The organism is Rhizobium sp. B21/90 (assembly GCF_019355815.1).
Lineage (GTDB): Bacteria > Pseudomonadota > Alphaproteobacteria > Rhizobiales > Rhizobiaceae > Rhizobium > Rhizobium rhododendri.
Window position 1 is genome coordinate 230,686 of the sequence record NZ_CP072164.1, and the last position, 115,343, is coordinate 346,028.

At 57.5% G+C, this 115,343-nt stretch carries 84 protein-coding genes and 5 pseudogenes (2 of these 89 only partly in view); 26 read left to right on the forward strand and 63 right to left on the reverse strand.

Translation table 11 applies throughout. From position 1 onward, the window contains the following. On the reverse strand, positions 1-1,129 hold the 5' portion of the coding sequence (locus J5278_RS27045; RefSeq protein ID WP_111218221.1) for an ABC transporter substrate-binding protein. 437 nt of this gene lie to the left of the window's left edge; 1,129 of the gene's 1,566 nt are visible here — the first part of the coding sequence; its start codon is at positions 1,127-1,129; its stop codon lies off the left edge, out of view. A 58-nt stretch (positions 1,130-1,187) separates the two neighbouring features. Then, entirely contained in the window at positions 1,188-1,964 is a 777-nt protein-coding gene (locus J5278_RS27050; protein WP_111218300.1) for a DeoR/GlpR family DNA-binding transcription regulator, read from the reverse strand. A gap of 544 nt (positions 1,965-2,508) precedes the next feature. Here J5278_RS27050 and J5278_RS27055 point away from each other — a divergent pair. The 5 genes and pseudogenes from J5278_RS27055 to J5278_RS31545 all read left to right on the forward strand — a co-directional run. Further along, the gene (locus tag J5278_RS27055) at positions 2,509-4,170 is read left to right on the forward strand and encodes a Na/Pi cotransporter family protein (RefSeq protein WP_111218223.1); all 1,662 of its coding nucleotides are present in this window, start codon (positions 2,509-2,511) and stop codon (positions 4,168-4,170) included. A 45-nt stretch (positions 4,171-4,215) separates the two neighbouring features. Further along, the gene (gtfA, locus tag J5278_RS27060; RefSeq protein ID WP_111218302.1) at positions 4,216-5,682 is read left to right on the forward strand and encodes a sucrose phosphorylase; all 1,467 of its coding nucleotides are present in this window, start codon (positions 4,216-4,218) and stop codon (positions 5,680-5,682) included. 120 nt (positions 5,683-5,802) lie between these two features. After that, a complete protein-coding gene (traR, locus tag J5278_RS27065) occupies positions 5,803-6,507 on the forward strand; it encodes a transcriptional regulator TraR (protein ID WP_111218224.1) in 705 nt (234 codons plus the stop codon). Positions 6,508-7,358: 851 nt separating this feature from the next. Further along, positions 7,359-8,099: a virulence factor gene (locus J5278_RS27075; RefSeq protein ID WP_219259260.1), complete on the forward strand. Its 741-nt coding sequence runs from the start codon at positions 7,359-7,361 to the stop codon at positions 8,097-8,099. A 429-nt stretch (positions 8,100-8,528) separates the two neighbouring features. Continuing rightward, a pseudogene (locus J5278_RS31545) lies at positions 8,529-8,812 on the forward strand (transcriptional regulator TraR); the annotation flags it as partial. A gap of 157 nt (positions 8,813-8,969) precedes the next feature. Here the strand turns inward: J5278_RS31545 and J5278_RS31370 are convergent. Together J5278_RS31370 and J5278_RS27085 are read right to left on the reverse strand one after the other, a co-directional pair. Continuing rightward, a pseudogene (locus tag J5278_RS31370) lies at positions 8,970-9,143 on the reverse strand (IS66 family transposase); the annotation flags it as partial. Positions 9,144-9,548: 405 nt separating this feature from the next. Then, a pseudogene (locus tag J5278_RS27085) lies at positions 9,549-9,854 on the reverse strand (TrmO family methyltransferase); the annotation flags it as partial. A 559-nt stretch (positions 9,855-10,413) separates the two neighbouring features. Here J5278_RS27085 and J5278_RS27090 point away from each other — a divergent pair. Beyond that, positions 10,414-10,842, forward strand: a complete 429-nt coding sequence (locus J5278_RS27090) for a hypothetical protein (RefSeq protein WP_133255562.1) — start codon at positions 10,414-10,416, stop codon at positions 10,840-10,842. Positions 10,843-11,159: 317 nt separating this feature from the next. Here J5278_RS27090 and J5278_RS27095 read toward each other — a convergent pair whose 3' ends face one another. The 5 genes from J5278_RS27095 to traA all read right to left on the reverse strand — a co-directional run bounded on the left by J5278_RS27095 (position 11,160) and on the right by traA (position 17,653). Then, on the reverse strand, positions 11,160-11,468 hold the full coding sequence (locus J5278_RS27095) for a transcriptional repressor TraM (RefSeq protein ID WP_111218229.1): 309 nt from the start codon (positions 11,466-11,468) through the stop codon (positions 11,160-11,162). Between the two features lie 532 nt (positions 11,469-12,000). Further along, complete coding sequence (locus tag J5278_RS27100) at positions 12,001-12,630, reverse strand: TraH family protein (protein ID WP_111218304.1); 630 nt, start codon at positions 12,628-12,630, stop codon at positions 12,001-12,003. Between the two features lie 13 nt (positions 12,631-12,643). After that, positions 12,644-13,909, reverse strand: a complete 1,266-nt coding sequence (locus J5278_RS27105; RefSeq protein ID WP_111218230.1) for a conjugal transfer protein TraB — start codon at positions 13,907-13,909, stop codon at positions 12,644-12,646. After that, positions 13,830-14,357, reverse strand: a complete 528-nt coding sequence (gene traF / locus J5278_RS27110) for a conjugative transfer signal peptidase TraF (protein WP_111218231.1) — start codon at positions 14,355-14,357, stop codon at positions 13,830-13,832. Before traF ends, J5278_RS27105 begins: the two co-directional genes overlap by 80 nt. Beyond that, complete coding sequence (gene traA, locus J5278_RS27115; RefSeq protein WP_209186622.1) at positions 14,354-17,653, reverse strand: Ti-type conjugative transfer relaxase TraA; 3,300 nt, start codon at positions 17,651-17,653, stop codon at positions 14,354-14,356. Before traA ends, traF begins: the two co-directional genes overlap by 4 nt. 271 nt (positions 17,654-17,924) lie before the next feature. On the opposite strand from traA, the gene traC reads away from it, so the two are divergent. From traC to J5278_RS27145, 6 genes are all read left to right on the forward strand, one after another. Further along, the gene (traC, locus tag J5278_RS27120) at positions 17,925-18,221 is read left to right on the forward strand and encodes a conjugal transfer protein TraC (RefSeq protein WP_111218233.1); all 297 of its coding nucleotides are present in this window, start codon (positions 17,925-17,927) and stop codon (positions 18,219-18,221) included. Positions 18,222-18,225: 4 nt separating this feature from the next. Next, positions 18,226-18,441 (forward strand): type IV conjugative transfer system coupling protein TraD, encoded by a 216-nt coding sequence (traD, locus tag J5278_RS27125; RefSeq protein ID WP_161959309.1) that lies wholly within the window; start codon positions 18,226-18,228, stop codon positions 18,439-18,441. A 31-nt stretch (positions 18,442-18,472) separates the two neighbouring features. Beyond that, a complete protein-coding gene (gene traG, locus J5278_RS27130; protein WP_247749458.1) occupies positions 18,473-20,398 on the forward strand; it encodes a Ti-type conjugative transfer system protein TraG in 1,926 nt (641 codons plus the stop codon). Further along, entirely contained in the window at positions 20,361-20,837 is a 477-nt protein-coding gene (locus tag J5278_RS27135) for a thermonuclease family protein (protein WP_111218237.1), read from the forward strand. The genes traG and J5278_RS27135 overlap by 38 nt, the downstream gene beginning before the upstream one ends. Before the next feature lie 96 nt (positions 20,838-20,933). Beyond that, on the forward strand, positions 20,934-21,200 hold the full coding sequence (locus J5278_RS27140; RefSeq protein WP_111218239.1) for a WGR domain-containing protein: 267 nt from the start codon (positions 20,934-20,936) through the stop codon (positions 21,198-21,200). Positions 21,201-21,283: 83 nt separating this feature from the next. Further along, the gene (locus J5278_RS27145) at positions 21,284-21,562 is read left to right on the forward strand and encodes an HU family DNA-binding protein (RefSeq protein WP_012648969.1); all 279 of its coding nucleotides are present in this window, start codon (positions 21,284-21,286) and stop codon (positions 21,560-21,562) included. Positions 21,563-21,607: 45 nt separating this feature from the next. Here the strand turns inward: J5278_RS27145 and J5278_RS27150 are convergent, their stop codons facing one another. From J5278_RS27150 to J5278_RS27190, 9 genes and pseudogenes are all read right to left on the reverse strand, one after another. Further along, complete coding sequence (locus J5278_RS27150; protein ID WP_041699667.1) at positions 21,608-21,919, reverse strand: DUF736 domain-containing protein; 312 nt, start codon at positions 21,917-21,919, stop codon at positions 21,608-21,610. Between the two features lie 633 nt (positions 21,920-22,552). Continuing rightward, positions 22,553-23,119 (reverse strand): pyridoxamine 5'-phosphate oxidase family protein, encoded by a 567-nt coding sequence (locus tag J5278_RS27155; protein WP_111218310.1) that lies wholly within the window; start codon positions 23,117-23,119, stop codon positions 22,553-22,555. 409 nt (positions 23,120-23,528) lie between these two features. Next, entirely contained in the window at positions 23,529-24,113 is a 585-nt protein-coding gene (locus J5278_RS27160) for a hypothetical protein (protein ID WP_111218312.1), read from the reverse strand. Between the two features lie 688 nt (positions 24,114-24,801). After that, complete coding sequence (locus tag J5278_RS27165; protein WP_111218243.1) at positions 24,802-25,452, reverse strand: hypothetical protein; 651 nt, start codon at positions 25,450-25,452, stop codon at positions 24,802-24,804. Between the two features lie 81 nt (positions 25,453-25,533). Beyond that, positions 25,534-27,248 (reverse strand): annotated as a pseudogene (locus J5278_RS27170) (ParB/RepB/Spo0J family partition protein). Continuing rightward, on the reverse strand, positions 27,239-31,195 hold the full coding sequence (locus tag J5278_RS27175; protein ID WP_374108331.1) for an N-6 DNA methylase: 3,957 nt from the start codon (positions 31,193-31,195) through the stop codon (positions 27,239-27,241). Before J5278_RS27175 ends, J5278_RS27170 begins: the two are co-directional and overlap by 10 nt. A gap of 99 nt (positions 31,196-31,294) precedes the next feature. Further along, positions 31,295-31,900, reverse strand: coding sequence for a DUF1419 domain-containing protein (locus tag J5278_RS27180; RefSeq protein ID WP_111218247.1), 606 nt, complete (start codon positions 31,898-31,900; stop codon positions 31,295-31,297). 100 nt (positions 31,901-32,000) lie between these two features. Next, entirely contained in the window at positions 32,001-32,966 is a 966-nt protein-coding gene (locus tag J5278_RS27185) for a DUF3991 and toprim domain-containing protein (RefSeq protein WP_111218249.1), read from the reverse strand. 174 nt (positions 32,967-33,140) lie between these two features. After that, the gene (locus J5278_RS27190) at positions 33,141-33,320 is read right to left on the reverse strand and encodes a hypothetical protein (RefSeq protein WP_111218251.1); all 180 of its coding nucleotides are present in this window, start codon (positions 33,318-33,320) and stop codon (positions 33,141-33,143) included. Positions 33,321-33,785: 465 nt separating this feature from the next. Here J5278_RS27190 and J5278_RS27195 point away from each other — a divergent pair, with 465 nt between their 5' ends. Then, positions 33,786-34,184 carry a DUF6088 family protein gene (locus tag J5278_RS27195; protein ID WP_234625163.1) on the forward strand — a complete coding sequence of 133 codons (399 nt, stop codon included), beginning with the start codon at positions 33,786-33,788 and terminating at the stop codon, positions 34,182-34,184. Beyond that, the gene (locus J5278_RS27200; RefSeq protein ID WP_247749450.1) at positions 34,174-35,085 is read left to right on the forward strand and encodes a nucleotidyl transferase AbiEii/AbiGii toxin family protein; all 912 of its coding nucleotides are present in this window, start codon (positions 34,174-34,176) and stop codon (positions 35,083-35,085) included. Before J5278_RS27195 ends, J5278_RS27200 begins: the two co-directional genes overlap by 11 nt. 386 nt (positions 35,086-35,471) lie before the next feature. Here J5278_RS27200 and J5278_RS27205 read toward each other — a convergent pair whose 3' ends face one another. Then, the gene (locus tag J5278_RS27205) at positions 35,472-36,431 is read right to left on the reverse strand and encodes a hypothetical protein (protein WP_111218253.1); all 960 of its coding nucleotides are present in this window, start codon (positions 36,429-36,431) and stop codon (positions 35,472-35,474) included. A 453-nt stretch (positions 36,432-36,884) separates the two neighbouring features. After that, complete coding sequence (locus tag J5278_RS27210) at positions 36,885-37,058, reverse strand: hypothetical protein (protein WP_154677459.1); 174 nt, start codon at positions 37,056-37,058, stop codon at positions 36,885-36,887. Positions 37,059-37,195: 137 nt separating this feature from the next. Between J5278_RS27210 and J5278_RS27215 the strand changes: the two genes are divergently transcribed. Further along, positions 37,196-37,870 (forward strand): hypothetical protein, encoded by a 675-nt coding sequence (locus tag J5278_RS27215; RefSeq protein ID WP_111218254.1) that lies wholly within the window; start codon positions 37,196-37,198, stop codon positions 37,868-37,870. 55 nt (positions 37,871-37,925) lie between these two features. On the opposite strand, the pseudogene J5278_RS27220 reads toward J5278_RS27215, so the two are convergent. The 26 genes and pseudogenes from J5278_RS27220 to J5278_RS27345 all read right to left on the reverse strand — a co-directional run bounded on the left by J5278_RS27220 (position 37,926) and on the right by J5278_RS27345 (position 69,580). Continuing rightward, a pseudogene (locus J5278_RS27220) lies at positions 37,926-38,545 on the reverse strand (SOS response-associated peptidase). A gap of 29 nt (positions 38,546-38,574) precedes the next feature. Further along, the gene (locus J5278_RS27225) at positions 38,575-39,240 is read right to left on the reverse strand and encodes an SOS response-associated peptidase family protein (protein WP_111218258.1); all 666 of its coding nucleotides are present in this window, start codon (positions 39,238-39,240) and stop codon (positions 38,575-38,577) included. A gap of 10 nt (positions 39,241-39,250) precedes the next feature. Beyond that, positions 39,251-42,508 carry an error-prone DNA polymerase gene (locus J5278_RS27230; RefSeq protein ID WP_209186613.1) on the reverse strand — a complete coding sequence of 1,086 codons (3,258 nt, stop codon included), beginning with the start codon at positions 42,506-42,508 and terminating at the stop codon, positions 39,251-39,253. Continuing rightward, positions 42,505-44,019, reverse strand: coding sequence for a DNA polymerase Y family protein (locus J5278_RS27235; protein WP_209186612.1), 1,515 nt, complete (start codon positions 44,017-44,019; stop codon positions 42,505-42,507). Before J5278_RS27235 ends, J5278_RS27230 begins: the two co-directional genes overlap by 4 nt. Next, positions 43,937-44,695, reverse strand: a complete 759-nt coding sequence (locus tag J5278_RS27240) for an ImuA family protein (RefSeq protein ID WP_209186621.1) — start codon at positions 44,693-44,695, stop codon at positions 43,937-43,939. Before J5278_RS27240 ends, J5278_RS27235 begins: the two co-directional genes overlap by 83 nt. A gap of 510 nt (positions 44,696-45,205) precedes the next feature. Beyond that, on the reverse strand, positions 45,206-45,955 hold the full coding sequence (locus J5278_RS27245) for a hypothetical protein (RefSeq protein WP_209186611.1): 750 nt from the start codon (positions 45,953-45,955) through the stop codon (positions 45,206-45,208). 261 nt (positions 45,956-46,216) lie between these two features. Then, a complete protein-coding gene (cysE, locus tag J5278_RS27250; protein WP_209186610.1) occupies positions 46,217-47,104 on the reverse strand; it encodes a serine O-acetyltransferase in 888 nt (295 codons plus the stop codon). 59 nt (positions 47,105-47,163) lie between these two features. Continuing rightward, the gene (locus J5278_RS27255) at positions 47,164-47,901 is read right to left on the reverse strand and encodes a 4'-phosphopantetheinyl transferase superfamily protein (protein WP_209186609.1); all 738 of its coding nucleotides are present in this window, start codon (positions 47,899-47,901) and stop codon (positions 47,164-47,166) included. Between the two features lie 57 nt (positions 47,902-47,958). After that, positions 47,959-48,996: a HoxN/HupN/NixA family nickel/cobalt transporter gene (locus J5278_RS27260; RefSeq protein ID WP_111218272.1), complete on the reverse strand. Its 1,038-nt coding sequence runs from the start codon at positions 48,994-48,996 to the stop codon at positions 47,959-47,961. Positions 48,997-49,077: 81 nt separating this feature from the next. Beyond that, positions 49,078-49,569 (reverse strand): cupin domain-containing protein, encoded by a 492-nt coding sequence (locus J5278_RS27265; protein ID WP_111218274.1) that lies wholly within the window; start codon positions 49,567-49,569, stop codon positions 49,078-49,080. Between the two features lie 73 nt (positions 49,570-49,642). Next, a complete protein-coding gene (locus J5278_RS27270; RefSeq protein WP_111218276.1) occupies positions 49,643-50,683 on the reverse strand; it encodes a PLP-dependent cysteine synthase family protein in 1,041 nt (346 codons plus the stop codon). After that, positions 50,680-51,591 (reverse strand): DMT family transporter, encoded by a 912-nt coding sequence (locus J5278_RS27275; protein WP_111218278.1) that lies wholly within the window; start codon positions 51,589-51,591, stop codon positions 50,680-50,682. The genes J5278_RS27270 and J5278_RS27275 overlap by 4 nt, the downstream gene beginning before the upstream one ends. Before the next feature lie 11 nt (positions 51,592-51,602). Beyond that, positions 51,603-55,655 (reverse strand): amino acid adenylation domain-containing protein, encoded by a 4,053-nt coding sequence (locus J5278_RS27280; RefSeq protein ID WP_111218280.1) that lies wholly within the window; start codon positions 55,653-55,655, stop codon positions 51,603-51,605. Positions 55,656-55,862: 207 nt separating this feature from the next. Continuing rightward, positions 55,863-56,600: an ABC transporter ATP-binding protein gene (locus J5278_RS27285; RefSeq protein WP_209186608.1), complete on the reverse strand. Its 738-nt coding sequence runs from the start codon at positions 56,598-56,600 to the stop codon at positions 55,863-55,865. Then, complete coding sequence (locus J5278_RS27290) at positions 56,597-57,436, reverse strand: ABC transporter ATP-binding protein (protein WP_209186607.1); 840 nt, start codon at positions 57,434-57,436, stop codon at positions 56,597-56,599. The genes J5278_RS27285 and J5278_RS27290 overlap by 4 nt, the downstream gene beginning before the upstream one ends. A gap of 12 nt (positions 57,437-57,448) precedes the next feature. Next, positions 57,449-58,252, reverse strand: coding sequence for an ABC transporter permease (locus J5278_RS27295; protein ID WP_307877487.1), 804 nt, complete (start codon positions 58,250-58,252; stop codon positions 57,449-57,451). Positions 58,253-58,341: 89 nt separating this feature from the next. Further along, positions 58,342-59,463: an ABC transporter permease gene (locus J5278_RS27300; protein WP_257623492.1), complete on the reverse strand. Its 1,122-nt coding sequence runs from the start codon at positions 59,461-59,463 to the stop codon at positions 58,342-58,344. A 225-nt stretch (positions 59,464-59,688) separates the two neighbouring features. After that, positions 59,689-60,357, reverse strand: coding sequence for a GntR family transcriptional regulator (locus J5278_RS27305; RefSeq protein WP_240538919.1), 669 nt, complete (start codon positions 60,355-60,357; stop codon positions 59,689-59,691). A gap of 328 nt (positions 60,358-60,685) precedes the next feature. Next, positions 60,686-61,474, reverse strand: a complete 789-nt coding sequence (gene ehuA, locus J5278_RS27310; protein ID WP_209186605.1) for an ectoine/hydroxyectoine ABC transporter ATP-binding protein EhuA — start codon at positions 61,472-61,474, stop codon at positions 60,686-60,688. Beyond that, on the reverse strand, positions 61,467-62,213 hold the full coding sequence (gene ehuD, locus J5278_RS27315; protein ID WP_240538920.1) for an ectoine/hydroxyectoine ABC transporter permease subunit EhuD: 747 nt from the start codon (positions 62,211-62,213) through the stop codon (positions 61,467-61,469). Before ehuD ends, ehuA begins: the two co-directional genes overlap by 8 nt. Then, positions 62,210-62,923: an amino acid ABC transporter permease gene (locus tag J5278_RS27320; protein WP_209186604.1), complete on the reverse strand. Its 714-nt coding sequence runs from the start codon at positions 62,921-62,923 to the stop codon at positions 62,210-62,212. The genes ehuD and J5278_RS27320 overlap by 4 nt, the downstream gene beginning before the upstream one ends. A 69-nt stretch (positions 62,924-62,992) precedes the next feature. Next, positions 62,993-63,853, reverse strand: coding sequence for an ectoine/hydroxyectoine ABC transporter substrate-binding protein EhuB (gene ehuB / locus J5278_RS27325; protein WP_209186603.1), 861 nt, complete (start codon positions 63,851-63,853; stop codon positions 62,993-62,995). A 181-nt stretch (positions 63,854-64,034) separates the two neighbouring features. Then, positions 64,035-65,381, reverse strand: coding sequence for an LLM class flavin-dependent oxidoreductase (locus J5278_RS27330; RefSeq protein ID WP_209186602.1), 1,347 nt, complete (start codon positions 65,379-65,381; stop codon positions 64,035-64,037). After that, positions 65,381-66,727 (reverse strand): LLM class flavin-dependent oxidoreductase, encoded by a 1,347-nt coding sequence (locus tag J5278_RS27335; RefSeq protein ID WP_209186601.1) that lies wholly within the window; start codon positions 66,725-66,727, stop codon positions 65,381-65,383. Before J5278_RS27335 ends, J5278_RS27330 begins: the two co-directional genes overlap by 1 nt. A 69-nt stretch (positions 66,728-66,796) precedes the next feature. Continuing rightward, positions 66,797-68,458: an ABC transporter substrate-binding protein gene (locus tag J5278_RS27340; protein ID WP_247749446.1), complete on the reverse strand. Its 1,662-nt coding sequence runs from the start codon at positions 68,456-68,458 to the stop codon at positions 66,797-66,799. A gap of 180 nt (positions 68,459-68,638) precedes the next feature. After that, a complete protein-coding gene (locus J5278_RS27345) occupies positions 68,639-69,580 on the reverse strand; it encodes a DMT family transporter (RefSeq protein ID WP_209186600.1) in 942 nt (313 codons plus the stop codon). A gap of 74 nt (positions 69,581-69,654) precedes the next feature. On the opposite strand from J5278_RS27345, the gene J5278_RS27350 reads away from it, so the two are divergent. Both J5278_RS27350 and J5278_RS27355 read left to right on the forward strand, forming a co-directional pair. Further along, positions 69,655-70,194, forward strand: coding sequence for a MarR family winged helix-turn-helix transcriptional regulator (locus J5278_RS27350; RefSeq protein WP_209186619.1), 540 nt, complete (start codon positions 69,655-69,657; stop codon positions 70,192-70,194). 88 nt (positions 70,195-70,282) lie between these two features. Next, the gene (locus tag J5278_RS27355) at positions 70,283-70,786 is read left to right on the forward strand and encodes a cupin domain-containing protein (RefSeq protein WP_111219364.1); all 504 of its coding nucleotides are present in this window, start codon (positions 70,283-70,285) and stop codon (positions 70,784-70,786) included. A 278-nt stretch (positions 70,787-71,064) separates the two neighbouring features. Here the strand turns inward: J5278_RS27355 and J5278_RS27360 are convergent, their stop codons facing one another. Beyond that, on the reverse strand, positions 71,065-73,383 hold the full coding sequence (locus tag J5278_RS27360; protein ID WP_209186599.1) for a P-loop NTPase fold protein: 2,319 nt from the start codon (positions 73,381-73,383) through the stop codon (positions 71,065-71,067). Positions 73,384-74,021: 638 nt separating this feature from the next. Here J5278_RS27360 and J5278_RS27365 point away from each other — a divergent pair. Genes J5278_RS27365 through J5278_RS27380 form a run of 4 tightly spaced genes read left to right on the forward strand, consistent with a single transcriptional unit; the run spans position 74,022 to position 80,265 of the window. Then, positions 74,022-75,191, forward strand: a complete 1,170-nt coding sequence (locus tag J5278_RS27365; protein ID WP_209186598.1) for a cysteine desulfurase family protein — start codon at positions 74,022-74,024, stop codon at positions 75,189-75,191. A 9-nt stretch (positions 75,192-75,200) separates the two neighbouring features. Further along, positions 75,201-76,124, forward strand: a complete 924-nt coding sequence (locus J5278_RS27370; RefSeq protein ID WP_209186597.1) for a DUF4007 family protein — start codon at positions 75,201-75,203, stop codon at positions 76,122-76,124. Then, positions 76,121-79,426, forward strand: coding sequence for a hypothetical protein (locus J5278_RS27375; RefSeq protein WP_209186596.1), 3,306 nt, complete (start codon positions 76,121-76,123; stop codon positions 79,424-79,426). The genes J5278_RS27370 and J5278_RS27375 overlap by 4 nt, the downstream gene beginning before the upstream one ends. Next, positions 79,423-80,265 carry a phosphoadenosine phosphosulfate reductase family protein gene (locus J5278_RS27380; protein WP_209186595.1) on the forward strand — a complete coding sequence of 281 codons (843 nt, stop codon included), beginning with the start codon at positions 79,423-79,425 and terminating at the stop codon, positions 80,263-80,265. Before J5278_RS27375 ends, J5278_RS27380 begins: the two co-directional genes overlap by 4 nt. 24 nt (positions 80,266-80,289) lie before the next feature. Here J5278_RS27380 and J5278_RS27385 read toward each other — a convergent pair whose 3' ends face one another. From J5278_RS27385 to J5278_RS27410, 6 genes are all read right to left on the reverse strand, one after another. Beyond that, positions 80,290-85,719: an FtsK/SpoIIIE domain-containing protein gene (locus tag J5278_RS27385; RefSeq protein ID WP_219259262.1), complete on the reverse strand. Its 5,430-nt coding sequence runs from the start codon at positions 85,717-85,719 to the stop codon at positions 80,290-80,292. Next, on the reverse strand, positions 85,716-87,257 hold the full coding sequence (locus J5278_RS27390) for a hypothetical protein (protein ID WP_209186593.1): 1,542 nt from the start codon (positions 87,255-87,257) through the stop codon (positions 85,716-85,718). The genes J5278_RS27385 and J5278_RS27390 overlap by 4 nt, the downstream gene beginning before the upstream one ends. Positions 87,258-87,259: 2 nt before the next feature. Further along, the gene (locus tag J5278_RS27395) at positions 87,260-89,029 is read right to left on the reverse strand and encodes a hypothetical protein (RefSeq protein ID WP_209186592.1); all 1,770 of its coding nucleotides are present in this window, start codon (positions 89,027-89,029) and stop codon (positions 87,260-87,262) included. Between the two features lie 231 nt (positions 89,030-89,260). Then, a complete protein-coding gene (locus J5278_RS27400) occupies positions 89,261-90,514 on the reverse strand; it encodes a DGQHR domain-containing protein (protein WP_209186591.1) in 1,254 nt (417 codons plus the stop codon). Further along, positions 90,514-91,020 carry a hypothetical protein gene (locus tag J5278_RS27405; RefSeq protein WP_113242412.1) on the reverse strand — a complete coding sequence of 169 codons (507 nt, stop codon included), beginning with the start codon at positions 91,018-91,020 and terminating at the stop codon, positions 90,514-90,516. Before J5278_RS27405 ends, J5278_RS27400 begins: the two co-directional genes overlap by 1 nt. A 462-nt stretch (positions 91,021-91,482) precedes the next feature. After that, positions 91,483-92,598, reverse strand: a complete 1,116-nt coding sequence (locus J5278_RS27410) for a PIN domain-containing protein (protein ID WP_209186590.1) — start codon at positions 92,596-92,598, stop codon at positions 91,483-91,485. A 143-nt stretch (positions 92,599-92,741) separates the two neighbouring features. On the opposite strand from J5278_RS27410, the gene J5278_RS27415 reads away from it, so the two are divergent. Further along, positions 92,742-94,421, forward strand: coding sequence for a hypothetical protein (locus J5278_RS27415; RefSeq protein ID WP_209186589.1), 1,680 nt, complete (start codon positions 92,742-92,744; stop codon positions 94,419-94,421). Positions 94,422-94,644: 223 nt separating this feature from the next. On the opposite strand, the gene J5278_RS27420 is transcribed toward J5278_RS27415, so the two are convergent. The 4 genes from J5278_RS27420 to J5278_RS27435 form a co-directional block, all read right to left on the reverse strand. Next, positions 94,645-96,675 (reverse strand): AAA family ATPase, encoded by a 2,031-nt coding sequence (locus J5278_RS27420; protein WP_209186588.1) that lies wholly within the window; start codon positions 96,673-96,675, stop codon positions 94,645-94,647. After that, entirely contained in the window at positions 96,672-97,202 is a 531-nt protein-coding gene (locus J5278_RS27425) for a hypothetical protein (RefSeq protein WP_209186587.1), read from the reverse strand. Before J5278_RS27425 ends, J5278_RS27420 begins: the two co-directional genes overlap by 4 nt. Next, complete coding sequence (locus J5278_RS27430; RefSeq protein WP_209186586.1) at positions 97,199-98,527, reverse strand: SIR2 family protein; 1,329 nt, start codon at positions 98,525-98,527, stop codon at positions 97,199-97,201. The genes J5278_RS27425 and J5278_RS27430 overlap by 4 nt, the downstream gene beginning before the upstream one ends. Positions 98,528-98,670: 143 nt before the next feature. Further along, positions 98,671-99,807: an RHE_PE00001 family protein gene (locus tag J5278_RS27435; RefSeq protein WP_209186585.1), complete on the reverse strand. Its 1,137-nt coding sequence runs from the start codon at positions 99,805-99,807 to the stop codon at positions 98,671-98,673. 187 nt (positions 99,808-99,994) lie between these two features. Between J5278_RS27435 and J5278_RS27440 the strand changes: the two genes are divergently transcribed. The 3 genes from J5278_RS27440 (at position 99,995) to J5278_RS27450 (ending at position 106,967) form a co-directional block, all read left to right on the forward strand. Continuing rightward, positions 99,995-101,140 carry a site-specific integrase gene (locus J5278_RS27440; protein WP_111219413.1) on the forward strand — a complete coding sequence of 382 codons (1,146 nt, stop codon included), beginning with the start codon at positions 99,995-99,997 and terminating at the stop codon, positions 101,138-101,140. A gap of 184 nt (positions 101,141-101,324) precedes the next feature. Beyond that, a complete protein-coding gene (locus J5278_RS27445; protein WP_111219415.1) occupies positions 101,325-101,795 on the forward strand; it encodes a hypothetical protein in 471 nt (156 codons plus the stop codon). Between the two features lie 258 nt (positions 101,796-102,053). Further along, positions 102,054-106,967 carry a glycosyltransferase gene (locus J5278_RS27450; RefSeq protein WP_257623507.1) on the forward strand — a complete coding sequence of 1,638 codons (4,914 nt, stop codon included), beginning with the start codon at positions 102,054-102,056 and terminating at the stop codon, positions 106,965-106,967. 142 nt (positions 106,968-107,109) lie between these two features. Here J5278_RS27450 and J5278_RS27455 read toward each other — a convergent pair whose 3' ends face one another. Then, on the reverse strand, positions 107,110-107,322 hold the full coding sequence (locus J5278_RS27455; RefSeq protein WP_111219419.1) for a DfrB family trimethoprim-resistant dihydrofolate reductase: 213 nt from the start codon (positions 107,320-107,322) through the stop codon (positions 107,110-107,112). A gap of 60 nt (positions 107,323-107,382) precedes the next feature. Then, positions 107,383-107,955 carry a recombinase family protein gene (locus tag J5278_RS27460; RefSeq protein ID WP_111219421.1) on the reverse strand — a complete coding sequence of 191 codons (573 nt, stop codon included), beginning with the start codon at positions 107,953-107,955 and terminating at the stop codon, positions 107,383-107,385. Positions 107,956-108,100: 145 nt separating this feature from the next. On the opposite strand from J5278_RS27460, the gene J5278_RS27465 reads away from it, so the two are divergent. Then, the gene (locus J5278_RS27465) at positions 108,101-111,061 is read left to right on the forward strand and encodes a Tn3 family transposase (protein ID WP_111219423.1); all 2,961 of its coding nucleotides are present in this window, start codon (positions 108,101-108,103) and stop codon (positions 111,059-111,061) included. Positions 111,062-111,572: 511 nt separating this feature from the next. On the opposite strand, the gene J5278_RS27470 is transcribed toward J5278_RS27465, so the two are convergent. The 4 genes from J5278_RS27470 to repA form a co-directional block, all read right to left on the reverse strand. Further along, the gene (locus tag J5278_RS27470) at positions 111,573-111,731 is read right to left on the reverse strand and encodes a hypothetical protein (RefSeq protein WP_154677466.1); all 159 of its coding nucleotides are present in this window, start codon (positions 111,729-111,731) and stop codon (positions 111,573-111,575) included. 109 nt (positions 111,732-111,840) lie between these two features. Continuing rightward, positions 111,841-113,163, reverse strand: coding sequence for a plasmid replication protein RepC (gene repC, locus J5278_RS27475; RefSeq protein ID WP_111219427.1), 1,323 nt, complete (start codon positions 113,161-113,163; stop codon positions 111,841-111,843). A gap of 203 nt (positions 113,164-113,366) precedes the next feature. Further along, a complete protein-coding gene (gene repB, locus J5278_RS27480) occupies positions 113,367-114,371 on the reverse strand; it encodes a plasmid partitioning protein RepB (protein WP_111219429.1) in 1,005 nt (334 codons plus the stop codon). Then, a protein-coding gene (gene repA / locus J5278_RS27485) for a plasmid partitioning protein RepA (protein WP_111219431.1) crosses the window boundary here: on the reverse strand, positions 114,368-115,343 show its 3' portion. The gene runs 239 nt beyond the window's last position; the window shows 976 of its 1,215 coding nt (coding positions 240-1,215); its start codon lies off the right edge, out of view; the stop codon is at positions 114,368-114,370. The genes repB and repA overlap by 4 nt, the downstream gene beginning before the upstream one ends.

Consider the following 115,343-nt stretch of genomic DNA (forward strand, 5'->3'; position numbering starts at 1 on the left):
CGTAATAGTTGCCCATCGTGTGGTAGGTGATTGGCGTACCGTCGTAACCGCTTTCCTTCACCAGGCGCTTGGCTTCCTCGACGTTGTATTCCATGGCGCGCCGATTTGGATCGAAGGTTTCGCCATAGTTCGGGAAGTTAAAGCCGGCGGGAATATCGGCCAGCTTCTTCCAAAGGGCTTCGACCATCACCGGCCTGTCGACCGCCAGTGCTAGAGCGCGACGCAGCTTCTTATCTTTGAAAACGTCCTGGTTCATGTTGAAAGTGAACATGTGGAAGTTCTCGATCAGAGTTCCACGTGTTTCCAGGTCTGGGTAGCTGTTTACGAGCTGGATATCGTCCGGCGTGAGCGTGGTAATGATATCATATTCGCCGCTGATCAGTCCTGCGACGCGGGTAGCGGGCTCCGGGACGATCTGATAGGTAATCTTCGAGGCTGTCGGCTTTGCACCCCAGTAGTCATCGTTCGCTTCGAGCACGACACGGTCGCCGGCGACGAACTCAACAAACTTATACGGACCCGTTCCGAGCGGTTTGTTGCCGAAGGCGACCGCTCCAAGTTTCTTATAATATTCCTTCGGAACGATGCGGCTCATCCAGGATGCCGCATAAGTTTCTGTGAGATAGCTGGGGGTCTTAGTTCGTAGCACGACCGTGTACTTGTCCTCGACGACGGGTTCGTCGAAGGCGAGCGAGTAGGACTTGCCGAGCGGGATTGTCTTGATCGCTTCCGGCCCCCATAACCGTTCCGAGGAGAATGTGTATGCGACATCTTCCGCAGTCAGTTCCGCGCCGTCGTGGAACTTGACCTTCTGGCGCAGTTTGAAGCGCACCGACTTGTCATCAATCCGTTCCCAGCTCTCCGCGAGCGCCGGCACCAGTTCGATAGCATTGCCGGGCGCTCCCTTGGCAAAGAAATCACGCGCAATCAGCGTGTCGAAGATCTGATTGACAATGCGGGGGCCGACATTGCTGATCGCATTCACCGGCTCCAGCGAGTTCGGCAATCCGTTTACTCCAAGCCGAAGTTCCCGGCGTTCCTGCGCGAAGGCGAACCTGGCGCCTGCAGTTGAAGCGATCGCTATTGCAGCGGTGCCCATCATAAAATGCCTGCGATTGGTCTTAAGCATTTAGTTGTCCTCCCAGATCGGTGTGAATGTGGCTGATATTTTCGTGCGAGCTTCGAACCTAGTTCGCGATAACGAACTTCTTCCGCAGCTTTTCGGGTACTGTCTCGATAATGCTTCGGGTTCCGGCGTCGGTGACAATGACACCGATGTCCTCGATCCTGGCAGTTACCGAGAGGCTCGATTTGGTGAACTTCGAGTGGTCCGCAACAACGATCACGCGGCTCGAAACCTCGATCATGGCGCGGGCGACACTCGCATTCACTGGCGACGAGGTGCAGATCAATCCGCGGTCAATATCGATTGACGCGGCATTGAGAATAAGTTTGTCAACATTGAACTGCCGAATGAACTGTTCGGCCAGAGGGCCCCGAAAAGAGCGGTTCGTGTCGGTATATTCTCCTCCGACCGAATAGATGCTCTGCCCTTCACCCCGGGTCAGTTCCTCAACGATGTCGAGACCGTTCGAAATGAAGGTGAGGTCCCGGCGCCCGGCAAGCGTCCTCGCGACCTCCAGTGCCGTTGTACCGGCATCAAGGAGAACCGTGTCGCCATCGACAATCATTCCGGCGACGACGGCCGCAATGGCCGCTTTCTCAGTCTGATTCCAGACCGCACGAGCGGCGTTGGGCTTGTCCTGAGCGACCTGAGTTACACTGACAGCACCGCCGTGGGTCCTGCGCAAAAGTCCAGCCTCGTGGAGTTCGCTGAGATCTCGCCGGGCAGTCGCCACAGAAATCTGAAAGTGCTCTGTGAGCTTGCCGATAGGCAGAAACTGCTCGCTACGCAACAGCTCGACGATTTTTGCCTGACGGTCCTGAGTCGAGTTGAACACCAGCGCTTCCCTTTGGTAGAAAAATGATCTATATCGATCACAATATGAGCGGAATCGTTCTTCGTCAAATGAAAGTTTCATGACAGTTTTGCTGCGATGCAGCAGAAGGTTAGAGCAATTTTCGATCGATTTCCCGAAACCACAGGCAAAGATTCTTCCCGAAACCATTGTTATAGTGAGCGAAATCAATCAGGCTGGCAGCGACAGGCAAGGGAGAGAAATATGACGGACTTTAATGAGATGTCGGGCGGCGTTGACAACCTGGCAGCCAACTCACCTGTTTTTCGCAAGCCAGCAAAACGGGTCGACATCAGGTCAATCCTGCCCGCGAGGCGGCGCGGGCAGGATGCCGGTGGGCAGCGATCCTCCCTGCTCGCCCACCGGCTCCTTCGCCGAAAGACGGCTAAACCGAGCCCATTTTGGAGAGCAACCACGCGCGTCAGCTCAAAATCCAACATAGCAGATGTCCTACCTCGTACACCGCCGCATCCAGCGGGTGTCTCATCGGTGGAAGCCGCTACGCGAAGATCTTGGTGAGGAGCATAGGTTGGAATCGACCATCGTCATGATCAACCTGTTTGGGGCCGTGGCATTGCTGCTGTTCGGTCTGGCTCAGGTCAAGGATGGTGCCTCGCGTGCACTTGGTTCAAAGCTAAGAACCGGTCTCGCCACCGGGACCAAAAGCAGCGTCCGATCGTTCCTGACGGGTTTCGTTGCGACCGTTGCGCTTCAGAGTTCCACAGCGACCGCGCTTATGGTTTCGTCGTTCGTTGAGCGGGAATTGATAAAGCCACGCATGGCGCAGGTCGTGCTGCTTGGGGCTAATGTCGGTACGGCTGTCACAGCCTGGATCGTTGCGACCGGCATTGAGTGGATTTCGCCGTTTCTATTGGTTGTGGGCATCGTTCTTTATCGAGGCGGCTCGACCTCACGCCAAGGCGCTGGCACGGCAATGATAGGTATCGCGCTGATGCTGCTCTCGCTGCATCTCCTCAGCGCAGCGACCGAACCCTTACGCCATTCTCAGGCGCTTGGAGCCTTCATCGGGTTGCTCGACGACGCGTGGCCTGTCGCGATGATCTTAGCCGCAGTGATCGCATTTGTGTCATCCTCAAGCCTTGCCGCGGTCGTCCTCATTCTGTCATTGGCTACGACCGGCCTTCTGTCTGGTGGCCTTGTTGTCGCTCTGGTTCTGGGGGCCAATCTGGGAGGCGCGATCCCGCCAGTGATTGCTGCTCTGTCGGGGCCGGCAGCCTCCAGACGCGTCACGTTGGGCAATCTCATCGTTCGGGCGATAGGCTGCGTGCTCACTCTGCCTGCGGCCGGCATTTTGGCCGACTGGCTTTCGATGTTGCCCCTCCCCTACGCCAAGCTACCAGTCGATGCGCATCTGGCCTTCAACATCGCTCTGGCGCTTCTGGCCTGGCCATTTTCCAAACTCCTCGCGCGCTGGATGACCATCCTGATTCCCGAGGAGGCCCAGACGGAGAACACACCCAAATTTCTGGATTCGGATGAACTTTCGACGCCGATCGTGGCCCTCACCAGCGCTTCACGCGAGGTGCTTGGTGTCGGAGATCTGATCGAACGAATGCTCCTGAAAGTGTCGGACGCCTTCGAGCGGAACAATGCCGCAAGGCTCAGGGATATCTCGCCGCTTGAACGTCAGGTCGACCGGCTGCAGCAAGAGGTCAAAGTCTATCTCTCGAAACTCGGGCGAGCCGGACTGTCTGAAGATGAGGGTCGCCGTTCCATCGTCATCATCGACTATGCCATCAACCTCGAGCATATCGGTGACATTATCGAAAAAGGCCTTTTACCGGCGGTCACCAAGAAGATCGGTCAGGGCCTCAAATTCTCCGATGACGGTTTTGCCGAGCTTCAGCAGCTTTCCCAGCTGACCATCGACAATCTCAGGATCGCCCAGACGATTCTTATCACCCGTGACGTCAACCTCGCAAAACAACTTATGGAGCGAAAGATCGAGGTGCGCCACATGGAGAAACGGTCTTCGGAGCGACACCTCGAACGATTGCGTGACGGACGGGCCGAAAGCCTGCAGACCAGCTCCCTTCATCTCGACATCCTGCGTGATCTCAAACGCATCAACGCCCATATCGTTTCCGTTGCGCATCCGATCATGGACGAACAGGGTCTGCTTGGAGAAAGCCGTCTCATCACCGGCAGTTCAACTGAAAGACCCCAATGACCCATGCGCCCTCCCCAGTGGAGGGCCCCAGACGAAGAGCATCGTATAAAAAACAGTGTTCAACTTATCACCTACGTCGACCGGTTAAGCGGAGGCGGTTTCCCGGAGTTGAGAGCTTTGCTCGACGGGAGGCTACAAGGCCTGTTCGGCGGCGTCCATGCCTTGCCTTTCTTCAACCCGATCGACGGCGCTGATGCCGGGTTCGATCCCACCGATCACACGATTGTCGATCCTCGCCTCGGTAGCTGGGATGATGTTCGCGCCCTGGCCGGCTCCGTGGAGATCATGGCCGATCTCATTGTCAACCATGTCTCGGCGCAATCGAGCTGGTTCCAGGACTTCATCGCAAAAGGACCTGATTCAGAATTCGCAGACATGTTCATGACATTCGGCAAGGTCTTTCCCCGTGGTGCCAGCGAGCAAGATCTCCTGAATATCTATCGGCCACGCCCTGGGCTGCCGTTTTCAAAGGCCACGCTTGCAGATGGCAGTCAGCGGATGCTGTGGACCACATTCACCCCCCAACAGATCGACATCGATGTCCACAGTGCTCATGGCGCCTTATACCTGGAGACCATCCTCGATCGCTTTGCTGAAGCCAACGTAACGGCAATCCGCCTCGATGCCGCCGGCTACGCGATCAAGAAGGCCGGAACCAGTTGCTTCATGATTGATGAGACCTATGCCTTCCTTGCCAAGCTCGCCGAGAAGGCACGGGATCGCGGGATGGAGGTTCTTGTCGAAATTCACAGCTACTATCGTGACCAGATCGAAATCGCCAGGAAGGTTGACCGCGTCTACGATTTCGCGCTGCCGCCACTGATATTGCATTCGCTGTTCACGGGCGATGCGACAGCGCTGGCGCGTTGGCTGGAGATCAGTCCTCGCAACGCGATCACCGTTCTCGACACTCACGACGGGATCGGCGTCATCGATGTAGGCGCGCACAGTGATGGCCGACCCGGACTTTTAGAACCGCAGGCAATCGACCATCTGGTCGAGGAAATTCATAGGCGCTCCGAGGGGCAGAGCCGTTTGGCAACAGGCGCTGCAGCTTCTAACCTTGATCTCTATCAGGTGAATTGCACCTATTACGACGCCCTTGGCCGTAACGACAACGACTACCTCATCGCTCGCGCAATCCAGTTTTTCGCACCCGGTATTCCGCAAGTCTACTACGTCGGTCTCTTGGGGGGGCTTAACGACATGGAATTGCTGAGAAAGACGGGTGTCGGGCGTGACATCAATCGGCGCTTCTTTGAAGACAGGGAAAATGATCTCGCTCTTGAATCGCCGCTCGTCAAACGACTGTCGGACTTGATCCGCTTCCGTAACACCCATCCGGCCTTCAATGGATCGTTCGAGGTAGCAACCGATGACACCGGAAGCCTTGTTTTAAGCTGGAATCTCGAAGCCGAGTTTGCTCAACTAGTAGTTTCGCTCTCTCAAGGCAAGGCAACGATCAAGGCTTCAGGCTGCTACGATTTCACATCCTCAGGAGACGTCGCATGAGCAAGCTGGTGAGACCGGGAAGCCACATCCCATCTGAAGTTCAGCCATCGATGTCCTCGAGATACTGTCGGACGAACAGCGACGACGAGGATACTGGCAACGCTTAGAAGGAGATAGAGAATGCAGCATTGGCTGGACAAGCTGATCGATCTTACCGCAATTGAGGGCGATGAGTGCATCCTCAAAACGGGACTGGCGGACGTCGCCGACCATTTCGGCTTCACCGGCTATGCTTATCTCCACATCCAGCACAAGCACATCATCGCCGTGACCAACTATCATCACGATTGGCGGTCGCTCTACTTCGACAAGAAATTCGACGCTCTCGACCCGGTCGTCAAACGGGCAAGATCCAGGAAGCACGTCTTCGCCTGGTCTGGCGAGCAGGAGCGCCCGAGACTATCGACAGAAGAGCGTGTCTTCTATGCACAAGCGGCCGATTTTGGCATCCGCTCCGGCATCACTATCCCCATCAGGACCGCCAACGGTTCCATGTCGATGTTCACGCTGGCGTCGGAGAAGACGGCAATCCCGCTTGATCGGGAAATCGATGCGGTTGCAGCAGCGGCGGCCGTCGGGCAGCTCCATGCCCGCATCTCCTTCCTTCGGATCACGGCCACCGCTGAAGATGCCGCATGGCTCGATCCGAAAGAGGCGACCTATCTGAGATGGATTGCCGTCGGCAAGACGATGCAAGAAATCGCTGACGTGGAAGGCGTCAAATACAACAGCGTCCGCGTCAAGCTTCGCGAAGCGATGAAACGCTTCGACGTCAGGAGCAAGGCCCACCTCGCAGCATTGGCCATTCGAAGAAAGCTGATCTGAACATTTGACGATTTCTAACCCACTCAGTTCATAAGTACTTTGGGAAAAGCCGGAAATGGTGATTAGCGTCCTTACAGCACTCATCTACGCATGCATCTCGCTGCTCGCTTCGACGTAGCGGATATGTTGCGGACCGCCACCTTCTTTTCCCGTTTTGGTCTTATCGCAATAGAGCTCGGTGACGATCACGACCTCTCGATTGATCAGCGAGGCTGAGCAAGCGTGCTAAAGCAGATAGCAAGTCCAATATGACGCTCTATACAAACGCTCTTATGGGCCGGAACATCTCGCTCTATCTAAAGCTTGGCTATGTTGAGAAGCACGACGTCCCAATCCGGCTCGTCGGGCTTTACGATTGTCGATATGGCAAAGGTTCTCTAGCTCTGAAATAAACGCAGTTCAGGTCGATATCATGGAGTTTCCGGAACGGTCTGCCCCAGTTATGCCGATGTGGACGCCAGGGAGCGTTGAGTATTCTTCGGCGTCCGCTTGCATGGCTTTTGAGGTTGGGCAAAGGCCGGAGGCGCGATGAGGACTTTGGAGCAGACATGCTTCGGAATCAATTCGGCATGCTGCCGGAGAGCCCGTGCCAAAACATCGACATAGACGGAAATTTTCATTCGTCCCCAGCCCAGCCAGAGGCTTCATCTCGTTGATCGTCAAAGATTTGCCAGTGGCACCGTCCTTTGATTGAACCATCTCGCCGCGAGTTTAATCCATCGCTTGGTAAGATTATCGGTTTCTGTTTCATCTGTAACAACTCACAACACAGTCGACATCAACTTGAAACAGCAGTTCGAACTTATCCTTATAGCCGACACACAGGTTAACAACTGACGCAAGGTCTCGACATGGTAGTTAAGTTTTTACTGGTATTCGCGTTAACACTTATTCCCGCAGTTAATTCCGCATATGCGAACGAACGCGTCAACAATGTCATGTGGTCGAATAGAGCCGAAAATCGATTAGGGATTCCTCTTCGCGTGTTTAGCGCGGATCCAACCAAGAACACTGTCGCGATCTTTTACTCTGGCGATGCGGGATGGCAGAATATCGACGAAGAGGTTGCTAACTATCTGCAGAGGGAAGGGATCCCCGTCGTTGGCGTCAATTCACTCCGTTATTTTTGGGCCAAACGGTCTCCAAACGAAACTGCTGCAGATCTTGGACGTTTAATTGATGTCTACACTAAGCTTTTCGGCGTGCAGAATGTTTTACTTGTAGGATATTCCTTCGGCGCTGACGTCATGCCAGCAAGCTTCAATCGGCTTACCCACGAGCAAAAAAAGCAGATTAAGCAAATCTCCCTCCTAGCATTGTCACATCAGGTCGACTACGTCGTTTCACTTAGGGGCTGGCTTCAACTCGAAACCGAAGGTAAAGGCGGCAATCCTCTGAATGACCTCAGATCGATTGACCCAACAATTGTCCAATGCATGTACGGGCGCGATGACCGCAATAATACTTGCCCATTGCTCCGGCAGACCGGTGCCGAAGTTATCGGCTTCAGTGGTGGGCATCATTTTGATAACGATTTCAATGGATTGTCTAGGCGCGTCGTCTCAGGTCTCGTGACACGCCTAAGACATTAATAACGTTTAGAGTGCCTAGCTTCGTCCCTGTTGTTCAATGGTATTTCCAATTTCGCAGTGTTTTGATTCACTCATGGCGGAAGAAATTGGCATAAATAATTTGTTTTGTTGACCCCTTCACACTTCAGGCAGATCCAGCGGTTTTTTCCGGTTACTCACGGCGTCGGGCGCGTGGATGGTCTGGGGGTAAAAGGTTGCATAGCACGTTTCACGTCGCCCCTCCCCCAACAGAATGTGAGCGATTCCGAACGCCGCTCGATGTTCATTGATGAAGGAGATCATCGCTTAAGGCAGTGGTCGAGGTCGTCACCGCGAAATGTCGAGAAGCGAGCTTCTCTGCTCATGGTGTCCACCCCAACGGGGGCAGCGCTGGTCATGCATGGTGCGGGACAACTCCATGAGTCCGCATCTGGCCGAGCCGTCGTTGGCGTGCTGGCATCGGAGAAGCCCGCGATCGATCTCGATCGTGGGATCGATGCAGTTGCGGTAGCGGCGACCATCGGAGATCCATGCCCGTATTTCATTCCTTCGCACCACGCCCATGCGGAAGATGCCGTATGGCTCGATCCCAAGGAAGCGACCATCTGAGATGGATCACCGTTGGCAAGATGATGGAGGAGACGAATAACAGCGCCCGCGTCAAACTTCACGAAGCTATGAAGCGCTTCGACGTCCGCTCCAAGGCGCATCATACCGCGCTGGCAATCCGATGAAAACTCTTTTGAGGGTTAAGGCAAATCCAGCAGTCAACGCATCAATCGTGATACAAAGGGGCGAACCCAATACGCTTAGGTTGTCCGGTTACTTCTCGACGAAGAGTGGGCAGTGAGTCGGCGGGGGTGTCACATGGACGGAGGGCCTGTAGCTGCTCTTGCGCCGCAGATGTTCAGAAAACGGTTTGCGTGATGGGCGTTTGCGCTCGAAAGCTTCGAGGACTGAGGTTTTGGCTGCGCTTTCAATCGCAAGTGCGTCTTCGTTTGCGTGCCGCGCGTTGCAGTCCCATCTGCTCAAGGAGCCGTAAAGTTCACGGCGAACCTTGTCGATCCCCAGCATCCCCTTAGGCGCCTAGCAGCACAGTCCGATTGAAAACGAACAATTTGAGCACACTTTGGAAGGAAACGCCGCTCCGGTACCGTCAGCAAAACCTTTATATCTCATGAATTGCTCAGTGGCCTCTTGAGCCCAGTCTTAACAGCTCAAACTCACGGGATAAATGGAACCTCGCGACAACTCGCCGCGGAGAAATCCTGGAGCCCATGCAGCAAGTTCATCAACTCGATTGAACGCGTTTGCAGCAGCAGCCACTTCTGCAATGATGGTGGAATCGGCAACAAAGTATGCTTCGATCGCTGTGCTGCTCATCCGAAACCTCGCGAAAACCAGTTCACCGTAGAGCCTAACTCGACCCGCGGCTTTTTCTGAGGAACGAAGACGGGTGCATCATGCCAGTCAGGCGGCCGGAACCGAAGGACTTTTCCTCGTTGGGGCTAGAGGCTTTGATAACGAGCGATCCGGTTTGATATCCAACAGCGGTGTTTCATCCAAGCAGTCAAGACCACGTACGGCAATCAAGTTTCCAGACACTCCTTCCACCTTCACGATCGACGTTCCGATCGGGTTAGGCCTCACAGGTGATCGAAGAGAGAAAGCACCGTGAATCTCTCCATCGTCAGCAGGACTCAGGAGGACGATATCGCGCGCTGACTCGTGCAGCCAATAAAGAACCTCAAGCTTCGCATACACCTCGACGCCCTGGCGCGTGTCGGTTAACCGGGAAAAGCCGTCGAATTCATCTTCGTGCACGATTGTTTATATCTGTGAGTCAGAGCTGCAGGTAAGAGATTGCGTGCAATTATGCATTGATCGGAAAGTCGACTATTTGATAGTCGACAAATTCAGCCACCATCGTTTTGATATACATTCTGTTATTGTCCGCAAGTATCGCGACCTTTTCATCGAGGTCGAATTTGCCGACTGTCTTGTTATTGTTCGTGACTTTTATGACAATGGAGTTAGCATCAGAGGCGACTGATTAGATGCATCTATAGATTGCACAACAGAGATCGATCATCATACAGAGCGAAGTCTCCGCCGTGTCAGGAATTGCGCTGGTACGATGGCCACGAGAACAGGCGCGAGGCAAATATGCCCGTCTCAGGTCCGCCACCGCCAAGTGCGCATCTCGCGCGGGATGTAGGACAAAATCGACCGTATATGCGATCGATACAAATCTGTCGTCCTGTTTGATTTGCGCACCGCCGGCCATTGTCATCTCCAAATTTACTCCATCACAACGGTGCTTCTAGCATGGAGAATGCCAGGCGAGCGCTTCAGATTGGTCGGATGGCTGGGATCTGCGGTCAGCTTTATCGATGTCAGCATCATTGCGGTCAACCTGTTGCTGCTGTCATGGGCACCGGAGACGGCAATGCAGTTCATGCAGGCCTCGTCTTCGACCAAGGCAGCGACAGGGTTAGCGTTGTTTTCTGACCCTCCTCGCGTAATTCGCCTGCGACTACGGACTTGGCAAATCGCCGGCGGGCATAGCGGCGAATTTCCTCTATCTCGTCGCTCCCTGGCAACGCTGTTTGCCTTCGCTTCTCTCAGCGATAGTCCATTCGTCTACACCATCCTTGGCGGCGCAATGGCAATGCTAGGGACAATCATCGTCGACAATTGGGAAAGGTTTCATAACGGGCTCCACAAAATTACATACTACCTTGGGCACGCCGGAAGAGCGTGACGCCGTATTGTCTGTGCCTCCATCTCCCCGTTATGTACTCAGATGCACCAGAGGTCGCGAGCACCCCACCCGCCAGTTTCTTAAAAGGAGTGCGAGCAGGTCCTTCAATCTCGGATGACCTTTCAAAAGCATCACTCTACCAAACTTCATTCGACAGACCCGATCAAACGAAACACTGGCGAGATCAAATGACACACAGAACTCGTCGGCATAATGGGCAACGCCTCCACTAGATCGGGCAGTTTAAGCACGGAAACCAAACTATATAGCCATATCTACCATCACACGATGATGTCCGCGCCTGACTTTGACCGTTGTCAGTTAACGACGACCTTGGGAATGAAGCCAAGGATACTGATCAGCGTGTTCACAGCGCTCATCTGCGCATGCATTTCGATGCTCGCTTCAATGTATCGAACATGCTGTGGGCCGCCGGCTTCTTTCCCGGTTTTGTAAGTCTCCGGGAGAGCCTGGAAGAGTTCATCGGCTTTCTCCACCAACTGCCGGTGTGTCCGGATAGCATCGATCGTGATTGCTTCCAAGTCCGCCGGAGGTAGTCCACGCGTCAGCCCAACCAATGGGCGAAGCTCGACCTTCTTCGTCAATGTTGCATCTTCCGATTCCATTCCTGACCTAACCCTGGTTTTGTCTGCGGTGCGCCCCCGCTGACGTTGAACCCTTTGAACCCTAGCCGGGGGTTAGAATCCGAGATGAATCGGCCCTGAGACCTTTAGCACCGAGGCGCCTGGACATGCGTCACAGGCCCCCGGCCACAAGGTCAGAGGGTTCCTGGCACCGTTTCGGTCAGCGCCAACCGTTCATCTGCGGATTCTAAGCCGCAACACAGCGCGTACTGCGTCATGCCCCTTATAAGAGCCATTCTAAAGAGATGCCAGCGCCGAACGACAGAACGACAGAACGACGGTGCAAATCTTCACATGCCTGCGGCGACGGAAGGCACGAAATACCCTAATGCCTGCAATTTTGAAGAAGAAATCATAGCGCCTAGTGACCGAAGATAGAATGCATTGTTGAGGGTGGCGACACGTGGTTGTTTTCCGCCACGCTCTCGTTGAGGAGCGATTCGCTTGGCGCGCGCACCGAACAAACTTTCCTCCTGACCCGCGTTCACCCACGCAGAAGCGAGGAGCTTGTTCCTCACTTCTCGCGCGCGCCGATGCCAGAAAGGTCGATCCGAATACCGGCCTTGTTCGGGTCGACCCGCTCCTCCCCAAGTGCAGGATCGACGTTGCCGCCCTTCATCTTGTCACTGCCGACTTCGGACGTTTCCGATTCCACCGTTGGTTCCGGCTCTGGCAGCTTCACGTCGCCGGGATCGGCTGCCCGGAACACGGCTGTCCCCTCGAAGTACCCGGTCTGCCAAGCAATGATCGCATCGTCGAACACCTGCGGCAGAACGTCCTTGTCGGTCGGATTGCCGTACCATTTGTTGACGATGCGATAGACCTTCGCGAACAGAGCGGTTCCCATCCGAAGATTGGCGCAGGCATCGACCAGGTCCGGCTTCAGCTGGCCCGCCTCCACGATGCCGAGCCCGGCAGGATATTGTGTGATCCCGACGCGCACGGTGTTGCGGCCGAGGTTCTCGCGTATCAGCGCGAGCGCTTCCTCCGCTGTCTTCGGCCTGGGCACCAGGATGACGCGGTTTCCGGAGCGGACCGTGATTGCGAGCGGGTCCGGTGCCCCTGCCCGCTCGATGAACTGTTCGACGATCGCCGGCTTCAGGCCGGGATCGCTGCATTCCTTGATGAGGGCGGCATCGACTATCGCAAACAATTCCTTATCTGTTGAACGCTGTGACGACGGGCAGTCCAAACAGCTTTGCCCAGGCCATCACGCTGACGTTTTGAATGGCGACGATTGACGTTCCCGCCGTCCACCATCCGTTGCCCGGGGCGACGATTGCGATCGGGGAATGCAGCATCGATTGCAGGACAGGCCAGAGGATGAGCTGCTCGTAGCAGATCAGCGGCGCAATCCTGTTTCCATCGATCTCGACGGCAGGATTGTCGAACAAATGTGCGCGAGCTCCACCGTCCCGCCCGGCCCACGTCCGCCACGGCTGCCACATCGAAACCGGAACCGGCATGCGCTCGCGATAGAGGACACGGTCTCCGCCAGCCGAGATCGCCACCATGACATTGTCATAACCGCTGGCATCGAGGACGGCCGCGCCGGCGATCACAGTTTGCTCCGAGCCTCGCAGACCTTGCTGCCAGAGCCGCGCGACGGTCGGCGTCCAGAAGCCCAGTGCACTTTCGGGAAGAACGATGAGCCGTGTTTTCGCCGATGCCGCCGCGTGCACCGTTGCGATCAGGTCACGGTGATGGTCGAGCGAACCGTCTCGTCCGAGGCTCGAGCCCTGTTCGAGGTCGACGCCCTTCCATCCCTCGGGTATATCAGGTGAAGTCCAAGTAGCGGCGGACCAGAGCCAGAATCCTCCCAGGACGATGGCGACAGCCGGCCAATATCGCGATGTCATCATCGCGAGGCCGGCTGTCATTGCGCCAAGCCCCCACCATCCCCATCCCGGAAAGAGCACACCCGTAGCGGTGAGCGGATGCGCCCAGCCGGTTATGCCGAGGGGCGGCAGTCCCATGAGCATCGCCGCCGCCAGATAGCGCGCCGCCCTGCCCATTCCCGGTCGACCTTTCCCCGTAGACTGCCCTTCCGGTTGCCCTTTCCAGAGGGCCGCATGCACACCGGCAAAGGAGAGCGAAGCGGCCACCCAAAGCAGAAGGCCGGGCCAGAGATCGGCGGCGTAGAAGTTGGCGACGCCCTGCGGCAGCCCTCGCGAGGCAGCGAGAAAATATCCCGCCGACACGAGCACCGCCGTTAGCCGCGACGGTGACATCGCCCATAGCGCCGGAAACAACACAGCGACCGGAAGGGCCAGGACATGACCGCTCCAGGCAGTCCAGCCGCAAGCGACGGATACCGCGATGAGTAGGCAGGGTCGCCGCCAGTTATGGATCGAACGTGAGGACCGGCCGCGCCAGGCCGAGAAGGCCCGTGTCGGGAACCGGTCCAAAATACCGACTATCATAGGAGCTCGCAAAGGATGAGTGAAGAAACAGATTTCTCAGGGGCACGATGCCGGTTTTGAACGGTGTGATCGGCCTGCCCTCGCCATCGCTCGCGCGAACGATCGATGAGGCGAGAGGCCTGCCGTCGACAGTGACATTTGCGCCGATTTCGACATGCTGTCCGGGAAGTGCCGAGACTGTCTTGATAAGCGGCGCAAAGCCACTGGGGCAGAGGCCACTCCTGACATAGCCGCGGCGCCGTGCCTCCTCGAATGACGCGGTCGCCGGTGGGCAGATGAACACGAGATCGCCGACCTCGACCGGACGCTGCAGGGCCATGATACGCCAGAGCCCAAGCGGCTCGCTCGGCGTCAGGTTCAATCGAAAGCCGCCGAAGTATGCGATTGCCGCCAGAGCGGCGATCATCCCGCCCACGCAGGCCAGGAATAGGAGAACGCGCCGCCTCATTGTTTCATCACCGGAGTCTGGCGCTGGGCGAGATGCAAATCTTCGGCCTGCCGCAAGGTCTGGACGGTGCGCTCGTGAGCACTAAGCTGCTGAGCCGTGCGCATAACCGGCCAGGCTTCTTTCAGCCGCTCCTTCAGGTCTGCCTGCATTCCGTCGGAGAGTTTGTCGAAGAGTTTTCCGGACGGTTCACGCGCGGCATTGGTGAGCAGTGTGCGTTCCCCGAACCGCTCAGTGACGGCCTGGTTGAACCCGTCGATCTCAGTCTTGGTTTCGCGATTACTGAGTGCATAGGCCATGGCCGCCGGCAGATCGTTGCGGTCGATCGCATCACGCACACGCTCCAGCACCAGATGTGCTGCCGGCGACAATGCTGGGATGTCGATCGACACGCGCTGACGCAATACCTGCTCGTCAGCCCGCAGCCGCTGCGCGGCGGTCTCGCGCATCCTCAGATACTGCTCAAGATCGCGCTTCAAGGCCGGAACATTGAGGTCTGCGACACGGCGGTCCTCGCGCTCAGTCTTGCTGGCAAGAATGCCGGTCTTGCCCCTTAGCGGTCCGATCGACGCCGGGGCGGTCGTCAGCGTCTGAAGCGCCAGTTTGGCCGTTTCCTTATCCTCTAGCACCGCATCGAAGTTCATCGCCCAGAAGGCGGCCTCGGGATCGGCAAAGACGTAGGCAAAACGGGTCGAAACCTCTTCCCATTGTCGTCTGAGGGCTGGATCGGTGTCGAGCTTGTTCTCTACAGTGTCTTCAACGGAACCGGAAAATGTCTTGATGCCTGCGACCATGGGCACGGCCTCCATCGTTTGGGTTTTTAAGGGGTGGTGCAGACCGAGACGCTCTGCAAAGTCTGCAAGGCGCTGGCCGAGATCGACCAATTTCGTCTTTTGGCGCAGCGTCCAGTCAAGCCGGTCGCGGACAAGTGTGCGGGCCACCTGGATGATGTTGAGCCCGCGACTTTCCGCAAACCGCAGCGCCTCGCGGTAAAGCTTTCCGCGCTCGTAATCGAGCGTGGTCTCCTTAGCATTTTTTCGGGAGAGTACCTTGGCCAGGCCGCCGTTAAAGGCGAAGGATCGCGTCCCATAATAAAGCTGCAGATCCTCGCGATGGCGGGTCATCGCCACATAGGTCAGATGCCGGTCCAGCGAGAGACTTGCCAACACCTTCACGCGGTCGACGGTCGCGCCTTGGCTTTTATGGATCGTGGTGGCGTAACCATGATCGAGATTGCTGTAAAAGCGTTGCTCGACGATGACCTGCCGGCGCTGATCACCTTCTCCGACGACAGCAACGATCCTGTTCGGTGCGGCCTCAGTGACATGAGCGATCATGCCGTTCTTGACGCCGAGCGAGGTCTCGTTCTTCAAGAAGACGATCTGGTCGCCTGCATCGAACTGGCGAATACCGTCAGCCGTCTTGAAGACGTGGCCATCACCCACAATGCCGCGCTCGACCAGTTTTTCGCGGGCCATGACGTTCAGCATGCGGACATCGCGGCGCAGATGCGCGAGGATGAGCGCGGTCTTCGCCGGATCGTAGCTATGGTTCCAGTCAGCGATCAGGCTCTCGACTGCTTCCGCCTTCAAACGCTCGCCGGTAATCCTGGCATTTGAATTGTAGGCGGCCAGCGCCCTTTCGACATTCCCCCGCGCCAGATCAAGCGACGCTTTACGCATCCAGTCCTCGCGCTGGCGATAGATCGTCTCGAGTTCGGCATAGCCGATGCGGTCGACGATGGCGCGGAAGGCAGCCCCCGCCTCGATCGGCTGGAGCTGTTCGGGATCGCCGACCAGGACGATCTTGGCACCGGACCTGACCACGGCATCGACAAAGCCCGCCATCTGTTTTGATGCGACCATGCCCGCCTCGTCCATGACGAAGACTGTCTTCTCATTGAGAACGTCACGGCCACGGTTCCAGCGCAGTTCCCACGACGCAAGCGTGCGGCTCTGGATCCCGGCTTCCTTTTCCAGCCCCTCCGCCGCCTTGCCGGCAAGCGCTCCGCCAACCACACGATATCCAGCCAGTTCCCACGCCTCGCGGGCAGACTTCATCATCGTGGTTTTGCCGGCGCCGGCGCGTCCAACCACGGCCGCGATCCGGGCGGGACCGGCGATCCGCTCGATCGCGGTTTTCTGCTCGTCAGACAGCTGCGCATGGCGCCGGACCGTTGCGTCGAGAGCAGCATCGGAGACATCATGACCATCCCGGTTCGACAGCCATAACGCCTGTCGCACCATCGTCGCTTCCAGCCGGATCATCGCCCGGGTCGAATAACGGGCAGGCATCTTCTCCCCGGTGGAAAAGTCGATCGTGTCGCGCTGCAGCCGGAGAACCTCTGGATTCAGGATGATGCGTAACATCAGTTGCTGGAAGACAGTCGGGTCATCGACATAACGATGCAGAACCTTGGCGACATCGCGCTCATCGAAGACGCTCTTCTCGCGGGTGATCAGGTCAACCACGATGCCCGGATTGCGAAGAATACGGCGGGCATTCTCGCTCCGCCGCTCTTCGTTCAATTCGATGCGCTCAAGCTCTGGCCGGACGCCCTGCTCCTGCGCCTTGCGCTCGATCGCCTTGGCGCCAACGCCGAGATGGATCGTCGGTTCGAGCTCGATACCCTGCCTCTCGTAGGAACGGCCGTCGATACGGAGATCGATGCCGCCGAGCGCCAGGTGATGGTTCAGCCGCTCGAACCATCCATCGCGTAAGGAATTGAAGTCATCCGTCGATCCGGCCCAGAGCTCATAGAGGATTTTGCCGGACTTCGTGCGGACCGGCTGGCCATCCTCGCCATTGACCGCAACCTTCTTCGATCCGAACCCCTCCTCGGTCAGCGGGCGCAATGTCGTCATCAGATGGATGTGCGGATTGCCTGGATTGTCGTGGTAGACCCAATCGGCAACCATGCCCTTGGCGTGGATGTGTTTTTCCACGAAGTCGCGAACTAACGCGATGTTCTGCTCCGGGGTGAGCTCCAGCGGAAGAGCGATTGTCAGGTCCCGGGCAAGCTGCGCATCGGAGCGCTTTTCGAAAGCCTCGACCTTGTTCCAGAAGGCTTCGACAGCTCCCGATACCGAGCGATCGGCGATCAGCGCCCGCACCCATTTCGGAGCATCCGCAGGAAGTACAAACTCCTCATGAAGCAGCCCCTGTTTGCGGGTGTAATCGATGGTACGAGCCTCGCGTTCATATTCCATCTTCGCGCAGTGCCGGTAGGCAGCAGACAGCACCACGCTGCGGCCGCCGCCGCGGCTCACGATGCTGGCTGAGAAATGGGCGATGGCCACGGCGTAAAACACTCCCGATTCGAACCTCGTTCCCAAGGAGCACCCAGTTTGAGCGGCAACCCTACGACGGCCCCGCCAGGGCCGCGGGCGAGCACGTCGCGTCAGCGACGTATAATTGCGCCCTTGGATCCGCTCCTTCGGAACGGCGGGATCATCCTCCAAAGTGTCGGCTTTGCCGACGTGCAGATCTGCACATTCCTTCGGAAGTGCTTTTGAGGAAATCTTGCAACGGAACAGACGGTGCCAAGATTTCAGGGGAGATGCGACCGGAATGAAGAAACCATCATCGAAGATCAGGGAAGAAATCGCCAGATTGCAGGATCAGCTGAGACAGGCGGAAACACGCGAGGCCGAACGCATTGGCCGGATTGCGCTGAAGGCCGGTCTCGGTGAGATCGAGATCGAGGAGACCGAACTACAGGCGGCGTTCGAGGAGATCACCGGGCGGTTTCGCGGAGGCAAAGGAGTTGCGACCGGGAAGAAGAACTCAGGGGATGGTCGCACCGGTGGTGAAACATCGGCCACGATCGCGTCTGGCGCGCCTGCGGGCGGGCTTGGTGAGGCTTGAACGCATGGCCCGCACAATGTCGGCTGACGCACGAAAGAAAGACACCCGCGAAAAAATCGAACTCGGTGGCCTGATCGTCAAGGCAGGACTGCGCTACGAGAAGCGGGCACTTTTGCTCGGCCTGCTGATCGATGCCAGTCGTCGCCTCAAGGGCAACGATGCGGAGAAATCGCGCCTCACGGCGATAGGCGCGGAGGCGTTCGGTCGTGAGGGCGAGTAGACTGTTCCTAGCTGCAATCCCGGCCACAACGATGATCGCCGTGGTGGTTTTTATGCCGGGGATCGAACACTGGCTGGCCGCGTTTGGGAAAACCGCGCAGGCCAAGCTGATGCTCGGGCGGATCAGCCTCGCGCTGCCCTATGCGACCGCGGCTGCTATCGGCACGATCTTTCTGTTCGCGGCGAACGGGACAGCGGCTATTAAGGCGGCAGGATGGGGGATCGTCAGCGGAAATGGTGTGGCAATCCTCATCGCGGTGCTACGTGAGGGGGTTCGTCTCGCCGGGATCGCTGGCGACATCCCGAAAGGACAATCCGTGCTCGGATATGCGGACCCCGCAACGATGCTTGGCGCATCGACAATGTTCCTCGCCGGCGTCTTCGCACTGCGCGTCGCGATGAAGGGGAACGCCGCCTTTGCCAAAGCCGCACCACGGCGGATCGGGGGAAAGCGAGCGGTGCATGGCGAGGCCGACTGGATGAAAGTGCAGGAGGCCGCAAAACTTTTCCCCGATCCCGGTGGCATCGTCGTCGGTGAACGGTATCGTGTCGATCGCGATAGCGTTGCGGCGGTGTCGTTCCGCGCCGATGATCCGTCGACCTGGGGAGCGGGCGGCAAAAGCCCGCTCCTATGCTTCGACGGCTCATTCGGCTCCTCGCATGGCATCGTCTTCGCCGGCTCCGGCGGTTTCAAGACGACGTCGGTAACGGTCCCGACCGCGCTCAAGTGGGGTGGCGGTCTCGTTGTCCTCGATCCATCCAGCGAGGTCGCGCCGATGGTATCGGAGCATCGCCGCAAGGCTGGCCGAAAGGTGATCATTCTCGATCCCTCGGCGTCAGGCGTCGGTTTCAACGCGCTCGACTGGATCGGGCAACATGGCAGCACGAAAGAAGAGGACATCGTCGCCGTCGCGACCTGGATTATGACCGACAATCCGCGATCGGCGTCTGCCCGCGACGACTTCTTCCGGGCATCGGCGATGCAGCTTCTGACGGCCCTGATCGCCGACGTCTGTCTGTCCGGTCACACCGAGGAGGAAGACCAGACGCTGCGCCGTGTGCGTAAGAACCTTTCGGAGCCTGAACCACAGCTGCGGGCGCGCCTGACAAAAATCTACGAGCAGTCGGAATCGGACTTCGTGAAGGAGAACGTCTCGGTCTTCGTCAACATGACGCCTGAGACGTTTTCCGGCGTGTACGCGAATGCGGTGAAAGAAACCCACTGGCTGTCCTATCCGAACTACGCCGCCCTCGTCTCGGGTGACAGTTTCTCGACGGACGATCTTGCCGATGGCGGGACAGACATCTTTATTACGCTCGATCTGAAGGTCCTCGAAGCCCATCCGGGACTGGCACGCGTGGTTATCGGATCGCTGCTCAATGCCATCTACAATCGGAACGGCGATGTGAAAGGTCGCGCGCTCTTCCTGCTCGACGAAGTCGCCAGGCTCGGCTATCTGCGCATCTTAGAGACCGCCCGCGACGCCGGGCGCAAATACGGCATTACGCTGACGATGATCTTTCAGTCCATCGGCCAGATGCGCGAGGCTTATGGCGGGCGGGACGCTACGAGCAAATGGTTCGAATCCGCTTCGTGGATATCATTTGCCGCGATCAACGATCCTGATACTGCCGACTATATCTCGAAACGCTGCGGCGATACGACGGTCGAGGTCGACCAGACAAACCGCTCGTCAGGGATGAAGGGATCGTCGCGCTCACGCTCGCGGCAGCTTAGCCGCCGGCCGCTGATCCTGCCGCATGAGGTGTTGCGCATGCGCGCTGACGAGCAGATCGTCTTCACCTCAGGCAATCCGCCGCTCAGATGTGGACGCGCGATTTGGTTCAGACGTGAGGACATGAGCGCGTCCGTCGGAGAAAACCGGTTTCACAAGCAAATCACGGAAGGGGTTAAGAATTATGAGACCGCTCCGACGACAGGCACAGAGGCCACATGACTTGAGACTTTTTACGGCAATTGCCAGCCTCTCCCCCTCAGCCATTGGCTTCCTCGCATCTGTTGCCTCAGCCCAGCTTTCAAGCAGCGCGAGCGAAGCCTTCTCTGTCTGCGGAAGCGGGCAACGTATCACCTGCGTGGTAGACGGCGACACGTTCTGGTTTCGAGGGGAAAAGATCAGGATCGCCGACATCGACACGCCGGAGCTCAGCCCGCCGAGATGCCAGCGCGAACGCGAGCGAGGTCTTGCGGCGAAACAACGTCTGCTCGAGATCCTCAATTCGGGTCCAATCTCGCTCAAGACGACCGCCAGGAATGAAGATCGCTTCGGTCGCAAGCCCAGGATCGTCTACCGCGATCGGCGATCGGTTGGCGATATACTCGTTGCAGAAGGCCTGGCGCGGAAGTGGGAAGGATCGCGCCGGAGCTGGTGCGAATGATCCGGGCGCTGGCGGATCACTATTGTGAATCGATGATGCCCGACCGATTCAAAACTGTCATTGGACGGCAGATTCCGAACGCGCGATTCTACGGGCATGATCACGCAGCCCTACCATCTTTATGTCGAGCGTATCGCGCCGGAAAAGAACATGGCGCGGTTCTACGCACTTGCCGTTCAGCCGACACTGTTCGGCGAGGTGTCGCTGGTGCGCGCCTGGGGGCGGATTGGAACGCGCGGACAGCAGATGGTGCATCTGTTTGACAACGAGAGACAAGCCATCACCCTGTTCCTCGACGTGCTTCGCGAGAAGCGCAAACGGGGTTATCGGCCAAAACGACCTGTGGACATCCCACGGATCTGATCCTCGGCCCCATCGTCGCCGATGACAATCCGGTCAGAAGCTGACACGGATTTTATCTTTGACAACAAGATGCGAGGAATTCCATGACCACCACCAATGAAATCGCCGACAAGATCGCAGCCGATAACGGCCTGACGAAGGTTCAGGCCAAGGGCATTGTCGAGGCCGTCTTCCAGGCCATCGCCGATGCCGCAGGCTCCGACGCTGAAACCTCGATCCCCGGCTTCGGAAAATTTAAGGTGAAGGCATCGCCTGAGCGCGAGGGTCGCAATCCCGCGACCGGGGAGAAGATGACGGTTGCGGCTTCGAAGAAGCTGACCTTCGCGCCTGCCAAGGCGCTCAAGGATGCACTGAACAAGTGATCCCTGACGTGGAGAGCCCCGCCTTGGCGGGCGGGGCATCCAATCTCAGTCCCGGTTCGACCGGGACCAGATGAGGGAGAGGCCTTCCTCGCCTTCGACCTCGATCAGCGTTGCGTAGATCGGAGCCGGGAAGCTCGGGTCGTCGAGCTTGACCGAGAGGTAGTCGCGACCTTCGTTCGAGGTCTTCTTCCAGGCTGCGCCGAATTCTACCGTAGCCCCGGCGAGGATGCGGTAGTCCGGGCCCTTTTCGGAGGTGCGCTCGACGGCGCGGATGGTTGCCTTGACGTTGAGGTTGAGGGTCTTGATGGTGCCGGAGAAGCCGTTGCCGGAAGCGGTGAAAGAGCCGATGGTTGCCATTGTCGTAATCCTTTTCGGTTGTTCGGGCCGCGTCCATCGCGGCCTCGATGGCAGTCGATAGGACCGTGGACGATCGGCCTGCATCCAACGGACCGAAACGGAGTGGAGGACGGCCAGGGAGAGGCTTTCTTGTCTCGCGAGGAATGGGCGCTTCAGCGCACAGGGGAAGAAAACGAGCCGGCCGTTGCGGATGCCGATCGAGCCGAGCATCGCGAGGTGGTCTTTGGTCAGACATGCCCCATCGAGACCGCAGTGGACGTGCCAGTGGACGGATCAAGGATTACGGCAAATGGCATCATTCTGGTGGTGACCAATGGGAACGGGTGCGTAGCGCCAACAGCCCGGATCGAATGGTCGGAGCCAACGACTGTATGTGGGAGGCTGCCGGGAATGGAGCATTGTAGCCCCTCGCTTAGCTGGTAGCGGCGCCAGGCCTTGATGATCGACATTATTGGGAACCGCTCTACCTTATCGTCGGCAGATCCATGCGGGTTCTCAGCGTCGTTCAAGCGGCCACGTGTCGTGTCGGCGCTGACACTCAGCGGGCAACCTACACCGACCACGGACGAGGAGGTTACTGCCTCCAAAGTTGATTGACTGTCCATAAGTTGGGTGTTGGCGCGAGAGCCAGTGCTACCGCTCGCCGGGCGTTTCGAAAAGGCCGGTCGGAAAGCCGTCTAGGCTGACCTGATTCTTTTCCCGCCAGTAGTCGTCGATCCCGTCGACGCCCTTGGCCTTGGCCCAGGCGTCCATCTGCGGGCGCTCTTCCTGGTATTCGAACAAGGGCACGCCGTAGCCGCAGGATGTCTGCACGAGATCGAAGTCGAGCCTTATCATTTGACGCGCGCCGAGCGGCGCGTTGCCGTTGAATCGCTCGTGCAGCAGGCTGGCGAACTCGTTGCTGTCGCGATGGATGACGCGGCCCTTGCCGAAAAGCCGCATGATTAGCGGCGGCCCAGAAACCGCACAGAACATGATGGTGAGGCGGTCGTCTATCCCCAGATGGGCAGCGGTCTCGTTGCCGCTGCCGGTGCGGTCGAGATACATCGCCGCGTTGTCGCCAAGGATACGAAACATGTCCGTGCTGCGCGGAGACACGTTGACATGACCGGTCGGCGCTGCCGATGCGGTGAAGAACATGTGCTGTGCCACGATGAAGCGATGGTGTTGCGGTTCGAGAGTCGGGAAGAATTTGGCCATGCCCGAGAGTATGGCTGGCTTCATTCGCTGCCAAGACCGGAATTGCGAAAAGTTGATGACACGGGCGCCCTTGCATTCAAGTGAACCCTGCATTTTGACAGTGTTAACTGACACACGTCACCTGAGGAGCGCCAGCACTTGAAAAGCGCCTGAAGAGTCACCTCATTGCCCAACGCATAGCTGCACTGCACAAAAATTAGGTGCAGCGTGTTGAAAATTCGGGCACAAAGACTTCAGCTGATGCACATGGCGGCTCTCCCAGTTCCGCCGCAGCAGCTGTTCCCCTCTGGAGGTCTATGACCTTCACACTTTATGGGCCGCGGTTTTCCGTCGGCCCTTTTTTTTCCTAACCGGGTCGCAATAGCGCTCGGACGCCGGAGGAAGGCGGGGCCGGAGCCCCGCGATCGTCCTATTCGAATGCCGCCATCTGGACAGTTGCGGCTTTTTGATCGACCGAGTTCGCGGGCTGTTCGATCGTGCGCTCGTAAGGCTTCCAGGTTTCGCCTGTGATGTCCTCGTAAGCCGAGACGGCACCTTCGGCTGCCATCCGAAGCACGTGGGCCTGCAGGCCCATGTCGGCTGCGAACTCGCGCTTACGCTGGGCGCGGCTGTCGAAGCCGACCGGGCCGTCGAGGTCCTCGTCTCTGGTATCGTTAGAGAGCTTCGTGGTGAGATCGCGGGCCTCTGTGACCGCGCGGGAGTAGAACTGCCCGGCGCCGTAGGCGGATCCGACGAAGGATCCGACGATGCGCTGCATGTGGATCTGCATGGCCTTCTCGGCAAGGCCCTCCTTCAGGGCATCGGCGCTTTCGATCAACTGGCCGCGGTGGAGGTCGCGGATCCCGTCGCTGTCGATGAGGGCAAGGCCGAAGCTTTCCGAGATGCGCAGTGCCTGGGCTGTATCGGGGCAGGCGTGCCTGACCATTTCGAGGGTGGTGGCGCGCTGGGATTTGGCTGGTCGGTTTTTCTGGGTGGAGCGGTTGAGCGGTGCCATGATCGGATCCTTTATGAGCGATGTTTCAGCGAAGCCCGGGGTGCCGGTTGTCGTCCGGCTCAGCCCCTCGGGTGCGGGCAAAAGGAGATGGGCGTCAGCGGCCCGGCCCAAGGTCAGGGCATCGCCAGGAGGAGCGAGGATGGTTTGCGGATGGTGCTGCCCGCACTTGCGGGCTGCGACAGACGCGGGCCTGCCTTGCAACGAGGCGATGATCCTGCCGCAACGCGGCGCGCCAGCGGCCTTTGACCGGGACGCGCCCATGTCAGACCGCAACAAAACCGAGGTGCTGTGCCGGCCGACGATCTGGTCCACGACAGCATGATGCAACGCCACAGCGATCCGACCATGGGAACGCCGCGTCACTCACTGGGGGCACTGACAAATCTCGGGGCCAAGCACACGCCATTGCAAGCCGATTGCCACGTGCCATGTCTTCCGCGCGTCGATCAACGCTTTATCGCACCCTCACCTTGGCCGGGCTTTCCGCTCTCACCCGGCTCCGTTGATCTGCATGCAGTGGTCGATGGTGGACCATGCCGTGCCTTGCATTTCCACCGCGCCTTCGTTTGTCGTGTCAGCTCAGCCCGCCGGGAGCGATAATCCCGCTGCCGTGCCCAGATCCTGCGATAGAGCTCGGAGAAATCGATCACCTGATTTCGAGGAGCCCTGCTGTCTGTGAACGCGACAGTCATTGCCTTGCCGCCCAGGTCACGAAGCTGGACGGACCGTCATAGGACTGGTGCTTTAGTGGATCGATGACGAAGCCATGTCGGCCGATCACGTAGTCGGAGCGTGGAACAAGAAACCGTCGTTCGCCGACCTGGACCCGGATCCCACCCAGCGTCGCGATGCATTCGACGAAACCCGGTTGGTGATCAGAATTGAGGGCCGCGATGACGACCCAGTCGTTGCGATGTCGCTTTTCGAATTCCTGCCGATCCCGCAGATGAGACTGACTGCCGTCCAATGTGACGCCCATGGCGCGCTCGTAGGCATCAGGATAAGAGTCGCGAAGTGTGCGATTGGCGAGGCGCCGCTCATAAGCGGTGAACAGCTGCGGAAAGGCGTGGGCGATCTTCGCCCATTCACAATCCTCCTCGTAGAATCCGTCGTCATTACGATAGAGGGGATGGACGACGGCGTTTGCAATTTCATCCAGATGTAAGCCGCCGTGGCCGGCGGTCGAATGCAGAACGATACCGTTGGCATATCGCCGCGAGACCTGTGCCATGCCCCATGGCGTCGATGCTCCGGCCCGTATCGTCGGCCGGTCCAATGTCCTTAGTTCGGCCTCATGCACCGCTTTTTCTGTGGCCATGTCATCATGGATCTCTGCCATGACAAACTCCTTCTGATTGCTCGAAACGAAAACGCCGCCAGCGTGAGCCAGCGGCGTTGGTTCAGATCCTGATGCCTGGTGCTATTCGGCAGCCTCGCGGAAACCCTCGTCCGTCTCTTCCTCGGGGGCGGAACCGTCCACGAGGTCACCACCGGGAACCTGATCTTCGAGCATATCGGGAACGTCGTCGGCATCCCCCAATCCGCTGTCAACGCTGGTGTAGCGTCCGACCCACGATCGCACTTCCTCAGCGGATGGCGCGAGCAACGCATCCGGATGCACCAGCCGTCCGTCGGCAAAATGCTCAACCAAAGCCGTGCGGGTATCCTTCACCTTGATCCGACCGGGCACGCCCGCCGTTTCCGCCGCAGCTTCCAGCGCAGTGCGCGATAGGCATGAGAGGAATTCCTCTGTGCCCATATTGGGCAGGAACTCGTCAGCCCCGATGGCGTCGCCGGCAATGCGGCGATCAGGCCGCTATCGGAGCGATTGCGCCGCAGAGACAGGACTTCGATCAGGACCGAGCGCGCAGCCTGCACCAGTGTCTCGCGATCGAAGGACAGCTTGCCGTCCTCGCCAATCACCCTAGCAGCATGCGGGCCGCATTTTGCATGACCATACGGATTGTCCGATGCGCCGCTGGCAATGCTGACATTTGTGCCGGTGAAGGCCAGTATGAGCAGAGCCATCAGCGTGTCGTCCTCGATCGGCGCACGGGCGAGCGCCTCGTGAAGAGCGTCAGTCCGCAGATCGCCGATCATGTCGAGACCCTTCTGGGTCACATCGGGCCGCGCCTTGGTTACCTCGACTTCGTCAACGACGGTTTCGACACCATCGGCTTCCTTGACCAGCTTGGGCTTCTTCGCCTCCGGCATGCGATAGGCAACCGATTGAACTGATCCGTCGCGCGCGTTGATATACCAGCCGGTCAGGTCGCCCTTACCGGGCTTGCCGTAGACCTGTTGCGCCTTCGCGGGGAGCTTGGCCTGGCCGTATTCGTTGGCCTCGATGACCGAGCCACGCTTGGGCAGGTTGTTTGCCAGCCATTCCTGCTGCGCCCCGAGAAACGCCTCGACATCTGTCGTATAGCGGCTGTCCTCATCGGCAGGTGCAAACAGGTCCTCGACCCAGGTGATGCCGTAAGCCCGTGCCAGATCGTCACCGAAGCTTGCATGCTTGGCGAGCATCCGGGTCGTGGTCAGTGCGCGAGCCACCTCCCACCACGAGACCTGCGGGTCCTGCTTCTTCGGCTTGTACTTTTTCCACACCTCCGCCTGTTCGTCCTGCCCGGCCGCGGCGATCGTGCGCAGCTGCTGCTCGTTCGGCATATCACCACGCGCCATCTGGTCGAGCATCGAGGGCAGGATATTGGCGAGCAGCCGCAGCTTGCGGATCTGCCGGCTCGGGAGCGCCAGCGCCATGGCGATCGACTCTTCGGTCCATCCCAGGGCCACCAGCCGCTCAATGGCGCGCCACTGATCGACAGGGTTCAACGGCTCGCGGGCGATGTTTTCCGCAAAGGACTGCATGGCGCCGAGATCGTCGGAGGGATCGGCCAGCAGCAGCGGGATTTCCGAGAGATCTGCGGCAATCGCCTGTGTCGCGCGTCGATGGCCGAAGACGATGACGTAGCTGTTTCCACCTTCTGGATCGAGTTTGACGATCGGAGGCTGCACAACGCCGATGGCCTTGATCGATGCGCAAAGCAACGCGTCGGATTGGGGCGAAGATTTCGACTGGCGCGACCGGTCAGGATTGTCCTTCAGGCTGCGCGGATCGGCTGTAATCAACTGCATGGGAATAACCTCTTGAGCTTCGGGCGGACGGACTGTCCTTGCCTCCTCATCTTCTTTTCGAAGACACCTCCCGAACCGCAGGACGGGCCGGCGGCTGCAATTGCGCCGGAGCAGACCTGGCTTGCGGGAGAGCGAGCATTGGTGACAAGCGCGTTGAGCTTGTTGGCAGCCTCGTTGCCCATCGCCTGATCGACCAAGCGCAGATCGATCGCCGCATGGCGGCCGTCGGTGATGACCGAGAGCAGGATGTCGTCGCCGGGCTTGGCCGGGCCATCGCGCATCTCGATCGCCTTGATCCGCGCGTCCAGCTGTTTCTGGTAGGACTTGAAAGCGGCCGTCGGCTCGGCGGTGACGATCTGGCGCTTGCCGCCGGAGACCTCCGGCACTTTCACATAGGTTTTCAGATCGACCGGCAGCACAACGTCGGCGAACGACCGGAACATGGCAATCAGTTCCGGCACGTTGACGAACTGGCTGAAGCGCGTGACCGGCTTGTATTTGCCCGACGGCTGCAGTTCGAGTTCGGTCGAGGTGTCGCCGAAGGTCGAGGCCCATGCGTCGAACTCGTGCAGACCACGTTCCGACAATGCTGCCGGATCCATCATCCGCTGTACGGAGAACATCTCGCCGAGCGTATTGGTGATCGGGGTGCCCGAGGCAAGCACCAGCGCCCTGCCCCGGTTCTTTGTCTCGATAAAGCGGGATTTGACGAACAGGTCCCAGGCCCGCTGTGAGCCGTTCGGATCGACACCGCGCAGCGTCGACATGTTGGTGGCGAACGACAACTTACGGAACTCCTGCGCCTCATCGACGATGATCTGGTCGATGCCAAGCTCGGAGATGGTCAGCAGGTCGTCCTTGCGGGTGGCGAGCGCCTCGAGCCGTTCCTTGTGACCCTCCTTCATGCGTTCGATGCGCTTGCGCGACAGCCGGTCGTCGCGTTCGACCTTGGTGAGCAGCTCTTCGTAGAGTTCAAGCTCATCCTGGATCATCTGCGCCTCGAAGGCCGATGGCACCGCGATGAACCGAAACGCCGAATGGGTGATGATGATGGCATCCCATTTGGCGGTCGCCGCCCGCGACAGGAAGCGATGGCGCTTCTCCCTGACGAAGTTGGTCTCGTCCGCGACCAGGATGCGGGCGTTTGGATAGAGCGCCAAAAACTCACGGGCAGCCTGCGCCAGGCAATGGCCCGGCACGACCAGCATCGCCTTGTTGATCAGGCCGAGCCGGCGCTGTTCCATGATGGCGGCAGCCATGGTCAGCGTCTTGCCGGCACCAACGGCATGAGCGAGATAGGTGCTACCTGCCGAAATAACCCGCCAGATCCCGCGTTTCTGGTGCCCATAAAGAGAAAAGGCGCCAGAGGCGCCGGGCAGCTGCAAATGATCGCCATTGAAGGTTCGCGGCGCGATGTTGTTGAAAGTGTCGTTATAGACCCGCGCCAGTCGGTCGGTGCGATCCGGATCGGACCAGATCCACGACTGGAAGGCCGTCTTGATCTTGGCGAGCTTTTCCTTGGCGGCTTCGGTCTCAACGGTGTTGAGCACCCGACGCTCGGTCTCGCCGTCGCGGACGGTGTCGAAGATCTGCGGTATGGACGAGTTCAGGGCGTCGGAGAGAAGCTGGCCGGCATGGCGGCGATGGGTGCCCCATTCCGTCGTGCCGGCTGCCGACCATTCCAGCTGCCGCGCATTGACCGTCCAGGTCGCCAGTTCCGGCAGATGATCGATGGAGATCTCGGCATCCATGGTCTGCCGGACGAAGGCGACAACGTCATCGGCGGGGATCCACGGTGCGCCAAGGCGTGCAGTTATATCCGAGGGCCTGAGATCGGCCGGCTGGACGCGCTCAAGCGCCGCAACATTGCGCGCAAATGCGGGATCAAGGTCCGCGGCCGCGCGTGCGGTTACCAGCTTCGACCGGACTGGACCGGATAGATAGGCATCAGCCATCTGCCAGGAGCCATTGGACGGATCGCGGAAGATGGCTTCGGCCAGCTCGCCGATAACATCCTCCACGTCACGGTGCAGCAACTCGGCGATATGATCGGGATCGACATGACCGCGTTCGTTCAAAACCACGGCGAGGGCATCTGATGCCGATGTGATCACTGGAGCCGGGGGCGGCGCGATGACGCGGTCGGTAAAGATTGGGCCGGGTTTGGCGGTGTTGGTTTCCAGGGCGTAGTCCTCGATCGAGGCGACCAGCCAGCAATCGGGATCATCGAGGAAAGGAGCGATGTTTGGCCGGCGATGGACCTCCCTGACCTCACCGGTTTCCGGATCCTCCGATGTCGAGACGGAGGTGAAGTTGATCGGGCCGAATTCGCGCACGAAACTCGACCAGGCGATGCGCAATGAGACCTGCGCCGTTTGCCAGGGCTGATCGTGTTCCTGAAGCTTGAGGATGAGCCGGACCGCGTCCCGGATCGGGATCAGCTTCCGGATGATCAGGGCGTGCTTGGCGAAGATGCCGTCAGTGCTGCGACCTTTCCTGACCTCAACCGGAACGGCGATCCCGTCGACCACCTGCGTCAGCGCCGTGGCCTCGCCGATGAAATAGCTGCCCTCGCGAACCTGTGGATCATCCGGGCGCTCTGCCATGGCTTCCGCGACTTCGTCCTCAAGGGCGAAGTCGATTGTGGAAGCCCTACCGTCATAGACATCGGCTGGTAGCTGACTGATTGTGGCGTTCAGGTTCGTTTCAAGATCATCACCGATCGGGAGGCATGTGTAGGCTTCGCCGAATGGACCTGACGTGATCGCATGCCGTCCCAGCACCATGTCGGGATGATCAACGAACCACCTGTTGATACGGTCGCTACCGCCCTCGCCTGCCACCGACGCATCCGCAAGATCGAGCCAAGTGTTGTCTCCAGCCGGCTCGTCGGCGCGGCGCTTCCGGAAAAAGAGGATATCGACGACAACATCCGTGCCGGCGTCAGCGCGGAAACTGCCTTCGGGAAGGCGGATCGCGCCAACGAGATCGGCCATGCCGGCGATGTGCTCACGGGCACGGGCATCAGCCTTGTCCATCGTGCCGGACGAGGTCACAAAGGCGGCAAGCCCGCCAGGCTTCAGCCGATGGATGGACTTGGCGATGAAATAGTCGTGCAACCGGAAGCCGAGCCCCCGAAAGGCCGGATCGCTTTTGACAGTACGATCCGAGAACGGCGGGTTGCCGATGGCGAGATCGAAATGGTCGGGCAGATCGGTGCGGGCGAAATCGTCGCAGACGATTCTGGCCCGCGGCAGCAGCAGCCGGACGATACGGGCGGTGACTGGATCAAGCTCGACGCCGGTAACATGGCTGGCCTCGGAGAGAGCATCCGGCATCAGCGCCGGAAACATGCCCGTGCCGATACCCGGATCCAGGATCCGTCCACCATCGAACCCCATGCGGATCAAACCTGACCAGATGGCACGGACGATAAACTCGGGCGTGAAATGGGCATATTGGGTGCAGCGCGCCAGAGACGCGTAATCGCCCGGCGCAACAGCACTTTCGAGATTGCCGCCGAGCTCTTCCCAACCTTTGCGGAAAGCGTCATCGCCCGGACGCCGGAATATGCCGTTGGCCAGATCCGAAGCGCCGAAGCCGGTGAACTTGATCAACCTGGCCTGCTGGTCAGGTCGGGCCGGCAGGCCCTGACGTTCGATCTCATTTGCCAACAAGATGGCGGCGATATTATCGCGGGCCCGGTCGCGCCAGGTTTTGGCGAGACCGCGAGAACTCTGCAGCCTGAAATCCACTTTCGCCCGCATCTGCGGCGTGGTTTTCGGTTCTTTGTGGATCGGAGCGGCTGGCGCCGGCGTCGATGGCGGGGGGTCATCGTCGTGTTCGGTCCCGAAGTCTGCTGCGAAAGCCGGCATACCGAGATCGAAACCGGATGCGAGAGCTGTACTGCCGAATAGGTCGATGGTGAAAGGATCGTCATGCGCCATTGGAAAACTCCTGTGAGTGGGCGCGCCGAGACACCCTCGCGGGAAGAAGCGGGTGTTATCGGGCTGCTGATGGTGGAAGGTTGGAAATGAACGCCGCCTTCAGGCAGCGATGGTTTCCGGCAAAAGACGGAACTGCACCGGCAGTTTGGCTGCGATCTCCTCGTCAGTCAGATCGTCAAGCAGCTTCCAGATTTTGCCGTGAGCTGAGGGATAGACGAGCACGATCTGGCGATTGCGCAGATCGGCTGGAAATCTTTGGTCGGCATAACCACGGAAATCCGGACCGGTCGCGCTCCAGATATGATCGAGCTTTTCCTGTCGGTTCATGGCACGCACCGGCCGGGATTCGCGAGTGATGATCTCGGCACGCATGCGGTCTGGTGACTGACGATCGCCCAGGTCGCAATAGCCGTGAAACCATCGGGACCGATCATCAATCGTCAGCTCGAAAAAGACGCTGGTGACGCTGGCGGCCAGAAACTCGCGCATGGCGAACATGTCGCCACGGTAAAACAGCGGAGGGAGGATCTCGAACATGTGGTCGTGGTCGGCTTCGGATATCTCAAACCACTCGCCGACATATCGCGTGCCGTTCATCCTGTCATCGTCGAACGGCGACTGGCTATGGCGATTGAACAAGGCGTACATTTCGTGGCCGCTGGCGACGCCTTCTAACACTTTACGAATTGCTGGTGAAACGAACATCTGCGGCTCCTTCGGGGTTGCGACTGACGCGAAGCCTGATCGACCTCTCTGTTCAGTCCTTTGATCACCCCTCCTCAGCCGGCGCCTCGCGGGCAGCGGGTCAAGGGCCGCCGTCAGGCGGGCGGCAGCTTAACCCTTGATGCGCTGGCCGCGTATGCGGCAGCTCTCCTCTCTCCCTCCTCTTCTTCAATTCCTCATTCCAGTCTTCACATTGCGGCCTCAGCCGCGAGAAATCGCAACCGGCGCGATCTGCCATCTGGCGCAGACGATCGGCAAATATTTCTCCCTGGACGTTGTTGTCGGTCGCGGCCACCAGCCACGCGCCTTTCCCGGAAGCCAGGATCTCCAACGCCTGAGCGGTCCGCGGCGACCAGCCGCCACCGGTGCTGACGTAGAGCGTGTCGGATCGTGTCTGCTCGATCGCGGCCAGGCTGAGCGCATCGATCGCCGCCTCTGTGACGCAGATCCGACGGGCATCCACCTTTCCAAACCGGAAGAGGGCCTTGGCGCCGCCGGTGGAAAACCCGCGCCAGTCCGGGCCGCGCTCTTCCCAGCCAATGACGGCGCCAGCCTCATCGACATGCTTTGCCCACATCGAGCCATAGGGGCCCTCCCGAAGAAGGTCTGCCGCGACTGCCGCAGAGATGACTTGCCGTGGCAGCGCCCGGCTCTGTCGAAGGTAGCTCCACGTTGCCGATGCGCGCCACGGCCGTTTTCTGTGGTTCCAGCGGTCAGCGACGGAAGCCCCTGTTTGCGTTTGACGGAGAGGCTTCTCCCAGGTCGGTGCGGTTGGCTGAAACGCGACGAGATCGCCGACCACCGCCAAGGCCTCGGCAAAGCCGATCCCACGGAGATAGCTTGCGAGCGCGAAAACATCGCCCTTGGCATCCGAACGGGCGTCGAACCAGCCCCTGTCGTCGTGGATCACGATGATGATGTCGTCGTCGCGCCGGAATTTGACCGCCCGGCGTGTGCTCTCTTTTCGGTCTATCGCGAAGCCCTCACGCTCAAGGACGGCTCCGCAGCCCACCCGGGTACGCAGTTCCTCAATGTCATTTTTCTCCATTTCACTTCCTTTAGCTTTCCTGACTGTTCGGAGTAGCAGCGCCCAGGCCGCGAAGATGGAAGCGCGCAAGGGCGCGGTTCGCAATGTGCAGATCTGCCGGGAAAGATCGCGGCTAAGCCTCCCTTGCGCGGGCAACAGCGCGAGCGGCACGCGCTTCCCCGAAGGGTGATCGGCTCAATGAGCCGATCCATAGGCAAAGGGATCATAGATATTGATGATGGCGTCTTCGTCGCCGTCATACTCGGCGGAAATCATGACGCCGATCTCACCATCGATTTCGAAGAGGGTGACCGGGACCATCAGGGTCCGGGCAAGATCGAATGCGTGGTTTTGTGCGAGGCTGAGATCCGACATGTGAGGCTCCATCCAGTGGCGGGGCCGATCCCCGCTCGATGGCGCCCGTTCGATCCGGGCCTGACCGCGGTCACCTCGGCGGCGCAGCCAGAGAGGTCGCAGTAGCTGCGAACCCCTTGTGGGTTGACCGTCCAAGGACGGGGCTGGATTAGGGATGCCAGACAAGAGAGCTGGGTTCGGCAACGCCATAGGTTGGAGCGGATTGGTATTGGATCTCGCCGCACAACATTCTCTGGGTCAGCCAAACTGTAGATCCTGCTACGAAATGGAGATGTGGAGGTGCTTCATGACAAGAGCGCAGCTGGCGACGCCACGCTGGAAGTCGTGCATCCTGGACAGGCCCGATTACATGGCCTAAACGATCATCTCTAGCCGCCAACGAGCCCTTGCGTCGTGTCGGGTTTTTGCATATATTCCGTGTCGGGTGTTTGCAGAAAGAAACGAACCATGCATCAGGCTAGGACATTGAAGCAGAAAATCCAGAACCGCGTCGCGCGAACGAAGAAAACTGATGTCTTTCTTCCGCGGGACTTTGCTGACCTGAGTGGTGAGGATCAGGTTCTGCGCGCGCTCAGGTCTCTGGTCCACGATGGGGCTCTGATGCGGTTGGGCTACGGTGTCTACGCCCGGGCGATGCGGTCGCGTTTATCGGGCCAGCTTATTGTCTCCAGTTCCAACGGCTTCCACAGTGCTGCACTTCAGGCACTGAACAAGCTTGGTGTGGCTTGGGAGCAGAGCGACAGCACGAAAGCTTATAATGAAGGCCGTTCCACTCAGATCCCGGTGAACCCGACGGTCAAAGTCAAGGCGCGTTTCAACCGACGGCTTTCCGATGGCCGCGCGGAGCTCCGCGTTGAACGGTAATCCGGACCGCAAAACTCTTCTGGAGGTACAGGAGTTCTTTGGTCTGCCTTCGCCTGCTTTGGTGGAAAAGGACTGGTTCGTTGTTCGCGCCCTGGCTGCCATCCATGATGTGCAGGTCGATGGATTGACCCTGGCGTTCGGCGGGGGAACGGCGCTTGGACGCGCATATCGTTTGCTCGAACGCATGTCAGAAGACATTGACCTGCGCATCGTCGGCAAGGACAGGCCGTCTCGCGGCGAGCTTAAACGCCTGCGAGCCACTGTGAACGAGCGGCTTGAGGCAGCGGGTTTTGCGGTCGAAGGCCACTATGTTGTCAAGCAAAGCGATCGCTACGTTCGATATGATCTGCCCTATGAACCCATCGCTAAGGGTGAGGGCGTTTTGCGACCGGAGATCAAGATCGAAATCGCTGCATTCCCGATTTGCACGGCGCCGGAAAATCGCTCTGTTGCTTCCTTTGTTGCTGAGGCCACCGGCGCGTCTGCCGAGGCCACGGATGTCGCGTGCGTGAGACTGGTTGAAACCGCGGCTGACAAGTTCGTTGGTCTCGGACGTCGGGCTGGATTTGCGTTTGCCAATCTTGGGCCCCTCGATCACACGCTTGTTCGTCACGTCTACGACCTATCGCGTATGGATGGCCACTACGATGCGGATGAGGCGGCCGCAATCGCGTTGGAAACGATAAAGGCTGAAGCCAAGAGCCGTGCCGACGATTATCCTGCCTATAAGGCGGACCCGAGGGCTGAAACGCTCCGCGCGTACGAGACGATGTCCAAACACGGAGAGTTCGCAGCGGGTTATTCGAAGCTGCTCGGCGACATGGTTTATGGTGAAAAGCCCGAGTTCGAAGCCGCGTTCGGAAAGGTTCAACATTTCGTCGAACGGATCCGCAAGGCCTAGAATTCGAGGGATGCACCTGCTCTTCGATTATGAGGAATGGGTCTAGAGGCTCTAGCCGAGAGGCTTCCTAAGCCTGCCGATCCGCCGCCTTAAACGAACCTGGGCGGCGGAAAAACCGGATCTACCGAAACAACGGTGGAGACTAAGACACCAGATTCGACTCTCACCGATACCGCTGATAGTGTCGTGTGGATTAGCACCGCATGGAGCACCTCGGATGCGAAGTCTGGTCGTAGTCGTCCTTTTAGCCTGGCTCTCCTACCTGGTATTTTTTATGAGCGCGCTCGTACCGGTGCCGCGCAGCGTCCACGCCGTGGTGTTTTCCGGCCTTGTTCTCGCGTTGCTCTTCGTCTGGATCGGCGTTGCTGAAGGCGTCCGCCGGCCGATTACGAAGACGATCCTTTGGATCCGCGACCTCTTAGCTGGTTCCACACGACAACTGCGATGATCGTCGTAACAATCAACAAGCCAGTCGTTTCCGGCGTGCTTCCCTGAAACGCATCGGAAGAAACGCCTCCTATCGGCTCCGCCGCGCCCGCGCTTCCCTTCGCGCTCATCGCCAATCTCGCTCCCGATGCCCGCATCAAGAGGTAAGGGATAACCGTATTCAAGCCCGCGAGCACCGCCAGGTAAAACCAAGCTTCTGCAGGAAAGTTGATGTGTCCCACAGTGGCAAGGTCAAGAATGCCGAAGCTCGCCGCCCCGGATGCCATTAGCGCGCCACCGATGCCGAAAGAAAGAAAATAGAACGTAAAGGGGTCGATATCTTCGCCGCCCCCGACCGCATGATAGGCGATGCCCTGCGCGACACCCGTTACGATAGGCACCCAAAGCACTGTCGGATCGAACTCGCCTGCGCTCTTGGCACCATCGAAAATCAGCAGAGCGACCAGGCCTACCAGAAAAATAGCCGCCCCCAAGTCGAGGCGGTCTACCAAGTCCCGCCTCCGGATCGCCATCATCAGTGACGTGGCGATGCTGGTGGCGAATATAACGGGGATCGCCACATAGTCCGGCGCGAGCGAAACCGAGAGGGTGGTGCCGCCGTTGGCGCAGACCACGCCGAAAACAGCGAATGCAATGATGGTTTTCGACTGGCTCAGTGTTATGCGCGGCATTCCGTAGAGCAGAGCCCGGCCAGAGAAAAGTGCCAGGAAGAACACGGAAACGGTCGCTGTCCGCAGCACGGTCAACTGCACAGCAGAGAAACCATATCCGCGCAAGACACTCCCTGGAATATCGGCGAGGCCTGTCAGAAAAAGACTGAATGCAAAGGCGCAAAAGCAGGTGACAGCCTTAAACCGCGCCGTCATCAGCTGATCGGGAAACTTGCGAATGTTGAACATGAGTCACACTCCACCTGATGGTAAATGGAGTATGCGCTCATCGGGCGACGCTGAGATAGACACTGGCTCTTTACGAAAATAGTTAAAATCAATACATCAATAGCCGGCCTCTGTAAAAACTTTCACGACACCTGTAAAAACTACGGATAGAGCATGGCTAAGACCAGCAAGACTACCCGTGTACTCGAGTTCGAGTATCTCGATGAGCGGATCAAGGCAAAAACGGAAGACGCTTGGTTTCAACTGGTCGACGCGCTCGGCAACCTGTTCGATCGAGATGACTCGTTACGCGGAGATCTCACACATACGCTGCACTATCTGCTTTCGCGCGCATCCGGCAGCACGTTATCGAAGCCAAGCTTAAACAATCTCGATGAGATGGTTTGTGACTTCGCTCGGCGTTTCACCAAGGCGGGCTCGGGGTGTCCAATAGGCGCTAGTTTCGCTGCCCAGTCAGTTGGCCAATTCATTCAACGCCAGATTAATAAGCCGGATGCCCGACCGGCATATACCGTCTATCTGTTCTTCCTGCTGGCTGTCGCTATTCATGATGGTGAGGAGAAGTTCTTCGAACACCACATTCACAAGGAAACTGGCGAGTTCAGCCAGTTCCTCGTCGAGCTTCACCACCTTGTCGCACGAAAGGAGCCGATTGGAAAACTCGTTTCGAAGGTAGAGGACTTCGACCAGCGGCGAAAAAGCCGCAGTCAGCTGAAATACGACCTCGGCGGCATGATTAGCTTGGCGAGTTCAACTCGCAAGCCTTGTGGCGATCGCTTTTCAACCAAAACGCGGTTGAGAATTTCAAGAACACCAAGTCCACCGAACGCAAGTTTGTCTGCTACCGCTTCTCCTCACACGGCGAGCCGCCGAAGGTGGTCAAAAGCTTTTTGGTCTTCCAATCCCCCGGCTTGTTGCACAGCGAAGGCGGTGGCCTGCGCAATCATTTCGCCTTCAAACTGTTCTACAAAAACAACGTCAACAATATCCGCCGATCCGCCGGCGCGGTCCTCCATCTCGGCAATACGATTACCTGCTACGGGAGCTCAAGGATCGTTGAACCAGGAGCCGAACCGAAACACCAGGATGCCGTGTCGGAAGATAGGAGGCCAAAGTCATTGGTTTTCGAAGCACCGGATTCGAGCGACCGGATGTTGTTTGGGGTTATGATGTCGATGAACGAAGAAAGCATACCAATTGCAAGCCGCATCATTGCCATTGAGACGCGGCATAAGAACTCGATGGACGCCGGCATCGGGTCGATCGATCCGAGCGGTATGGCTTTGGAATTTGCTGAAGTCGCCAGCTTCGCGCACCGGATCGTTTCGCCCGAGAGAGCAGAAAAGGGGTGGGCCGATCTCGTCGCGTTGCTTAAGGCAGACGTGTTAGCGGGAACATTGATCACACCACAGGATTTCCAGCGCCGTGGCCTTTACTAGAATGACGATCAAGGCTGTCCGAACCGGCAACCAGACGCTCTTGCGGATACGCGTCTTAAGTCTTCTTTTTCGCCCATAGCTCGCTTGTCCGCTCCATCGTCACCAACTCAGGCGGAAATGTCCGCTTCTGGAATGCGAGCGCATCATCGAAGCTCCCGTGAAGCCATTGTTCATACTCATTGGGCTGTAACAGAACAGGCATCCGGTTGTGCACGGGTTGGATCGCCTCATTGGCGTCCGTCATGACCCCGGAATAGACCGGACCCCACTCGTCGCTGATACGCCATAGCCCTGCCCAGGCGAAGACCGGCTGGTCCTTCAGTGCAAACCAGGTGCGCGTCATCCTACCCTTTTCACCCTCGGCCTCGGCAAAACCCGTTACGGGGATCAGACAACGCCACTCGGTTTACGTGCCAGGCCGATCCACATGCCTTTCGCAAGGTCAGCAATGTTGTTGACCGGCTTTGGCTTGGCTTCTGGCTTCATGCCTTTCAGGCGCAGGGGAAAGCCCCACACCATCGAGCGAAGCTCGCGAACACCGCCGTTCTCCGTTACCACCATCCCGGGGGTGCCCGGATAGACTTCCTCGGGAGCGTTCGATTGCATCGGGTTCGGAACACGAAAGTGCGCGGCCACTTCTGCGGCGGAAAGACGGACGGTGTACAAGTTGCACATATGGCAGACCTTTCAACACGAAACCTTGGCTACATAAGCATGTTGTCCCGACGTGGTGAAGCCTTGGAGGGTGCAACGCCGCTTTGCCAGCGGTCGCGGCTATGCAGGATTTCGAAGTCATCCGATGACGGTGGATCGCGAAACTGGAATGCGATCACATCTTCGATCGAACCGTGAAGCCAGCGATCGTACTCCTCCGGCTTGAGCAAAACAGGCATGCGGTCGTTGAAGGGCCTGATCTTCTCGTTGGCAGTCATGGTCATGCCGGCGAACACCGGGCCGAAGTCTGGCGTGTTCTTGCAGAACCCCGCCCAGGCCATCAATGGCTGCCGGTTCTTCGAAAACCACGATCTGGTTTTCTCGCCTTTGACACCGTCGGGGTTGGCGAAATGGGTGAGTGGGATCAGACAGCGGTATTTGGGGTCGACGACGATGCGGTCCCAGAGCGGATTGGTAAGATCCGCAACGAGGCCGATGCGGCTCGGTGGCTCGCCTTCACGCCTCATGTCGCGTGTCTGTCGCGGAAAACCCCATGAGACCGACTTCAACAGCCGCACTCCGTCTTTCTCAAGGACGATCAGGCCCGGGGTGCCTTCGACGGTCTCGCTCGGCACCTCAAGCGCCGGCGCGATGTCGACCGCGAAATGGGCGACAATCTCCTCCAGGCTTTTGGTGACTGCAAACAGACGCGACAAACCGGCCTCCTTAGTGGAAGTTTCTGGATTTGATCTTCAAATTATCAATATGAAGGTCAGGAATATAGATCTCGCGCGCCTGCACGACGGGTTTGGGATTGTCCCGTGGATCGGGGCCCCCTCCGTGCTTGACCTGATCGCCGCGGCCGTGGGGAAGCGGGAAGTCGCCGTCACGATTACCAATGCTCGACAGGTCGGCGGAGAAATCGAACAGGCGCTGGGCAACGAGGTGAACGACCTCGCCTTCCCGCTGGATACGGCCATTGATGGCCATCATGCTCGCTGTCATCAGGACCCGCCGCTGGCGTTCGAACAGCGATGGCCAGACCACTGCATTGACGATGCCGGACTCGTCTTCCAGCGTGAGGAACATGACGCCTTTTGCCGATCCCGGCCGCTGTCGCACGAGAACGAGACCCGCAGTCCAGAGCCATTTCCCGTCGCGTTGCGCCATCGCCTCGGCGCAGGGGACGATGCCTTTTCGGTCGAGGTCTTTTCGGAGAAACGACACCGGGTGCGCCCGCAATGTGAGGCCCGTGTGTGAGTAGTCCTCGACGACCTCCCTGCCCTCGGTCATCGATTTCAGCGCCACTTCAGGCTCCTGCATCTCGGCGATCACCTTGGCTTCGCGCTCAGCGGCGGCCGCCCAAAGCTCCAGGGGTTCATCCCGGAGCGCCTTGATATCCCAGAGTGCCTGGCGCCGCTCCAGTTGCAGCGACGGCAGGAAAGCATCTGCCTCCGCTAGCTTGACCAGCGACGACGGAGACACGCCGGAGCGTCGCCACATGTCATCAGCGGATACGAACGGCTGTTCGGCTCGCGCCAGGATAATGCGTGCGGCGTCGTTGGTGGACAATCCCTTGACAACACGCATGCCGAGACGAACAGCGAAGCGGTCGGAATTGCCGATCCGTTCCATGGTGCAGTCCCAGCGGGAGCGGTTGACGCAGACCGGGCGGACTTCGACGCCGTGGTTCCGGGCGTCCTGGACGATCTGCGCGACGCTGTAAAAACCCATCGGCTGGCTGTTGAGCAAGGCAGCACAAAAGACATCCGGGTGATGACACTTCACCCACGAGCTTGCATAGGCGATCAGCGCAAAACTGGCGGCATGGCTTTCCGGAAAGCCATAGGAGCCAAACCCTTCAAGCTGGGTAAATGTCTTCTCGGCAAATTCGCGGGTGTAGCCGTTCTTGACCATGCCTTCGACGAGCTTGTCCTTGAACTTCGACACCCCGCCCGTGAACTTGAACGTCGCCATTGCCCGGCGCAACTGATCGGCTTCTCCCGCGGTAAATCCGGCGCAGGTCATCGCGACTTTCATCGCACTTTCCTGAAACAGCGGGACGCCGAGCGTTTTACCCAGAACGGCTTCGAGCTCGGGCGTCGGGTACTCGACCTTCTCCTTGCCCTCACGCCGCCTCAGATACGGATGCACCATGTCGCCCTGGATGGGTCCCGGCCGGACAATGGCCACCTGCACGACGAGATCATAAAATGTGCGAGGTTTCAGGCGCGGCAGCATCGCCATCTGCGCGCGGCTTTCGATCTGGAACGTGCCGAGCGTATCGGCCTTGCGGATCATCGCGTAGGTGGCCGGATCCTCCTGCTCGACATCGGAAAGGCCCATGGGAATATCCTTGTGCTCACCAAGCAGCTCGAACGATTTCGCCATGCAGGTCAGCATCCCGAGCGCCAGCACGTCGACCTTCATGAATTTGAGGGCCTCGATATCGTCCTTGTCCCACTCCACCACCTGACGGTCCTTCATCGATGCCGGTTCGATCGGCACCAGATCATCCAACCTGTCCTGCGTCAGAACGAAACCGCCCGGATGCTGGCCAAGATGGCGGGGCGCGCCCATCAGCTGGGCACTAAGGTCCAGCGCCAGCTTCAGGCGATAGTCGGCCATGTTCATGTTATTCTCTTTGAGCTGCTTCTCGCCGACCCCTTCCGACCAGCCCCAGACGCCGGAGGACAGTTGGGTGATCAGATCTTCAGGCAGGCCCAATGCCTTGCCGACATCGCGCAGTGCGCCCTTGGCGCGGTAGCGGGTGACGGTGGAACAGAGCGCCGAGCGTGAGCGGCCATAGGTCTCGTATATCCACTGGATGACCTCCTCGCGACGGGAATGCTCGAAATCAACGTCGATATCCGGCGGTTCGTCACGTTCCATCGAGACGAACCGCTCGAACAGCAGGTCACCCGTCTCCGGATTGATGCTGGTGATGCCGAGGCAGTAACAAACCGCCGAGTTCGCCGCCGATCCCCGGCCCTGGCAGAGGATGCCTTGCGACCGGGCAAACCGGACGATGCTGTAGACGGTCAGGAAGTAAGCGGCGTATTTCATCACCCGGATGAGCTCGAGTTCGTGCAGGATCGCCTTGCGGACTTTGTCGGGGATCCCCTCGGGGTACCGGGTTGCGGCGCCTTCCCAGGCGAATTTGGTCAGCGACTGCTGCGCGTCGAGCCCCGGCACAAGCGCCTCTTCCGGGTACTGATATTGGAGCTCGCTCATGTCGAAACGACAGCGATCAACGATTTCCCGCGTTCGCGCCAGCGCTTCAGGATATTCCGAAAACAGCCGATGCATCTCTTCCGGTGCTTTTAAGAACCGATCGGCATGCCGCTCGCGATCGAAGCCGACGCTGTCGATGGTGGTGCGGTTGCGGATGCAGGTGACGATGTCCTGCAGCTGCCGGCGACTGGGATCGTGAAACAGGACGTCATTGGTGATGACCGTCTTGACCTTGTGGCGTGCGGCCATGTTCGACAGGTTATGGAGCCGCAGGCGATCGTTGGGGCGACGGCGCAGGCAGAGCGAAACGTAGGCCCTGTCTCCAAAGATCGCAGCGAGCTTCCTGAGCTGGCCGGCAGTGGTCTCGTCGGCCTCATCAGGGATAAGGATGGCAATCAGTCCGCCGTTATAGGCTTCCACATCGGAGACATCGAGAATGCACTTGCCCTTGCCGCCCCGGCTCTTTCCGAGCGAAAGCAGCCGCGTCAGTCTCGAGTAGGCCGGCCGGTCGGTCGGGTAAACCAGGATCGACATGCCGTCAGAAAGATCGAGACGACAGCCGACAACCAATCGCACTCCGGTGGTCTTCGCCGCCTCCCAGGCGCGCACGATGCCGGCCAGCGAGTTGCGATCGACAACACCCACGGCGTCAATGCCAAGCGCTGCCGCAGTGGCGAACAGTTCCTCCGAAGAACTGGCGCCCCGCAGGAACGAGAAATGTGTGGTGACCTGAAGTTCGGCATACCTCATCCGAACACCCCATGTAGAAACCAGAGGTGCGAGCCCGTGTCGGTATCCACGCCATCGCCGGCACGGTAGACCCAGTAGCGTTCACCCGCCTCATCCTCCACGACGAAGTAGTCCCGTACGGCGGCGTGCTCTCTCGGGCGAACCCACCATTCCCCAAAGATGCGCTCCGGCCCGTCTGCTCGCTTTACCCTCCGACGCTTGCCGCGCCAGGTGAACACGGCAGGTGGCTGGTCGGGGAGCAAAGCGGTCACGTCGATCCGCTCCGGGTTCGCCAGCAGCCGCGATGGCCTTGGCCATTTGGCGGCCCATGTCGCCCCGGTTTCGTCGGCCGTCGGACCGATGCGCATCACCGACCGTTCCGGAACGTCGGAGGCGACCGGCGTGACCCGGTAGAGACGTTGGCCGCGGTTGCCGAGAATGTCGACGAGCGGTGTGACATCGACAACCAGCTCCTCGATGAGCGACGACGCGACCTGTCGCTCCTCCAATGGCTCCACGATCAAGGCAACAAGGACGAGCCGTTCGATCCCGAAGCCCGGGTCGATCTTTTCGATGCGGTCGCAAAGCAGCTTTGACAGCCGAGCGGGATCCCTGACCGGTTTTGCAAGCCCCGCTCGAACACACTGCCGCGTGTTGTCGACGCGGTGGATGACAAGATCGGAACGTCTGACGCCAAGGCCGCGCTCTTCCAGTTTGGATGTCAGTTCGCCAACCAGTCGGCGTACATATTTGGCGATTGTCTCCGCGGCGCCGATCGGCTCCTGAAAGTTCTTGGCCACCTCGACCAGCTCTGGTGTCCGCAGAGGCTCGATGGGTTCTGCCATCCGCCCGAACAGTTGATCTAGCCGCCTACCGACCTCCGGGCCGTATCGCAGCGTCAACGGCGCGCGAGGCATCGCGGAGAGTTCACCGACCGTCTCGACGCCCATCACCCGCAAACCGTGGATCGTGTCCGGGGCGAGCCGGAGACAGTGGATCGGCAGGCGAGTGACTGCTTTCGCCACGCCGCCTAGCGGAACAACGGTCGTTTCCGCCGATGTCAGGCGGGTGATCGCGTGCGCTGCTCCCCACGTATCGGCGACCGCAGCACGAGCGGTCAGGCCTCGACCTCTCAAGCCATTGACCAGCCCGGAAATCAGCAGGGCTTCGCCGCCCTGAAGATGATCGGCGCCTTCGGTGTCCATGACGATACCGTCCGTGCCGTCGACGGCAACGACAGGGCTGTATTGCCGGAGCGCCCACAGCGCCAGGCGTTCAAGGGCAGCCGCGTCGGCGGCAGGATCTGCATCGATCATCGTAAGGTTAGAGACCACAGCCTGCGCTTTGCTTGCAGGCATCCCGACCTTGAGGCCGAGTATGCGCGCGGCGGTGTCGGCAGCCGAGACCCAGCGTTTCGAGCCCGATTTCGAAATGACGACAAGCGGCTGGTTAGCTGGCACGGTTCCCTCTCCATGCCGACGTATCCGGTCTGTTGGCAGATAGGGGAAGTAGACACAAACGACCCTTGGCATCACAGGCTCCTAGTTCGAACTCGGCACACTCGCCTGCTTTCACGCGCATCAACTCTGCCAGCCATCGTGGGCGGCCAACGCCCGCGACTGGCAACTCCTCCGACGGCAGCACGCTCACCCTCCATCTTGTCGTCGAGGCTGTCGGATTGCCGAAGTCCGACGCCTCCGTCTGTCGCCGCCATCTGCGGACAACGAGCCCCATGGTTCCGGTTTTCTCGGCAGCCAACTGCAGCCGCCGGGATGCCACCATCGGCAGACGCACAAGTTCACCCACGACAGCAGCCAGCCCCCCGAAGGAAAGCCCCTCTTCCATGGAGGCAAGGACGTCCTCCTCCTTGTCGCCTTCACAAAAAATCACGCGGTCGGGATGCAGGCCTGCCTGGGCGATAGCGGGGAAGAAGAGATCGGGTCTCGTCAGGCACCAAAGGACCTTGCCCTTCGAGCGCGCGGCAATTCCGGCGGCGAACAGTGCTGCCGCTGCTCCATCCACCGTGCCGGCTCCGCCGCCGGCGATCTCATGAAGAGCTCCATAGGGCAGGCCACCACCTGGTAGACGCTCGTCCATCTCGCGAACGCCAAAGGGCAGTACGATGGCCTTTTTCGCCGCACTCCCCTCAAGGTGCGCGATACGGTCTCTGAGTTCCTCGATGACCCGAGGATTGGTGGCGCGCGACATCATTCACGGACCTCCCCGGCTCGCGTTGCATGGACTTCATGTCCCCGAAAATAGTTGACGTTCCTCTTTTGTTCCGCTCCGTTGAAAGAGTCAAGCCGGTCTAAATCAGGTTATTTAGACTCCGCTAAAGCGCTGTCGGCCGAATGTTGAGACGAATCAGTAGTCTAGGTCGGTTTCTGGTAAGTAACTTCGCCGACTCATTTATTTACCATTCCCCGGGTTCATACGAACCGAAATGGGTTGGCGACACGGCCAACGCTGCATCGTCTGAAGGACGCAAATCCAGTTGCTTGGAACTCTGTTGCCCAACAGACCTTGTGTGGTGGCGATTGGCGTTTTGTCGCTCTAGGCTCCATCGGCAAAACCGGTCGACGAACCGATAGGAATTAGCTAATGGACCGCACCACGTCGCTATCGACAAGGAGCGCCCTGCGCTACACTATTGGCAGACGGTGTGGGTTCGCCCTCACAACTATCTATCGCGGGCGACAATAATGATAGCCCACTGCCTCACGGGTTGGTAGAGACGGTGATTGGTGGGCGTTCTCTCACGAGGGCACCGGCCGAATTCAAGCGCTCAAGATCCTTTAGGTAGGAGGCCGAAGCGAAGACTAGCAGGACCCCCTCCGCAGCCAGCGTCAACGCCGATATGGAGCCAAAGCCCGCTTGTGCATACGTTCCTGCTGCTACAACTAAGATCACAAGCGCGGCGACCGCCGAAACCGTGAACGCAATCAGCACAAGGCCCCGTTTGACACCATGATGTCTGCTCGCGAGCCTGAACCAGATCCCGTCCCAGACGACGTCTCGAGCGCCACTTGCGTGAGCTAACATCATTCCCAGCGAGTTGGTCGGATGCGCTCTGAGTGCCTCGATCTCAGGTACGGTCGCCAGGATAGCGAATGCCTTTCTGTGCTCCAGTTGCAGAACACTCCCTGTCGATGAGCTGTTGAGAGCTTCACGCGTTGCCTGGTCTGCCGTCTCGGCCGCGGTGCCCTTGACAACCCACAAGCGATAGCCGATCGCCACGATCAAAACGAACACCGCAAGATATTCGGTTTGACCAAAATCACTGCCGACTGGTGGAGCCTCCGACGGCAAATATCTGAAACGGCGCATTGCGAAATCGTAGCCGTATTCGATTGCGCTCTTCGCCATGAGCATGCTGGAAAAGGCGACAAGTACGCTGAACGTCGTATCTCGGACCCACCATTTCGCCAGGATAGGGATGATTTTTTCAAATTCTATGCGGATCGACATGTATCGCTTCTCGTCATCAAAGACCGGGCTATACACGTTAATCCGTCGAGGCTGCAACCAGCCTGGAAGGCCCAACTGGCAGCTCGTATAATCCTGTCCTCTAAAACCTTGGAGCCTGTCCGGCCGCCTTGATAGAAATCGAAACGTCGAAACGTCATTTCACCCCATCCTTTGTTATCCCTCGCGATATCTGTGACGATCACGGCGGTCAAAAATAGCGTACAACACGAAAATCCTGTCGCGAGGGGAGGTACCCCAGGCTTAGATGACATACTCACTTTCGATTGTTGTTTGCTCCATCGTCACGCCTGGTAAAGCGGAATTCGGCCGGCCGACCGGGCGGGCAGGAACGCCTGCAACAGATGTGTGGGACGCGACCGCCAACAGGACCACACTACCCGCTCCAACCTTTGCGCCTACGCCAACCTCGATATTCCCGAGAATTTTCGCACCCGCTCCGATGAGGGCGCCTCGACGGACTTTGGGATGGCGATCACCGGATTCCTTTCCTGTACCTCCCAAGGTAACATCCTGGAGGATGGAGACGTCGTCTTCAACAACAGCGGTTTCGCCGATGACGAGCCCATTTCCATGGTCGAGCATGATCCCACATCCCATCCGGGCGGCCGGATGGATGTCGATTGACAAAACCTCGCACGTTCGGCTTTGAATGTGGCGCGCCATAAGCCTTTTGTTGTGCCGCCACAGCCAGTTCGCGATACGATGCCCCTGAAGGGCCATGAACCCTTTGAAGTACAGGAAGGGTACAAGCAGTTCGGAAGTGCTCGGGTCGCGATCGAAAACTGCCTGAAGATCGGAAATTGCAGACTCGACGATCTCGGGGGCGGCCTCAAAGACCTCCAGTGAAACGTGAGTCAGCACATCCGCCCCGACATCGTTGTTCGCCAATGTCTCCGCAAAGCGATAGGCAAGCCCATGCGCGAAATCAGGGTGGGAGAGCACGTTAAGCGCCATCGCCTGGGCCAGTCGCGGATCGTCTTGAGCCGCCACCCGGGCCTCCGCGCAAAGGGCCGCCCATATCTCGTCGGTGCGATCACGATCTTCCGGACCGCCGTCCTCATTGGAGGTCGTAACAGCCGAGCGCAAGTCCCGTGAAACGGCGTTAGGCAATAGGCGCGAGGTCGTCATGAGCACTCCGTGGGGCGTTTCAACTTCGCCGAATGCAAGGTTTGATCGTCTGATGCGTCTCAGAAATGTTTTATGTGATATTGAGCAACGTCATTGATAAAAGTCTTCGACGCCAACGCGGCAATATAGCCGGAACCCAAATGCAGATCAGTGCCCGTGATTATCTCCGCCCCCGGCAAGTGGCATTGGAAGCGGCACCCCTCCTGTTCGGCGACTGACACTTTCGTAAGATCGATGGAAAGGCCCGAGCCTGCGACCTTAACCGCAGCCTCTTTTCGCGTCCATGCCCGAAGCAGGAACTCCGACTTTGCCATCCGATGTGTGGAGAGGCATGCCAACTCTCGCGGCGACAAAGTGCCCATGACGGTGAGTAACAGAGCGTCATCCTGCTCAATCGTCTCGACATCGACCCCAATATCCATCGCGCTTGAGAATGCCACGACTGCGAGGTCCCCTGCGTGTGATATGCTGATCCCCGGCCCGGGCTGAACCGACGGCTTGCCTGCCAGCGCCCGAACGACCGTCACATTTTCCGGCCGCGTATCGAGCATCGTACCAACAATGCTGCGCAGCACGATCCAGCTCATGACGGATCGATTGCAGTCCATGATCTGCCGGAAGCGCCGTGCGCGATCCTTTTCTTCAATCGAAAGGGGAAGCCCCCGAAGCTCAAAAGGCACATGCGGTACCTTTATCGACACGACGGCATGAAACTCACCATTTTGCCACCGTTTTCGCAACATGGTGCCAATGGCTGCCATTTCTTCGACCTCGCGCGCAATATCGAGTTCACCCATTGGATCGTAGCCCGATAAGACGCCAACCTGCATTGCAGGCCCGTGGGCGTTGCATGTTCATCGCGCCGGAACGGTGTCATAGCCCTTTCTACGATAGATAATCGTCGAAACGATCCAGCTCACGATAAAGATGCCGACGACCGCATAGCCGACGCTCGAAAGATTGTCGTTCAGACCACCGAGGAAGCGCCAGAAGTCGCCGTCATAACCGAGTTTATCCACGATAAGGTTGGCTGCGGTCAACCCGCCGATGAACACTGCGACGACCACGGAAGCTGCAGTGATCGTCAAATTGTACCATAGCTTACGAACCGGGTTGACGAATGCCCAGCCGTAAGCGCCGGTCATCAGCACGCTGTCCGTGGTGTCCATCAACGACATGCCGGCGGTGAATAGCGCGGGGAAAACCAGAATCGTCCAGAAGGACATGCCTTGGGCAGCCTGCATCGCCGAGATGCCAAGAAGCCCGATTTCAGTTGCCGTGTCGAATCCAAGGCCGAACAGGAAGCCGATGGGATACATGTGCCAGGAGCGGGAAACGACACGAAAGACGGGCCGGAAGATCCTTGCCATGAGACCACGCCCTGCGAGGAGAGCATCAAGGTCTTCGTCAACGATCGTTTCGCCTCTTCGGACCCGCTTGAACGCAGACCAGATCCCTTTCAGCACGATCAGGTTGGCAATGCCGATGATCAGCAGGAACACTGCCGACACGGTGGTCCCTATAATGCCGCCGATGTCTGCGACCTCGTCGAGCTGCATGGCAGCTGCCGTCGCAGCGATGACGATGGATGCCAGAACGACAATGCTCGAATGGCCGAGCGAAAAGAAAAAGCCAACAGAAAAAGGGGCCTTGCCCTCCTGCATCAGCTTGCGAACCACGTTGTCGATCGCCGCGATATGATCAGGGTCGAAGGCGTGACGCAACCCAAGCATGTAGGCGAGGAACGCAGTGCCCATCAGAGCGGGTCGATCGGCAAATGCCACCCAGGCCCAAACCCATGCTGCAATATTTGCCGAAACAAGGCAGACAAATGTAATCGCCGCTTTCATCTTCATTTGGAACGGCTGGTCGTCAAACGGATTCGGAAACATAGGCAACCCTTTTTATGTCACGGAGAGGCGACCGGCAGAGACCTGCCGGCCACAGTCTGACGATGAGGAGAACGGTTGGTGTTAGTGCCGGCCCCAGCCAGGGACGTCCCCGGTATACTCGACTTCAAACTGGTCGAAGTCGGCCATAAGCTCGATGAGCTCCTGTTCCGTGGCGCGGCGGCCATTGGCATAAAGGGCGCCCAGCCTGCGGAAATATTCTTCGCGGTTCTTGCCCGGGCTGAAGAAGATCAGCATGACAGCTTCTGTGTCAAAGGGGTTGTGGAAGCCATGAGGAACATCTTCGGGCACTTGAATGTAGGTGCCAGCCGGCGCTTCCACATGCTCGCCGTCAATGTAGATCTCCACTTTACCTTCCAGGACGTAGAACGCCTCGAGCTGATGGCGGTGAATATGCGGAGACGCTCCGGGTGCACCCGGTTTCATACGGTGCTCAAACAGACCGATACGGTCGTCTGTTTCCTTGCCGACAGCCTTGAAGGTCGTATGTGTGGTGGTTCCGATCTCGACGGATTCACCTTCACCGGGAAACAGCGTCTTGGAAAATTGCGTCATGAAGGTTTCCTTTCGTGGGATAATTGACGGTTGTCACTTGGGTTTAAACGTCAGGCGCCGGTTTGATCGGCGGCTATGAACTGAGGAGGGATACGTATCGCTCACCGGAATCCGGAAAGATCGTTGCAATGCGGGCACCCACGAAAGCCGGTCGCTGCCGAAGCTGGCGGCAGACATGTGTGACGGCACCTGAGGAAATTCCGGCAACGATCCCGGCGGCTGCCAGGCTTCGCGCCGTCGACCAGGCGTCTTCGTCCTCGACAGTCACGATCTCATCGATGAGGGTGCGGTCGGTTGTTGTCGCAACAAAGCCGCCGTTTAACCCCGGAATACGGTGTATCCCCCCGGGCTGCCCGCTCAGCACGGCCGAGCGAGCCGGCTCAACGGCCACGATCTTTATATCAGGGTTTTGTTCCTTGAGATATTTCCCGGTTCCGCTGATCGTTCCGCCCGTCCCGACGCCGCAGACGAGGACGTCGATACGTTCACCGAGATCACGCCACAGTTCCGGGCCGGTTGTTTCGTAATGGGCAAGAACATTGTCTGTGTTTTCGTGCTGGCAGGCAAACCATGCCCCTGGCGTTGCGTCGCGGAGTTGCTCAGCTTTCTCGATCGCGGCCGTATATCCGGCTTCGCTGGGTGTCAGCTCCAGTTCTGCGCCGAAGAATTTCAGCAACTCGATGCGCTCTTTCGATGCGCTGTCGGGAAGCACGATGATGCAGCGATAGCCCCTCGACCGTGCAAAACCCGCTAGTGCAATGCCTGTGTTGCCGGACGTTGCCTCGATGACCGTACCCTGGCCAGGAACGAGTTGCCCACGCGCTTCTGCTCCTGCGAGCATGTACCAGGCAATGCGGTCCTTGATGCTGGAATAGGGGTTGTATTTCTCAAGCTTGGCGAAGATCCCTCGCCCCCCTGCAATATCTGCCGGCAATTCCAGGACAGGTGTACCACCGACGCCAGTGCCGAAGGAGCGCGCGCTACCCGCAGTCTCGGATACCGCAGGCTTGATCTGTCCGCTGTTGCGGGCGAGTGGGGCCGGGTGCGTGTCGATATCTGGAGGGACCGCACGCACTGAGCCGGTGCTTGGCGAGAAAGGTTCGATGCCACTCATGAGTTAGCCTTTCCGGATGCTTGAGGCAGGGTGGACGATGAGATGCGACCTTCGGCGAGCGCCATCCCAACCAGGATGACCAAACCACCCACAATGATGTTCCACGACAGGGGTTCAAGCAGCAGAACCGCGCCGAACAAAACGGCGAAGACGGGTACGACATAGTCAACAGCAGAGGCTGTCGATGCGCCAACGTCCTGGATCAGCCGGAAGTATAGGATGTTGGCGATGCCACTGGCGAGAATTCCGAGGTATAACAACGACAGCAACGGAACCGCCGAAACCGTTTCGATTGTCGGCCAGGGGAAGAACGGCAGGGCAAGGCCGAGAAGAACAGCGGCCGCAATCAACTGATTGGCACCCAGCGTGATTGGGTCGATCTTCAAGGGCGATAGGTAGCGACTGACATAGGCATATCCCACCGCATAGCTGGCCGCGGCGCCGAAGCATGCCAGAGCACCGAGAAGGGAACTCCCCTCCACGTTCCACGGGCTGACCACGAGCGCCACGCCCAGGAACCCCAGGATAAATCCAGCCACCTTGCGTCCGGTTGCGGGCTCATTTTGCAAGGCAACGGTCGAGATGAAGAGCGTCACCAGCGGCGTGCCACCGATAAGCACGCCCGCAAGACCAGCGCTTGTGTGAAGCTCGCCGTAGCTAAGGAGGAGATAGGGAATGACGTTTGCAAAGATGGAGGAGACCGCGACATGGACCCATGCCCTCCCCGTCAGTTTGAATGACCTGCCGGTAAAAACGATGATCGCAGCGAGCGTCGCCGCGCCCAGAATCAGCCGGAACAGAACGAGTTGATTGGGGCTGAAGTCTTCCAGTGCCAACTTGATGAAGGTGAAACTCGCACCCCATATCGCTGCTTGCCCGAAGAACCGGGCCGCTGTTGCTTTTTCCATCTCTTCTCTCCCTATTTGGCGGCCTGTTGCAGGCCGTAGTTTGGTTCTCTGACCAGAAACTTCTGCCGACCGATGATCTCGGGCTGGTAGACGAGCGCATCCCAGTGCGCCTCCTCGATCGGTTCGAGCGCCACCGAAACGACATGGGGTGCGCAGCCGAAAGCCTTGATGACCGCCGATGTGAGCTCGTCCGCCAATGCCTGACGGCGGTCCTCATCGATATGGGCTGGGAAATGCTTGACACTGATATGGGGCATGGAGATCTCCCGATCGGATGAAAGGATGTTACTGAGAACTTGGGCGAGCGCTGTCTGGCCTCCGCCGCGAAGGATCGCGTAATGGTCGTGGGAAAGTTCGATGATCTGGCTGAAGTGTTTCCGGATTTGCGCGCCTGCAGTCTCCAGGAAGGAATAATCATCGCCCTTGGCCTTGATGAGGGTGATTGGTGCCGTCACCGCACGTTGGTCGAGTTCGTCGAATGTGTATTCGAAGGAAAACGTCGCCTTGACGACCCCAACGATCCGAGAGACCAGCTCTGTCGAGAGACCTTCAAATCGCTCGACGATGAAGTCCACGAAGCCGCGCTCGTCACGAACGAAGGCAAGCAGCTCCGCCTCTATGGGTGAATTCAGCGTCCCGGCGAAGACTGACAGGAGAATGCGCAAGAAACGCTCATCACCGAAGCGATCGGCCTGGGCAACCGCCGGTGCTGTCTGTTGCAACGGAGATCCAGGGGCAATGAGAACGAGCTGCTCCACCGTTCGGCCAAGCTGTTCCAACTGAAAGGCCGTTTCGAAGGCCACCCGAGCGCCGAACGAATAACCGACACAAGTAATGGGGCCGTCTGGCTGATCGCGCTGGATGAGTTCTACGTCCGCCGCCGCCATGTCCTGGATGGTCGGGAACGGGATTTCACCGGTGTTGATGCCGTGAGCCTGAATTCCGACGAACCGATAGGAACCGTCGCCAGCCTGCGCGAGGGAGCGAAGGCCCATGGGATACCCTCCGAGCCCCGGCCAGCAATAGATCGGCCGCCCTTCGTGAGCATCGTTCAGGCTGACAAGGCGGCTCTCAAAGCTGCTCGCGCCGGAACCAACCTCCCTTGCCAGCGCTTCTATCGTCGGTGCCGCGAAAAGCGCCTGTATCGGCATACGTGTGCCAAATCTTGAATTGAGCCGATTGACAAGCGCCATGGCAAAGAGCGAATTGCCTCCGACGTCAAAAAAGGAATCGCGGATCGACAGTTCTTCGTCACCCAGACGCAAAATGTCTCTCCAGATGCTGGCGATCTCGATTTCAATGCGGCTTGCCGGGAGAACCAAAGGACGCGCGTTTTCTTCGGCTTCAACAAGGTCGCGCAGCGATTGCAAATCGATCTTGCCGCTTGGCGTCGTCGGCGTGGTTTCGATGACACGAACGCGACCCGGAACCATGTATTCAGGCAGAAACTCGCGCAGCTCCTCCTTGAGGATTTCAGCGGGACCGCGCATGTGCACAAGGTCCTCGTCCATGCCGCGGCTTGATCGCTGCGCGGGCGACACTCCGCCGCCGAGCGCGAAATAGGAAAGTGTCCCTGCGCTTGTGCTAGGCGAAAAGTCCTTTCCGATAAGTCCTTCCAGCCGGCTGGATGTCGCCATTTCGAAGCCTGACAGCGAGCTATACCCGGACGACATCAACCCGATCGCAGGATCGCTCGTCTGCAGACGGTGGAGAAGACGGCCGAGCTCGACGAAACCGGTCCAACCAGCTAGCTTCGACACGACGAAAGCGACGCCGAATGTCGAGCGGTCGTAGACAGCTTGGTTGATGGCAATAACATCCTTACGGCGGATGACGGGTTCACCAATGCGCGCAAGATTTCCGTCGTCGAGCCGATAGGTTCCGGGGGATACGCCATCCGGTGTCTCCTCGTGAATTTGGACGAGGATGGTTGAATCGATGCTCGCTCGGGTGCTCGGCTCGCGCGAAAGCTCGACGCTCAGCGTGTGGACGAAATCCTCTGAATTGAAAAGACCGGCCGGAACGCGGTGCGGCGGTGCGGTCTTGATTGGGTACAGGGAATTTTCCGCTGCAACCTCTTCGAGGAGCCCCAGCATGTGTCCCGCCTCAAGGTAGAGAACCTCATCGACATTTGTCGAATAAACCTCCTGGATTCGGCTGCGCTTGCCGTAAACATGAAGACGGATGCCTTCACCGGCCGACGTGCCCAGCGATACGAGCGTCAACGTGTGATTAATCGGGTGGAAGTAGTAGAGCCCGGGCCACAGCCCATCCACATCGTTGACTTCCAGGAATATCTGCGAGGCATTCAATGCGCCGGGAGACGCGTAGGCATATTTTGCGAGGAGCCGTGCATCACTCAGGAATGGTCCAAACCATCTGAGAACTTTGCCAACCAACGCCTTGTCCAGCGTGGGTTCGCCATGGGCTGTAGAAACAGGGTGCCGCTTCGCTACGGTTATCGCCCGGACGATCTGGTCGCCATCAACCCTTGTCCTGAAATTACGATAGGTTTTGCGCGCAAATACCCGTTTCGCAACGTCATCGGACGCTTCGCGGAAAGGCAGAGTGACAGTGTTTCCGTCGAGTTCATCCGGCGCACGGAAAGCACTGTTCGACAATTGTGCGTTCACCTGTCGGCGGCTGGACTTGGACTTGTGGTGACTGCCAGCAACGTTCTTGTCCATCAGCGCCGCCTCTCCGTCGTCAAGTTCGACGAAGGCTGCCAATTGCGCGGTTCCAAGACGGGACTGCCACGGCACCACGGTCGCGCGCCGGATCCAGCGATGATTCTCGATCGCCAGACGGATCTCGTCCAGCTCGATGCGGTGGCCGTTGATTTTAACCTGATTGTCCACCCGCCCGACAAAGCTCACGCAGCCGTCGGCCTCCTTGATGGCAAGGTCGCCGGTTCGGTATGCCCGGCGTTGCAGGCCCTTGGCATCGACGAGAGCCACGAACTTGGCGTCCGTCAATTCGGTATTTCCGATATACCCGCGCGCCAACTGCGGACCTGCGATATAGAGCTCGCCGACTTCACCCGCCGCGATCTCGTTTACCCCATCGCTGACGATGAGGTCGGTGTCATAGACCGGGTATCCGATGGGCAGGACGCGATCCGTGTCGTCCAAATCTTCCGCCTTCACGACATAGGAAGAGACGTTGATGGTGGTTTCCGTCGGGCCATAGAGATTGACCAGAATTGCCGTCGGATGGGCAATCGATAGGCCGCGTGAAAGACTGGACGTCAACGCTTCCCCACCGCTGAAGATCTTCGACAGGTTGAGATCACGAAATCCCTCGGCTTCCAGAAGGGCCGACCAAAGCGTTGGCACACACTGCAGCGTGTTGACATCGTGATGCTTTGCAGTCTCGATCAACCGAGCCGGATCGCGGTAAGAACCGATGCCTGCCATGACCACCGTCGCGCCCTGAGCAACGGCAAGGATTTCCCATTGTCCTGCGTCAAAGCTGAAAGGCGTCTTCTGCAAGATGCGAACGGTGTCATCGATGCCCATCGCGTCCCGCAGCCAAGCGAGTTGATGCGCTATACTCTCATGCGTGATAGCGACACCTTTGGGTTTGCCTGTGCTTCCCGACGTGTAGATCACGTAGGCGAGATCGCTTGGCTCTAAGTCGTCCTCGTGCTCGGCGGTGTCTGTACCTTCAAAACACTCTTCCAAGGCAATGACGGTGCTATCGGTAGTCTCAATCGTACGGGCATCGCTTGCGAGTGGAACGGTGGTGAGGATGATTCTTGCCCCGGAGTTTTCGAGTGTGTACCGCAACCGGCTGCTTGGGTATTCCGGCGACAATGGAAGATAGGCGCCGCCGGCGCGCAGAACCGCCCAGATCGCGATTTCGAGCTCAAGCGAGGAGTCAACGAAAACACCGACGACGGCATCGGAGCCAACGCCGTGCTTGCGCAGATGAGCCGCAGCCTGACCGCTGCGAAGCCAGATATCCGCAAAGGTCAGCGAACCCGTATCCGACACGACCGCCAGTCGGTCCGGATGACGCAGAACCTGCTCTCTCAATTGCTGCACAAGTGTTGAAGATGTCATCTCGATAGCACCTCTTTCGGATGACTTCATCCAATCAGATTGATATCAATCTTGATAACAATCATGTGCTCAATCGTGAGGCGAGATGGGAAAATATTTCTCAAGTCGCGGTCGTAAGCGCACAGGATCGAGGCATTCTGCTCAAACGTTAATCAACAAGCCGATGGAAGAAGGGACTGACGTGACGTCTTGGCCGCAGCGTAGGGCCTAGTCTTTTGAATTGGGTAGCAAAAGCTCGCGATAGCTTTGGTCTTTTGAGCCGCCCCGCAATTCCTCGCGCGTGGTGTGCCCAACAATTTTTCCAGCTGCCATGACCGCGATGCCTTCACAGAGCTGCGCGACGACTGCGAGATCGTGGCTGATGAGGAGGTAGGAAATCTGCCGTTCGACGCGCAGGTCTGCCAGGAGATTGAGGATTTCGGCCTGGACAGACACGTCGAGCGATGAGGTCGGCTCGTCGAGGAGAAGAACTCGCGGCTCGACGAGCAGCGCGCGGGCAATGCAAAGACGTTGTCGCTGTCCACCGGAAATCTGGCCCGGGAAACGGAAGCGCACGGAACGCGGCAGTCCGACTGCATCAAGCACGTCGGCAATACGCTTGTCCTGACGGTCGAAGCGATGAACAATCAAAGGTTCGCGCAGGATCGTGTCTACGGTATGCGCCGGGTTGAGTGCGGCCGCCGGATCCTGGAAGACGATCTGCAACATGCGGCGATCGGCAAAGGTGCGGCGGGCGCCGAGCCTGCGCCCAAAGACCTCGATCGTTCCGGACCATGTGTCGTGAATACCCGCAATGCATTTCAGCAACGTGCTTTTGCCGCACCCTGATTCGCCGACGATGCCGAGGCTGTCGCCCTGGCCAAGATTGAGTGAAACATCATCGAGAATGACCGACGTTCCGAGCCGGACCGAGACTCCGTCGATGGAAAGGGCTTGGAGCGTCATCTGGCCCAATCCGGGTCGCGCGTGAGAACCGGCAAACGGCGCCCAGGATCATCCAGTGATGGCACGCAGGCGATCAGCCCACGCGTATAGGGATGTTGTGCGGTCTGGTAACCCTGCCCGCTGGTCAGCGTTTCCACCGTACGGCCCGCATACATGACCAGGATGCGATCCGCAAAGTCGGAAACAAGCTCGAGATCGTGACTGATGAGGATGAGCCCCATGCCGCGTAACCGAACCTGCTCGTCGATCAGCTCGAGAATACGCCTCTGGACAACGGCATCGAGGGCGGATGTCGCCTCGTCTGCAATTAAAATATCCGGCCCGCCCGCCAGCATCATCGCAATCATCACCCGCTGCGCCATTCCGCCGGACAGTTCGTGGGGATAAAGATCGAACACGCGGCGCGGATTGCGGATGTGCACCTCATCGAGAAGTGTTTCCACCGCTTTGCGCATGTCCGACCGCCCGGTCCGTCGATGCAGGCGGAGCATCTCGGCGATCTGCCGACCGGCCGTCTGAATCGGGTTGAGGCCTTGTCTTGGATCCTGAACCACCATTGCGATGCGATGGCCGCGCACTGCGCTGAGTTGGCGGCCGGTCAAGCGCAGCAGATCCATCTCGCAGAAACGCGCCTGTTCGGCCGTTACGATGGCATTATGCCCGGCAAGGCCGAGCAAAGCACGAACCGTCATCGATTTCCCCGATCCGGATTCTCCAACGATTGCGAGCCGCTCGCGGCCCAATGTGAAGCTCACGCCCTTGACGGCTTCGACATAACCAGTGGGAGCGCGGAAGCCGACCTTCAGATCACGGATATCAAGCAACGGAGCCAACAACGGGATTTCCTCTCAGGATCGCGGGTCGACGAGGTTGCGCAACGCATCGCCCAGCAGATTGAACCCAAGAGCGAAGAACAAGATCGCTATGCCAGGCATCGTCGAAACCCACCACGCCTCGAATATGACATCTCTCCCCTCGGCAACCATCGCTCCCCATTCCGCTTGCGGCGGTGGCACGCTTGCACCCAGGAACCCCAGACCTGATGTGATGAGAATGATGCTGGATGCATCGAGCGTGGCACGCACGATGGCCGAAGGCAGGCAGAGCGGCAGAATGTGCGTAAACATGATGCGCATGCGGGAAGCGCCAATGACGTGCGCGGCCTGCACGAACTCCGCGCCACGAAGCGTCACCGCCTCGGCGCGAGCAATGCGTGCATAGGAGGGCCAGCCCGTCAACGCGATTGCTATGATCGCCGTCGCGATGCCGGGGCCGAGCGTCACCGCGACGGCAATCGCCAGGATAAGGCGGGGAAACGCCATGAAGACGTCACACAGACGCATGATGGGCGTGTCCAACCGGGGGAAAAGCCCTGAGGCTGTGCCAGCCATCACGCCGACGGGCACGACGAGTGCAAGGACGCTTGCGACAATTGAAAGTGTTGGCCGTGCGCCAGATAACACCCGCGAAAAAATGTCACGGCCAAGCATATCTGTTCCAAACCAATGGCTGGCGGACGGCGGCTGTAATCGATCTGCCAGAACCTGGAGGTTGGGATTTTGAACCGGCAGCACCGAGGAGAGCGCGGCCATACCTACCATCAGCAAAACGGTAAATAGACCGGCAACAGCTACGGGATCGCGTAGCAGCATCGAGACATCGCGTGCAACGCGTCCCAGTTGCGCCTGCAGCGGAGTATCCGGGCTATCGTCGAAGAGCCATGCCTTGACTGCGAGCATCATCAAACCCGTGTCCGCGGATCGACGCGCGCTTGTGCAACCTCCGCCACCCTGTTGAGCACCATGAAGAGGGTACCGATGATCAGCGTTCCGGCGAGAACCGCGCGCATGTCGGAGGCGAGCAGTGACTGGGTGATGTAGAGACCAAGCCCCGGCCAGGCGAACACTGTCTCTGTCAAGACGGCCCCCTCAAGCAGGTAGGCATAGTTCCAAGCCACCACGGCGAGGAGTGGTCCGATCGTGTTGGGCAAAGCGTGGCGCCACAGCACCCGCGTTTCCGACAATCCCTTCAGCCGCGCAACGTTGATATAGTCTTGTCGGTACTGCCACAGCAGGAAGCCACGGGTCGTGCGGGCGATGTCACTGAAGGCGACCAAGCCCAGAAGCGCGGCCGGAAGCGCGATGTGGGACAGCGCATTGCCAAAAGCCGACAGGTTGCCGCTGAGCGCGGTGTCCACGAGAACGAAGCCGGTCACCGCGGGTATCGTATATTGATAGACAATATCCAGACGGCCCGGACCCGCCACCCAGCCAAGATGCGCGTAAAACAGCAGCAGCCCCACCAGGCCCATCCAGAAAATCGGGATAGAATTCCCGAGGATCGCAACGACGCGCACCAGGCTGTCGGGCCAGCGGTCGGCAAACCGAACCGCCAGCAGGCCGGCAGGCACGCCCAGGCCAACACCCAGCACGATTGCCACGGTCGCCAACTCGATCGTAGCCGGCAAGAACCGGCCTATATCCTGCGCGACGGGGTTTCCCGTGGTTGTGGCGACACCGAAGTTTCCCCGTGCCATATCGATGACGAACAACACGAACTGCTCAGGTATCGGCTTGTCCAGATGCATCTCGCTATACATCTGTTCATAGAGTGCTTGGGGTGCATGATCACCGATTACCGTGAGAACCGGATCCGTCGGCAGGAGACGCCCTATGGTAAAGATCACGAAAAGAAGCCCCAGCAGTACGACAGCGGGTACGGTCGCACCCGAGAGCAGCCGCAGCAATAAGGACGCGCCCTTCCAGGCAAGGGCGGCTGGCACCTGCAACGTCGAGGCCGAGGTCTTCGAAAAGCTCACGGCGAGACGGCGCACATCGGGTGCCGTCGGAATCTCGTTTGTCATAAGGCTGCCCCCTGCGATCATCCATGACCGGGACGGCAACCTCGAAGTCACCGACGCGAGGTAGACCATTTCACGCGATAAGCTCTATTGCTAACAATATTGATTTCATTATTCACGGATCTCGGACATATCTTTCCCGAGATATGCTTCTAACGGAAAAGTTCGGAGATACCGAACGTTGGCGACGGTCGTGATCGCGGCCAGCCGTGCAATTTGATCGAGGACCTATGCGTCGATCTGGGTTAGGTTTTGCTCTAAAGCCTTGCCCATATTGTTGAGGTGTTCGAGCATTGCCTTGCCGGCGCGCACTCCGTCGGCCGCGCAAATGGCATCGACAATTTCCTTCAGTTCTTGGATGGATTGCTTGATGCGACCGGGAAACAGAAGGGTCTGGAGCCGAAAGCGGGCGATTTGCACGTTCAATGTCGCGACGATGCGGGCAGCAGTTGCGTGGGCCGCGATGCGGCGGATCTCCGCGTGCAACCTGTTGATCTGCTGCGAATACTCCACGTAATCCTCTTCGGCCTGGGCTTTTTGAACTGCCGCGAGAATGCCCTTGAGGCGTTCGCCGTCGGAGGCCGTTGCCTTGGCAGCCGCGTTGCGTGCAATCAGCGTTTCCAACGAAGCGAAGGTCTGGAGGATTTCGACGGCTTCCTCTCGGCTTATAACACGCACGCGGGCACCTTTGTTGCGCTCGACCTCGACAAGTCCTTCCTGGTCCAGTTTTCCGAGCGCCAGCTTCACATTGACCCGATTGACCCCGAGCCACTCCGCCAGTTCCAACTCAGGCAGGCGTTGGCCCGGCAAGAAATGTCCTGTCTCGATCGCTTTGCGTAACCTTGCCACCGGATCGGCGTGCCGTTTAGAAACCCTGGCCACTTCCATCTCTTCCATTCATCATATGCATCGTGAATCGGCGTGCCGCTCACCTTCTCGCCGCCTAGGACGTCGAACATTACCATTCTCCAACGACCCGGGTTTAGCATACAATATTGTTAGCAATGGCGCTAGCAAAGAGAAATATTTTACACGCCTTCTCGATGACGGAAATTTAATCCGATTGAGTTGAGTAGGGCGCGGGGCTTCAACCAAAAAATGAGGGGACATGCAGTTATCGACCGCGATGCGGCGACACGAGTAACCGAACCTCTCTGAGGTGGCGAAAAGTGCAGGCTGAACGGAAGTTGGCTGCGACTCAAACTTCTGTAGCCGTGCCTGCCCGTCAGGCTTCGAGAATGGCCTTGAGGAAAGCCCTTGTCCGGTTGTTCGAGGGCGATTCAAATATTTGAGCCGGACTGCCCTGCTCGATAATGCGCCCGCCTTCGAGGAAACAGACGCGATCGGAGATTTCGCGGGCGATACCCATGTGATGGGTCACCATCAGTGTCGTGAACTGATGCTCTTGTGCGAGGTCGCGGATCACCGACAGCACCTCACCGACCGTTTCCGGATCGAGCGCCGAGGTCACTTCGTCAAACAGCAGAATCTTCGGGCGCATGGCGAGCGCGCGAGCGATCGCCACACGCTGCTGCTGCCCGCCGGACAACTGGATCGGGAAGCTGTTCTGCTTCTCCGAGAGCCCGACAAGCTTTAAAAGTTCGAGGGCTCTTGCATAGGCTTCATCCTTTGAAAGCCCAAGCACGCGAACAGGAGCCTCCGCGATGTTGCGCAATGCGCTCATATGCGGGAACAAATTAAAGCTCTGGAACACCATCCCGATCTTGCGACGGATCGCTCCGGTTTGCTGCCCACTCGCCTGCCGGCTCGCCGCACCCGCTCCTTGGTCGTGCCAGAGTTCTTCACCATCCACCGACACGCCGCCGCCCTGAACGGTCTCCAGCGTCATAAGAATGCGTAATATCGTCGACTTTCCGGAACCGCTTGGCCCAATGAGCGTCAGGTTTTCGTTCGGCGCTACATCGAGGTTGAGGTCCGACAGAACTGTGAGGTTGCCGAATGTCTTTTTGACATTTCGAAACGTGATTATGGGTGAGGTGATCCCGTCAGCCATGCGAAGTCTTTCTGCCGAGCCAGACTTGTGACACCAGGCGCTCCAACTGCCTTACGAAAAAGGACGTCGCAAGGCTGATGACCAGGAATATCATGCCGCAAAGTGTGATGGGTTCGATGTACTGGAAATAGTCGGCACCATGCTGCATGGCGACAAACATGATGTCCGTCACCGCGATGGAAGCCAGCAACGGCGTTTCCTTGAAAATCGATACGAGTAGATTTCCAAGTGTCGGAACGAGAAAAGGGATGATCTGCGGCACGATGACGTGCCGGTAAGCGTCCACTTGAGAAAAACCGAGGGCGGTGACCGCGTCTCGCTGCCCTGTTGGCAAGGCTTCCAGACCGGCGCGATATGCCTCCGCGACATAGCATCCGTAATGGATCGATAGTGCGAGGATCCCGGTTGTAATCGGCGGCAGAACGATTCCAATTTGTGGCATCACGAAGAAGTAAAAGTAGATTTGCAGCAGCAAGGGGGTGGAGCGGATGAAATCCGCGAGGAACACCGACGATCTGGTGATGAGCGAAAGACGTGAGCGCCGCGCCACCAATATCGGTATGCCGATCACTAGTGCGCCTGCAAATGCAAGCAGCGCAACATAAATCGTGACACCCGCGGCGGACATCAGCTTCGGCAGGACGGTCGCCACGACAGAGAGCCGGAACCAGTCCAGCCCATGAATGTCTATGCTGAATATGTTCATCTGGTCGCCACGAGAGAAATCGTCCTTCTTCAATGTGCTGCCGCAGTCGCCATCATCACCACCGACGGCGCCCCTGACGGTAGGCTCGTGGCGGAACGCAACTTCCACCGGCCGAAACGGCGTTCCATCCACCGCGTCAGCCCGATCAGCGCCTGCGCCAGGACGAAGTACGTGCATAAAACGGCAAGAAGCACCGGGACCGGCTGATAGGTACTCACGGTAATCGAGTGAGCCTGCTCCGTCAGTTCCGCGAGCCCGATCAGCGATACGATCGACGTGCCCTTGAGCAGCATTACGAATTCATTGCCCATCAACGGCAGCAGAGCGACCAGCGCTTGCGGCAGAACCACGTACCGCAAGCGCTGGAAGCCATTCATACCCAGCGCAACCGCCGCCTCGTGCTGGCTGGTATGAATGGAAAGCACCGCGGCTCTGATATATTCGGAGGAATAGGCGGCGTGGGTGAGTGAGCAGCCTATCACCGCAGCTTCCCATACGCTCAGCCGCATCCCGAGAAATGGGGCTGCGAAATAAAGCCAGAACAACGTGACATAGAGAGATACACCACGAAAAAGCTCTACGAACGCCAAGGCGGCGTACCGCACCGGACGCAACCGCGACAGGCGTGCAAGACCGACGAAAACCCCAAGGACAAAACCGAGCGCCAAGACAATGACGAACAGCAGGAGCGTCTGTACCAGCCCGTCGAGAAGCAGCGGGACCCAAATAAGCAGGTCACGCACGCTCTTGCCCCTCGACCGCAACCGCATCAGGCCGTAAAAATTCGCAGACCCGCACCTTGTGCATTACATTTATCCCTTGCAGACATCGGCGAGCTTTACAGCCGGCGAAGGGACATCCGTCGGCGCCACAGCATATTTTGCAAGAATTGCATCGTATTCGGGCGTGCCTCGGAATGCCCCCAGTGCCTCATTGAACGCGGCAACCAAGTCCTTGTCATCCTGACGAAAGCCGAAGCCGAGATAGTTGATCGACGGCTTGCCGTCGAAGACGGGAAGCGTGAACGGGTTGGCCCGCTCCACCGATTGTCCACCGTCGGCAGCGACAGTCTCGTTGGCCGCGAAAATGGTCGAGGACGTCAGATCGACGCGGCCTGACTTCAAAGCGAAGAAGACCTCCGGGAAATCCTGGAAGACGACACGTTGGCTCTCGGGAATACCAAGCCGGTCAAAATCCTTGCGCGACGCCGAGCCTTGCTGCGTTCCGATTTTGATGTCCGGGTTTTTCAGGACGTCGTCGTAGCTATGAATGTTCTTTGGGTTTCCCTTCTGAACGGTAATGGCATCGGCGATTTGAATATGCGGCTCAGCAAAGGCGATCTCAGCGCAACGGTCCGGGCGGATGAAGAGCCCGGCGGCGATCACGTCGAAATGCCCAGCCTTCAGGCCAGGTATCAACGTGCTGAATTTCACAGCCACCCCGTCGACCGTTTGAACGCCGAGTTTGGCGAATGCGGCCCGCGCCAGTTCATAGTCCACACCTGCAAGGCTGCCGTCCGGCTGTTTGAAACTATACGGCTTTTCGTTTGAGAAGCCGATCTGGATGGTCCCGGTGCGCTTGACGCGCTCCAGGGTGGTCTCGGCCGCAGCGGGCAATGCCACGACGCCAGCTGAAAAAATGGCGAGGACAGACGCCAGGAAAACTCTCTTCATACCTCATTACCCCCAAGCAATTCGCGTTACATTTGCATCGCCAACATAAAGCAGCTCTCTATATTGATAACAATTTTGATTTCAATTTTATCATTCCAGGGAAAATGTTTTATCGATAAGCCGGGGTTCCACGGGGCATTGATGCCCGTGGATGCGTCGCTGGACGTTTCCGGCCCAGTTTTCACTTAGAAAGCCGAGACGCATTGGTAGACCGGGCTCGGCCTTCTCCGAACAAGGTTTCGCGAAATGTCGAACGGTGCTTGGCGATACGCCCGCGGTTTCTGAGTTCGGGAATGACCTGGTCAACGAAATCGACGACCGTGCGCGGCGTAACGATCGAATTGAAATTGAAGCCGTCCACGCCCGTTTGGTCGACGATAGCTTCCAACTGATCAGCGATGTCGACCGGGGTGCCGACCAGGATGCCGTCTCCGAGGCGCCCGACATCGTCGATCACTTCTCGCACCAGGAATGGCCGGTCTGACTGGGTGGTGTACTGCGCCGCGCGTGACTGGTTCGCCTCCGTCGGCGCATAGCCCAGGACGGAATCCGGATCGAGGGCGGACAGATCATAGCCGGACGAGCCACAGTATTGCGCCAGTGCCGATTCCGGCGAGCGATACCGCGCGTAGTCCTCCAGTTGCTCTCGCGCCTCTGCCCGCGTGGGCCTGACGATCGCCGTCTGCTGGTGGAAGATTAGGATATCGTCAGGCGCGCGGCCGAAGTCTGCGGCGCGTCGGCGGATATTGGTGACGTTCTCCTTGACGGCCGCCAATGTCCGGCCCTGCACGAAGACACATTCCGCGTGCCGGGCGGCAAAGTCGCGCCCGGCCGTCGAACTGCCCGCCTGGAAGATAACAGGTGTCCTCTGTAAAGAAGGCTCGCAGACATGCGGACCGGCGACCTTGAAAAATTCTCCCTGATGAGTGACGGGGCGAACGAGCGTCGGATCGATATGAACATCGTTATCGATGTCGAACCGAACCGCACCATCGCTCCAGCTGGCCTCCCAAAGCTTGTAACATACCGAGAGAAACTCATCCGCGATTGCATATCTCCGATCATGCGCGATCGGTTCGTCCAGTCCGAAATAGCGGGCGGCGGCGGCAATATAGGACGTGACGACATTCAGTCCGACGCGACCTTTCGTCAGGTGATCGAGGGTCGAAAGTCGGCGGGCAACGTGGAAAGGATGCTCATAGGTGGTGGAGATCGTCGTCACGAAATTCAGCGTGGTCGTGGCATTGGCCATGGACGGAACCAGCAATGACGGATCATTTGAGGGGAACTGCATGGCATGGCGGATCGCGACCTCCGGCGACCCCTTATAGACGTCGGATGCACCGAAGAAATCGCCAAGAAAGAGGGCGGTGAAACCGCCTTCCTCGATCTTGCGTGCAATTTCGATCCAAAACTGGATATCGTTGTACTCATGATGCCGGCTATGCGGATGCCGCCAGAGACCGTGGGAGTCGCCGGTCCGGTTGTTCAATTCGAAGAGATTGAAAAAGATCGGTTTCTTGGCCATTATAAGAGCTCGTTGCCGGGCATCGGAACGTAGCGGCTGGATGGTCGCGGTATACCGAGATTGTCACGCAAGGTGACGCCCTCGTAAGCCTCGTGATAGAGCCCCCGACGCTGCAACTCTGGCACGACAAGGTCGACGAAGTCGTCAAGATCTCCCGGCAGGTAGGAAAACCGCACGTTGAACCCGTCTGCACCACCGCTCCGGAACCAGTGCTCGAAATGATCGGCGATATCAGCCGGGGTCCCGACGATAGTGTTGTAACCGGGTGCAAGCCAGCGGTAGAGTTCGCGAATGCTGAGGCCGGTTTGTTTGGCATGGGCAACCAGCAGTTCCTGCCGCGTCTTGTCGCCCTCGGTCGGCGGAACTTCCGGCAAGGGACCGTCGATTGGATATTTTGACAAATCCGCTCCAGCCGCCCCCGAAAGCATCGCCAGCCCCGCGACAGGGTGGACCAGATCCAGCATCTGCTCGTACTTTTCCTGCGCTTCGCTGCGTGTTGCGGCGACCACCGGCGTCACGCCGGGCAAGATTGCGACGTGATCCGGGTTTCTGCCTGCTGCGGTCACCCGAGCGCGGACGTCGTCATAAAAAGCGATCGCCCCAGTGAGATCCGATTGGGCTGTGAAAACGACGTCAGCGAAACTGGCCGCTGCATTGCGCCCGGCATCGGATGAACCGGCCTGCACGATGACCGGGTGCCCTTGCGGCGGACGGGCGACGGCGAGTGGTCCCCGAACGTTGAAGTGCGGGCTGGAATGATCGAGCGTGTGCATTTTTTCCGGGGAGAAGAAACGGCCGCCCTCCTTGTCGAACAGAAAGGCATCGTCGTCCCAGCTGTCCCAAAGACCCTTGACGATATCGACGAATTCCGTCGCTCGCTGGTAGCGAAGCGAATGGGGCGGGTGTTCCCGCCGGCTGTAGTTGAGAGCCTCCGCCCCGTTCGAGGAGGTCACGACGTTCCACCCTGCCCGCCCCTTGCTGAGGTAGTCAAGCGAGGCGAGTTGGCGGGCGACGAGATAGGGCTCGTAATACGTGGTGGTCACGGTGCCAACGAGACCGATACGGCTCGTCGTGACGGCCAACGCCGATAGCAACGTCACCGGCTCGAAGTCGACAACCCGTGCGCTGTAGCTGAGTTTTTCAGCGTCGAGCTTTTGGGGAAAGGGAAGCGTGTCGGCGATGAAAATCGCATGGAACAGCCCTCGTTCCGCCGTTTGCGCGAAGGCGATCTGTGCGTCAATGTCGAGGCTCGCTTTGGCGTCGGCCCGCGGATAACGCCATCCCGCCGTGTGTTGGCCTGGTGTCTGCAGGAATGCGCCTAAGATGAGCTTGTCGCGTCTTGCCATGCCGTGATCTCAATTCAGGAATGTTGGAAAAAGCACCATGCCGCGGATAAACCGGCATGGCGCACATGATCAGCTCTTGGTGGTGCGCCAGTAGGCTGGGGTGTCCCAGCTCGGTCCGGGTACGAAACCCTTCACATCGGCACGAACAGGCACCTGGCCGAGCTGTTGGTAGATGACGATGAAGGGCGAGTTATCACGAACCTCCTTCTGCAGATCGAGGTAGATGGCCTCCCGCTTGGCAGAATCAGCTTCCGTCAGTCCCGACAGGGTCTTCTTGGTCAGCTCCGGAACAAGCCAGTGATCGCGCCAGGCGGCATTCTTGTTCTTGGAACTGTCACTGTCGTCGTCGTTGATTGTGAAGAACGAGGCACTCGCATGAACGTCGAGGTAATCCGGCGACCAGCCGAAGAACACCGCGTCATGCTGGCGCCCGCGAAACCGCGTCTGGAGCTGCGCCCGGTCAAGCGTGTTCAGCTCAACAGTAACACCGGCCTGGCCAAAGGTTGACTGCAGAGATTGACTGACCTCCCTGTCGGGCGAGCGGCTCGATACGTCGAGCTTCAGCTTGAAGCCGTCCTTGTAGCCGGCCTCCTCCAGCAACGACTTCGCCTTTGCGATGTCCAGCTTGTAGGGCGTCTCGTCAAGCGAACCGCCAGAGCCGCTGCCCCAGAAGCTTTGATGGACCTTGGCCTGACCCTTCAAAATATTGCCGGTGATCCCTTCGTAATCGATCGCCCAGCGCAGGGCCTGCTGCACCTTGGCATCGTCCAGCGGTTTTACGCCCTGGTTCAGCGCGATGTAGTTCACGTCTGTCTTGGGCGTCGAAATGATGGCGATGTCAGGGTTGGTCGAAAGCGCCTGTATCTGATCTGCGCTCAGGTTACGGGCGATGTCCACGTCGCCTTTTTCAATCAGCAGGCGCTGTGTCGCCGCTTCCGGGATGTGGCGAAGGACAATGTTCTTGAGGGCAACGTTCTCACGCTTGTAATGCGGGTTGGCAGCAAGCAGGACCGCTTCGTTTGGCGTCCAGCCGGCCAGTTGGTACGGTCCGGAGCCAGCCGTGTTTTTCTTCAGCCAGCCGGCGCCGAGATCTCCCCCACTTTCGTGCTTCAGTGCCTCCTCTTTGTCGACGACCGACGACACAGTGGACGAGAGTACCTTCAGGAACAAGTCGGGCGCATAGGGCTTGTCGAGCTTGAGTACGAGCGTTTTCTCGTCGGCGGTGCCGACGTGGTCAGATATGTTGTCATCCGACCACCCGAACTGAGTCAGGTAGAACACCGGCGTCTTGCCCAGGCGCACGACACGCTCCAGGGAGAACGCAGCGTCCTTCGCAGTCACACCTCGACCTGAGGCGAAAAACAGACCGTCACGAATTTTGAAGGTGAAGGTCAGGCCATCTTCAGAAACCGTCCAGGATTCCGCGACACCACCTACAGCCTTTGTAAAGTCGGAAGGATCGAAAGTGATGAGGCGCTCATAAACATTGTTCACCACTTCGCCGCCGGTCGCCTCGTAGACCTCAGCCGGATCGAGCGTGATGAGATCGCTGATATATTTCGCCACCACAAGCGTATCGGCAGGTGTTTCAGCGAATGCCTGGGGAGCGCTTGAAACGAGCGAAGCGCCGACGAGCAATAGCAACGTGGCGGCGGTTGATTTTAACGACGCGGTGCGCGTGGTTGGGCCGTGTCTACCCTGCGGCGGATTGACTTCAAGAATGGAATGCATGGGGTCTCCTGATGTTGCGTTCGGCAGTAATCGGGAGCCGAGACAAGCATCTTTCGCCCTGTTCATCCCCCGCGCTAAGCTTCACAGGTGAAGTCAGCCAGAGAACGCTACCTCTTTTGAGAGCAATATTGATAACAATTTTGATCTCTTTTTTCTACGACCGTTGAAAGCACATTCCAATTATGGCTGCGGTTTCGAGTAGACCGACCCCGGGATCACGGCGGGCTCTTCACGCGCACGCCTTCTAGCCAGCGCTGAACCGCAAACTATGCATCCCATTCCTATGAAGGACAGCGTGGTTAGCACGTCTTCAAATAACGTTGCGGAAAGAAGGATACCGAAGCCCGTACCCCAGTAGCCAATCTGGCTGAAGACGACCGGACCGGCCAGTTCCTGAAGTCGAAAATTAGCGAGATAGGAAATTGCCGAAACGCAGATAAATGCCAGCAACCAAAACGCTATAGATGCATCGGCGAAGTGCCAGTTTGCTGGAGATTCGAAAAACGGCGCGGCGACGCCAAGCATTGCGCTTGAAACGACCAGCGTGGCACAAGAAAATGCCAGTGCGGACGTCCCGCGAGGCCAATAGGCCGACCGCATGATGTTGCCGAACGCCGCACAGACGGGGATAGCCAAACCCGATATGACCCAAAAGTGCTGACTCATATCGATTTGCAACAGTTGCTGCTGAACGAGCGCGATCATGCCTACAAAGCCAAGAATGATCCCGAAAGAGCGGAGAAAGTAGATTTTTTCCAGGCGCAGAGCGACGGCAAGCGTCATCGTCAACAGCGGTGAGAGGCAATAGATCGTCGCCCCGTATGCAGGCCCTACCCGTGCAACGACGAGATGCGACAAAACGACGGGAAGTGCAAAGCTGATGAGGCCGAGCAGCAGATAGAGAAGAAGGTGACGGGGACTGCATGGCAAGCTCGTCTTCGAGCCTAGCAACCAGGGAAACAAAATCGCACCCGCTCCGAGATTGCCGATTACGCCGAGTTGAAACGGCTGAACTCCGGCGTCCAGGGCTGCTTTGGACACCATTACTTTTGCCGCAAAGAGGAAGCCCGCGACCACAAGCAGCAGAAATGGCGATGCCAGAAGCGTCCAAACTTGCCTCATTTCTTAGCCGTCCTCTTGTGCTCATGCATCCAAGCATTTATCTTCATGCAAAGATAAACATGCGAGATATCTTAATGTCAAGACAATCTGCGGCGGAAACGAATGACACCGCCTATCAAGACCCGATCGATGAAATTCGGGCGCAATGGGCGCTGGAACTGCCGGATTTGGACACATCGGGAATCGCTGTTCTTGGTCGCGCCCGATGGATAACCCTTGCTTCCCGTCCGAGAATAGACGGGATTTTTCAGTCTCACGGCCTTGATAGCGGGGAAGCCGACGTCCTGTTCACGCTGTTGCGCTCAGGTCCACCCTACCGGTTACGTCCGACGGAACTGTTCCGGTCCTTGATGATATCATCGGGTGGCATGAGCCATAGGCTCAATCGCCTTCAAACTGCCGGACTGGTTCGTCGGACCTCAACCGAAAAAGACGGGCGCAGCCTCCTGGTGGAATTGACGGATGAGGGGAAGCGATGCGCCGAACAGGCTTTCAGAAAGGACGCGGCCGCCGAAGCAGACATGCTGGAAGGACTGAACGGTCACGAACGGGCCGAATTGGAAAGGCTCTTGCGCAAACTCTCTCGGACGCTTCTTGCCGCTACTGACGAATAAAAACCTCATCCTCTCCAGTTTTTTAGCATGGCACAGCAGGCACATTTCTCGATCTTTGGTATGGTTTGAACTTTTCAGGAGGATTTCGATGACCGAACGGAATGGCGGCGATACGGAACGCTGGAAGCATGACGGCGTCCGCGTGATAAAGGGCGACCAACTCGATCCGAATACCACTCAGACGCCGGGTATGTTTAGACAGGCGGCAATAAATCATGCGCGCGTGGGTGCCCAAAAAATCTGGGCCGGCACTGTATCGATCGAGCCGAACGCAAAGACAGGCGTCCATCATCATGGCGCGCTTGAAAGTGTGATTTTCGTCATTCGCGGCAAAGCGCGCATGCGGTGGGGAACGCGCTTGGAATATGTTGCCGAGGCTGGCCCAGGGGATTTTATCTTCGTTCCGCCCTATGTACCTCATCAAGAGATCAATGCCGACCCTGATCATGTCCTGGAATGCGTTTTGGTGCGGTCGGATAATGATGCGGTCGTCGTCAACATCACCGACGTCGATCCCGTCGAGAAGCCCAACGAGGTACACTGGGTGGATCCGCTTCATGCCCGGCCGGAGAAATTTGGCCGTCCAAAATAAGAATGTTTAACGCCTTGAAAGGAAACGAACCGCTGACCCAGCCATCAAGTGGCTTATATCTGCACCAAGTTCTCTAATCCGAACAATAACTTGCTCTCTAGACTGGTCGCTACGGAGCCGAACGCGAACCGTCCAATGCAATGGCTCATAGGACGGCAAGCGGACATCTGATTTATCTGCGAAAAATCGACCTTCCTTGAAAAACACATGAGGTGCTCAAACAACCTCCTTCGCTATAGCGCCCTTGACCAGAATAGTCCTTGCAGACACATCGCGCGTCACGATTTGCTCTCATCGTCGTCGCGGGAATAGCGCGGCCCTTCCTCAAGGCACCGCCTCAACGCAGCCATAGCCCTAGCCTGCTTTGCCTCGAGGCCTCCAACTTGAATTTGCTTCATTCGTTTGGCTGCAGCTTCGGAGCCAATAAAATCGTCAACTGCCTCCCAGCTGATGATATCGACGCGTGAGGATACGAGGTCGCCCATTGTGTGACTGGAGCCCGTGCTCATCAGCTGAGCTATGAAGTCAACGAAGTGTGCATCTGACTTAACTGCGTTATCGACCCATTCCTTAGGTTCGTCTATAGATCCAGAATATTCTTTCCAGCGGTAGAGGTAATATCCGAGGTCCCCGTATCTCAGCATTTCAGGCGTATCCTTGGCCCTATTCCTTATCTCCTGGAGCCACGCTTCTTTGAGAAGATCAACGGTTGATTTATTGAGCTTCGGCTCGATTTTCGACTGCTTGGAGAGTGCAGATGGATCGTTCAAATAGATGATCGTCGCCCCGACAGAGAGGGCCTTTGTTTGCTCGAAGGCGGCGATGGCCAGCTCTCCGCGCGTGTCGGTCGGGAGCCGGTCTAGGTACCAGCTTATGGAACGCCATGCAGATGTCCAAGGGGAGCTGAATGACTCTCCATCGTGCGCTGCAAGCTTCTGTGCGAAGGCGTACATTGCCGGCAGAAGAACGGGTGCGGCTTCTATCGGTAGGCGAGCGACTGCTTCATCCATGCGCCCGGCAAGGGAGCCCAGCAATTCCCGTTGCTCGACGCTTTCCAGGAAGGCCTCCAACTTCTTTTTGTCACCCGCAATGCTGAGCAGCTCATCAAATTCATTCTCTGAAAGATCGTCCGGGGGCGTTTGCAGCTCGAAATAGCGTGAAAAATACCTTGCGCTACAAACGCGCCTACTCGCACTCCAGGAGGCGAGCCAGTCGTTTCCGTACCCCATGCCCCCGAATGCCTCCTCCGCTCGCGGGAAAAGCAATTTGATAGCGGACTCAGCGGCATCCCGATTGTGCTCCGAAACCTTCCCAAGGAGGTCATTCAGTCGCGCGCTGCTCGCCTCGCGTTCTGTGTCGCCTTGATATCGACCCTTCTTAAGGAGGAGATCGCGCTCGCCGAATAGAGCAGAGTGCAGTGCGGGCTCAAATGCGCGAAGGGCTTCAAGTGTAAGGAAATCTATGATGTTAACCTCTAGCAATTTCGCACCGACATGGAGGGGAGTATGTGTTGCCACCGAGGAGACATAGCGGCGGGCATCTCGGAGATTATTGATGTGCGGTTGAATGGCGCCAACAAGGGCGTTTCCCCAGCGAACTCCCTCGAAACCGTTTTCCTCTTTAGCGTAGCTCCCGACAATTCGGTCAAGCTCTGATGTCATTACTTTGTGGACGCTCGAGCGCGCCACGGCCGGCAAATCGAAGTTGGCGTGGATGATTTTCTTGAGAAACTCTTTGCCTTGATTATTCGCGATAGGATCAAGTGCCGCCTCGACAATGCTGGATTGAAAAATCAGCACGAAGACGATATTGGGGAGGTTCGCATTTACCTTTATCTGTCGAATGAGAAGCCTGATCTGTTCTTGCTCAAGTCGATCGATGTCATCGACAAATACGACCAGGGGACGATCAAGTTCCCTAAGACTACTCTCTAACGCCGCCCTGATCTCGTCCAGAGGTCCAGTCCAGCGATCTCGTCCGGCGTAGGCGAGTAACCGGCCCAGCAATGGTACTGCGACACCGAGTATCGCCAATAGTCCTGCGATGGTCGCGACGGCCGGCAAAGACCATCCAATCGACGCAGCCAGAGCAACTACCGAGGCGTTGGTAAGCACACCTGTGATGAGCTGTGCGTCGCCACCTGTCTTCTTTATCGTGGCGCCCGATCCTGTAAGAATTGCGCCGTACTTTCGGAACTTTGCGCCGCGAGCTCGCGATGGGCCTGATAAAGGTCCCCCCAGCTTGTCGGCGATCTGCTGGAAAAGGGCGGTTGCTATTGCATCGCCATCACCCCACTGCCAAGGATTGAACTCTAACCAATCTGCGCGCTTCGACCCGTTCTTCAGCTGTTCAACAACCAGGTTCTTTAGCGAAGATTTGCCCGCGCCCCATGGGCCTCGGATTGCGAATACCCGCCCTTCATCCAGGCTCAGCTCGGATAGGATGATGGCGATCCGCTCGGCATAACCCACGCGCCGGAGCAAATCCTGTTTCGCCGTGCGGATCGGAACATCTGCTCCAATTTCTGGGTCACCTGGGAATGCTCTGGTGGCGCTAGTTCCAAACCACCACTTTTTCAAACGCTGAAGTACCGCCATAATTCCCCCATTTTCGCCCAGAGTGTTCGTCTCATGAAACGGCGAGGCGCGCCAGCCCGCCACTACTACCGAAGGTGTACAAATGAGGCGGCCCACCACGCTGTCGCGTATATGTCCACCAATATACGATCGAGCCGGCCGTTTCGGACTTTCGTCAACTGGCAGCGCAACGGTACGTTCAGCATCGCAAAGTCAGCTCCAGGCCTGCATGCTTATTGCGCCAATCGGAATAGTTGTTTGGCAGATCGCGGCTTTCCGGCAGTTCTCCGCCGGCTCGCTGTGATCGCCCTGCTTGAGGATGAACGCCCCCTAAAAACGACGCAATTTCGGGAACCGAAGCAGTTGGATGGCTATCTCAAGCATTAGGGCGTGGATTTGGTTGAAATGTTGACGAAATGGCGTAGGCGTCCAACATGCATACACCTTTGGGCATGCCAGTGTTGGCGATCTCGAAAGCCGAAGCGTAATTAGAAGTGGGCATTGCGGCAAACCACATTAAGCGAGCGAAAATCCTCACACCGTGGTTCGTAAATCACCTTCTGATCGAGTGCTTCATTCGCTATACCATTCGACATTGATAACCTCGTCATTTCGATTCTCTTCAGCATCGAACGGGGCAAAGTGCGGGAACATTTTGAATGGGGTACCCAATCTATCTCGACGGTTTCGCATCGCTTCCACTAGCGCCGGAAGCCAAAGAAGCGATGCTCTCAGCATGGATGAACCCTGGAAATGCCGGCTCACCGAATCTCGCAGGTGAGCAAGCTGCACGGACTATTGCAGATGGTCGCCAAGACGTTGCCAATCTGATCGGCGCCTCGCCGGCCGAGATCACGTTCACCTCGGGAGCAACCGAAGCAAACAACCTTGCCATTCTTGGTGCGGCTCGCGCGGCTCGTCGGGATGCGCCAAACAGAAACCGCATTATAGTGTCGGCAGTCGAGCATAAGGCTGTGTTGGAACCAGCATTGGCGCTTCGATCCGAGGGCTTTGAGGTAGCCATCGTCCCGGTCGATACCTGCGGACGACTTGACATGAACGCGTTTGCCAAGCTCGTCGACGAAGATCTGCTGCTGGCATCGGTCATGTTGGTGAACAACGAGACCGGTGTTGTCCAGCCTGTAGCAGAGGCAGCAGCGTTGGCTCATCAAAGCGGAGCGCTTTTCCACACCGACGCGGCGCAAGCGGCCGGGAAAATCGAAATTGACGTGTTCGACCTCGATGTCGATTATCTCACGCTCTCAGCGCATAAATGTTATGGGCCAATGGGTATTGGAGCACTCTATGTTTCTGCAGGTGCTCCAAAGCCTTCTCCCTTGGTTCTCGGCGGTGGTCAACAGGGCGGCATGCGGCCCGGGACCGAGCCCGTTGCGCTCATCGCAGGGTTTGGCGCAGCAGCAAAAGTCGCAAAAGATCGGCTTGCTCACGACGGAGCGCACTGCAAAAGCCTGATCGATCTTCTGGTTCAATCCCTCCAACTGCGGCAGTTGCGCTTTCGGCAAGTCACTGGAGATGCCAGCACCGTGCCGGGCAGCGCGTCTCTCCAGCTCCTCGGTGTGGACGCTGACGAACTTTGCGCCCGGATCGCACCCCAAGTCTCGTTATCGACCGGGTCAGCATGCACCTCTGGCCAGATAAAATCTTCCCATGTACTTGAATCTATTGGACTTTCTGACTTAGAGGCGCGCGGCGTTATCCGCATCCTTTGCAATCGTTACCAAGATCGAGAAGAAATTTTAGCGGCGGCGGCATACATTGCTGAGGCCTATGCGCTGTCTCACCTTGCAACTGGAGAGGTTCCCCAGTAAGTTTCCTTCATGGGAAACGTGACGGTAAAAATCGATTCGAGAGGGCAGTTTGCGGGACATGAAACGTTCCCGCTTCGGCTGCTATGGTTGAAAAAAGCATTTGATGCAATTGGTGATGGCGTCGATGCCAGAACATTCCAGGAACAAGATGCCATAACTCGATTCGGCGTCGGCCGCAACATGGCCGTGTCAATGCGATATTGGGCTCTCGCGTCAGGCTTCTTCACAGAAACCGATCGGTGGATTACGCCAACCCGCCTTGGGCGCGAACTGCTTTCTAATGATGGGCTCGACCCCTACCTTGAACAAGCCTCCACGATCTGGCTTACGCATTGGCACATTGCCAGCACAGCCGATATGACGACGACTGCTTATTACGCATTCAACCTCTTGAACGCGATTGAGTTTGATCCGGCAACGCTGCTCGACCAACTGATGGCATTGGTGGAAGTCAATGGATGGCGGGCGACGCGGGGAACGTTGAAACGTGACATTGAGGTATTTCTTCGGGGTTACGTGAGAAGGGTGGATTCTTTTACTGAAGATGCCGCCGAACCCCTCTTGGCAGAGCTTGCGATGATCAGAGAAGCGCGGCTCGGCGGCTGGTACGAGTTTGTCCGTGGGCCAAAGCCGAGTCTACATGATGCGGTCTTCGCGGTCGCTCTCGGCCAATTCTGGGAGCGCAGCGGAGGTTCAACTACGCTGACTGCTGAGCAGATTTGCTATGCTGCAGGCTCTCCCGGTCGCGTCTTCAAACTCGATGAAGACAGCGTCGTATCCCGGCTGATGCGGTTGGACGATCTGACCGGGGGGGCGTGGCAATGGGTTGATACTGCCGGCCTGCGTCAGGTTCAGCGAACGTCCGACTTCGATCCGGAAACGGTCGTCTCTCTGGCCTATCGCCGCACAGCTCAGCGACAGGTCGCAGCATGAGTAAACTTTCCAGCATCGTTTCCATCGATCGTCGCTTTGCTCGATCGGCTCGGCTCGACGCGGACCTCAATGGCACCCCGCCTTTGGTCGGCTATGTCTTGCAGGGGAGTGTTGCGAAGGCTCTTCGTACCCTTGGGGAGAGCCAACGGGATAATCATCAAAGCGCCTTTACCTGGACCGGTCCTTATGGAGGCGGTAAGTCCAGCGCTGCATTGCTGCTCGCTAACCTCGTTGCCGGCCCCAAGAAAAATCGTAAGATTGCCCGCGATATTGCCGGAGAGCCCCTCTCAAAACTGTTTGGGGAGGCGTTTCCTGAAAGTGACGGCCCTTGGAAGGTGGTCCCGGTCACCGGAAGCCGGACCCGACTGCGCGATGCGGTTGCCGAAGCCGCCCGCACCACATTCGGCTGGGGAGATGACATCACAGCGGCAAATACTGGCAATGACGATCAACTGATCAAGGCATTGATCGCTGGAGGAAGCGACAAATCCAGTGGAACCCTGCTTATCATCGATGAACTCGGAAAACTTCTCGAGCATGAAGCACTTGAAGGCGGTGACGTTCATTTGCTTCAGGATCTTGCCGAGCGCGCGTCACGTAGTTCTGGTCGATTGGTTGTCATTGGCATTCTGCATCAATCCTTTGACCAGTACACCGCCCGCGCCGACCGGGATGCGCGTCAGGAATGGCGAAAGGTTCAGGGCCGCTATCAAGACATAGCGTTCCTTTCCGGCGCTGATGAAACGGTCGCTCTGCTTGGCCGCGCGATCACTGCCGATAGATCTACGAAGGATAGATCTCTTGCTCTTGCGGTCGCCGAAGCCGTCGCCAAGCGCCGGCCGACCGATATCGATGTTCTGACTGAAGCGCTCAGCCATACTTGGCCCCTGAACCCGGTGAGTGCCCTCCTGCTCGGGCCGATTTCAAGAGCCCGGTTTGCTCAAAACGAAAGAAGCGTGTTTGGCTTCCTGAGTTCGGCCGAGCCTTCCGGTTTCCAGGAATTCCTGGCGACCACAGAAAATTCTGAAGGCACCTATGACCCGGCAATGTTGTGGGACTATCTTGCCGCTAACTTCGGAATGGCTCTCACGGCAGGTAGAGATGGCAATCGATTTAGCCTTGCCTTCGAAGCGATTGAGCGCGCCGGGGTCAAAGGCGGCGTTCTCCATGTGGCGCTGACAAAATCGGCGGCTATCATCGAGTTCTTCCGTAACGGCTCTGGCGTTGTTCTTGCCGATGAATTTCTAGCAGCTTCTGCTCCTGGCTTCGACAAAACCGCGATCGCCAGGGCGACCAAGGATCTTGTCGATTGGGCCATCTTGATCCGTCAGCCGCGCATTGGTGGCTATGCACTTTTTGCCGGCAGTGACTTCGATCTCGATGAAGCAATTGGTCGGGCGATCCAGCCTGCCGACTCACTCGAACTGGAGGGGATTCCACGGCGCGTCGGTTTTGGCTTCGCGACCGCAAAACGACATTACTTCCAGACCGGCGCACTGCGCACTTTTGAAATAGCATTGCAGGTGATTACCCCCAATGACACTGTTGAAACCCTCACTGACGCGCTTCTAGCGCGGTCGCAGCAAGGAAGCGGTCTCTTGCTGTTGATTCTGGGTGATGGGTCTCAGACCACACGAGCGATCAGCCAACTGGCGCAGAAAACCGCGAGGGCACTCCAGAGCCGGAAGAAGCTGATCGCAATCGGTGGCGTAAACGAAGGGTTTTCCCTGCGTTCTACCGCGGCAGAGCTGCTGGCCGTCGAACGTGTCTTGCGTGAGCATCCCCAGCTCGAAGGTGACAGGATTGCAAGGCGGGAGGTCGCGGCGAGGCAATCGCATTGCATCGATCAGCTTCACCGCGCCCTTGAGACCGCGTTTGAAAATGCGACCTGGTACCTTGCGCCTGAACCAAGCGAAAGTCTCCGTGCGCCGCTGACCGTCGTGGCCAGCGCGCTAGCAGACGTGGGATTTGCCAACGCGCCCATTATCAAAAGCGAGTTGCTTCAGCGCGATAAGCCATCCTCCAATTCCATGGCCGCTCTACGTGAGCTCGCCCATGCCATGGTGAAGTCTCACAGCCACGCTCAGTTGGCGATGACGCAGTACCCAGCGGAGCTCGGACTTTATCTCACGCTTCTGCGCCCCTTTGGCCTTCACAAAGAGGCTGCAGGTGGATTGTTTGATTTCGCCGAGCCGGACGACAGTAAAGAAGGCAAATCACTTCAACCGGCATGGGATATTATCGACCAAGCGGGCGACAAGCCTCTCGACGTCATTTATGCCGAGTGGGCAGCACCCCCCTTCGGTATCAAAGCCGGCGTGATGCCGGTGCTGGCATTGGCATACATGCTTGCCAAGCGGGAAACAGTGGCGGTCTATATCGATGGGATTTATCAGACTGCGGTCGATGATGTGGTCGTTGACAAGCTTTTACAGAAGCCCGGGCTTTTCCGTTTACGGCGGATCGATCGGTCCGTGCGCGAGACGGCCTTCTTAAGTGGGCTTGCCCAGTTGCTCGGCGTCGAGCACCACGGGACATCCCTGCCCGTTGCCGCAGCTCTTTTTCAGCGCTTCGAAGCACTGTCACAATTTGCAAAACGCACGTCCCATTTGGACCCTCTGTCACTGAAGGTCAGAAACACCGTAATGCGAGCCGACGATCCAGAGCGGCTTCTTTTCGACGATCTGCCTTCTGCTTTGGGTGAGGAGCTTTCAGCGGAGGTCATCTACAAGGGACTTCAGGCGTCCGAGGCAAGCTATCCCCTCCTGCTGGAACAGCTTCGCGCGGCCCTTGCCAGGGCATTGGGGATCGATGTCATCACGTTTGGCGGAATAGCGGAGCGCGCTGCTCTGCTTAAGGGCCTGACTAATGATTACAATTTTGACGCCTTCGCCGATCGGGTTGCCGCCATTGAACTTGGAACTGGCGACGTCGAAAGCACTGTCAGCCTGCTTTTGCATCGACCTGCTCGAAACTGGTCGGACAGAGACCAACAAGAAGCTCTGACAGAGATTGCTCGGTACGGCCGGCGTTTCCGCGAGCTTGAGGCTCTTGCAATTGTACGAGATCGGCGATCTCAAACAGAAGCGGTTGCGCTCGTTGTTGGTCTCGACCCCAAAACACCGCCGCTGATGCGAAGCTTCGAATTGAGCGAAACCGAGAAGATATCCGCCGCTGGTATTGCCGATCGGCTGGTTGCTGCACTTCGCGCAGAGAATAAGAGTGGAAGATTGCAGCTTGCTGCGCTCGCGCGTGCTGTCGCTATGATGGCCGCCGATAGTGATGAAGAGGTGGACGTATGAAGGCTCAGGAACGTCACATTCTTGGGTTGTCCGGCGGTCGCGACAGCGCTGCGTTGGCAGTTTACATGCGGCAGCACTATCCGGAACTGCCTATAGAATATTTCTTCACTGACACGGGCAAAGAATTGCCGGAGGTCTACAGCTTCCTGGACAAATTGGAAGGCTTTCTGGGAAAGCCAATCCAACGGCTCAACCCCGATCGAGACTTCGATTTCTGGCTCGATGAGTACGGCAACTTTCTTCCTTCCCCGCGCACTCGCTGGTGCACTCGTCAGCTGAAATTGCGCCCACTCGAGAACTGGCTCCAACAGGATCTTGCAAACGGCACCATCGTTCATTCCTATGTTGCAATCCGTTCAGATGAGCCGAGCCGTGAAGGTTACCAGGCTACGCATCCCAACATGAAGGTCCATCTTCCCTTGCGGGAAGGTGGGATCGATCGAATGGGCGTGATTGAAATCCTTGAACGGTCCGACGTCGGCGAGCCTGAATATTATCAATGGCGATCGCGCTCGGGCTGCACGTTTTGCTTCTATCAGCAAAAGATTGAGTGGGTCCGTCTTTCTGAGCACCATCCCGACCGGTTCGCTGAGGCGGTCGACTACGAAAAGACAGCATTGAGGGATGGATCGCCGTTCACGTGGAGCCAAGGCGAGAGCCTCACTGACTTAATTTCGCCGGACCGCGTTGAGCAGATCAAATCAGATTACGAGAAGCGTCGCGAACGCCTTCGGCGCGGCCGGAAAGTTAACCCTCTTTCCGGCCTGTCGATCGATACCGTTGACGACATCTACGGGTTGGAGGAAAGCACGAGCAGCTGCGTAATTTGTCATAAATAAAGCAACTGCACTCCCCAATTGCCGTCAGGCCCCCGGTTCCCCCGAACCGGATTTTTCGTCACGAGCGCATATCGCATCGACCACCGCGTCGATGTCGTCATCGGACAAGAAGGGCGCTTGCGCGTAGATAATCGCAGGTTCGCCGCTGAGCCTTGCAGCAAGGTGCCCCAGGCCAAGGAGCTGTTCGGCTCCCTTGACGCCGAGAGCAATTTCAGACGTTCCAACGCTTGCTACCTTCAGGATAAGTCTGTTTCCCAGGTTGTCGCGCAGCTGCATTGGCATGACATTCGCGTCAGGGCGCTGCGCGGCGAAAATCAGATGCATGCCGGCAGCGCGGGCTTTCACGCCCAAGCGCGAAACATTGGACGTCACCGCGGCCTTGTAGTCTTCCGTCAGCATCCATTCTGCAAACTCGTCGTGGATAAGAAAGACATAGGGCAACCGATCGCTGTCAGCGACCTTTGAGTTGAAGGTGCGGATATCGCGAGCGCCTTGCGATCGGAACAGCTCATAGCGTCGCTCCATTTCTGCGACCAGGCCTTCCATCACCTGCACTGCACGCGCCTGATCGACAATGACCCCACCTTGCAAGTGAGGAAGCCTTTCAATCGCCGCGTAGTCCACACCCATCTTCGGGTCGATCAGGTGAATGTGGGCAAGCGAACTTGGATTTGTCGCGGCAATATCGAGCAGAAGTGCCTGGATGAGAACGGATTTTCCCGATCCGGTCGCGCCGGCGACAAGTGTGTGCGGCTCGTGCTGCTGACCACCTGCGAAAGGTCCACCGAGATTGAGGTAAAGAATGTCACCATCGAGCTCTTTGAGACCAAGAACGAAAGACGTGTTCACTCCCGCTGAATTGCGGTTGATCTCTCGCCGGCCCCACACATCCCATAGCGAAACAACCTGTCGTGCTGGCCGCGCTACTCCGACTACGATTTCGCCAGGCAGTGGAGAAATTGAAATCAACCTCAGTCCGTGTGTCGTCAACAAAGCCGACTGTCGCCCCTCGATGTCTTCGACACGCAAGCGATCCGATCCCATAAATCGGATCAAGGCAGCGTTTGGCGTCAGGCGGGTTTGGGTGATCTTCGCCTGTAGATTATAGCTCAGAAGCGCAGAGCGAAGTTTTTGCGCCGTGCTCTCCAACCATTCTTGCTCTTCCGATGAATTCTCGCGAGCGCTCTGGGCTCGAGCCTGTATTAATGCCTCTATCGAAGAGTCCTTTGGCACATGCGCTGGCCGTCGCTCAACGACGACTTCTCTCGGCTCCGCTTTCAGAGCATTCAGTGCCTCGGTTTTTGATGGCTCGGCTTTGCTTGCGGGCGCCACAACGGGTGGCTCAACGCCAGTGGCATCGCCTACAGGACTTATACCCACGTGATCATCGTCGCTCTCGACGACGGTTTCCAAGATAACGCCGCCCTCGGGGTCGCCCTCATCATCGTCTTCGTCGTAATCGTGGCTGATAACAAGTTCCGTCAGCGGCGACGCCTGATCTGTCGGTATGACCTTTGTCCATTCAACTCGAGGAGCTGGAGATCGGAAGTCGGCCGAGTTCCAGATATGGACTTCGCCCAGACTTGCCCGCACTCCGGCCAGCGGAAGGTTCGCCGCATACGCCTTGACGAGCTGCCGAACACCTTCGCGAGTGAAGGTTTCCTGAAGGCCCAACTGAATATCAGGCAGTTGCTCCTGCTCCCCCAGCGAGCTCGCATTACTCGCGGGGCCCGAAATGAAGATGTGCGAATAGCCTCGCAGATCGATGGGCACGGCCCCTCGACGAATACCATCCCTGACTCGTTCCAGTAGACTAGGTTGGCCCAGCGCCGTTGTCCCATCAAGAAGAAGGTCGGAAATGCGCGATAACCAGAGATCTCTGTCAAGGCGACCCGGATCTCCGAACAAGGCGTCATCGATGCGGGAGATCGTTTGACGCAGCTGACTGCGCGACTTTCGGGTCGCCTCGGCCGCTCCGGACTGATCGACGTATTTGGCTTCAGTGACAATGGCGCGGAGTCTCGGCGATCCGTCTTCACCTGTCGAAAGGCTGATCCCCAGAATATCGGCGATCCCTTCCTCCTTCTGGCCTAGCCACTCAGCATAATCGTCTAAAAGGAACCATGCAGCAGCGGCTCCCTTTCCAAGCTCTTCCGAGACAAGCGCCCGACTTAATACCAGTCCGATAAGCTCCCCAGCAGAGACCCCGCGTTTGGCAGCGCGCAGGACAATATCGCCAGAGATCGCATTTGCATCGTCAATCATGCGGCGCGCGAGCTGAGCCAGATGTTCGTCGTCAAAACCCAATGAAAGCTCAGCGAGCCTGCGCTTCACGAGCACGTGGAGCAGGCGCAATTCAGACGTTGAAGACACCACCATGTTGCGGCCATGGGTGCGCTGCCGACGATAGCGGATCACATTGATGCCCTGAGCAGCTAGCTGGCGCTTGTCGAGCAGATCGTCATAGGTCGCAACCCACTCTGCAAGCTCGTGAACCTCGTCGAACATTGCCTTGAGGCCGCTGTCCTGGAACGATATCTGACGCGCCGGTAGGTAATGTTCATCCGGCCCGTGGGACTGCCGACGTATGACGTTAGCCACCGCGTCGATGTAGGACCACCCTGCATTCGGTTGACGAGGGCACGTCAAATAGCTGGTTGCTTTGAGTTCATCCTCAGCGGTAACACGACGATATGACCAACGCGCCGGCACATGTTCCAGCAGGCCCGGATTGTCGTCGAGTGCGGGAACCGCGAACCATTGTTCACGCGCCTGCCTCGACACTACGTCATGTAGGAACGCAACGTCGATCTCGCGCCCTGGCCCAGTTTTTGACGCCCCCGCGACGTCCAACATGACGCCAATGCGGAGCTTTGACATGAAATTTCGCGACGTCTCGCTTACGACAACGGCGTCCGGGTCATTTTCAGAGCGCTCCAGTAGTTCTGTGTAAACACCCGATAGGCGCGTTCGATCGCGATGTCGAACCAACACGTTACAGTGAACTTCCTCCTGATCTTGCACCGATCCCAACGCGCTGACCGTTGCGAGTGGCAGTCCGGCTGCATCGCAGTTATACAACATGATGCTGAGGTTGGAGCGTTCATGGGGCTGGAGATCAAGATAGCGTTCAAGGAGAGCGCGAATCTGTTTCGCAGCTTCGCTCGGATCAACGTCGGTGGTCGCTTCCGACGGATCCCGAACAGGACGCTCCATGAGGCTGTAGTCGTTGACGGTACTCGTTTCTGACAGAAGAATCGGCTCGCTACCGTCGTAGCCGACCGATATTTCTGGATAAAGAGGGTGGCTAAGCTCCTCGCGAAGATCACTGAAAAACAGCCGCGAGTCGCCGAAATTCACGTCGACGTCGGACAAGAGATAGTCCGCAAGACCTGCAACGGAGCGCATTTTGGCTGCAACGCCTGCCAAACGCAGCGGATGCCACGGTGCGACAATAGCCGACGATGCACTTCCAAGAACGGCGATTGTACCGATACTTAAGAGCGGCTCCCACAAATCTCGGCGATTGAGGTCCCCTAACGCTTCCTTCGCAAGGGTGGCAAAAAGCTCCCCATAGGCGTTTGCCTGCTCGATGAGTGCTGCGGACGCATAACCCGAGGATTGAAGTGCGATGAGAGCTTCGGCATAGATCTTCGCAAAACGTTTCCAGGCTTCGCCAATCGCCTCGGCGCCCTGAGCGCTGACCCGGCCAGCGACCACCGCTTCCTTCAGGGACTTCGGAAACTGCTTGGCGAAATCAGGGCCAGTGCTGGTACGTGGGACAAGTGTGCCGGAATCTTGCCCGAAGGCAGGCTGCAACGTCCCGGTGTCGCTGAGCGAAATCGACTGAAGCGCGCCCTTGCGGCTAACGGGAAGACGCGCAACAGTACTGCGGCCGAAGGGTCGCTTGATCAGGCGGCCGAGATCTTTCGGCATTTCGAGCCCTATAGCCGTCGGCTGGCTTGTCCAGACAAGCTGAACAGTCGCCCGATCGCGGCCTGCGGTGAGCGCCACGTCGAACTTGATCTGGAGCGCAGCTCGGGCAGTAGACTCGTTTCTCCGATATTTTTTCTGGCGCTGCTTTGCTCGGTCGAGCACCTCTTCATATGCAAAGAGGTGCGGAACATCCCATTGAACAGACGGCCCGAGGAGTGTTTGAAGTCCACGATACCGCAACCCAAAATAAAGTCCGACATCAGCATTGAGGTCGAGCCATTGGTTGCGGGTTCGTCTCGCGGATTTGATTGAGAGAGTTCTTGCGCTCCCTCCTAAATTGACCTGCCCGAACAGTCGCTCGACGACGCGCAGAAAACCTTCCAGGAAATCGGTGCATTCGATAGGTCTGCCAAAAACGAAGCGCTCCCATTTGACCCGGAGGGCTTTATCCTCTCCAAGGTCATCTCGGTGAGCTTCGAAAAATTCACGGTCGTCCTCACGCGTCTCTTTTAAAGAGCGCCCTTTGAGGACCCGAAGATACTCCTCGTCGGTGCTGCTGAGGCGATCTGGAAACGTAAATTCGAAGAAGTTGATTGTCTCCTGAGCGAGAGATGTTCTCCTGAGTTTGATCCCAGAAAATAGCTGGAGGACGCTTTGGCCTTCCCACTCGAAATAGCTCAACGCTTCGGATGCCGCTCCCCATCCCGGCGAGGCGCTTATGAAGTCTTCGATGGCATCGTGGATATCGGCCGGAATGTCTTCGCGGACATCCTCGAAATGATCTCTAAGCTCCTCACTCTCGATCAGTTGGCGATTGGGCCGCTGCTTGACCAACAATGGCTTACGCTCGGCGACCAGTTTCTCAAACAGCTTTTTCCAACGCCGTGACACTTCACGATCACGCTCGCCGAGACCCAGAAAGAAACCGCTGTCGCGAGGTAGGCGCAGGGCTGGGAGCGCCCAGCCAAGTGCGTCCAAAACAGGCACTGCGTCGCTTTCGATTCGTGTTCGAGTCATGGCGACATACGAAGCGATCTGATGGAGTGTCCAGTCATCCGCAGCGTTCAACCCCTTTAGCGCTGCTTTCCAGGTGTCGATCTGGCCTTGGCTTAAACCGAGACCTATGGCTGCAGCGTCCACCCAGGGCGCGGGCTCCTCAGTCAGCTGTTTAGCACCAATAAGTGTGACGTCCCCAAGAGAAGCACCTTGATCGTCATCTGTGTTGGCGAAAAGAAGTGCCGGACGGTCGCACTCGGCGTGTCGGATGGCGACCATCCGCTCATCCGTCATGACGCTCTCGGGCAGACCAAAGGCGGAAACCAAGCTTCGTGGCAAAGCAATTTTGAGCAGATTGCCTGCTTTTGCGTCGAGTAGAAGCGACCGCGTAATGGCGGCGACCTGCTCACCGGTCAAGCGGTCGAGAAGATATCGCGCGACCCCCTCGTCTGGTGACAGTGCATCGAGCCGGAGGCGGATGGATGTTGCGCCCGCGGCGCCGATGAGGTCTGAGGGCTTCACTCGGATCTCGCTCTCTGAAATGGATTTTCGACATAGGCACAGCTATCGGACAAGCGTCGAAGCAATCCGAGGCTCGCTAGTCGTTCTTCAAGCCTATGTGCATTGTCTGAAAAATCTTCTTGGTCGGCAGTGCCGGCATCTACGAATGGCCGCGCCTGTGCATCACCGATCACGATACCGTACCGCTCGTGTAAGCGGATTAGAAAGTCTTTGAATTCGATGCGGTTGTCGACGCATGCCACTACCAACGTCTTCAACAGGCGATCGGTGGGTGCGTACCGCACGCGTCGGCTGGAGCGGCGCGACGAGAGCCCGACTGCGCGTGACCAGGTCGCATGGATCTTACCGACGTGTTGCTTGTGTCGCGTTGTAGCCTTTGCAACCAGCTCCTCGATCAAGCGCTGAGGATCAGTAGCCGCCTCCTCTTCATCGCTCTCGGGCCAGCCGAATTCCTGCTGCATCAAATCACCGGCCCGAAGGACCGGGTCTTCAGATCCAATAGCCTCCGCCCAGGCCGCCGTTTCACCGATACGGGTGACAAACCGCTCGATTGCGAGCTGGGGAAGCGTGTTGTTGTGCTGGTAAGAATCCGCAGACAGGTCGCGCACCACTGACTTTTTAGGAGACACTATTTCACAAACAAACTGGATGGGTTCTCGATCGAGCAATTCTCGTGCCCTGTCCAGTTGGTAAAGGAGAAGATTGAGACCCGCTGTTGTGACGAGATGCGGGATCGCATCGTGACCGGGAATAGGCAGATTCAAAATGGCGAGCCAGTCCTCGGCTAGCCGATCGAAAATTCGATGTTCGGTGCATGGGAGAAAGGCGCCACCGCGTTCCGCTCTAGCGAGCTGGGTGTCACCCTGAAGCGCCCGAGCCATTCCGTCGTAGGGTGCCGGGCTCTCGAGGAAGCGAGAGATCAGCAGTGAACGTAGACTGTCTGCATGCTTGCTTCGACATAACATCAAATAGAGGAGCTCGCCCGATCGCGCAAAGAAACGCCGATCGTTCGACACGCTCCCGTTCGGCTTGACGTTGACGTCTTCGAAAAGCGCGTGGGGGCCGAAAGGAAAGACGAACTTGGAACTCCACCGCTTATTGCTCGTGCCCTCGATCGCGGAACCTTGGAGGAAATTCAAAACAGCCGCAAAATCTTCAAACGTCTCAAAGCGGTCACGGAGATAGCCAAAATCTGGTTTGTCTATTCCTCCCGCGCTTGCCGCCATTTTCTCAAGCCAGAGAGCCCATGCCGCCTCATCTGATCGAGTTTCAGATCGCACCGTCATGACATGTGGGTTGTTGAAGACGAGATTGCGCAGCCGCAATTGCAGTTGCGGCCTGTAGGAAAGGGTATTCAATCTTCCCTCGGTCAGCGCGCGGCCTTCTCGATGTTCAGCAAGGAGCACGGTGAGGAATTCAAGGAATGTGAGCCAGGGGGATTGCTCGTCATGGAGACGATGCCCCCAGATGGCTTCGTCGATCCAAAACGCGGGGCCGGAGCGCTCTTCAGACTCTGTCGGGCGGGCGAGAAATTCCATGATCATACTCGCACGATGACACGACGCGGCTGTGCCCGACCGTCTGGATTGATCTCAATAAATCGCAGCACAAGCTCGCCATCAGAAACCGCGTCATCTCCATCCAGTTTCCGGCGATTTTCAGTCTCCCGCAGGAGGCGCGCCTTGAAGGCCAGCAAGTCCTCATGGCATTCCAGCGAAAAACTGCTCGGCAACGCCCCTTCAGCAACGCGCCCGAGAAATTCGAACCGCGTCGGCGATAGCGGCAGAATGACCGGTGCGATCTCGCTTCCGCGAACAAGTTTGACCGATACGGCGAAATTGCCGCTCGCTTTGTCGAGGACAATGCTCACCTCCTCACCGCCTGCTCTTGGAACGGAGATCATCTCGTCGAGAAGAGGGCTCTGCTTTGACTGGGAGAAGCTCCCCGATGTGGCGAGTACGACCTCGTCTTGGTTTTGGACCAGCATTCCGGTGAATATGCGGTTGAGACCCCTTACAATCATGTTCAGAGCTTGACGGGGAGCGGGCTGCCCGGCGGAAATCTTTCTGGATGTCTCGAGATAAAGACCAGCGTAGCGAAAGACGCTCAAATCCCAGAGGTCGTAATTCTCGACTTTCGATTCGGGCATGGTGAAAAACAGTCGCTGCCGCTGTGCCCGAAGTGCGCCAAGAAACGCGAGCCGATCATTCGGGTTCTCGCCTTCCAGATAACTTCGTTGAGCATTGGCGTAGGCAGGTGTTGCTCCATAGATCGGATCTGACACCACCAGGTCGAGATAGTCAGCCTGATAAGCTGGGTCATCCGCTCCATAAACGAGGAGGCTATCAACGCGGTTGCTCGTTTCGGCTCCAATACCAAATGCATTCAGTTTCCGAAACAGCTCCGTCTTCTCAGCTCGACTTGGTTTCAGATTTTCTCCGAAGATGTTGCGATAGATGCTGGCCAGTTCAGATCGGCCCGTGTCCTGGATTGCAGGCACATCTGCACAAGTCATCAACCCGTCGCGTGCCTCAGGGTGACCAAGCAAACTGTTGGCGACGAGAGCCAGTAGTTGGCGCACCGGGAAATGGCTGCCATTGCGCTCGCTGAGTTCGACGACTGCTGAAAGGCGCGGTTTGAATGGATCGTCGATGTCAGACCCCGACAACCGCCGTCGGTTTTCAAAGATCGGACAGACGGCGCCGTCAGAGCGGGTCGAGCAACTGTCACAACCTGCCCAGCCCTCGTGCTGCGTAATAGCTTCGATGATGGCAGTCACCATTTGGGCAGCGGGAGAACGGCTCAGATCGCTGAGCTCGATGTTTATTCTGGTGTCTACGGTAGCACCGGTCACGAGAAGATCTTCGATGACGCTGCTGGCTCGTACGACTTCGGACGTCCTTGGTGCGGCCTTCAGCTTTTCGAGCAGTTGGCCATGATTGGCAGCCAAAAGATAAACCGTGGCCGAGGTAGCGTCAGCGATATCCGCTGCGAGACGCGAAATAAGCGCGCCGCTCTCATCGTCCCGCAACTCACTCAAATCCTTGACAACGACGAGAGTTCGGCCATCCGTTAAATTGAGCCGTTGTACTTTCTCGCCCTGGTTCCATGCGTCGGGGCTGCCGCCAAGCTCGATCCAAACTTCACGACAATGGTATGTCTTGCCGTCCCCGGCAGTTCCGGTGATGATATGTGATACTGGCGCAGATCCACGGAAATTTGCGACCAGCTTATCGCGAAGCGGTGCCGGGAGAGTGATCGGGCGGATTTTATGACGACGCAAGGCCCGCTGAATGGACTCGTCATACATATTGTCGTTCGTCGGTATCGGTCCGTAGTTTCTAAGGAAACGAACCCACGCATGAGTAGATGGTATTTCTGACAAGCTCCGCCCCCACTGTTCCAATAAGTTGTAGACGAAGAACTGATTCGATCAACTCTGCAAAATCTGAAAGAAAATATCACCGCGGCGCACAGAAGGTGCCGTATTCTGTTTTAACAGCCAACGCATTGGATAACAGAGCAGTTTTTGGTTGGTTTCTTAGGCAAGCTTGGCGGGAAGTTTAAAATTCCCGTTGGCGGGGTCAGCCCCCTGCGAAACCGCGTAGTTCTCCCGTAGGAGATCGAGATCCGTTTCGAGGCCGACGATATATCTCAACAAATCCCGAGCCAGCCGCTTTCCGCCCGGAATCATCGTACCTCGCGTACTGTCCCAAATCACGCCCTTGTACGGTGCTTTTGAGAGATCAGTTGGAATGTCTCTCAATCGATGCGTCGCGTCGGAGAGCTTTAGTTTATTCTTATCCGCGAATTCGATGATCACACGGGTTACAATTTCTAGCCCGATCGGGCGAAACAAAACGTCGCCGCCATGGGGTCCTCGATGTAACGGCGTAACCTTTTCCGGGGCCTCCGTCTCGAACAATGTCTTTATCTTTGGAAAAGCCTTGGCTAGCCCATCGAAGTAGGCAATGGCATATGCGTAATGTGTTTTCAAACGATCATCTGAAGGCCTGTTGAAGCGAAGGTTCCGATCAGTCCGCTGCTTAAGCTCGGCCATAAATAAGAGTTTTAAGACGTCATAAAGGTTTGAGATCGTCGTGAGGCAGACCCTATTTGCAACGGGGATATTCGGGCTAGAAATAACCGCGATCTTAGGATCTTTAAACCTACTATCCGACTCAACCATGCGGCGAGCCGTAATCGCCATCACATCGTCTTCGTCAAGCGCGATGATATCGCTCTTCCGAACGGGGACCGCTGTCTTGTTTAAAGTAGTAAACAGGCGGCGGGTTCGTCTCATGCCGGCAATCGTGGTTTTATGCCCTACCAGGATAACTGGAATAAGTTCGTCGGTCAGTGGAAGATTATCCGCAATAGCTCTCTTGATCCCCGCCAATCGATGTTGACCGTCAATGGCGAAAATTTTCTCAAGTCCCGAGAGTTGTAGAAAACCCATCGTATCCATCGACCGCTGCGAGATCTGCTTCAAGATTTCCGGCTTTGTCGTTGATTGGTAATTCCCCACTTCAAGCCATTGAGGTGCACCACCGTAAATCGCTAAAACAAGCGAGTTGAAAAATCGCTCATTGTTTCGAGCAAGATACTCAGAAATGTGCCGGGCACGGACCCCTTCCAGGCTGCGTTGTATTAATTCCGATAATGCTTTGCTGGAGTGGATTTCTTCAGCGTACCGGACTCTCTTACCAACCTCAGCTATGGAAATAAGACATGAATAATATATCCAGTCCCCGAAGTTGCCTCGCAGAGCAGGAAGTACAATTGTATCGCTCATCAAAAAATCGCCGCTCTTGGTGCTGAAATTGTAGCGTCCAAATCCCGCTTGTTAACTGGAGGCCGCACGGCGTTCAAAAGAGCCTTTTCCATTTTGTGCAAATCAACCTTTTTGTTAGGAAGGGATACGTAGTTGAAGAACAAATCACCATCCCAATTGCTCAGCATGTAGGTTACAGCGGGTCGCCCGTTCTGGTCGCGTTGGTCTACAAGGTACTGCGCATACCGTCTGTAAAGATTAGCATCTGAATCTTGCCCGGTGATTCCCACGTACATGATGTAGCCATGTGCCGGCAGCTTTCCCGGAGAAAGTTCTACAGAGAATGCATAAATTCCACGCTCTTTTGGTATGGAGGGATGCCCCGCGCTTTCAAAGCGAATTTTTGTCCAAGACAGTGCGTATTTTGTCTTGAATTTTTTCCAGCTCGCAAGATCGAGGAAGAAAGAGTGCTGTTCGCCTTTGTACCGCTTCGTTTGAGCAACGATGTCATGATGCTTACCTACCACTTTGCCCTCAGTTGCATACCGGATCTATCTCACCGGCATCTTATAGGTTGTATAAAGTTCAAATGGAAGCAAGGTTGACGCTCTAGGCAGATGTCTGCAGCATCCGCGAGTTATCTGAAGTCAGTCCAGCTCGTAGCCAATGCCGGGTCGGCAAAAGCGCGCGGATTTGGTTTCTCCCTATCAGAACTGCATGCTTCGTCGAGCACCAGCCACACCGCGTCCGCGCGGAAGACCAGATCGTCGATCGATGCGATGCTTTTAACACGCTCGCTCTGCGCACTGATGTGCCAACAAGCTAAATCAGTTCTTTATCATGGAGTGGGCAGTGGATTGGTATCCGAAGGAGCGCAAGCAGGACGAGCCTGACGCAAAGAAGGCAAGCACACTCACCGCATCCTGATCGTACCTGCAGTTGCTTCCACCAGCCGGACTGAGAGCATAGGCTTAGGAACTGATCGCCTCTTAGAAATCGGGCTCTACGTATCCGAAATCGACGGCTACGCCACGTCCATCGATGTCCAAGTCGATAAGGTCAGGGTCTCGATCTATCGATTTTGCAAAAGTAGCGACGGCACTTACAATGAATTCAGCAGTCCCGGTGAGGTCTGCGCCGCCTAGGCTGACATAGTCTTTGTCGATATGATCCTTTGCCGAGAATTTGAAACTTACGTCGATTTGAGCTTCTACAGCAAGATCGAAGCTAACCACGACTTCATCGTCGTTAGCTGAGACGACGACTATGTCCGCTCTGTCAGCGAAGTCCCAACCGGCTATGGATGTGTCGTATATCTCGTATTCGTAATAATATCCCGCGTTCGCATCGACATCAACATCATACCCGTCGATGTAATCTTCGAGCTTGCTCTGGATCTGCTTGTTTAGGTTCGCCGCCGACCCTGATTTGATCGAGCTGACTACGCGGGCAGCGATGGCGCTCTCTTGGTCGTTGAAAAAGCCGAGGGCCGTCGACAGTTCTCCCACGTGAATTAGCTTTTCGGACAGACCTGCGAAGGTCTCCCAGTCGCCATCCCTGCTCACCGCCAGAAGATAGGTATCATTCGCCACTGCCCATTTCTCGAGGGTGAGGAGAGCGATAGCATCCGGGAACTCCGCCTTCTTGTCCGAAGACTTACCGAATGGTGGCAAGACTCCGAAATATCGACGCAACAGCTCGTCACTATCAACCTGCTCGGTGATCTCTCCAGCACCTACGCGATCGACATACGCGGAAATTTGCTCGCCCGCTATGACAGAGGGATCCGTGTCGATCCCGAGGGCTTTGACAACCTCGTCTAGCTTGTTATTAGCACGGCTCGCCTTAAAAAACTGATTGATACCAGCTTGGGCCTTGCTTGCGGCTTCACTGACAGCCGCTGCAATGTGGTTGCGGACCTCACCAAGGGTAACAGGGCTGAGAACGAGCTGCACGTCTTTATGTTTGAATTGCTCGACGGCCGTTAACGCCTTAAATTCCAGATTGCAACCAAACTTGTCGAAGATGCTCGTATCCATAGTTATCGCGAGAATATTTCCCTCAGCAATAAGAGCTTTAATTTCATCGACAGTCTTCTTGGGCATCAAGGCATTCCAGAGGTGAGAGGCAGTTTCCGTTTCCTAAATTGCTTAAACGGATAGCCAGCTGATGATCGATGTCAACACAGAAGCGCATCTTAGATTTCAGGCGTTCGATGTCTTTCGGCGGCTGCGTCTATTAATTGTCGATGTCCAATATTTTTGCTCAGCTCCCCAAGCAGACCAAGATCGGCTTACATTTGCTTCACCAGCGCACTCGTTTGTATCAAGATGTTGCCGCGGTTCTCGCGCTTTATCTTGCTGCGGTGGGCATTGGATGCAAAGCTGAAATCGTCTCGTTCCAACCGAATCATTTATCTTTCAGCGGACGAAAGAAGCGCATGTCGAATGACCGTTGGGCAACTCTTGTTTCCTCGATCCGCAGAAGACGAGCAAATTTAGCGCGGTTTTTCAAACCGGTTTGCGTGATTGCTGCCATCGATCTCGCCAATGAAGGGCTGCTTGACCCTGCATCCATGAACGCGGAGGCAATCATTGCGCGGTTTAAAGACTACGTCAGCCTAATTTTTGCGGAACGGGCTGACATGGGATGGAAGCCGCTATGGCATTTATCCAACGACGGCCTATGGACCTTTTATGTCGATGGTCAGGTATTAGGACCGGATGACTTTGGTGCAGATCGAAAGCCAGGAACGAAGTCGATTTTGTTTAGTCGGTTTCATGAGTTGTCGATCCATCAAGACTACAGGATTGCATGGCAGGACAAGGACCAACGATCTGCCTTGCGCCACGCCATGCTCGTAATTCTTGCCAACGACAATGCCGAGTGTCGTCGTTTTGCTCAGCAGCTACTTCATGCCGACCGTGCGATGCAGCCGGCACTCTGGCCTTCTGAATCCGAAGTCATCGCGAAGTTAGGGGTTGTTGCGGACCAGCTTGAACTCTTCGTAAAAGAGAACGGCGATCCATATGAGGACAGCCAACGCATTACATCGGGTGAAGATATCGAGGACTATGACGTCGAAGATATCGATGTTGAGACGCAAATCTCCAACCGCACGCCGATCGTCACCGAGCTTGAGGCCGTCGCCAGCCCGACGGCTAGGCTAAATAGTGCCAGCGAGATTGATCTTGGTACGAACCCACACATCGATAGGATAGATGGAGCTCCCCATCTCGACGAATACCCGGAAATTCAAACGGTGCAGATCAACGTGATCCTCGGTTCGCTGCCCGGGAACGCTCCGAAAAGTCTGGTTTGTGCGCTGACTGCTTACAAAACAGAGCTTGAGAAGCGTGGAGCGCGCCCGATTGCAGGTATTCTCACAAATCAATATGACATCATCGACGCCGAATACCGCCATTACGACGCAGCGGAATGGCTGTCTGCTGGCATCAAAGACGCCGGATTTCCGGCGTTTTTCCGCGAGCACAAGAAGTTCCTCCAGCACTTCCCCTTTGTAGTCGAACGCGAGAACGTGATATCGCGTATTGAAGTTGACGAAGCCAGGGCGACCGGAGAGGATCTAATCAAACCGTTCAGAGCCGCGCTTGCCATGGCGAAAGCGGCTCAAACTGCAGGCGTTGCGACGGTCGACGTTGTCCAGTTTATGCAGGAGTTGAAGCAGGGAGCAGAATTGCTTGCCAGTTTGCCAAACGACATGCCTCTTCCCGCCATATCAAACGACGACCGACTTGTTCCCCCAACAGCGACGCCAAAACAACGACTGATCGGCACAGCAATAGGTTTCGTAGTGCGCGCCTTGAATCTTTCGGCCACTGCCGTCGGGTTGGGCACAGCATCGTATTCAACATTCAATCAGAATCTTGCCTATGTCTTGGAAATGCTAAAGTCGCTGATCCGGTGATGGAATAACCGCCTAATTTTGTGGGTGTATAATAAATTTTTCGTGCTCGATATCATCGACAAGGTGATCGATCTCAGCAGCGGCGACGCCCCGGTCCTTGCCTGTCTTGAAGCTCTCGATACGAATGCCCCATTCGGCCGGAAGGAGGTCTCGTACGAGCACTTCGAAATCGTGGCTCGAAAGTTCGTGAAAATCATAGTCGACAATGCCGCTCCACCACCGACTACGAGACCTGCTGAGATCCAGAGGTGATCCCTCCCGATCGGAAAACCATCTGCGGAAGCGGGTTGAGCGGCTCGTCCGAAATTATCGCGAACGCCCCTTCTGGCGAATTGCCGATCGTCATCCTTCGCGCACTGTTCGCTTCGGTGATCGGCAAACGTCGGCAGAGCATGTCCGCTAGCGCTGCATCTTCCACCGCGACAATTACTTGCCGGCCACCAATGACTAGTTGCGCCAAAAGCTCCGCCAAATGTACAGTCCTGAAGTCGTCGACGTGTTGGACGGGGTCATCAAGGAGAATTGTCCTCCATCGGCTCCAAGCTAGGGATAGGTTGATCGAGAGCAAAAACGCGAGGCCGGTTGCACGACGTTGACCGCTCGAGAATAAAAACTGCGGATTGAGACCGTCTCCAACCCGCAAAGTGAGAAAGCGCCGAACGTCGCCGCGGATTGCATATTCGATATCGCGCCAGTGGTGGTGGGGTCTTAAGCGCTGATAAAGCTCCGACATTAGAGGAAGCACGCGATCAAGGCGGCGATCGAGCGTTTCTGCCCCCGCACGCCGCGCTGCATCAAAAATCGCGGCGGCCGTCGCTTCCGCTTTTCTCGATCGACCAGCCCGCTCCTGAGCGCGCGCGAGATTATCTTTGGCGGACTGCAACCTTCCTAGGATCGCGTCAAGCTCACCATCCTGCCGAAGAGTACCCAGAATCCGTATATCATGCTGCAGACCCTCGATCGATGTAATCAGCTCGCGGCGCCGATCGGCAGCAGCTCCCGCAGGATCATCAGCGGGAAGGTTTAGAGCTGATACGTCTGTTTTGTATCCTGTAATCTGGACTGACAACTCACTTATGCGATCGGAGATAACCGAGAGCTGTGACCTCAAGCCCTCCACGGCTCGACCTGCATCACTCCGTTCCTCCTCCGCCTTCGCGAGTTCGGTAGCCTCGGCATCTATTTCGCTCGCAAGCTCGGTCATTCTTTCGGCGCCAGCCGAGAAACTTTCGGCTGTATGTTCCTCTCCGCACACTGGGCATAGTGATTGAATTAAGCCTACTCTTTGGCCAAGCGTTACGAGGTGGACGAGCTCGCGCGCTTTGGCGGAAAGCTGGGTCGATTGCCCTTCGCTTGCCAGTGGCAACCCAGCAAGCAAGGCTTCTGCTTCGGCCAAATCTGATACTACTACAAGCCGCTGGCCTTCGAGGTTTTCCGTCTCCGCGGCGAGCCCGGCGATTAGCGTTGCCCGTCGCTCGAATCGAGTTAAAGCTTCCAACTGCCCCTCGCGGGCAGCCACAAGCTCGCGAGCTCGGGTAAGAAGAATATCGGGGGCGTCGGATGAATTCAGCTGCTGACCTACTCTCGAGGCCGCTTCTGAAATCGCTTGGTCGCCAGAAAGCGAAAGTCGGATTTCGTCTGCACGGCGCTCAAGGTGCGAAACCTGCTGAGACGCGTCACCAACATCAGATTTGGAACTTTCCAGCCTCTTCTTCGCGGCAGAAACCAATCGGTTGGCCCGTGAGATCCACTCGTCCGCATCATTGGCGCCGATGGCTTGCCGGAGCATCGCATAACGATCTGTCTCAGATAGATCCAAACTCAACCCGGCAATATGCTCATCTCGAATTATCGAGGCAGCGCATAATTGACGAAGTGCGTCTTTAGGCGCCTGGTCTTGATCAACGACTGATTGCTCGATGACCTGCAAATCAGATACTGACGGTTCCTCGAGAACCGACCTGCGCAGAGTAAAGATTTTTCCGTCTTGCTCGAAGGAAACTTCCGCGAACCCGTCGAGCATGGCGCTACCGTACCCGGTCCACCAAAGATAGTGACCAACACCCTCGCCGGCGGCCTTGGCATCTCCATATTTCGATATTCTCCCGGTCAGGACGAACTCAATCGCGTCGAAGATCGTGCTTTTGCCGACACCGTTGCGCCCGTCGATAACCGTGAAGCCCGGGGCGAAGTTAAAAGTAACCTCGTCTCGATAACCGCGAAATCCGCGAAGCTTTACAGACTTTAGCTTCATTGCTCCTCCAGTAGACGAATGAGCTGTTCTTCGTCATCGAGCGTCAGAAATGCGTCCACCACATTTGCGGGGAGCTCGGTTGTTCGCTGCTTGATTTCGTCGGCCATAATGATTGGCTGAAGAACGGGAGCCGCGCGCAAGGGGAGCAAAGAAAGTAATGCGTTCCTGGTATCATCATGTCCTCTGATCCCGGCGCGCGCAATTTTTCGTGTCCCGGAAAGATTTTCCTCGATCTCTGTCATTGCGACAGATTGAATGTCAGTTGCAGGTGCCTCGGCAAGAAGGATAACATATGTGTTCCAAGCCTTCGTGCCGGCCGATCGAAGTTGAAACCGGCGCTCGCCAGTGATCTTGCTTGAATCGTCCGACCATTTCGAAATCAGTTGCGCCGCGTCGTCGTATGTCAGGACAAATCCGAGAACGGTTGGCGATTCAAACGCGATAGCCCGTTCCAGTCCGGTCTCTCGGTCAATCAAAAACTGAGCATCGGCCAGTACCGCAATCGCATCATCCAGAAGGACGGTCATTGGAGAAACTCCTGTTGTGCGTCGTCTCGCGTAATCCAGCGACTGCTTGCTCCCCGAGCGATTGAACCTGTCGGAGCTCTGGCGACATTGGCCGGCAGTCCCATATCTTGAGCTCCCACTGCGATGATCACATCCGGTGCGACAGCAGGCGCGGCTTCCCGGGCATACCGGCCTTCAACCTTGTGGAGCGCCTCATTTGCCGCCCGAATGACCCGAAATCGGTTCCCATCAAGCAGCCAGTATGAACCATCGGCAACAGCACCAAGCCGTCGAAGCTGAAGTATCGTAAGGCCAACGAGCGGTTCTGCATGCGGTCGGCTCCACACGATCGGCTTGAAAGGCTCACAACCTAGTAAATCCCGCCTTGTTTGCCAAAACTCCTGGTTTGTGATCTGCGGCGGGTCTAACAGATCGTCCGTTGGCGCGACGCCGTACAAATCCCCATACGTAGCTCTACCATACATAAACGCTTGTCGTACAAAGCTTCGAGAATACTCTTCGCGCAGACGACCAAGAAATTCAGCGCCGGACGCTTGCAAATAGAAACTTCCGTTCACGCAACCATCACCTAACGCGGATAGAAATGGGGCCTTTGCGACATAATCAGCTGATACAACCGGATCAACAATCAAGATCCGAGCAGGATTCACGGCGCCGAGCGCTTTTTCAAGAACTGCATTTAGATATGTCCAGTCCGTCGAATATCCTATTATGAGCAAATCACGGTTGAGCAGCTGTTGCGTGAGCCATTCGGCGCTGTGATCTATTCGGGACTTGACCGGCTCCGCCGCAATCTGACTTTGCGTCCAGACGGTATTCGGCCGATCAATAGTCCAGCAGCCGTGGATTTTTAACAACGGCGACGTGGATATCGGGGCTCCAGCAGCCGAATGGCCATCGATCCCAACGAATACCTGACCGAGCAGATGGTGTCCCGCCGTTTCAATCAAGTTGTCGACGTTGGTGGTGATCCCCAATCGTAGTGCGCCGCAAAGCAGGAAGTCAGCAGCGGCGTCGTGACCCGCATTCGGCACACCCGCAAAAGCATGTTGGTCAATCAAGTTGGCCAAGTAGACGGTGGAAAGCTCACCGCGGTGGAAAAAGAAGTCCGCTTGCTCTTCGATATCCGGCGACAGCGGAAGCCGAGTAGCCCCATGTTGCATATCGTATTTATCTTTCGCCTCCTGGGCCAGTGTCCAGGCACTAGGAAGGCTGCTCGGCGGCGCCATCGAAAGCCCGGCGCCTAGTAATACAACCTGACGGTCGTTAAGCATGCCATCCAACGCGTATTCAACCGCGGCCGCTAAATCGATGTTTTGAAGCATGTTTTGATAACCCCTCCCGCTCGCCATTTTGCATGGCTGCGTCGCAAAAGCCAGACACGAGCGCTGTTGCGGCATCAGAGTCGCTACTTCTCATTGCGGGCGGACCTTTGGCAAGAATGCCATCTAAACACGGATCGGATGCCCTAGATTATCCCCCACGCCCGAAACCTCCCCCTCCCGGTCATCTCCCTCAAGCCCAGCTCCAGAACAATCCGCCGCGCCGCCTGCGGCGTCACCTCGAGCGTCTTTGCCACCATCCCGGCCGACACGAGCGGTGTCGCCATGACGAACTCAACGAGCTCCGGCAGCTTTGAAGACGTTCGTCGTCCCGTCAGCTTCCGCTCCATCATCGTTTTCGCGAGCGCCAGCCGGTCATGCTCCTTTAGCCCGATCTCGGCAGCCGCCAACAAACCGTGAGCAATGGCGACCAACCGGGTCTCACGGTCGCGATGCCGGCGCCGGTCGACGGGAATGGTTTTGAGGCCGAGATTGATGGCAACAAGGTGTGCGCCGGTGGTGATGCCGGCCTGGCGCAGGATCGAGGCGGCCAGCAGCCGGCCGAGCCACGGCGCGTGCTGCAGCACCGAAAGCTCGTTCCAGGCATCGAGGGCGACGATCGCCTGCAGCACCACCGGCAAGTTTTCGGCCTGACGCACCACGCTGCGCCATTCCTCCAGCCGGGCATCCTCGTCCCAGTCGAGATCATAGACCAGTGCGTCTCTGTCTGCCGCGCTGGCGCGGCCGGGCCGCGTTGCGTTTTCGATCGCGGCCTCCGATCGGGCCAGCACCGCATCGATGGCAGCGTAGTCGACGCCGGGGAGATTTTCGCCAAGGTCGGCGTCTTCCCCCTCCCCTTCTGGCTCAAGCTCGACCCCGCGCTGGCCGCGCACGCTCTGCGCCTCGTCGGTGTCGGCCGACGCAATCTCCGAGGTCTTTCGCAGCGTCCGAAGCCCGTCGGCAGAAAATGCCCAGCCGGGCGGGTGGGCGGCAATCCGGCGGCGAGTGCGCAGGACGTCGCGGGCGATTGTCAGCTCATGGGTAGGTGTGCGAATATCCTTCGTGGCGTCGTGGAGGACGAGGTCTTCGAGATGAACGAGTTCGCCGTCGATCCACAGCGAGGCGCAGGCATCCGTGAATTGGGTGCGTTCGAGGAAGCCCGCGCAGATGGGCGAACGGGCAATACGTTCGTCGAGACGCGCCAATTCGATACCGGCGCGGAAAGCCGGCTCCAAAAGCGTTGTCATGCTGATTTTCGTGAGATCGTAAGCCATTGAAATCATAGTAAATGATTTGCTATAGGAACTCTATCTAAATGTTATAGTTCCTCACATGGTACGATTGTTGGTTGAGGATATAACCATCGATAACTACCTGTTATCGATGGTAGTTGATCTGGAGTCGCAAATCAGAAAGAATCGGGGCAAATCACGGCCCGGAGGCCGCCGAAACCTTACTTTTGGAGCGCCTGTGGCCAAACCCAAAACACTGACCGCCGTCGAGCGACGCGCCGAAGAACTTGACACCATTGCCTCCGTCCTGCCGATGGAGCGCCGCGACGAACTCGCCGAGCTTCTTACTGACCAAGACATCGAGACGCTGCGCCATCTCGTCAACCAGGGCATGGGCGACAACACGTTGCGGGCGCTCACCTCGGATCTCAGTTATCTCGAGGCGTGGGGCTTGGCAGCCACCGGACGATCGCTGCCCTGGCCGGCGCCCGAAGCGCTCCTACTAAAATTCGTTGCGCATCATCTCTGGGACCCGCAGCGGCGCGAAACGGATGCCGATCACGGCATGCCGGCCGACGTCGACGGAAACCTTCGAAGCCAAGGGTTCCTGAAATCCGTCGGCCCGCATGCGCCGGCGACGGTGCGCCGAAGGCTGGCGAATTGGTCGACCCTGACCAAATGGCGCGGCCTTGATGGCGCATTCGCCTCCCCTGCCCTGAAATCGGCCATCCGCCTTTCGGTTCGCGCCGTCCCCCGGACGCGGGGTCGCAAGAGCGCCAAGGCGGTCACCGGTGACGTGCTGGCAAAACTGCTGGCGACCTGCGCTAGCGACAGCATGCGCGATCTCCGTGACCGGGCAATCCTGATGGTAGCGTTTGCGTCCGGCGGCCGGAGGCGCAGCGAGATCGCTGGGCTGCGCCGCGAGCAGCTGACCGTCGAGCCACCGATCCCAGTCGAAAACGGCGCCCCCCTCCCCTCTCTCGCCATCCATCTCGGCCGCACGAAAACCACCTCCGGGGAAGAGGACGACGTCGTCTATCTGACCGGCCGCCCCGTGGAGGCGCTGAATGCCTGGATGGTTGCCGCGAAAATCGACAAGGGCAGCGTGTTTCGGGGGATAGGGCGATGGGGCACCATTTCGAAACGGGCGATCGATCCGCAGTCAGTGAATGCGATCCTGAAGCAGCGGGCGGAAATGGCCGGGTTGGAGAGTGGGGAGTTTTCGGCCCACGGGTTGAGGTCTGGGTACCTGACTGAGGCCGCCAATCGCGGCATACCGCTTCCCGAAGCTATGGAGCAATCGAGGCATCGCTCTGTCCAACAGGCGTCAAGCTATTATAACAGCGCCAAACGACGGACGGGACGTGCTGCGCAGATGCTGTAATTGTTAAAGACATGCTCAAAGGTACCTTTGAGAAGAATCGGATAGCGACACTCTGATTTAACTTATTCGACGCTGTCGCGCGTGAGCGTCTCCTACAGGGATCCTTTACCGTATCGTCGTTCGTCCCTTGCATCAAATCCCTTCATGCTTCAACCAGCAATCGGGGTAATGTGATGAGGTTGTGATGGAGCGGTTAAAGGAATGGGCTTGGTGGTGCTGGGATCTGGTCGGGGGATGGGTTCACACCGTCGATCATTGGTTCGACGTTGTTTTCTATCCGATTGAGAAGGCCTCTGTCTCGGTAGTTGTAAGAGCCTGGGATCTGCGAAGCTTCCTGATTGGGGCAGGCGGGGTCGCCTTTGGCGTCGCTGGGCTCTACAACACGTATCTCCTTTCCCAAGATCCAAGCTACAATTCTGGGCTGCTGGCGGGACTGATGTTTATCCAGCTTATTTGCCTCGCCCTGAGTATCTTTGGCCTTTGTCTTCAGTTTCAGGACAACCAGGACGGCCCGATTGGCATGCGCGCGTCCATCTTTGCAGGCTACATGGGCTACTATTTCAAGACCTTGTTCGCCGGGATCGTGTCGGTTCTGGCAGGGACCACGGAACAGATGCAGTGGCTTTGGGCAAAGTCCAACCTGCTCTTCTACTAGTCGAGCACAACAGCTCCTAGCAGTCCCACTAGTCGATGGCTGATCGATCTTGCGTCCTGATGGGAACGTCAACGCTCCGGACGTTTTGAGACGTATGCTGGTGGAGTTGATACTCGCCCTCGTTTCGACCCAACAGGGGTCATAATTGGGAGAGCAGCCATCCCGATTAATCAAATATAACAGAAGGATGCGTTGAACCCAAGGCTGAGATGGGTAGTATGGGGTACTGCGTCCTTGAGGTGATAGAGATTGGCAAATGTGGGGATAAATAGCGGGTTCAGCTGGAACCGCGAATGGATGCCGTTGGTCTCACGATACGAGGTCATCACGAGCTCTGGCCCGGAAGACGCGGGGCAACAATCCGCTCCTGTAGCACTGCTTGATATTGCCGATACACCGTGCCTGGTGCTTTTGAGCGAACCGGGAATGGGAAAAACTTCGGATTTAGCTTCGCTCGCTCAATCGCTGCGTGACAGAGGCGAGCAAGTCGATCTTGTTTCAGTCCGTGATCCAGACTTTGCCGGGGTCCTTGATGCCTTGCTGGTTTCCGACCATTGCCTGGGCTGGACGGATGAACACCGGGAATGGCACATCTTAATCGACGGTGTGGACGAATTGGCCGGGGGGCTGGATCCGAAGCGCCTGCTGGAGGGCTTTCTTGATCGGCTCTTCGCACTCGGCAAACGCGGCCGCCTCAAGATTGCCTTTACCTGCCGCACCTCAGCGTGGACCGACCAACTTGATCAAATGGTCAAAGACCGATGGCCGCCAGATGCTCACAAACGCCTTTCGCTATTGCCTCTGGCGGACAGTCAGATTCTCTCGGCGATCAATAGCTTTGAGTTGTCAGCAGAGAACCGGGCCATCCTGACGGCTCACTTGTCGAACGAGAAAATGCGTGCGGTCGCAGGTCGGCCGTTACTGCTGGCAATCCTGTTGGACCAATATAGGAAAGGCGGCACTTTCCCCACACGACAAGCTGATCTGATCTACACCGCAATTCTTGCGGCCCTCGGTTCGGTCGATGGATCATCCGTCGACGTTCAATTGGCGATGGCCGGTCGGCTAGCGGCCGCCTGCACATTCTCCGATATACGTCGGTTGACGACGGCGGTAGGCTCGACCGACACTGAAACGTTGTCTGTTTCAAGTATTGCGGGCGGCATCGAACCGACTAAGGGAGATTTGGTCACCGCAACACCGGCACAGTTCTCGCTTTGCTTGAAATCTCCGCTTTTCGTCGAAGTCGCGCCTAAAACTTTCCAGTGGTCGCATCGAATTTTCAGCGACTTCCTAACAGCTCGCTACCTTGCAGACCACCGGCTGTCAGCAGAAGAAATCCTGTCGCTCCTGATCGTGCCGGAGATTGGAGGGCCAGGTGGTGTTGCGCTGCACCTCACCGAAGTGGCTGGATGGACCGCTGTGATGGTTCCAGGCGTCTTCAGCGAGCTGATCGACCGACAGCCAGATGTGTTGCTTCAGTCTCAGGCATTGGCGCTTGAACCCGCCGACCGCGCACGCTTGACGGAGGCATTGCTCGATCGGTTAGCCAACGGGGAGCTCCTAGACCGGTATAACGAGATACTGCCGCTCCTTGGCCGGCTCGATCACGACGGACTGGAGGAGCAGCTTCTCCCACTGATTACGAGAGACGACACCCCACCTTTTCAACGCAGGGCAGCGATTGATTTGGCGGCGGAAGCCGGAAAAACCTCGCTCTCCGGTGTTATTCTGAATGTGGCTACCGCGCCGCGCGTTGATGGCATCTTGCGGACTATCGCGGCGCGCTCCGTTCGAAAGCTCATTGGTACCAAGTCTGACGAACTTCTGGCTCCGATCCTTTTTTCTGATCTCACGAGCGACACCGACGATCGCCTACGTGGCACTGTCCTGCAAGCGTCTTGGCCCGGCAGCCTTTCCTTCCGGCAATTGCTCCTCGCGCTGACGGCTCCTAAGCGAAGCAATCTGATCGGCCCATACCAGATGTTTCTATCCCGTTTCGAAGCGCCAGAGATGACAGCGGAGCAGGCCCTCGAAACGATAGAGTGGTTAAATCTGAGGCTGGACGCCGATGACGACGGACAGAATTATCTTGAAACCGTTGGAACACGACTGTTTTGGGCATCTGCGGGCCAAGTCGCAGCGCCCCAAGTTGCAGATGCGATGGCCGCATTCATCGTTGCCGCAGATCGCAATGTGGCACGCTTTACAATTGAGAGAGGAGACCGCACTTCGCATTGGCCGAACGCTCCGCTGGCGCGTGCGACGCTCGTGGACAAAATTCTTCAGCGAAGCCAAGATGCACTCCGTAGCGTCATCCTCATATTTCAAACCCTCCCAGATCTACTTGTACCGAACGATCTCAGCGAATACTTGGCGAAGATTACTGGTACTCGCGATGATTCCCTTCAACTCGCGCTGTCTCGCATCATCGTTGAGCTGAGTCTGCAATTGCCGATCGATACGATGGAAGAGGTGTGGAATGCCGCCTTAAATATCCCACCATTGCAACAAACCCTCTCTGCGCATTACTCAGTCACTTTAGATTCTCCGGCGTCTGACTACATGCGCCAAAAATTCCAAAGGGAACGCGATGCTGAGGGGCTCCGAGCATCCGAAAAGCTGAAATCGTCCGCCTGGAGGGACGGTATCGAAAAGCTGCTCAACCGGATCGAAGCAGGTGACGCACAACTTTGGTGGCAGCTCAACCTCCAGCTTTTCCAGGAACCGACAGGCAGCTTCGATCCCCACTTTGAGTTCATGTCGGATCTTACCCAGACGCCCGGCTGGGGCGCACTTGAAGCGAGCCAGCAGGCAAGGATTATACGGACCGCATCAGACTATCTCGTGAAGTCACCTCTTGCTGAGACAAGTTGGCTCGGCACCAACACCAGCCATCGACCGGCCAATGCTGGCTTGCGCGCCCTGCGGTTACTTTGGGAGAATGCTCCTGACACGTTTGCTGCATTGAGTGACGAGACCTGGGCCACTTGGTCTCCAGCTGCGGTCGGGTTCCTTGGAAATGATTTCAACCAAGATGATGCGCAGCGCCATCTCGTCCGGGAGGCTTATCGGAAAGCTCCGGCTGCGGTCATGCTTGCAGTCCAGCAAATTGCGACTGGCAGTGGTTCAAAGGGTCTTTCTTCTCGTGTGCTCGATCTGTTGGAGTGGGCACTTGATTCGCGTTTGGCAAGCTTCCTCCGGGACCTCGACCAATCGCACGACCTCACGCGCCACGAGGAGACGCCGTCAATACTGGGTTTTCTCGTCCGAAACGGTGACGGTCAGGCGGTAGCGAGCGTCATCGCGGCATTGGAAAAGGCAGGAAGTGACACACCACCGGAGCCCTCGCAAACTGCGTTGATCGCGGAGGCCACGGTCGAACTATTGCGCCGCGACCCACAAGAAATTTGGCTGAAGCTCCTTGAGCTGCGAGGTAAAGACGAAGAACTTGCAAGGGCGATCTGGGCACAATTTGCAGAACAAGTGGCGTTCAATCAAGGACCGAAGCTCGATGTTTTGTCTGAGTACGACCTCGCCCAAGGATATATCGACCTAGTTTCTCTGTTACCAGAGCGCCCTTCCCAGGAGGCTGGAGGGCGGCTTCTGCGGTCGCCAGATTTTGTCGAACAGCTACGCAGTATTCTGCTTAGCAGGCTCGTAGGGCGTGGCACGAACGTGTCGCTTGAACAACTGCACCGAGTTAAACACGCGGTTCCAGATGGGCATGAGGCTCTGCAATGGTCAATTGAGGAAGCGCGTCGGAATGTCCGCGCAAACCATGTTCGACGGGAAGATCCAGCGGATGTCCTTGCACGCATCTCCACTATGGGGCTTCAATCAGCGCCAGAAGAATTGCAGGCTGATCGCGGAAGAAAATCCCACCTTGACGCCTTGGCAGACGGTCAGATCGAGATTGATGTTCCCGCTCCGAAGGTCCGAGAGGCGGGAGCGCTTCCTGAAGCGGAGCGCAAAACCATCTTAGCGGTGGCGTCTGAGTGGATGTCCCTCCACGGAGGCATCTCAACTCTCAATCGAGAACTTTGCAGAGCTTTGGCAGCCTTAGGTCACACGGTTATCTGCCTGGTTCCAGATGCCACAGAAGCTGAAATAAATGATGCGACCGGTGTAAAGGTGAACCTGGTCGCGTGTCCCGAATCTGTTGGTATCTCCGGCATCGACCGACTATTGCTTTGCCAAGCCGCAGATATTGGCGGCCTGCCAGAGCTTGTCCTCGGACATGATCACATTACGGGTCGTTTTGCCAAAGCTCTTGCGACGCGTTTTCACGCTAAGTACGTGCACTTCCTACACACGATCCCGCAAGAGAATGAAGGCTTGAAAAGCCCCAAAGCTGATCGACCTCGCAACGTTCTCGGGGGCGAGACAAAATTGCAGAACCAACTGGACCTCGCTGGCGCGGCAAATCTAGTGGTTGCCATTGGCCCGCGGATCCAGAAAAGCTTTCTGGCGGAAGCAATAGACCCTCCGCCGGTTTGTGTTTTAGTACCTGGCCTGAACCCTGATCTTCTGACGCTCAATCCAGATCCTGCGAAGTTGCATCTTAACATGTGCATCATGTCAGCGCGCATGGAAGATGCGGTCGCAAAAGGCGGCATGTTGGCATGCAATGTCATTAAAATCGTGGGCAACGGGCGCGAGTGGACGGTGCACGGCCTCCCAGTCCTGATCATGCGTGGTTTTTCGGAAGATGCGAATGCCGAGTTTGCCCGCATCGGGGAGCTTTCAGATTACGCCCAGTTTGTGCAACCCCGCTCGTTCACGACAGATCCTCTGAAACTCACAAATGGCTATTTGAAAGCCGCGCTGATCTTGATGCCCTCCGTGGCAGAGGGTTTTGGCCTTACCGGGCTGGAAGCAATCGCTGCGGGCGTTCCCGTTGTTATCTCGAGCTCAAGTGGCTTGGCCGACTATCTGCGTGGAGCCGTCACGAACGATGGGCTATCGCGAGAGCTGGTAGAATCCTGTATCGCGCCAGTTCATCTTTCCGAAGAGGAAACAAGAAATGCTTGGGCTGAGAAGGTTGACGCCGCCTTGTTCAATCGCGAGGAGGCTTTCCAGCGTGCAGCAGACTTACGGAAGGCCTTGAGACTTCAGCTGACATGGGAGCATGCAGCACGAAGGCTTTCGAGCGAGTTCTCCGCACTTTGACAGTCATGTCATTCCCCCGCTGCCAACTGTGAACATGCGAGTCTGGCTCTTTGATCAATGATGATTTCCAACTTGCCGAGGACAGTCGGAGGACATCGCGTTCGTTTCCCGCTAGCCAACGCTAAGCGTTGGGATCATCAGATTAATCTGAGCGTGGCGGCATCCACATTTCGATCGCTGTTTCAGGATAAATTTGTACCGATCCCGGCTCGAAGTAACTTTCAATTGCGTACCCAAGGTTGGTCAAATCAGTCCGGTACCAGCCGACAATTTTGCCGCGCCACGACGCGCGGCCCTTCTTTGCGGCATAGTCACCCATTTGAAACTTGGCATCTGAAGGCCATGGATTGAGCATTTTATCTCCAATCGAACGCGTTTAACTCTTGTATTGACGAGGTCGGAATCCAAGAGTTCTCTATTTTGTTGAACGACTTACACCCAGGCGACGCATTTCGCGATAGACCGTCGATCGTCCTAGGCCGAGCTGTTTTGCGGCTTCGGCCGGCGATGTTTGAGCTTCGATGAGTTTGATCGCTGCCTCGACCCTCTTCATGTCGAGCGGCTGCCGCCCTGGTAACTTTCCTTTTGCCCGTGCTGCGGCGATGCCATCCTTGGTCCGCTCCGAAATCAGCCTTCGCTCGAAATGGGCAATGGCGCCAAATACGTGAAAGATCAATTCGCCGGCGGCCGACGACGTATCAATCTTCTCTTCAAGGCTCAGCAGGTCGATCTGGCACCCGCGCAGCATTTTCACAGTTTCGAGCAATTCGGCCAGTGACCGACCAAGGCGGTCGAGCCGAACAATCGCCAGTGTGTCGCCAGCACGAGCATAGGCGATCAGATCGGCGAGACCGGGCCGGTCCATGCTCTTTCCGGACTTCACATCGGTGAAGACTTTGATCGCACCGGCCTGCTCAAGGCGCATGGTCTGACCAGCGACATCCTGATCGCCGGTCGAGACACGTGCATAGCCGAGAATTGCCCCCATGATGGCGTCTCCGAAACGGTCGTCTTGTGGACGGTGACAACCGCCCTCATTCCGCTATTGAAAAATCGTCCATAGAATACGTCTCTTTATTCCCCGCTGTCCATAGAATATCACGCCCTTTTATGGACGATTTAGCGGGGTAGAGATGCGCAAACATGAACTTCTGACCGAACATGAACGGCGACAGCTCTTATCGATTCCCGAAAACCGCGACGGCCTTGCCCGCCTCTACACCCTTGAGCCGGATGACCTCGACTTGATCCGGGATCGGCGTGAGGATCACAATAAGCTCGGCTTCGCCCTGCAGCTTTGCACCCTTCGTCATCCTGGCGTGCCTCTTGCGCGGATCCTCGGCAAGATCCCAGCCTCAATGATTTCCTTCGTGGCCGAGCAGATTGATGTTCCGGATAGTGTTATTGCGAACTACGGCTTTCGAAGTCAGACGATGACGGACCATGCGCGTGAGTTGGCCCGAATGATGGGTCTGCGGGTGACTGAAAGTAGCGATATCACCATGATGATCGAAGCGGGAGCGGTCGCCGCGGCGGCGACAGATAAAGGAATGCCGATCGCCATTCACATTGTCACGACATTGCGGCAGGCGGGGATCGTGCTTCCCACGATCTCGACAATCGAGAGGGCGGGAATTGCTGGAAGGGCGCGAGCTCGTAAACACGCCAGCCAAGCGCTTATCGGCGGTCTGACCGCCCACCAGTTCGACATTCTCGATTCCCTCGTTCAGATTGATCCCAAGAACGGATTATCGCCTCTGGCGTGGCTGAAGGCATTGCCCGTCGCAGCGAAAGCCGACGGCGTCCGCGATATCCTGGAACGTCTGTCCTTTGTCCGCGCGATCAGCATTCCCGCTGCCCACAGTGCTGCCCTGCATCCCGACCGTTATCGCCAGTTCGTCCGTGAGGGACGTATGTCGCCGTCGTATATGATCGAGCGCTACACCCTTTCACGACGGCGGGCGACATTGGTCGCGTTCCTGATCGACGCTGAGGAACGGTTGACAGATGCCGCGATCGATATGGCCGACAAGCTGATCGGCTCGATGTTCACTCGCGCCAAGAACTCCAAGGCCCGGAAGTATCAGGCAACGGCGAAGGATGTGTCCCGATTGATGCGCCTGTTTCGAGGCACGATTGACGCGTTGGCGGATGCCATCGAGACCGATAGCGATCCGATCGACACGATCAATGCATCGGTCGGCTGGGCAAATCTGCTGCGAGCGCGCCACGAAGTCGCAGAAATGGCGGACACTGCGGATCAGGATCCCCTGATTGTTGCCGCTGACCGCTACACGACACTGCGAAAGTTTGCGCCGGGGTTGATCAACGCGCTTGAATTCCATGCCGGTAGAGGCAGCGCACGGACCATCTCGGCTGTGAGGGTGCTACGAGAGGCCCATCGCACCGGAAAGCGAGAGTTACCGGCCGATGCGCCTATGCCATTCAAAAAGGATTGGCAGAAGATTGTGATCGGAGCAGACGGCAAGATCAATCGTAAGCTTTATGAGATCGCGACACTTGCGCATCTACGCAATAAGCTGCGGTCGGGCGACGTCTGGGTGGAGCGCTCATCATCGTATCGCCGCTTCGACAGCTATCTCCTGCCTCCGCAAATGGCTGCGCCGGTCACCAAGGATTTGGGGCTGCCGGCATCTGCTGACGATTGGCTGGAACAGCGGGGGCGCGAACTGGACTGGCGGCTGAAACGGTTCTCAAAGCGTCTCCAGAAAAGCCAGGTCGAAGGCGTCAACTTCGATGGAAACCGCCTTAGTATTACTCCTTTAAAGTCCGCGGCTCCCGCCAGCGCGGAAACTCTCGTCAGCCAGATCGAAGGTATGATGCCGCGTATACGGATCACCGAGTTGCTGCACGAGGTCGCCAGCCAGACCGGCTTCCTTGGAGCATTCACGAACCTGAGAACAGGACAAACATGCCCGAACAACAGCGCAATGCTGGCTGCAATCCTCGCCGATGCCACCAATCTCGGCCTTTCCCGCATGGCACGTGCCAGCGAAGGCATCACCCGAGATCAATTGATATGGACCAAGGACGCCTACATTCGGGACGATACCTATGCTGCTGCCCTTGGAACGATCATCGATGCGCACCACCGTCTGCCAATCGCGTCGGTCTGGGGCGATGGCACGACTTCAAGCTCAGACGGTCAATTCTTCCGGGGCGGAAAGCGGGCAAAGACCGGCGGTGATGTGAATGCCCGATACGGCGTCGATCCGGGGTTCGGGTTCTATACCCACGTGTCCGACCAGCATGGCCCTTACCACGTGAAGGTCATCTCGGCCGCTACCCATGAAGCCCCCTATGTTCTCGACGGTTTGCTGCATCATGGCACGGGTCTCAATATCTCGGAGCATTACACCGACACTGGTGGAGCAACCGATCACGTCTTCGCGCTCTGCGCCGCTCTTGGTTTCCGGTTTTGCCCGCGGTTGCGCGATTTCCCGGATCGGCGCCTGATCCCGATCGAACCGACCGGCAGCTATCCGGACCTGGTGCCCCTTCTCGGAAAAAGGGTCCGCGCGGACATTATCCGTGAGCATTGGGATGATGTGCTGCGGCTCGTAGCCTCTCTGAAATCGGGCCACGTCGCACCTTCGGCCATGCTGCGAAAGCTCGCTGCCTACGAGCGTCAGAACCAGCTTGATGTCGCCCTTCAGGAAATGGGCAAAATCGAGCGGACCCTGTTCATGCTGGATTGGCTGGAGAATCCGGCACTGCGCCAGCGTTGCCAGGCCGGACTGAACAAAAGCGAGCAGCGTCATGCCCTTACGCAGGCCATCTGCACGTTCAGGCAAGGCCGTATCATCGATCGTAGCCACGAAGCCCAGCAGTACCGCGCCTCCGGTCTCAACCTCGTCATCGCCGCGATCGTGTACTGGAACTCGACCTATATGGCCGACGCGCTTGCGCATCTACGTTCGACCGGTAAGGTCGTGGACGACGCGATGATGGCGCATACCTCACCTGTCGGATGGGAGCATATCGCATTCTCCGGTGATTTCCTTTGGGAGCAAGCCGCGAAAAGCAGATCACGAAAAACGCTTGTCCTAGAAGACGGAGCACAGGCGGCCTGAGTATTCTTTCCCCGTTGACGATAACCGTTGTTCAGTGGGAAACCAACGCGACGCCCTCTTCATGGCCTTCCCCTCCTCCGATCTCCTTATTTTCAGGCATTTCCGCCACAGATGGCCACCAGTGGACGTTTCAGGCAGCTCACGGTAGATGCCGGTTCAACTTCGATTTTCGAGTCTGGTGGGGCTCCGTTTATCCCATAAAACACGCTTTCAACCGGTCGTTTTCTTACGCATTCCTTTTGTACAAGAGCACTCGAGAAAACCATTGCGCGGTGCCGACTGGTCCATCGCCCTGCGCCGAGCGGCCATAAGATTGTAAGACTATTCAAAGACAGCATCTACGGCTCATCTGAGGCCAGCTATGAGCGAGCGCGTGCTTATGGTGACGCCATCATCTCCGCCGTGCCGCCGCCCACCAATCACGATCAGGCAGTCCAGATCCGCAGGAATAACCAGAGAGGGATTTCCGGCGTGCGGCGTGTCGAGACAGAGAGCGGCGATGCATGGCAGATCACGTTTCTGACGAAGGAAGGCAGGAGAAAGAAACCTTCTCCATCGTTCGGTACGCGAAGAGGTCGCCAAGGAAGAACTCGATTGGCTTGTCGATCACATCAAGCAACTTCAGGACATCATCGCAACGATTTGCGCTGAGCGGCTCAATGGCTAACACTGGCGCTCTCCCTAGCTTGAGAGGCGTCTTCGCCAGTTTAGCCAGAAGCGTTACCGATTGGTTCTGAGAGACGATCAGCTGTATCCCCCGGTCACTCCACCCCTCCCCCTCACCCTGTCCGCTCGCGTCTGCCGGCATTGGCCCTTGCGAGCGACATCAGCATCGGACCGATGGCGAACTCGCCGCGCTCTGTCCTGCGGGTGAGGTCGCGCAAATATCCGCCGGCCGACGTGATGCTGCCGGCCCTTTCCAGCACGCAGGCCATGACGGTCGCTGCATTCTCGGGCCCCATGATGACGCAGGCCTCCTCGTAGGCGCTGGGGCTGACCCCCAGCATCGAGCGGACGACGACGGCTGCCGCCATCATGTCTCGCCAGCTGCCGATACTGCCGCCCGGGCCGTAGGACAGAATTTCCGGGCAGGCCTGCAGCACAAGCCCGAGCGGAAACGCCTTCAGCCCCGGTTGATCTCCGCCGGCCATAGCCAGCCTTCGCGGTTTCACAAGATGGCCATCCGTCACGCTTTTGCGCTCGCCGCTGTCATCCGCTGCAGCGGTGTGTCCCATCGGCATATCCGGCGCCTGTGGTTGGATTTCCGATGTTTCGCTCTGCTTCATGTTCGAAGCTGGTTCAAGATCAGAGCTAGATTCGGGTTTTGAATTCTGTATGTGGCGCTCAGCTTGGGACTCATTGCCGTGCATATTTTGAACAGTTATGCGAACTTCCAACAGGTTGAGTACTTCCTCGCGCAGCATCTCCATCTCTTCGACAATAGGCGTGATGTCATGGATGTCGGGAGAGCGCGGTATCCTGGCCACGAGATCGCGGAAATGGCCATGTACCATCGTCCAGTCGCCCGGCACACCCTCTTCCAGAGCGGTCTCGATCAGCTTGGCAATGTCACGCCGGCAGAGCGACAGGCGCTCGCGCATCGCCCTGAACAGGGCGCGGTCGATGGTGACCTGCGCTGCCAGTGCCTGGATCTCATCAGCACGAGCAATCAGCGGAGCGATATTGAAGCCATAGGCCTGATCGACCTCCCCCTCCCCGTCCCGGCGCGCAAAGCGCTTGCCGTTCGGGCTATCCTTGCGCACCAGCAATCCGGCCTCGACCAGGGCAGCCAGATGGCGGCGCAGCGTTGCCGGCGCAATGCCGTGGGCGCGGATCGACAGCTGGGCGTTGGAGGGAAAGACCACGAGGCCGTGCTTTCCGCTGAGCTCATTGCCCGGATAGAAGCTCAGCAGAGCGTTCAGCACCGCCAGCGCCCTGTCGGAAAGGCCGAGCAGCGGCTTTGCTTCGCAGAGCGCACGAAAGATCTTCCACTTGTCGACCGACTGTTCCGGCACGATGTCGTTGGCCTTGTACTGGCTTGCCAGCATGCCAAGCGTCATGGCCCGCCGCCCAAAGGGCGTCGTCACACTTCCCGTCTGCATTTTCTCGTCACCTTTCTTGAGGCAAAAGAAATCCGCTCACCAAAACGATGCCAAAGACACTTGACTGGGATTCATGGAAATGCGATTCTCGATCTTGCTTAAGGAATTGAGAGAGGCTTCCACGACGGAAACGTTTTGGGGGCCTTTTTCTTTTGTAACGGTCTCTCCTTCTCGACCGGTTGATCTTATGACAGCCACACCGTTCAGTGAATGGAGCTGTCCTGATGATTGTACTCGCGCAGCAGATCCGGCATTCGCTCTGCTAGCCATCGCGCGAAAGCGTGTTCCTGCTTAGGGATGGTCACGGTGGTTCCAGAAGAAGTGCGTTTCATGCGGCCAAACAGCCTATCGCCGACGGCAAAATCGCGCATCTCTTCCTGGCTTGCCTCGCTTAACTTATCGAGCGCACCGCTGGCAGCGCGGATTGCAAGTGCGACACGTTCTGAACTGTGCGCCTGTTGAAAGGCGGTTGTTTCAATAAACCTGCGAACAGGCTCTACTCTGCTTGTATCTCTCAATAGGTCCGCGAACGCCGTCCATTTCGGCCGTCCGACGCCCTTGGCTCTACCGATCGCGAAAACGATGTCTTCTGGGATCACATCCGTGACGCGAAAGAGGTGAGACACTGCTGCCTCTGATAGACCAAGGATTGGGCATATCGCGCGATGGGACAGCCCGGCACTTTTTAGCTGGACGGCCCACATAGCTTGCTCAATCCAGGTAAGGTTTTCCCTGACACCATTTTCGAGGGACTGTTCCTCAACCAACTGGCGGTCCGTCAACTCGCGGACGTAGGCTTTGATCCTGATGCTCTCTGGCCGCTCAGTTTCCGCCATTATGGCCTTGATCGCTGCCCAACGACGGTACCCATATGCAAGCTGATAGTGATCGCTTTTGGTGGGATGCGGTCGGACTAGCACAGGGATCTTCTGCCCTTCAGTGACTATCGACATCTTGAGAGCGTCTAGCTCCTTTTCCACCTCCTCATCGCTGTCGAAACGATCCTTGTACGGAGAACGCTCCAATTTATTGGGATCGAGAGAGATGATGCTGTCTTCGCTCAGTTGGGTCAGTGCTCGGCCAACATTCGAAATAACGGGCGACGAATGGCGCCGGGACGGCAAGGACTTTTCTGACGGTTCGGCACTGGTGATGGAACCGCCGCGGCTCTCGGCGTCAGCCATTTTTTGAAGGATGCTCTTTTTCATCGGATACGTCCCCAAACCTTGTGGATCAGATCAAGAATCTCGAAGTTGACGCGATCGGCACTTTCGATGGCCCGTTTCAGTGCCTCTCGTCCAACTTCCCCGGCTTCCAGTTCGTAAAGGGTCTTCTTAGCAACCGCTGCCCCGGCGATGGCAGTAGACTCAAGCGCTTCCGAAACCAGAACGTCGTCGCCAAATAGCCGGCGCATGACACCGGACATGTATTTTTGCGGACCATCGTTTGGATTTACACGTGTCAGCAAGAACCGAAAGAAATCATGTTCGAACTTCGCGCCGAACTGCGCGAGAACCTCAGAGAGGTCAGAGATCATGATGAGGAACTGGTTGCACGAGGCGACATCAAGCATCGCGGGATGAACCGTAATGATCAAAGATGTTGCCGCGTAGAGTGCTGCCAGCGTCGAGTATCCAAGCGACGGGGGTGTATCGATGATTACGATATCGTAGCGATCATCGACACGAGCCAGAGCATTGCTCAGGCGCTCGAAAAAGAGGCCGAGATCATCCCTGTTTTTCGAGGTCAGATAAGACGGTGTGTCAAACTCGAAATCCATCAGCTCGAGATTTCCGGGCACGAGATCAACGCCCGGGAAATAGGTCGGTCTGATAATATCGGCTAGGGACCGGCGCTCATTGTCATATCTTATGGACGCATAAGTAGTTTCGTTCTCACCGAGATCGAATTCCGGCTGAATACCAAAGAGTGCTGTCATTGACGCCTGTGGATCAAGGTCAAGGCAAAGAACACGGTAACCTTGGAGGCCAAGAAAGTGGGCTAGGTGAATGGACGTCGTCGTCTTTGAACTGCCGCCTTTGAAATTGGCTGTGGCAATGACCTGCAGCTTTTCGCCCCTGCGGCGATGAGGCAACAGTTCACCGGCATCGTCAGGGCGGAGTTTAGCGAGGAACGAACGCAGCTCCTTAACCTGGTTTACGGTATAGGTGCGGCGGTTG

Bases quoted from the DNA above. Each gene is read 5' to 3' on its own strand.
- J5278_RS27150 (WP_041699667.1), bottom strand. From the start codon at position 21,919: ATGGCAACCATCGGCTCTTTCACCGCTTCCGGCAACGGCTTCTCCGGC.
- J5278_RS27230 (WP_209186613.1), bottom strand. From the start codon at position 42,508: ATGAGGTATGCCGAACTTCAGGTCACCACACATTTCTCGTTCCTGCGG.
- J5278_RS27335 (WP_209186601.1), bottom strand. From the start codon at position 66,727: ATGGCAAGACGCGACAAGCTCATCTTAGGCGCATTCCTGCAGACACCA.
- traG (WP_247749458.1), top strand. From the start codon at position 18,473: ATGATCGCCGTGGTGGTTTTTATGCCGGGGATCGAACACTGGCTGGCC.
- J5278_RS27375 (WP_209186596.1), top strand. From the start codon at position 76,121: ATGAGTAAACTTTCCAGCATCGTTTCCATCGATCGTCGCTTTGCTCGA.
- J5278_RS27090 (WP_133255562.1), top strand. From the start codon at position 10,414: ATGCCAGGCGAGCGCTTCAGATTGGTCGGATGGCTGGGATCTGCGGTC.
- J5278_RS27430 (WP_209186586.1), bottom strand. From the start codon at position 98,527: ATGCTTCAAAACATCGATTTAGCGGCCGCGGTTGAATACGCGTTGGAT.
- J5278_RS27235 (WP_209186612.1), bottom strand. From the start codon at position 44,019: ATGCCAAGGGTCGTTTGTGTCTACTTCCCCTATCTGCCAACAGACCGG.
- J5278_RS27465 (WP_111219423.1), top strand. From the start codon at position 108,101: ATGCGCAAACATGAACTTCTGACCGAACATGAACGGCGACAGCTCTTA.
- cysE (WP_209186610.1), bottom strand. From the start codon at position 47,104: ATGACGACCTCGCGCCTATTGCCTAACGCCGTTTCACGGGACTTGCGC.
- J5278_RS27165 (WP_111218243.1), bottom strand. From the start codon at position 25,452: ATGGCAGAGATCCATGATGACATGGCCACAGAAAAAGCGGTGCATGAG.
- J5278_RS27425 (WP_209186587.1), bottom strand. From the start codon at position 97,202: ATGACCGTCCTTCTGGATGATGCGATTGCGGTACTGGCCGATGCTCAG.
- J5278_RS27145 (WP_012648969.1), top strand. From the start codon at position 21,284: ATGACCACCACCAATGAAATCGCCGACAAGATCGCAGCCGATAACGGC.
- J5278_RS27390 (WP_209186593.1), bottom strand. From the start codon at position 87,257: ATGGAATTTCTCGCCCGCCCGACAGAGTCTGAAGAGCGCTCCGGCCCC.
- J5278_RS27330 (WP_209186602.1), bottom strand. From the start codon at position 65,381: ATGGCCAAGAAACCGATCTTTTTCAATCTCTTCGAATTGAACAACCGG.
- J5278_RS27345 (WP_209186600.1), bottom strand. From the start codon at position 69,580: ATGAGGCAAGTTTGGACGCTTCTGGCATCGCCATTTCTGCTGCTTGTG.
- J5278_RS27295 (WP_307877487.1), bottom strand. From the start codon at position 58,252: ATGCTGCTACGCGATCCCGTAGCTGTTGCCGGTCTATTTACCGTTTTG.
- J5278_RS27175 (WP_374108331.1), bottom strand. From the start codon at position 31,195: ATGGCGCATGACGATCCTTTCACCATCGACCTATTCGGCAGTACAGCT.
- J5278_RS27185 (WP_111218249.1), bottom strand. From the start codon at position 32,966: ATGGAGAAAAATGACATTGAGGAACTGCGTACCCGGGTGGGCTGCGGA.
- J5278_RS27155 (WP_111218310.1), bottom strand. From the start codon at position 23,119: ATGGCCAAATTCTTCCCGACTCTCGAACCGCAACACCATCGCTTCATC.
- J5278_RS27445 (WP_111219415.1), top strand. From the start codon at position 101,325: ATGGAGCGGTTAAAGGAATGGGCTTGGTGGTGCTGGGATCTGGTCGGG.
- J5278_RS27280 (WP_111218280.1), bottom strand. From the start codon at position 55,655: ATGACATCTTCAACACTTGTGCAGCAATTGAGAGAGCAGGTTCTGCGT.
- J5278_RS27180 (WP_111218247.1), bottom strand. From the start codon at position 31,900: ATGTTCGTTTCACCAGCAATTCGTAAAGTGTTAGAAGGCGTCGCCAGC.
- traF (WP_111218231.1), bottom strand. From the start codon at position 14,357: ATGAGGCGGCGCGTTCTCCTATTCCTGGCCTGCGTGGGCGGGATGATC.
- traR (WP_111218224.1), top strand. From the start codon at position 5,803: ATGCAGCATTGGCTGGACAAGCTGATCGATCTTACCGCAATTGAGGGC.
- J5278_RS27460 (WP_111219421.1), bottom strand. From the start codon at position 107,955: ATGGGGGCAATTCTCGGCTATGCACGTGTCTCGACCGGCGATCAGGAT.
- J5278_RS27400 (WP_209186591.1), bottom strand. From the start codon at position 90,514: ATGAGCGATACAATTGTACTTCCTGCTCTGCGAGGCAACTTCGGGGAC.
- ehuA (WP_209186605.1), bottom strand. From the start codon at position 61,474: ATGGCTGACGGGATCACCTCACCCATAATCACGTTTCGAAATGTCAAA.
- J5278_RS27300 (WP_257623492.1), bottom strand. From the start codon at position 59,463: ATGACAAACGAGATTCCGACGGCACCCGATGTGCGCCGTCTCGCCGTG.
- J5278_RS27270 (WP_111218276.1), bottom strand. From the start codon at position 50,683: ATGAGTGGCATCGAACCTTTCTCGCCAAGCACCGGCTCAGTGCGTGCG.
- J5278_RS27205 (WP_111218253.1), bottom strand. From the start codon at position 36,431: ATGTTCAACATTCGCAAGTTTCCCGATCAGCTGATGACGGCGCGGTTT.
- J5278_RS27415 (WP_209186589.1), top strand. From the start codon at position 92,742: ATGTCCAATATTTTTGCTCAGCTCCCCAAGCAGACCAAGATCGGCTTA.
- J5278_RS27410 (WP_209186590.1), bottom strand. From the start codon at position 92,598: ATGCCCAAGAAGACTGTCGATGAAATTAAAGCTCTTATTGCTGAGGGA.
- J5278_RS27380 (WP_209186595.1), top strand. From the start codon at position 79,423: ATGAAGGCTCAGGAACGTCACATTCTTGGGTTGTCCGGCGGTCGCGAC.
- J5278_RS27245 (WP_209186611.1), bottom strand. From the start codon at position 45,955: ATGTCGATCCGCATAGAATTTGAAAAAATCATCCCTATCCTGGCGAAA.
- repB (WP_111219429.1), bottom strand. From the start codon at position 114,371: ATGAAAAAGAGCATCCTTCAAAAAATGGCTGACGCCGAGAGCCGCGGC.
- J5278_RS27365 (WP_209186598.1), top strand. From the start codon at position 74,022: ATGGGGTACCCAATCTATCTCGACGGTTTCGCATCGCTTCCACTAGCG.
- J5278_RS27370 (WP_209186597.1), top strand. From the start codon at position 75,201: ATGGGAAACGTGACGGTAAAAATCGATTCGAGAGGGCAGTTTGCGGGA.
- J5278_RS27105 (WP_111218230.1), bottom strand. From the start codon at position 13,909: ATGATAGTCGGTATTTTGGACCGGTTCCCGACACGGGCCTTCTCGGCC.
- J5278_RS27160 (WP_111218312.1), bottom strand. From the start codon at position 24,113: ATGGCACCGCTCAACCGCTCCACCCAGAAAAACCGACCAGCCAAATCC.
- J5278_RS27275 (WP_111218278.1), bottom strand. From the start codon at position 51,591: ATGGAAAAAGCAACAGCGGCCCGGTTCTTCGGGCAAGCAGCGATATGG.
- J5278_RS27435 (WP_209186585.1), bottom strand. From the start codon at position 99,807: ATGATTTCAATGGCTTACGATCTCACGAAAATCAGCATGACAACGCTT.
- ehuB (WP_209186603.1), bottom strand. From the start codon at position 63,853: ATGAAGAGAGTTTTCCTGGCGTCTGTCCTCGCCATTTTTTCAGCTGGC.
- J5278_RS27395 (WP_209186592.1), bottom strand. From the start codon at position 89,029: ATGTATGACGAGTCCATTCAGCGGGCCTTGCGTCGTCATAAAATCCGC.
- J5278_RS27260 (WP_111218272.1), bottom strand. From the start codon at position 48,996: ATGTTTCCGAATCCGTTTGACGACCAGCCGTTCCAAATGAAGATGAAA.
- J5278_RS27350 (WP_209186619.1), top strand. From the start codon at position 69,655: ATGTCAAGACAATCTGCGGCGGAAACGAATGACACCGCCTATCAAGAC.
- J5278_RS27360 (WP_209186599.1), bottom strand. From the start codon at position 73,383: ATGGCGGTACTTCAGCGTTTGAAAAAGTGGTGGTTTGGAACTAGCGCC.
- traD (WP_161959309.1), top strand. From the start codon at position 18,226: ATGGCCCGCACAATGTCGGCTGACGCACGAAAGAAAGACACCCGCGAA.
- J5278_RS27095 (WP_111218229.1), bottom strand. From the start codon at position 11,468: ATGGAATCGGAAGATGCAACATTGACGAAGAAGGTCGAGCTTCGCCCA.
- J5278_RS27135 (WP_111218237.1), top strand. From the start codon at position 20,361: ATGAGACCGCTCCGACGACAGGCACAGAGGCCACATGACTTGAGACTT.
- J5278_RS27305 (WP_240538919.1), bottom strand. From the start codon at position 60,357: ATGGAAGAGATGGAAGTGGCCAGGGTTTCTAAACGGCACGCCGATCCG.
- J5278_RS27265 (WP_111218274.1), bottom strand. From the start codon at position 49,569: ATGACGCAATTTTCCAAGACGCTGTTTCCCGGTGAAGGTGAATCCGTC.
- J5278_RS27075 (WP_219259260.1), top strand. From the start codon at position 7,359: ATGGTAGTTAAGTTTTTACTGGTATTCGCGTTAACACTTATTCCCGCA.
- J5278_RS27455 (WP_111219419.1), bottom strand. From the start codon at position 107,322: ATGCTCAATCCATGGCCTTCAGATGCCAAGTTTCAAATGGGTGACTAT.
- J5278_RS27140 (WP_111218239.1), top strand. From the start codon at position 20,934: ATGATCACGCAGCCCTACCATCTTTATGTCGAGCGTATCGCGCCGGAA.
- J5278_RS27255 (WP_209186609.1), bottom strand. From the start codon at position 47,901: ATGGGTGAACTCGATATTGCGCGCGAGGTCGAAGAAATGGCAGCCATT.
- J5278_RS27240 (WP_209186621.1), bottom strand. From the start codon at position 44,695: ATGTCGCGCGCCACCAATCCTCGGGTCATCGAGGAACTCAGAGACCGT.
- J5278_RS27285 (WP_209186608.1), bottom strand. From the start codon at position 56,600: ATGACGCTCCAAGCCCTTTCCATCGACGGAGTCTCGGTCCGGCTCGGA.
- J5278_RS27355 (WP_111219364.1), top strand. From the start codon at position 70,283: ATGACCGAACGGAATGGCGGCGATACGGAACGCTGGAAGCATGACGGC.
- J5278_RS27420 (WP_209186588.1), bottom strand. From the start codon at position 96,675: ATGAAGCTAAAGTCTGTAAAGCTTCGCGGATTTCGCGGTTATCGAGAC.
- traC (WP_111218233.1), top strand. From the start codon at position 17,925: ATGAAGAAACCATCATCGAAGATCAGGGAAGAAATCGCCAGATTGCAG.
- repC (WP_111219427.1), bottom strand. From the start codon at position 113,163: ATGCAGACGGGAAGTGTGACGACGCCCTTTGGGCGGCGGGCCATGACG.
- J5278_RS27190 (WP_111218251.1), bottom strand. From the start codon at position 33,320: ATGTCGGATCTCAGCCTCGCACAAAACCACGCATTCGATCTTGCCCGG.
- J5278_RS27340 (WP_247749446.1), bottom strand. From the start codon at position 68,458: ATGCATTCCATTCTTGAAGTCAATCCGCCGCAGGGTAGACACGGCCCA.